The sequence below is a fragment of the Acinetobacter rongchengensis genome (genome assembly GCF_003611475.1).
In the GTDB taxonomy this organism is placed as follows: Bacteria; Pseudomonadota; Gammaproteobacteria; order Pseudomonadales; family Moraxellaceae; genus Acinetobacter; species Acinetobacter rongchengensis.
This window is the reverse complement of sequence record NZ_RAXT01000004.1, coordinates 1-115343: the sequence shown is the minus strand read 5'-3', so window position 1 is coordinate 115343 and position 115343 is coordinate 1. Positions and strand designations below refer to the sequence as shown.

The following is a 115343-nucleotide window of genomic DNA, read 5'->3' as shown; positions in this document are numbered from 1 at the left end:
TGTAGGGTAATGCTTTGTATGTGAAGAAAATATTCATCAGATTGGCGAGTTAACTAAGAAAATAGAAGGAGGGGATCTAGTTCTTTTGGTGGGGTATGCATAGGTGAAACGAATGACTCAAATCATTTTTATGTAGCAAAAGATATGTTTGGCGAATAAATAATCTTAGTCAGAATAATAGGCACAGTGTCCGTCCAAAGCTAATTCTAGAAAAGTGTATATATCTTTTAATTAATTAAATTTAAAAAGTATATTTCAATCAAAGGTTTGATTATTTTTAAATATTGAATTTACGACTATTTTTAAGTGCTTCAGTACAAATATATTGGGTATGTATACCTAAAAAACGTCAGATATGCTTAGCTCGTTAGTACGATGATTTGAAATATAATCAGTTAAAATCGGGAAAAATCACAAAAAATTCATGGTTGTATTTTTATACTTTTCATCGAATCAAAATCGGGTCAAGCTATAAATATAATTTGATCAACTGTATTGAAGCTTGATGAACCACAAATCAGCTTTTATCATTTTTAAAAAAGAGAATAGCGTGTATCAATTTGCTGAAGAAGACTTATCCAGAATTATCGAAATGGCTTGGGAAGATCGAACCCCTTTTGAAGCCATTCAATCTGAGTATGGTTTAAATGAAACGTCAGTTATCCGTTTGATGCGAAAAAATTTGAAAGCATCCAGTTTTAAAATGTGGCGTGAACGAGTTACTGGTCGAAAAACCAAACACTTACAGTTGCGTTCACCTGATGTGATTCGGGCATATTGTTCTAGGCAGTACAAGCATTTTTAAGTGCTTTACTTTGGGTGCCGTTTAGATTCACATCGGCATCGTTCAGAGCAGTATTTGACTTCCTCCCAACAGCGTTGCCATTTCTTACGCCAGTTAAATGGGCGTAAGCAGTGTATACAGATTTTTTTAGGAAGATGTTGCTTTTTCATGGTTGATCACTCATCAATCCGAATGAGATGTTGTTACGTATGAGAGATGATCTTCTCTCAATTTTTAAGTTTATCGAGTAGTCAATCAATCAATGCATACCTATTATGTGGATGAATACCAAATACCGCCGCATGCTAGATGATTAAATATCAGTTTAGACTGTTAAAGTATATTTATCTGATGCAGTGTGTATTTTGATATCGTCACTATAGTATTTGTAGTAATTCGACCTTACGAATGTAATTGCCCGAAGCGGTATAAACTGCCAGCTATTATTCACTGATCTACTGTGGAGCAACATCACTTAACAGGGAAAGTTGTTGGTAATTATCAATTGAATTTTATTCTTCAATATTCACGCTTTATTCACATCTACATAGTTTATATTGATGGTGGAATCAAAAATAAGGCTTAAAAATGAAGATGCTATTCAAGTCATTTTTTGTAGTTGCGGCGCTAGCTACGATCAGTTTAACGATTACTGCTCGGGCAGAAACAGTTGCCCCTCAGGCTGTAGATCAAATTGATATTCAAAAATATGCTGGAAAATGGTATGAAATCGCTCATTTACCGATGTATTTTCAGCGTAAATGTATCGCCAATATCAGTGCAGAATATCGTCTTAATGACGATCAGACCGTGAATGTGTTGAATCGTTGTCGAACTGCGAGTGGTGAGATGATTAGCTCTGAAGGCGTTGCTTATGCGCAAAATAAGGGAAATAGTAAATTAAAGGTGAGCTTTTTGCCTAAAGGCTTAAGATGGATACCTTTTACTAAAGGTCATTACTGGGTATTACGAGTAGACCCTGAATATAAAGTGGCACTGGTGGGTGGACCAAGTAATAAATACCTGTGGATTTTGTCACGTGAACCGAAGTTGGATGAAGCCACCTACCAGTCATATCTCGATACTGCGAAACATTATGGTTATGACGTGACAAAATTGATCAAATTACCGCATTAATTTGCTACCGTTTTGCCGAACTGATGAAGCTCTCAATAGTTCGGCTTTTTTTCTTTACTTCACATAAAATTCATATCTAACTGATTAGACTCATCAAATAGAATAAAGACCGTAGCATTAAATTAGGATAAGTCCATGTTGAAAAGTCTAATGAGATGGATAGACAGCTGGTCTACTACTACACAGCCAACCAGCTTGAATGCTGAAAATTGCAAGATTCAGTGGTTGAGGATTTTTCCCTTTATTCTATTGCATCTGGCTTGTTTGGCAGTATTTTGGGTTGGCGTGTCGTGGTTTGCACTTGGCTTTATGCTGGCCTTCTACTTACTCCGCATGTTTTCCATCACGGCTTTTTTTCATCGCTACTTGTCGCATAAAACCTTTGAAACCTCACGCCCAGTACAGTTCCTGTTCGTATTACTGGGTACGATGAGTGCACAGCGTGGCCCGTTATGGTGGGCGGCACATCACCGTTATCACCACCGCTATACCGACACACTACAAGATCCACATTCCTCGACGCATGGTTTTTGGTACAGCCATATCGGTTGGTTTTTAAATGAATATAATTTTGCTACGCGAAAAGAAGTCATCAAAGACTGGCTGAAATATCCAGAATTAATCTGGCTAGACCGATTTAGTCTAATTGTGGTGCTGCTGACTGCGGGTGGGATTTATGTGCTAGGCGAATGGCTGGCAATAACTTGGCCGCAACTAGGAACTTCTGGCCTGCAATTACTGGTCTGGGGATTTGTCGTATCCACCGTATTATTGATCCATGCCACTTTGTGTATTAACTCACTGGCGCATCATTATGGCAGTCGTGATTTTGACACTGAAGATCAAAGCCGCAACAATTTCTTTCTATCCATTATTACACTAGGTGAAGGTTGGCATAATAATCATCATTATTATGCGGGAAGTGCACAGCAGGGTTTTTACTGGTGGCAGGTTGATGTCACTTTTTACATTTTGAAATTGATGTCATGGATAGGCCTAGTCTGGGGGTTAAAACCTATTCCTGCACGGGTCTATGATGTCAGTAAAATTGCACAAACTCGAAAACAGAGAAAAGTAGTCAAGACAGGCACCCCAACTATTCATTCGAAGGAATCACCATGAAAATTGCGATTATTGGTTCAGGTATTTCTGGTCTGTATGCGGCTTGGAAACTCAGTAAAGTGCATGAAATCACCGTCTTCGAAAAGAATAATCACTTCGGTGGCCATACAGACACTCATCAACTCAATATAGATGGTGAACAGGTTGCAGTGGACAGTGGTTTTATTGTGTTTAATCAGCATAACTATCCACTGTTCTGTGCGATGCTGCAAGAACTCGGGATTCCATCGCAAAGCAGTGATATGGGTTTCTCGGTGAACAATCAGGTCACTGGTTTACAGTACAATCCTTCAAAAAAATTCTCGCTCTTGTTTCGGCCGCAAAACTTTTTTAAGGCTGATTTTCGCGTGATGCTTTCAGATCTATTCCGTTTCTATGCTGCCAATAAAGATTTGGATGTAGAACAGATTGATGCACAACTCAGTATTGATGCATATCTGAATCAACATGGCTATTCCCAAGCCTTCCGTCATGAACATCTTTATCCGATGTGCGGGGCACTCTGGTCCTGTCCTGTGGAACAAGCTGGACAAATTCCCTATAAATTTGTGGTGAGCTTTTTCCAACATCATCGTATGTTACAACTGAAAGACCGGCCGTTGTGGCTCACGGTTAAGGGTGGATCAGCTCAATATGTCAGTGCTATTCAGTCCCAAACGACGATTACGTTTCGTCACATGAGTGTTGTGCATGTCTCGCGGAGTGCAAATGAAGTCATGATTGAAACTGAGCAGGGCACAGAACATTTTGATTGGGTTATTTTTGCTAGCCATGCAGATGATAGTCTGAAGTTGCTGAAAGACCCTTCAGCACATGAGTTGGATGTGCTTGGAAAATTCCGTTATCAGGATAACCACATGGTGGTCCATTCTGATACCAACATCATGCCTAAATCCAGACGACAGTGGGCCAGCTGGCATGTGCATGTAACACCTGGCCAAGTAACCGAATTAACGCCATTCCAGCAGAATGGCATGCATTACGGTTTTAGTTACTGGATGAATCAGTTACAAAACCTGAACTGTAAAACCCAAATCTTTGCCACACTGAATCCTAATTTTGCCCTAGACCCGAAAAAGGTTTGGATAGAACGTCATTACCGTCATCCAGTATTTGATGCCCCTGCGATTGAAGCACAACAACGCTGGACCGAAGTTAATGGACAAAATAGGACCTCATACTGTGGCGCTTACTGGGGCTGGGGTTTTCATGAGGATGGAGCACGGAGTGCTTCATGGGTCGTTGAGCAGTTATTAAAACAGACTGACAAAGCAGCGTAGGAGAGTATTATGCAAGTATATCCACTCGCTATCGCTTCTGCCAAGATTCGCCATCGTCGCTACCTCCCTAAATCACATACATTTGAAACCCATCTGAGTTATTTATGGTTTGATCCAGACCAGCTGACAACTTTTACCCAAAAATCATGCTTTTGGTCTGTGAGTAGTTGGAATCTTTTGACGCTGGATGAGCGTGATTTCCTGATTATGGAATGTGGTTCAATTCGGCAGAAGCTATCACGTTTGTTAATCAAACGGGAAAGTTATTTGCTATCGCCTACTAGTTCTATACGCGTACTAGCTTTGCCACGTACATTAGGTTTTCGCTTCAACTCTGTGGTTTTCTATCTGATCTTTGATTGCACAGATCAATTGATATTTGTGTTGAGTGAAATTACAAATACACCGTGGAATGAACGTCAAGTCTACATTCATGACTGCCGTGAGAGTGAGAATATACCCCAATATAAGTCTTATCAGACATACCAATTTGATTTTAAAAAAGAATTTCATGTTTCACCATTCATGCCGATGGCACTAGATTACCGCTGGCGGTTCAGTTTCTCCGATCGGTTGAACGTGATTCATATGCAACTGTTTGAAAAAGGTGTGTTGCAATTTGATGCTACCCTAACATTTTCCCTGCAGGCAATCACAGTTCCTTCACAGCAGTATCGTTATGCTGTGCAGAAAGTTCTTGAACCCTTCAGGATGGTCACTGGAATTTATCTAAATGCTTGGCGTTTATGGAAAAAGAAAATTCCGTTTTATCCGCATCCTAAAAAAGTAAAAGGAAAGACATGACTATGAAAACACTATTGATGGAAGAACATAATACACTGCCAATAGCACTACGTCATTTTCTGAAATTGCGTCATGGTCGGCTGATATTTAAAGGCGTCTGGAACGGTGTAGTCGGGGAAAACTATAGTGATTTACAGGCAGTGATACAGGTTCATGACGAGCGCCTTATCAATCTTATGTTTCGTAATGGTGTATTGGGAGCAGCAGAAGGGTTTATTCGTGGTTACTGGAGCAGTGAAGATCTAGTTAATGTCGTTTGTATTCTGGCACGTAATCGCGATGTGTTAGATCGAATGAATCAAAATGTAGTGGCCAAAGCCAGCCAATTTGTATTAAAAGCTTGGTATAAATCCCGTAAGAACTCGATTGATGGTAGTCGTCAGAATATTGCTGAGCATTATGACTTGAGCAATGATTTTTTTAAGCTGTTTCTGGATTCTAGCATGATGTATTCCAGCGCAGTATTTAAAGAACCAAATATGAGTTTAGAACAGGCTTCCGATTATAAAAAAGAACTGATTTGTCAGAAACTTAAGCTAAAACCGATGGATCATTTAGTCGAAATTGGCAGTGGTTGGGGTGGTTTTGCTATTTATGCTGCGCAGCAGTATGGCTGTAAGGTTACTACCATCACTATTTCCAAGGCACAGTATGATGAAGCCGTGGCTCGGGTCGCCGCAGCTGGACTGTCACACCGTATTATTGTCCAACTGAAGGATTATCGTTTGTTGGAAGGTAAATACGACAAATTGGTGTCAATTGAAATGATTGAAGCGGTAGGAGAGCAGTATTTACCCACCTATTTTCGTAAATGCCGTGAGCTGCTGAAACCGAATGGTCTAGCGCTGATTCAGGCGATCACCATTGAAGATGCACGCTATGTTAAAGCTCTGAATACAGTGGATTACATCAAGCGCTATATCTTCCCAGGCAGTTTTATTCCTTGTATCAGTGTCATGACACAAGTGGCTTCTGAGCAAAAATTGCGTCTTAAGCATTTAGAAGATATTGGCCAGAGTTATGCACAAACCTTACATTACTGGCGTCAACGATTTCTAGAACAGCGTGATCAAGTCATACAACTCGGCTTTGATGAGCAGTTTATCCGCATGTGGGATTTTTATCTGTGTTATTGCGAAGGTGGTTTCAGCGAAGGTGTGATCAGTGATGTACATCTACTGTTCGAAGCGAGTGCTTATTGAGCTGAGATAAAACAGGGGAACTGACATGCTACTGAATTTACTTGTGCTGAATATCTTTATCATGTTTTGTAGCTGGTTATTGGTCACTTATAACCGCAGAGCGGGTCTGGTGGATGTCGCTTGGAGTTTCAGTATTGCGCTAAATGTGATGATTGCAGCATGGGTTATGGGAACTGCTCCACTCATGGTGCGCATGTTTTTAGGAATCGCGAGTGGGATCTGGTTTTTACGCTTAACTTGGCATTTACTTCGTCGTTATGTCAATGAAACGCATGAAGACACTCGCTATGCCAATATGCGTCGGGCCATGGGAGGTTATCAGCATCTCGGTTTTCTGGCTTTTTTCATGTTTCAGGCTGGGTTGGTTGCACTTTTTTCCTACCCGATGTTAAAACTGCTGAGTATTCCGACGCAACAATGGAATGATTGGACCCCTTATACCGTATTGGTTGCAGCTATCATTATGGCATTGTCACTGATTGGAGAGAGTACTGCCGATCAGCAACTTTATCGTTTCAAACTGAATCCACAGAACAAGGGCAAAACTCTGAATCGAGGATTGTGGAAATATTCACGTCATCCGAATTATTTTTTTGAATGGCTACATTGGTTTGCCTATCCGATCCTCGGTTTAGCGGCAGGATTATACAGTTTATGGATCTATCCGCTACTGATGTGGCTGTTTCTATACTACATCACTGGAATTCCCTTTAGTGAACAACAGGCGTTGGCACATCGTGGTGACAACTATAAAGACTATCAACGACGAACTCCGATGTTTATTCCGTGGCCACCCAAAGAGTAGGTAAATACATGGACTTTATGATTCAACAATCTTTAAAATTGATTGAAAGTGGCAAATTGCCCGACCCAGTGATTCGAGCTGGCATTCGCAACTTAAGCAAAAAACGTCTGTTACAAGAAGGACGTTTTGATCCAGCATTGGCTACCCAACGCTATATGGATGTGCTGCAGATGCTGAAAAACAGCGAGATTGCCATCGAGACAGATAAAGCCAATGAGCAGCACTATGAACTGCCAACTGTATTCTTTCAGGCAGTGCTAGGCAAGCGCCTAAAATATAGCGCTAGTCTTTTTGAACATGCCGATAATACGCTAGATCAAGCGGAAGAAGCTGCTTTGGCCTGCTATTGCCAGCGAGCGCAACTGAAAGATGGGCAAGATATTTTGGAAATTGGCTGTGGTTGGGGATCTCTCAGTCTGTATATGGCCGAGCATTATCCAATGGCTCGTATTACGGTGGTATCAAATTCTTCAACCCAACGCCAGTATATTCAGGAACAGGCTCATCTGAAGAAATTGAATAACCTGACGGTGATCACCTGCGACGTCAATGTACTGCAACTGGAACCTGCTTCGTTTGACCGTGTGGTTTCAGTCGAAATGTTTGAACACGTACGTAACTATCAAAAACTATTTGAAAATATCAGTATTTGGCTCAAAGCGGATGGCTTGCTGTGGTGTCATATTTTCTGTCATCGTTTCCTGCATTACCCCTTTGAAGTAAAAAATGAATTTGACTGGATGTCGAGATATTTTTTTAGTGGTGGTTTAATGCCTGCAGCCTCAACTTTCCTACATTTTCAGCAACATTTGCAGTTAGAACAGCACTGGCAATGGGACGGCACCCAGTATGAACGCACCGCAAATGCTTGGTTGGTGAATATGGACCAAAGAAAGGCTGAGTTACAGCCCTTGTTTGAACAAACCTATGGCGCAGATGCTGCAATTTGGTGGCAGCGCTGGCGGATTTTCTTCATGGCTTGTGCGGAGCTGTTTGGTTATGACCATGGACGTGAGTGGGTGATCGGGCACTTTCTGTTTAAGAAAAAAGCCATATAATTGAACGATGCATCTGATGGGTCAGCGGGGAATATAGCAATGTTAAGGCTATTTAGGGACAAACGCGATCATCCTCTAGGCGAAGTGTTTAACCGCTACTACTGGCTGCAAATCGGTTTTATTGCCCTGTCTGTGGTGATCGGGATCGCCTGTAGTGCTTGGGTAATCAAGGGTTCCTTGCTCAGAACGGCGTTGGAACAGGAAATGTCACATTACTGGCAGCGGCTAGAACGTAATCCAGCCGCAGAACTACCTGATACTAAAAACCTGTATGGATACCGCTGGAATGATGTACCACCAGCCCAATTTCGACACATGCGGCTTGAGCAAGGGGTAAATCGACATTTTGTCGATGGCAAGGAACGCATGACTGTTTATGGTGATAAAGATGGACAGCATGTCCTGTTAGTATTTGGCGAAAGTAATGTCAATAAATTGGTTTGGTTGTTTGGTCTAGCACCGCTGATGGTCAGTCTATTTGTACTGTATAGTGTGCTATGGTGGTGGAACCGTCGTGCTCGGCGCTACTTTTCTCCGATTACCCGCCTAGCCAATGCACTGGAGCATATTGACTGGGAACATCAGAAAAATCAAACATCGCCGTTTCAGGATATTCGAACCGATTCCAATCTAGAAGCAGAATATCTTAAGCAGGCCTTAGAAAAATATCATCAAGTGTTAAGTGAGTTTATTCAGCGTGAACGTGAATTTACTGGAGATGTTAGCCATGAGCTGCGTACGCCTCTGACGATTTTAAAAGGTAATGTACAATTGTGTCAGGCCCGTTATGGTGACAACAAGTCATTTAGCCGCCTACATAACACCATTGATGACATGCAACTGCTGGTCGATACCTTGTTGGCTATTGCACGTAATACAACCAATACTTTAACTGCTGAACCGACCATGTTGTCACAGTTATTGGATGAACTCGTTCACGACTTAGATCGTGTTAGTCATAACAAAGGCATGCAGATTGATCTGCAAAAAATTCTAGATGAACAGCCACGTCAACTTTATCCATCTATGACCAAAATGGTGTTTGACAATATTCTGCGTAATGCACTGAATTATTCTCAAGGCACAGAAATTGATATCATTCTACAAAAAAATAAAGTGCTGATTGCCGACAATGGGGTCGGTATTCCGTTGCCGAATAACACCAAAGTTCAGGAACTGTCCTGCCAGCGGTTGCAACTGGAGATTAAAGGACATGGTATTGGTCTACAATTGGTACAGAAGCTATGCAAACAACTTAGTTGGCGGGTGGAACTATTTGACCGGCAGTATTATCTCACTACCCATCAGGATGTTGATCTTAAAATGACCACTGGGCTGATTGTAGTGGTGTATTTAAATTAAGACTCAGCTTTAAAAGACTAGGCTTCTAAAGCAATCTTTAAACCGATGCCAGATATGGTATGAATTAGTTTTTGTTGAAAGGGTTTATCAACCAACTTACGTAGATTATAGATATGGCTGCGTAAAGCATCGCTTTCTGGCTCCTCATCTCCCCAAAGTTCCATCATGATTTCCTGTTTGGTCAGGACTTTAGGTGAATGACGCATCAGCAGTTTCAGTAGCTTGAATTGAATTGGAGGTAATTCAATGATTTGTCCAGCTCGGGTCAGTTGCTGTCTGGTTGGATCTAAAATAAGATCATGAATTTGCAGGCGATTGTTAGATACTTCACCTAATGAACGTTTGATCAAGGCTTTGATCCGCATCACCAGCTCGTTAAAGTCAAAGGGCTTGACTAAGTAATCGTCTGTGCCCGAATGAAAACCTTTGAGTTTATCGTCAAGTGTATCCCGAGCCGTCAGCATCAGTACTGGCAGATCCAAGCCTGCTTCATTGCGTAGCCATTCACACAGTTCATAGCCTGAACCATCTGGCAAGTTAATATCTAAAAGTAAAATATGATACCGTTGCTGTTTGAGTAGCTGGCGGGCAGCATTCAGATTCCGAGCATGATCCACCACAAAGTCATGCTCTTCTAGAAACTCGCATAAGGTAGAAGCCAGTTCATAATGGTCTTCAACCATTAGAATAAAATGTTTGGACATAGCTTAAGGATACTAATTTAATAATTGCTGTTTCAATTTAGCATTAAATGGCTGAGGACCAAGCCATATATTAAAATATTGTTGAGCAAGCGGGTGTTGAAGCTGCCCTAAGATTTGCTGGTTTAGAGATAGGCTTAGTGCTTGTGTCGCATGTATATATTTTAATCGGTATAGATCACCTGTTTTGACTGGACGATATAAATCTGTGATTGGATTAAAGATAGTCACTATTTGAGAGTCTTTGACATTGCGTTTGAGCAGATGCGTGGCAGCACGTTTAAATGCCCACTCTGGAATATTTTGTGTATAAGAAAAATCCATCTGAATATTCTGGTCTTGCCATCGCTGGGCACAATTCTGAGCATAATAACTGGCAACGCCCACCTGTTTTTGACCTACCATCAGCGGTCCATGACCACATTTATTTAATGTTTGTGCCTGCGCCCATGAAGTGATGCTCCCGAGTATGAGCAGAGCAGTGCTTATTGCTAATTTTTGAAAGGTAATACCCATGAATAAGCACCTCCTACATAAGGTAAAGAACGGTATAGACCATTCGCAGGGTCCCAAAAGTCTTGTTGAAAAATAATCTTATTGTTTGCATCGAGCTTTATTTCACTAATGCCATAAGAATTCATGCTTCGAGTTATGCCGAACATCTTAAAGTCATAAGTCATATGCCAATGCACATAGGCAGAGTCCAAATGGTAAGATGCATTTATTAGTTTGACACTGACGTTACTGACCCGTTTGTTCATGCCTTGAAAATGCTCAATTAAATTTTTGCGCGATGAAAATTGAGTCAAGGTATCATTAATAAAAAGTTGATCGGCATACAGCGCTCCAGCGCTTTCAACAAATGCGGGTGTTCCTAATGTATTAAAGGCTGAAGTAAAGCGGTGACCAATATCCAATGCTTTTGCCTCATCCAGCTCAATACCTTGGATATTGGTTCTCGCTTTTGCATAATCGGATGAATAACTGGGAATACTTTTACATCCTGCTAACAATAGCAGCGGTAAAGACAAGGCTGCTACTATTATTGTTTTTACGTGTCTCATGATCACTGTCCGTATTAAGTTTATATTTATACTTTAGGCAGCATGCTGTGAACAGAATGTGAAAATAGATACTAAAGACAACTCATTGAATAAAATTATGGGAATCAAAGATTAAATTTTTCACTGAACTTCCGAGATGATTAGAAAGTACTTTCTTGAAAGGATGCAGCGATAAAAAATGAAGATACATACCTGAAATCAAACCAAGAGATGCACACTTCGTCATTGAGTTTAAAAAGGGCTATCTTTTTATTTGGGTGTAATTACTGTAATTGCATCTAAAATTGGATGTACATCTTGAGCGTGGAAAAAAGAACGACAACGAGCGAATGATCTAGAATTGATGTTTGATCTAATTCAAAGCATTTAAAGATGTGAATTAATTATAGTCACAATATGATATGTAGAAAGGGTTTTAAAATTAATGGTGGGTCGTCCGCGATTCGAACGCGGGACCAACGGATTAAAAGTCCGCTGCTCTACCAGCTGAGCTAACGACCCTGAGCGAGGTGTACGAAAGAGATTCGTTGAAGCTTTTAGAAAAGGGTTTTCTTAAAACATTCGACCTGAGCAGGTATGTAAAATTAGATTTTACAAAGAGATGGTGGGTCGTCCGCGATTCGAACGCGGGACCAACGGATTAAAAGTCCGCTGCTCTACCAGCTGAGCTAACGACCCATCAAGGAATCAAAATAAGTGGTGGGTCGTCCGCGATTCGAACGCGGGACCAACGGATTAAAAGTCCGCTGCTCTACCAGCTGAGCTAACGACCCACATATATTTAAGTTTTCACTTAAATACGCAGTGTAAAAAATATTTAACACTACTTTGTTTTGATGGAGCGTATTTTAGCAAGTTATTGATAGAGCGCAAGTGAAAATTAATAAAGTTTGCAACGTTCGGTTATAAATAACACAAATTTAGCCATTCCTCAGGAGAAATGGCTTGAATTTGACTTAGAAACGGTATTGGTATGCTTCAATATTGGCAATAATTTCAGCATTTACATCGCAATAAGCTGTTTTACTTGGTAGTAAGACCAATAAACGATCAGAGGTTTTACTTGGGTAGAATGCTTGTTCTTTCAATTTATTCTTCTGATATTTAAAGGTACCTGTCGTTTCAACAGCCTGTTGTATACGTAAAAAGACTGGAACAGCATAAGCAGGCAACTGTTTTTTAAACTCAGCCACCATTTGCTGCAAATCTTCATCGGTTAGGCACTCTCCCTCATGAAGGGTGATTGCAGCCATACCCGCACGGCCATTGGTATTTGGGATTTCAACACCATAAACCACGGCTTCAGTAATTTTAGGATATTCACTGACAATATTTTCAACTTCTGTAGTTGATACGTTTTCACCTTTCCAACGGAAAGTATCTCCTAAACGGTCGATAAATTGTGCATGACGGAAGCCAATATCTCGGACTAAATCACCAGTGATAAAATATGAATCTCCCTTTTGGAAGACATCTTTCATAATCACAGATTTATTTTTTTCAGGATCTGTATATCCATCAAAAGGCGAACGACTGGTAATTTTTCCAATCAATAGACCAACTTCGCCTTTTTTAACTTTACAACAATGACCATTTGAATCACGAACAGGTTCATTCTTGTCTTTATCAAATTGAACAATCGCGTAAGGCGTTGGAGAGAAACCAACCGTATTGTCAAAGTTAAAAATATTGCTAAAACCTACATTGCCTTCACTTGAAGCATATAGCTCTAAAATTTCTTTAATACCAAAACGTTGTTTGAATTTACCCCAAATATTAGGGCGCATACCATTACCAATCATTTTAGTAACACGATGAGCGCGGTCAAGTTCTGATGGTGGCGCATCTATAAGATAACGGCACAGTTCGCCGACATAACCAATTGCAGATGCATCGAATTTTTTAACATCAGACCAAAATGACGAAGTTGAAAATTTACGACGGATTGCAAGTGCTGAACCACCAGCAATCACGCCACACCAACACACCACCATGCCTGTCGCATGATAAAGTGGTAGGGTACAATACATGACATCGTCTTCACCAAGATTTAAGATATGACCATAAGTTCCATAAGCCAGTGTCCAGCGGCTATTGGTGAAGATGACAGCTTTAGGTAATCCCGTTGTTCCTGAGGTATAAATATAAAATAAACCATCTTTACCAGTTACGCTGTGGGTTGTAGATGGATTGAATTTAGGGAATGAGTCAATTTGTTCTGCAAGGTTGATAAAACCTTGTGGTGCAGTGCCAGGTTGTTTGAAGGTTTCTTGGTCAGCAAACCAATGAAAACGATCTTGTGTAATATTTAAGTCTTGACGAATTGCATCTACAGCAGCACGACATTCTTCGCCAACAATGATGGCAACAGGGTTGACTAAGTTGATGCTATGCGCCAACACTTTACCTGTTTGTGACGTATTAACTAATGCTGTGGTGACACCGATCTTGGCAAGTGCAATAACCGAAACAATCAGTTCAGGGCGATTTTCGATCATTACCGTGATCACATCGCCTTTTTTAATCCCTTTAGATAGATAAAAGTGAGCAATCTGGTTTGCCCAATTGTTTAACTCTTGATAACTGTAACGTTGATTTTCAAATAATAGAGCATCTCCATAGGGATTACGCTTGACAGCACGTTCAAAAGCTAAACCTAGACCAGTGGGTGTTTTTGGCGTTCTAATATATGCTTGTTTTAGACCAGTCAATATATTGGGAAGTTTACTTATTAACTGCGGTAAGCGTTCTGCTACATCAGCAAATCCGATGAGATCGGTCTGGGTTGTTTGACTCATATCAATCCTATTTATTTTTCGTAATCCGATACAATTTTTAGAGCATCATAAATGCAGTATTGTTATTTTCACATTTTGAGGTAAAGCAAAACATGGAAATAAAATAATCCAATTTACACGTGTCTTTTTAATGGTTTTGGTCTAGTGCAATCAACCTAATCTGACAAATGTATTTATAATTCTTTCAAAATAACAAAAAAACCTAGCCATCGAAATGACTAGGTTTTCTTTTCTCGCTATATTTTATGCAAATAATAGCCAGTTATTCTGCCGTTGGCGGCGTCGTTTTCTTTGGTGGACGTCCACGAGGGCGACGAGGGCGGGCAGGTTTTTCATCAGTTGAAACTTCTACTTCGTCATGTTTACTCGTTTTTTCCTTCGCTGTGGTGTCCAAAGCCAAAGATTGCTGAGTTTCTTCCTTTGCGTTTGGTGTTTCAGTTGCAACGGCTGGTTCAGCTTGAACTTCAATTGCTGCTTCAGTTTCCTGAACCTCAACAGGCACTATTTCAGCAGCTGCTTGAGTTGTTGTATCAACAACAGTTTCAGCCTGTACTTCAACAGGGGTATTTTCTGCTTGAGGTGCAGTGACTTCTACAGTCGTTTCCGCAGCTTTCACTTGAGTTTGGTTATTTTCAAGTTCAGCTTGATGCTCTTGCTTCGCTTGTACCGCTGCTTGTTTTGCTAAACGACGACGCTCACGTGGGTCATTTGCAACACGTTGATCATTCACAGCTTTCGGCGGTGTTAAATCAAGCATTTCAGCAGGCTGTGCTTCAGGCGCAGCTTTGTTAATGGCAACATCACGTGTGACAGGTTTCTTTTCTTGCTCTACTGGTGCTACGGCAACTGTTAAAGTTGCAGCATATTCTTCAGTGAACTTAAGCAGTGCACGGTTAAATGTTGGAATTAAACCAAATTGTTCGATAAGAACTGCACAATCATCACCGTAAACTGCACGGATCAAAGAACCCACAGTGTACTGATTTAACGTCGGTACTTGTGACGGGGTGATTTTAGGTGTTTCAGCTTTTGCTTGAGCAGCAGCACGCTGTTCACGACGCTTCTGACGTGGATCATTGCTCGCACGTTTCACAGGTATTTGAACAGGTGCAGTTTCAATGGCAACAGGTTCACTTTTAGCTTCAACAACAGGTGCAGCGACTTCAACGGGTTTATCCGTTATAGCTTCTGCTGGTGCATGTCTTTTCGTCTTCACAGGTGCTTTAGCTTGTTGTTGATTCAACGCTAAAATTTCACTCTGTGCTTGATCAACATTCACGACTAAAGCGGTTGTTAATGGCGCATGTTGCGGCGTATCAACGACTTCAACTTTAAGTTGTTTGTCCGATACAACTGCCTTATTCGGTTCAGCGACAGTATTGTTAGCGACTGGTTGCTGCTCATCGTTAAACACATTGTGATCACGATGGCGATTTGGTCGGTTTGGACGTTGATTGTTGTGACGATCACGACGAGGAACAGACTGTTCTGCATTTACTTCAGGTTGTTGATCGTGCTGTTGACGTTGTTTTTGCTGACGTCTTTGATCACGTTGTTCCTGACGCTGTTCTTGGCGTTGTTCTTGATGTGATGTTTGAACAACTTCTTCAATCATCTGATTTTGTTCAGGTGATTGTTCACGTGGTTCTTTGTGCTTATTACGCTTTTTATTATTGTTATTATTACGTTGAGCTTTTTCTTCTTTCTCCGCTGACTTCTCATATTCACGAGGTTCTTGTTTTTGAATAGAGCTTTGTGAAAGATAAGCATTGGTTTCAGGAACAATACGCGCTTCAATTGCAGTGCTTGTTGTATTCACTTGACCAAATTGACCACGGCTGACTGCACCACCATTCACCATTTGTTCAATTGCTGCTGCTGCATTGTTCGCAGAGCGTGATTGATCAACTGTTGTTGCTTGCTTTTGTACAAACAAGTTTTCTAACCAAGCACATGGGCTTGATGATGTTTGCGTAACTTGAGCTTGAACGGCTGCTGGTTTAGTGTGCTGTTGTTGGTTTTGTTGTTTTCTTTGAGGCTTGTTATTTTGAGCAGGAGCGCCAGCTGGTTGCGTTGGCTCTTCCTCTAAATGCCATTCAGAAGATTGGTAACCCAATTCTTTTTCACTTGAACGTGTCGCTTCTGTACGTTCATAGCTAGTCGGCGCAAAACCTTCAGGATTATACGAAATTTCGTAATGTGGTGTTTCTAAATGCGGATGTGGCAATACAGTCACACGTACATTTGAAGTTTGTTCTAAGTAAACAAGGCTGTGACGCTTTTCATTCAATAAGAATGCAGCGATTTCTACAGGCACTTCAACTTGAACTTCACCATGGCGTTCACGAAGTGCAATTTCTTCCACTTTACGCATGATTGAAAGTGATAAAGAACGTAAGTCACGTACCATACCTGTGCCATGACAGCGCGGGCAGACATAACCAGTTGCTTCTTCGAGTGACGGACGTAAGCGTTGACGACTCATTTCCATCAAGCCAAAGCGTGACAATTGCCCAAACTGGATACGTGCACGGTCACTTTGAGTTGATTCACGAAGTTTGGCTTCAACCATACGCTGATTGCGTTCTTTGGTCATGTCGATGAAGTCGATTACGACTAAACCACCGATATCACGTAAACGAAGTTGACGTGATATTTCTTCTGCAGCTTCCAAGTTAGTGCTTAAAGCTGTTTCTTCTACATCGTGACCACGCGTTGATTTTGCAGAGTTAATATCAATTGAAACTAACGCTTCAGTTTGGTCAATGACAATAGAACCACCAGAAGGAAGTTTTACTTCACGTTCATAAGCCGTTTGAATTTGGCTTTCGATACCAAAATGAGCAAAAAGTGGTTCATTTAATGTATAGGTTTTAAGCTTATCAACTTGATTCGGCATCACTGCTTTTACGAAGTTATATGCTTCGTTATACGCTTGTTCAGAATCAATTAAAATCTCAGTCACATCATCACGTAAATAATCACGGATAGCGCGAGTGACTACACCTGCTTCTTGATGTACAAGCATTGGTGATGGACCAGAACTCGCTGTATTTTGAATTTGAGCCCAAAGATCTAACAAATGTTGTAAATCGAGTTGTAATTCTTCTTGAGAACGACCAATACCAGCAGTACGAACAATAACGCTCATACCACGTGGGGTGTTCAAAGACGCCAACATTTCTTTCAATTCTTCACGAACTGAACCTGAAATCTGACGACTGATACCACCACCTTTTGGGTTGTTTGGCATTAAAACTAAATAGCGACCTGCTAAAGAAATATAAGTAGAAAGGGCTGCACCTTTATTGCCACGTTCTTCTTTTTCAACTTGAACTAAAAGTTCAGTGCCTTCAGTGATCAATTCACGGATATTTGAAGTTTGGCGAGGGTCAGCTTTGTAATAGGTATTGGCAATTTCACGCATCGACAAGAAACCTTGACGACCTGCTCCATATTCTACAAATACTGCTTCTAATGAAGGTTCAACACGCGTAACGTGACCTTTATAGATGTTGGCTTTCTTTTGCTCACGCGTACGATTTTCTAAGTCAAAGTCGTAAAGGCGGTGGCCAGTGATGAGTGCAACGCGAACTTCTTCGGCATGTGTTGCATTGATCAACATACGTTTCATGGGTGTAACACCTAGTAGTGATTCACACCAACAACTCGCTATCTTTAAGTGATGCGAACATCTAAAAGCTTGGATTAATACTCAAAATATGGATACATCTACATGTTTTGAATATCCACCAACCTGTCTTTCAAAAGGTTTGGATTTGATACCTGTTGATGTTGCAGTACTTCTTTAATCTTTGCACAATTAAAGTTTTGAGCTTTTCACTGGCACTTAAAGTGGTGCATTGGATGACTTATTTTGTTCGTCTTTCACTGTCATATTGCTCGAAGATCAACTCTACTCATGGGTAAGAGTGTCTTGATACGGAATGATCATCGTATCTTTACAAACTATGCAGTTCCAATGCCTCAAACACTTATGTCCTGAATAACACTCTAAAGCGACTTGTCTGGCGTGTATCAGTTTATGTTTAAAAACCAACGTCTCGGTTGGCGACATATATTTTTAAACAAACCGATTTCTGTACTTTAAGTACAATTAAACGCAACAGTTTGTCTTTTTGCCGATATAATAAAGCCTTCGGCGTCGGCATATTCTTTTGGGACCTTTCCGAGCTAGTGGTGAATTTTTACAATGTGTTTTGCTTTCCAAGTTTTTGAAAAGTGCAGCGTAAATTTCACTTACGGCGGTATCCGTGCGCTGACTATAGCAAACCTTGCATCATCTGCCTATGGGCTATACGCTTATTTTGTATGAAAAGCATAGTCTAAATGATCAGTTTTTAATCAAATTTCGTTTTTTATTGGATCACCTAACTGTATGAATTCTACGCAACAATGGCAAAGTGTAACTTGGTTTGAAGTCGATGAGCATCAAGAAGGACAACGTATCGATAACTTCTTATTTACACGTCTAAAAGGTGTGCCAAAAAGTCGCATTTATCGTTTGATTCGAGAAGGTCAAGTTCGTGTCAATAAAAAGCGCATTAAGGCTGAAACTAAATTGGCAATTGGTGATCAAATTCGTGTTGCTCCAATTCGTTTTGAGCAAAAAGATGAAAGCAGTGCACCAGTATCGGATAAAGTTGCACAAAGCCTATTGAGTCGTGTGGTCTATGAAGATGAAGGCTTAATGGTTGTGAATAAACCTTCAGGAATCGCTGTACATGGGGGCAGTGGTGTCGCGTATGGGCTGATTGAAGGTTTACGTGCTGCAACAGGTAAAAAATATCTAGAATTGGTTCACCGTATTGACCGTGATACTTCAGGTTTGGTGATGATCAGTAAAAAGCGTAGCGTTTTAAAAACACTCCAAGATTTACTACGTGAACATAAAATTCGTAAAACCTATGCTGCGATTGTCAAAGGACAGGTCAGTTTGGATGATCAATTGATTGACCAACCTTTATTGCGTTATGAGTTGGCCAATGGAGAACGACGAGTACGTGTGTCAAAAGAGGGTAAAGAATCGAAGACACAATGGAAAGTCGCTGAACGTTTCATGCATGCGACCTTGGTGTATGCATCACCGTTATCAGGTCGTACCCATCAAATCCGTGTACATGGTTTAAGTATTGGTCATCCGCTTGTTGGTGATGATAAATATGGTCATGAAACTGAGTATAGAGGGCCTAATCCACGTCGTTTGTGTTTACATGCCATGCGTTTAGATATTCCTGGTTATCAGACGATTGAAGCGCCTTTGCCTGAGGATATGCAGAGTTTGGTTGCGCAGTTGAGAGCGCAGAAGAAGGATTGAGTTTCGTTTTAACCTCTCCTTAACCCTCTCCTAAATAATGGATAGACAGTAATTTTTAAATCTTTTGGAAGTGACGTTTTGGGTGAGAATGTGACTCACTCAAAACCTCTCCCTAACGCTCTCCTAGAAGGAGAGGGAATGACAGAAGATAGTAATTTTTAAATCTCTCTTAAAAAGGAGAGGGATTTTATAGAGGAAATTCATGCATAAACCTGTAGAACTGATTATCTTTGACTGGGATGGAACATTATTTGACTCAGTTGGACAAATTGTAACGAGCCTACTCTATGCGGCTGAGCAGTTTGAACAACCATTAACACCTGAGGCAGCAAAAAGTATCATTGGATTGGGCTTGCCTGAAGTCGCACAAGTTTTATTCCCAAATGTGCCAGAGTTACATACCGACATTTTAAAATGTTATGGAGATCATTATGTTGAGCATTCAAAAGATGATCAGTGGTTTTCTGGTGTTGCCGATATGTTGTATGGTTTGAAAAATCAGAACATTAAGCTGGCTGTTGCAACAGGGAAAAGCCGTAGAGGTTTAGATCGTGTTTTAGCTCAAACCAACAGTCATGATTTATTTGAAATTACACGAGCCGCAAGTGAAACCAAGTCTAAGCCTAATCCGCTCATGCTTGAAGAGATACTTAACTTCACGGGTGTAAACGCCGAACGTGCAATGATGGTTGGTGATACATCTTATGATTTGGAAATGGCACAAAATATTGCCATGCCACGTGTCGGTGTAAGTTATGGTGTACACAGTGTGGATGTTTTACAGCGTTTTAATCCTTTAACCGTTGCCCATAATGTAAATACCCTACATCAATTTTTAAATACTCAGGTCAGTACCTCTGAGGTTGCTTAAACAGATTAGAGGCATATAAAAAATATGCCTCATTTACAACACCTATCTCAATCGCATAATGAGTTAAATAATAAGAATATACCTTATGAGCCGTTCGATTCGATTGCTAAATTTATTACAACTTTTACGTGAACAGCGTTATCCAATTACAGCACAACATTTGGCAGAGCACTTGGAAATCAGTGTGAGAAGTGTTTATCGGGATGTTGAAAGTTTGCGTGAGCAGGGTGTAAATATTGAAGGTAGTGCAGGACTGGGTTTTCAGCTTAAAGAAAATTTCTTATTGCCACCGATGAGTTTGAATGAGACTGAAGTCGAAGCTGTATATTTGGCTTTACAGTGGGTGAAATCAATACCAGACCAAGCTCTACAACATGCTTCGCATTCGGTATTGTCCAAACTGAAAGCGGTGATGCCACAGCAGAAACAAGCATTTTTAAACAATACTTATTTAAGATCGATTCATTCTTGGGTAGAAGTGGATCAAACTATTGTGCAGCAAGTTCGTATCGCGATTCGTATGCAATTTAAGCTAAAAATTGATTATGTAGATGAACAGCAACAAGTTTCTAAACGGCAATTGTGGCCGTTTGCACTGGGGTATTTTAACGACAAAATGTTAGTGGCCGCATGGTGTGAATTGCGTGAAGACTTTCGTAACTTTCGATTGGATCGGATTCAGAAAATAGATTTGACTGAGCAACATTACCCACAGTTCAAACGCCATCTTTATGAACAATGGTGTCAAAAAGAAAATTTAGCCAATACTACAATTGAAGTCAAACAAAACACTACTGACAAAAACTGACACAGCATCACTCTACACTCGATTTAGAACAAAACAACAGAGGGTAGGACAATGGCTTTAACTTTATATACAAATATGCAATCTCGTGGTCTAGTCGTAGATTGGCTAGCTTTAGATCTTGGAATTGAGCTAGAGCGTAAAGAAATCGCGTATGGCGCAGAGATGAAATCCGCTGAATTTTTAAAATTGAATCCTTTTGGTAAAGTTCCTGTTTTGGTGGATGATGATGTGGTTATTTATGAACTTGATGCCATTTGCGCATATTTGGCAGATAAGTTTTTTGAAAAAGGTTTAGCGCCAGCATTGAACGATCCAAAACGAGGTTTGTATTATCGTTGGCTATTTTTTGGTGCTGGGCCATTGGCTGCTGCCTCAGATAATCAATATTTAAAGGTTGAAGTGACACCAGAACAAAAAATGCATGTCGGTTATGGTGATTATGAGGATGTTTACAATGCCTTGATTCAAGGTTTGGAGCAGGCCAGCCCCTGTTTGTGTGGCGAACAGTTTACAGTAGCTGACATTAGTGTTGGCGCGATGATTATGTGGCAATTGAAAATGGATAAACTCCAACCACATCCAGCCATTGATCGTTATGTTGCTGCATTACAACAACGAGAAAGTTTACAAAAACATCAGGCAAGCTTTGTCTCATAATTGACTCTGAGCTTTGTATTTAAAAGGAAAGATAAGTTACTCAACCGAGTGGCTTATCTTTCGTTATTTCTTTCATTATTGGTTTAATTTTTCCGCTATTCAGGCTTTAAAATGATTTAAGTTTTTGGTATTCGAGCTTATTCTTAAATAAGTAATCTTTTAAGTCATAATAAAACTAGCAGCAACATTGATACAGATTGCTAAAATCGTGGTGTTAAAACCATAAGCTAAAAGAATATGTAAGATATTTAAAATTCGCATTGAGCGAGAAGTAATCGAGACATCAGCTGTTTGTGCAGAAGTTCCAATAACATAACTAAAGTAGATAAATTCAGGGTAAGTCGGTTTAGTGGTTTTGGGAAAATCCAAACCACCATCTTGATGTTTTGCAATAGCCAAGTAATAGTCATGCGCATAATGAATTGCAAACACGGTATGCATAAATAGCCATGCAAAAATAATCGTCAAAATTGAAAGTGCTAAATGCCCATATTTGACAACTGTAATGTTAGGTAAGTGACTCAGTTCGACAATAATCGCAATAAAACACATCACTAGAGTCATGACGACCAGTAGTAAAATAAACCATTTGCTCGCATCTTGTTGTTGAGCATGTTTTAAGATGTGAGCATGGTTGATCGTCCACAAAACTCGCATTGTCAGTACCAGATAAGTCAAAATTGAAATATTCCAACCCAGTAAAAGTCGGGTTGACCATGTCCAATCTGTGAATAAACCAAACACAACATATAAAATGGCAGTCAGTAGAAAAGTAATAAAAAAATAGGGGCGAGATACGAAACTAGAGCGGATTTGATGAAAGGTGTTGTGTATAGACATAAAATCCTCACCAGTTAATGACCTTATTGAATATCAAGAAATAGGTTTATGAATCAAATCTAAGTGATCGTGAAAATGAACAATCCTATCGCCTTATTTTTAGCATTTTAGGGATATTCATAAACCATTTTTTATTGCTTAAGTTTTGAATATATTTCTCAACTGAGTGCATTATTTTTTAAATGTTTTAAATCAATGATGCAGAGAAAAAGCAATATAACACTTAAATATTATAAGTATCATTGCGGTTCATATCTACACAGAAAACTTTATCCAATTGCTCAATAAATTTTTGTACTGCGACCGAAGTGAAATTTTTACGATAACTTACATAGAGATCAAAATAGGGGAGTTCCACATCTAAAGGACGAATCACCGTATTGCCCATGGTCAATGGGGCAATATAGGCAGGTAAAATAGTACAGCCTAAACCTAGACCAATTGAATTAATACTAAATAAGATATTGTCAACTTTTTGTACAATATTAAATTCAATGCCCTGTGCTTTGGCAAAATCTAAAATAATGTTGTGTAATGTACCTGACTGTTCTTCAGCTGGAATAACAAAGTCGATTCCGTTCAATGCTTTTACAGGGATTTTTTCATATTTTGCTAAGGGGTGTTCTTTTGGTAAAACAAAAAATAATGGTTCACGGAAAACAAATTTACTTTCAATTTCATTGTCTTGGAAGTTATGGCGAGTGAAGGAGATATCCAGTTCTCCTTTTTTGATTGCTCGCATTTGTTCAAGGTTATTTAGACTTAGTAATTCAATTTTAAGCTCAGGATTTTGTACACGTAAGTTAGGCAAGACATAGGGAAAAACTTTTATTTCAGCAACAGGGACAAAACCAATACGCAATAATTGTTGTTTGGCTTGAGAAACTTGCCTTGCCATAGCAACAGCTTTCTCAGCTTGGGCTAAAGTTAAACGAGCTTGTTCAAGAAATACAGCACCTTCTTCTGTGAGTTCGACTTTGCGCTTTGTACGATTTAAAAGCCTAACCCCGACATCTTCTTCAAGATCCTTGATTTGTTGGCTGAGAGAGGGTTGTGCAGTGTAAAGTTTCAAAGCAGCTTTACTAAAATTAAGTTCTTCTGCAACAGCAATGAAGTATCTAAGGTGTCGTAATTCCATATAACCTTTCCATAGAGTAATCCAAAAAATGTCTTACTGTAAATTCACTTGAGTATAATCTATAAACAGCAGTGCAGTGAAGATGATGTAATATTTAAAAATAAATTGCTAAATTTTAATGGTGGTTATTTTTATATTAAAAAATTGCGATAAATAATCTATAAAAAATATTAATCAAATAAGATGCTTTGAAGTTCACCTCAGTTGAGCGTTTGAGTCAATTGATTTGTCTGTGTTTGTGCATCATCTGAAAAAGATGATCCTGATTTTTTACGTTTTAAATGTAAAATTGGGAAGGGGTTTCCTTCAGCATCAAATTCAGAGCGAGCCACTTGTTCAAAACCATGCTTTTTATAAAAGTTCAAAGCATTTGGATTTTGTTCATTCACATCAACTTCATAAGCGCCTAAAGTCAATGCATACTGAATTAATTGCGAACCGATACCCTGATTGAAAAAAGCGGGATCAATAAAAAGCATTTCGATCTTGTGATAGGCAAGCCCCATAAAACCGACAATCTGCGCATTTCGTTCCACATGAAACAGCTGTACATGGTCAAAATAATGATGTTGGATAATCAATTCTTTGATTTGTACAATGTGTTGTTCATTGAGAAATGCATGTGTTGCACGCACAGAAGCTTCCCAAATTTTTAGTAATTCAGAATGAGATTTCGAATGAGTATTTAAAATATTGGTTAAAACAGGTTCCATATCAAATTCATTCAATTGTGAAAAGCAACAAAAAATAAAGAAAAATCACAGCTTATTTAGCTAATATGAATGAAGATCGGTATAAAAATCAAATCTATGTATTTGATTATAAAAAGTAGGACAATAAATGTCAGATTCCAACAAAATTGTCGTTTATGCAGCACTTTTGGGTAACTTGGCGATTGCTTGTGTGAAATTCATTGCAGCTTATATAACAAATAGTTCAGCAATGCTCAGTGAAGCTGTACATTCAGTTGTTGATACACTCAATGAAGTTCTATTGCTCTATGGATTGAAAAAGTCACAGCAACCTGCAAACCACAGACATCCTTTTGGTTATGGTCGTGAGCTCTATTTTTGGGCATTTATTGTGGCTTTGCTGGTTTTTGCATTAGGTGCTGTGGTGTCAATTTACCAAGGAATTCAACATATTCAGCAGCCTGAGGAGATGAAATCTCCATTGGTGAATTATGTGGTGCTCGGGTTCGCCATTTTATGTGAAGGAGCTTCATGGTTTGTTGCATTGAAGTCTTTTAAAAAGATGAAAGGTGATATGGGGTATTTTGAGGCATTTCGTCGTAGCAAAGACCCAACAACCTTTACGGTATTATTTGAAGATACGGCCGCTTTGATCGGTCTATTGATTGCGTTAATCGGTATTTTCTGTGCCCATCAATTCAACATGCCTGTATTGGACGGTGTTGCTTCTATTTTAATCGGTGTGGTTTTAGCAATTTCTGCTTTACTTTTGGCGAGAGAAACGAAAGGATTGTTGTTGGGCGAAACTGCTGATCCTCAATTGCGTCATAACATTCTAAAAGTCGCTCAAGACGACCCTGCAGTTTATTCTGCAAATGGTGTACTGACTGAGCAAATGGGGGCACATCAGGTGATTGCTTCTTTAAGTTTGGAATTTAAAGACAATCTTACTTCAGATGAAATTGAGACCTGCGTAAATCGGATTGAAACCAAAATTAGGAGCATTCATCCTGAAATCGTGGCATTATTTGTCAAACCACAAACCAAGTTAGTTTGGCTCGAAAGAATGAAAGGGCGTTTAGAGTAACCATGTCGAAGCAAACGGAAACTGCTGGTATTGAAGATAAGACAATATCAGATAAAGAAGTTCTACCAGAGAATATCAAACAATTACATTATCGTTTAGTGACCGAAAATTGTATGTCACATACTTGGTCTAAGCCATTTTTTAAGGTAATAGGTTCAAATCATCACAATGGTGAACGTTTTTTTAATGAAGTTCGTAAGCCAGAGGGACGTAACCATTGGGATCTACTGAAATGGTTAGGGACTCGAAAATCATCTACATGGAATGTAGATAGTCAAAAAGAATCAGCAGAATTTTATGCAACTAAACGAATGCTTCCACAAAATCGTCCTGACGCAGATCTAAATGATTGGCAGGTTTGGTTTGTGAGTCATGCTACTGTCTTGCTTCAGATTGGACCTTATAACTTTTTAACCGATCCTGTTTGGGCAGATTATGTCAGTCCGAAAAACGGGCGAGGGCCTAAACGTGTGATTCCCGCAGGGATTGCCTTAGAGCAACTACCACAAATCCATGCTGTTTTATTGAGCCATAATCACTATGATCATATGGATTTAGCTTCACTGCGTTGGTTATACAATAAATTTGCGATGCCAATTTATACAGGACTTGGAAATTCACATTATTTACCGAAAGAATTTCATGTCATCGAAATGGATTGGTGGCAGTCGGCACTCTATAAAGAGCTCAAAATCATTTACACACCTGCTCAACACGGTTCAGGTCGTGGCATACGTGATCAAAATGTTGCCTTGTGGGGCGGCTTCTCAGTGGTTTCACAGCATGGTCATTTCTTCTTTGCTGGAGATACAGGCTATGCACCGCATTTTAAAGAAATTCATAAACGTCTAGGCGCACCTCGTATTGCACTGCTACCCATCGGTGCTTATGAACCTCGTGCATTGATGAAGTATATGCATATGAACCCACAAGATGCGTTTCAAGCACATTTAGATCTACAGGCCAAACGCTCATTGGCAATTCATTATCGGACGTATCAGTTGACTGATGAAGATCGTGAGCAACCCGAGCATGATTTACATAAAGCCATGAAGCATTCTTCGAAAATGGTTAATCCATTTTATTGCATCAAAGAAGGACGTAAATTGGTGGTGTGATTTTAAATCAGTCATGAGAATGGCTATTTTAGACCCAATTTGAATGGTGTTTTATTCAAATTTGAGTTATTCAAATTTGGGGGGCTTGATGTTTTGAGACATGAGTTGGATTGCAACCACTGAAAGCCCGATCATGGCAAGATTCATTACAAAAGGGTTAAAGGAGGCTGTGAAATAAAGCGGATAAATTACAGCCACTACGATCGTTAAAGCAATCAGCCCTAGAATATTAAAGACATGTAGAATTTTGGAGTGTCTAAAAATTAGAAATAACAGACCAAAAATAATTTCGATGTAGCCTGAAACTTTAATTAAAAAGAGCATTGGTAATTCATCTATGCCTAAATATTGCCAGAATCGCTGTTCTTCAATGGTGTGATAGATAATTTTGGGAACTAAACCTTGATAAATCCACAAGATCGTTAAAACTACGTTAATTGTCAGTAAGGGGCGCTGTACCGATTTAAATATTTTCATGGATGACATTGTCCAAAAAATGCTTTTTATTCTGCACAGATGGGAGTAGGCAGCAGTGATTCGTTGTACCAAATAAACGGTATCGATTTAGCGCAACACGCCGATATAAGAAATCACGAATAAATTGGGGTATCACATAAGCGGTTTTGAGTATCGAATACGGAAATTTGATCTCTTGTATGACTTTCAAAAAAGCAGTTGATTCAGAATACAGCTGAGTATTTTTAATGACTAACATGGTGTCGAAATGATCGGTCGGCATTGCATAATATTTTAAAATTTCTTGCCCAAGTGCAGATTGCACAGAAGCCAATTTGAATCGTGCTTGCATATCATGTTGAATTAGAAATTTTGCCCAACCGTTGCAAAGTACACAAATTTCATCGAAGAGCACAATGTCATGTTGTTGAATAATCTTTTCAATATTGTATTGCATGATCACACCCTCACTCGGGGAGTTTTTTACAATTTAGCAGTTTAGTGGGCAAATAAAAACCACCCGAAGGTGGTTTTTATAGCAGGTTTATATTTTAAAGAAAGCTTGGTAAATCTTTGGCTGGATCTGTTGCACGCGCAGCTTGCGCATCGGCAACAGTCATTGCTAAAGCTTTTGCGACACCTTCACCATAAGCAGGATCACATGCATAACAATTACGAATATGACGGTACTTAATGAAATCCAAAGCATCACCCATCGCAGCAGCGGTATTGTTGAACAGCGCTTGCTTTTGTGAATCATTCATTAAGTTAAACAAAGCACGTGGTTGACTGAAATAGTCAGAATCATCCTCACGATAATCCCAAAAATCAGCATCACCCGTAATTTTTAAAGGAGGCTCTTTGTACTGTGGTTGTTCATGCCATTGACCAAAACTATTCGGCTCATAGTGTGGCAGGCTACCATAATTGTCATCGCTGCGACCTTGACCATCACGGTGATTTGAATGTACAGGGCAACGAGCAGCATTGACTGGGATCTGTTGATAATTTGCACCTAAGCGATAACGTTGTGCATCTGCATAGTTAAACAAACGTGCTTGCAACATACGGTCAGGTGAAACACTGATTCCAGGGACGAGATTGCTTGGAGCAAACGCAGATTGTTCAACATCTAAGAAGAAGTTTTCAGGATTTTTATTCAGTTCAAATTCACCCACTTCGATCAGTGGATAGTCACCATGTGGCCAAACTTTGGTTAAATCAAAAGGATGGTACGGTACTTTTTCTGCATCCGTTTCAGGCATGATTTGTACGTACATTTTCCACTTTGGAAAATCTTGACGTTCAATCGCTTCGTATAAATCACGTTGGTTGCTTTCACGATCATCGGCGATGACTTGAGCCGCTTCATCATTGGTTAAATTTTCAATGCCTTGTTGAGTACGGAAATGAAACTTCACCCAAAAACGTTCATTATTCGCATTAATAAAACTATAGGTATGGCTACTAAAACCATGCATATGACGATAGCTTTTTGGAATACCACGATCTGACATGACAATCGTCACTTGATGTAGTGCTTCAGGAAGTAGTGTCCAAAAATCCCAGTTATAAGTTGCGCTACGTAAGTTTGTTCGCGGGTCACGTTTTACCGCTTTATTGAGGTCTGGGAATTTGCGAGGGTCACGTAAGAAAAAGACAGGGGTGTTATTTCCAACCATATCCCAGTTGCCTTCTTCAGTATAAAACTTGAGGGCAAAACCACGGATATCTCGTTCAGCATCGGCAGCACCACGTTCGCCTGCAACTGTGGTAAAGCGTGCAAACATCGGGGTTTTTTTACCAATTTCACTAAAAATTTTAGCGCAGCTATATTGGGTAATATCATGTGTAACTGTAAAAGTACCAAATGCACCAGAACCTTTGGCATGCATACGGCGCTCAGGAATCACTTCTCGAACAAAGTTGGCAAGCTTTTCATTCAACCATAGATCTTGAGCGAGGAGAGGGCCGCGTGCACCTGCCGTCATACTGTTTTGGTTGTCTACTACAGGCGCACCAAAATCAGTTGTGAGGTGGGTGACGGGACACTTTTTAGTATCATCTTGGCTCATCTTAATTCTCCATTATTTTCATCAGGTATTGTGAGCAATATTTCATCCATTGATATGGATAACACGCTTCTTTTCACATGACATTGATTGTTTTGTTAATATTTTATAAGGTAATAATATGGCAATGACAGGTTGCTTTTCGTCGCCGTTTCACAATTTGAATATACAGATTCAAATTGTGATTTTTACAATATAACTGCCTTAAAAATATATGCCTACGCTATAAATGTATCGCTCAAATAATCATTTAGCAAACAAAATAAAAAGGTTAGTTTTATAGGTAAATTCGATTGAGTGGCTTTTAAATTGAACGGCTAAAACAGAGCGTAGTTTTAGAGATATTTTCGCTTAAAAAGTAGATGTGTATAAGAAATAATCTGTTTCAATTCTCGTATTTTTTTATGTGCGGATGCTAAGAGATTTATTCCTAGTTAGGGCAAGTTCAGTATTGAAGATGATCGTTGTTTATCACCCGTAATATTCAAAACCATCAGTTCAATCCGTTAAAAACTCACTATGAAGTAGATAGGTTAGATCAATAGATCATAACTTTGTAATAATTTCGAACGAGTACCAGTAGTTTTTTGGCGCCATTTGCATATCATTTGTCGTGATCCGATTTATTATTCGCTCATTAAAATTTCTAAAATACCTCTAAGCAATGCAAATACACAATATGAATACTGAGGTAATAGAAATGAATAAGGTTCAAAATCAAGTTGTACTGATTACAGGCGCTTCTTCTGGAATGGGGAAAGCTTTTACTCGAGCGTTGCTCAAGCAAGGGGCAATTGTATATTCAGTCGCACGCCGTGTTGAAGCCATGCATGATTTAGCTGAGCTTGGTGCACGTATCTTAAAAATGGATATCACCAACCAACAACAGGTAGATGAGGTGATTCAACATATTGAAAAAGAAACTGGCGGTATAGATATCCTTATAAACTGCGCAGGCTTTGGTTTATATGGCGCGATGGAGGATACTTCGATTGAAGATGCACGTTACCAATTTGAAGTGAATATCTTTGGTTTGGCGTATTTAACTCAGAAAGTCATTCCATCTATGCGCCAGAAAAGAAGTGGTCGTATTATTAATATTTCTTCGATGGGTGGAAAGATCTATACCCCAATGGGTAGTTGGTATCATGCCAGTAAACATGCTTTAGAAGGTTGGTCGGATTGCTTACGTTTAGAACTTAAACCATTTAATATTGATGTTGTATTGATTGAACCTGGTGCAATCGCAACAGAGTTTGCAGATGTGATGGTCAAGCCTTTAATTAAACGTTCAGGCTTTGGTGCCTATAGCAAAATGGCCAATGCTGTTGCCAATGCAACCCATGAGTCTGTACAAAAAGGCAACTTGTCGGATGTACAGGTCGTTGTCGATATGTTGATGAAAGCCGTACAAGCAGATCATCCAAAGACACGTTATGTGGGTGGAAAATATGCCAAATTGATGATTTTTGTTCGAAAATGGTTTGGCGATCGGATATTCGACAAAATGGTGATGTCTGTTGTCAAATAAGGCAAGTAAATAAAAATGTTGATTGGTATTAAGCGGGAGGGCGTGTAATGAAATATTCTTCAAAATTTATGCTGCAGCCGAATTGGAAGCTTTTTCTCATGGATTTAGGTGTGCAGCCTGAAGATGTTTTACGTTTATCTTCATTACCACTTGATACCTTCAATCGCAAAGATTTCTATGTAAGGCCTGATCAATATTTTCAGTTTTGGAGTGCGATAGAAACTGTATCAGGTATCGAAGATTTGCCCCTAAAAATTGGTCAAATGATCACAGTTGAGTTATTTGACCCCGCAATTTTTGCTTGTGTATGTAGTCCAAATTTAACCATTGCATTACAACGCTTATCGCATTTTAAAAAACTGATTGGGCCAATGTTACTAAACGTGGCAGTTGAGCAGGATAAACTATGTTTGGATATTGAGTTCTATGAGGTGCAAAGCAGTATTCCTACCAGTTTGATCTTGACGGAATTGGTGTTTTTTATACAGCTTGCCCGAATTTGCACACGTTTTCATATCACTCCTCTGATGGTGAGTTTACCTGAGCTACCCAACCATCTTGAAGCATACAATCAGTTCTTTGGTGTTAACTTGAACAAGTCCAAGAATATTTCAATCCATTTTTCAAAAGATGATAGTGAACGTCCTTTTTTGACCTCTAATGCGATGATGTGGGATTTCTTTGAACCGAATTTACAACAAAAGCTGGTTAGCCTTGAAAATGATGTGGTCATGAGTGAGAAAGTAAAAGCGATATTATTAGAAAGCTTACCTGCGGGATACAGTAGTGTAGATATGGTGGCTCAAAAATTAGCCATCAGTAAACGTACTTTACAAAGAATATTGCAAGAAGAAGAGACGAGTTTTAAAGCAATATTGGATGATACTCGCCGAGCTTTAGCGCAGTATTACTTAAAGCAATCATCCATCAGTCCAAGTGAAATTTCATTCTTATTGGGTTTTCAGGAAGTCAATTCATTTGCACGAGCTTTTAAAAGTTGGACGGGACACACGCCAAATACTTATCGACTTCAGTAGTATTGCTATCCGTAGTTTGACTATCGATAGTTTGAAAGTTATACAAAACAGTTCAATCCATTGATCAGATCGCTTTCTAAAACTTCCCAATCGGCAAACTCAGGCTGCGTCAATAAAGTTTGCGAAACGAAACCATAGCAAATACGTTGAACATTCAAACTGGTCTGTTGTAATTGGTGATGATCCTGAATAAACGGTTTAAGAATGCTTTGCCACATGTGCACCATCATGGCATAACTTTTTTGATAACTTTCAATGCTCGAAACCTGTCGTTCTAATAAAAAAGATTGTGCCCACAAAAATTGTTGTGCCTTAATTTCTTCAAGTTGAAAATGAATAATCTGCTGTAAATAAGCTTGAAAACTTGGAGTTGTGGATAACTCGTATTGACTTTGTGCATAACTTTTTAACACTTCTGCATTATTTTTGACATGCTGATGAATGGTTAATGCAATCAAGTCTTCTTTCTTAGAAAAGTATTCATAAAACGTTCCTAAGCCTACACCTGCAAGATCGGTAATTTCCCGAATGGTAATTTCATTGGCTGAACGCTCTGCTAAAAGCCGAACAAAACTTTCCATCAACGCTTCTTGAGTCATTCTCGCCCTTGATTGGCGTGGCTTACGACGTACTTGAATGTCAGGAATTTTCATAAGTTAAAGCTGAACACCCGCAAAAGAATTTTATTTTATACTGAATCCCATCAGACAAAACAACAAGGTAATATTCAGGATGAATACGGCACAGAATTGGCAAACTCATGAGGTTCATAACCAATTTGATGAATTGCAGAATTACAATTTATTGACTACAGATCAAGTGCTGCAAGAAATTTTACAACGTTACGGTAGTCAGGATTGGCGAAGCTTAACTGAATTTGGAGAAATTGTTGGTTCTGCCGAATATTATCAATATGCAGATTTAGCCAATAGACATAGCCCTGAATTACATAGCTTTGATGCACGTGGTCGCCGTAAGGATTTTCTAGAATTTCATCCTGCATGGCATAAATGGATGAGTTTGAATCGACAATTCGATACGCATGCCTATCCATTTAATCATCCTCAATCATCGAGTAAATGGGTTAATTGGGCGGCACGATTTTTCCTGAGTGGACAGGTTGAGGCTGGCAATTTATGCCCTAACTCAATGACTTTGGGAAGTATTCCGCTGATTCAGAATGAACCCGAGCTTTGGGCGAAAATCGGTGAGAAATTACTGTGTAAAGAATACGATGAACGTGACGTGCCGATTAGCCAAAAAAAATCCATTTGGATGGGGATGGGCATGACGGAAAAGCAAGGCGGTTCCGATGTACGAGCCAATGAAACCTTTGCCGTTCCTGTCACTGAATCAGGTCGTGGACAAGCATATTTACTCACAGGGCATAAATGGTTTTTCTCTGCACCTATGTGTGATGCACATCTGGTCGTCGCTAAAACTGAGCAAGATGGTTTGGCTTGTTTTTTTGTTCCACGTTGGTTGGAAGATGGTACCAAGAACACCATTCAAGTACAGCGCTTAAAAGATAAAGTCGGTAATCGCAGTAATTCAAGCTCAGAAGTAGAGTTTAAAAATGCTTGGGGTATCATGATTGGTGAGGCAGGGCGAGGTATTCCGACCATTATCGAAATGGCGAATTACACACGTTTAACTTGTTCAGTGGGTTCAAGTGCTATGCTACGACAAGCTTTGGTGCAATGTATTGCTTATACACGACAACGTAAAGCATTTGGAAAGCATTTAGCGGAACAACCTTTGATGCAAGCGGTTCTCGCAGATTTAGCATTGGAAACAGAAGCTGCTATGCAACTCAGTTTTCATCTTGCGCATTGTTATGAACATGATGATGAATTGTCATTGGCATGGAAACGGATCATGACACCTGCAGCTAAATTTTGGGTATGTAAACGAGCAGTAGAGCTGACTGGTGAAATGATGGAGGTTTTTGGTGGCAATGGTTATGTCGATACTGGAATCATGGCACGTATTTTTAAAGAAGCACCTGTAAATACGATTTGGGAAGGTTCAGGTAATGTCATGTGTTTAGACGTATTGCGTGCGATTCAACGTGAGCGTGAATCGATTGAAATATTGTTTAAATCCTTTGCCGAAGTGGCAAACCAAGATGCAATTCTACAGAATGAATTACAGTCCCTGTTTAAATTATTCAGTAGTCTACAAGCAGATGAATTGCAGTTCATGGCACGCAGTTTAGTCAGTCGTTTGGTGATTCTTGCACAAGCGATTTTACTGAAAAAATATGCGCCTGATTATGTTGCTCATGCTTTTATTGAAACACGTTATCATGAATTTCATGGCAGAGTTGTTGGTATTCTTGATCCAAAAGCCGTGGATGTGGAAAGAATATTGGAACGGGCTTTGGCGAGTTAATTCTATATTTAAACTTGAGTGTTTTATATTTGCTGAATCATTTACCGCGTTTGGTTGATCGCTACTGGTTGTTCTATGGATTAAAATGCCGCATTTAAAAGCCCTACCGATTTAAAATAGTGAAGGCTTTTAAATACGGCATCGGTTGATTACTTATTTTTAGGAGTTCTTCGAATCGCATGAGTTTCTTCTGTAATGATTTTACCAGTTATTTGATCAATCAAAATCGGTTGGGTGGCTTGCCCCGTTTGTTTATCCGCAATAACAACAGTGACTTGCTCAGGTGGGAAATGTTGATTTCCCCAATCCATCAGTGAGATAAGAACAGATTTAAAATCTCGACCTCGTTGGGTCAAGTGATACTCATAACGTGGTGGTTTAGATGAATATTGGTATCTTTCTAATAAACCTGAATCCACTAATCCATTCAATCGACGAGTCAATGTGCTTGAAGCGATTCCAAGGCTGCTTTGAAATTCATCAAAACGTTTCATACCATAAAATGCATCTCTTAAAATGAGGATATTCCACCATTCCCCAACATTATTAAGACTTTGAGCAACAGGGCATTGCATCTCACTAAAACTTTTTTTCTGCATTTTAATTGACTCGAATGATTTTTAGCAAAGCACAAAAGAGGCAAATCACCTCTTTTGCTTGATTCATCATGGCTTTTATTAAACATCATCAATCATCATACGTGATAGATTTTATTCGCTTGGTTTTGTAAAAGATTTTTTTAAAAAAGGTAAAACATATTTTATATATTCATCAGGTTGGTCTCGATAAATATAAGTATGCTTTCCTCCTGAAATAACATGCATTTCTACATTCGCAGCGTTTCTCATTGCATGGCTGAGTTTTTCTCCATGACTAGGGGGTGTATAGATATCGCTATCACCATAGATCAGCATGATATTGGGTTGACCTAAAAGCCGAGACGCCTCTTCAATAGGTCTTAGATCTCGCTCAATCGAAGGCCAAATAATTTTAGACGCTTGGATTGCGGTATGCGCGATAGGGTAATGTTTCCAAAAATCTGGAAGTGTTGGAAATACTGCTTCCAAGATAGCAGTGGTATATGGGCTTCCTTCTCTCGCCATAGAACATAGTCCCCAAGCGCCACCAAATGATGCACCAACCAAGCCGACATCTAGATTGGGTACTTTATTCTTGGCATATATACCCGCAGCTAAAAAGTCGGCTGGATAGTCGAAAGATGCTGCTTCACTTTCACCAAAGCCATTGGCATCGAATAAAAAAACATTAAAATTATTTTTTAAGAATAATTCTGCATGCCCATAACGCAACCAAAAACCTTTAGCAGCTTTTCCCATTGGATGTGCTAATACCAAAGTACCTATGGGCGCTACGGCATTTTTCCAATAACCAACCAGTTTTACTCCTTTGGCATTTTTAAATTCAACACGATCCCATCCATCTTGTGAAATATCTTTAGGCCAATGCCAAGGGGTTTCAAAGCGACCAAAAAAAGGCTTTCTTAATATTTTGTGTGCGATGCGCTTCATTTCACTTTCCTATTTGTTTTTTGACTGGTGGTAGATGGATCATTTTATAACTTACTTTCATAATGAAAGCAACTTAATTGCACAGCATCCAAAAATGAATATAAATAACCTGCATATCTTGCCGTTGTGATCTAAGCGAGAAGAGGCGATTTGAAAAAAGTGTGAGTGATACATAGATCTACATCACGAGTGATGTTATCGATTGGGCTATTTTTTGCTTTGCTGAAAGTTGAGCCCCGTGTACAAAGTGAGGGGCTCATGATTTTATTTTGTTAATTTTTTGCTTTTATTCAATTTAGATAAAATTATTTTCAATTAACGAGAGCAAAAAAGATGTTTGAGTATGAATGATCAATCTTAAACAATAAAACAATGCTTAGGTTTCGCTTGCTCTAAAGGCGTTCACTAAAAAGTCGATCAATGCTTTAACAGAAGGTAGCATGCCTCGTCTTGATGTATAAGCGAGATGAATCAGTTCAGGTTTAGGCTCCCACTCAGGAATAACTTTAACCAATCGTCCTGCTTTTAAGTCTTCACTAATAATCAGCTCTGGTAATTTTGCAACACCTAAGCCTTGTAATGTTGCAGAGTGCAAAGCACTCAGATCAGTTGTTGTCAGTCTAGGTTCACATTTAAAATAATAACTTTCATTGTTTTGATTAAATAAATGCCAATGATACTCAGGTGAAAATGATTCCATCATTAAAACGGGCCATGTTTTTAATTCTTCAGGAGATTTCACTGAGTAATATTGGTGTGCTAAGTCAGGACTAGCAACGATATATTGGCGAGATACAGATAAGTCTCGAACAATCAGATCACTATCGCTTAATGGTAATGGTCTAATTCGAATCGCAATGTCATAGCGTTCATTGATTAAATCTACCTTGCGATTTGTCGCTTCAACATGCAGTTTAACTTTAGGATATTGTTTGAGAAACTGATTGAGCATTGTGCTGACATTGATGTGTAACAGATTGGTTGGACACGAGATTTTAACTGTACCCATGGGTTCAGCACTGAGCATTTCAATCGCTTCATCGGCAGATTCAGCCTCAATCAGCATGGCTTTACAATGTTGATAATAAATCTTTCCGACTTCTGTAATCGAAATTTGTCGTGTTGTACGATTTAATAATTTGACACCTAAACGGGCTTCAAGCTCTGCGATTCTACGGCTGAGTAATGATTTGGTCAGCATCAATTCATGACTTGCAGCAGAAAAGCCGCCGTATTCAATCACCTTTGCAAAATAATATAGATCATTTAAGTCTTTCATTTTGGTCTCTTAATATTGTTCTCTATATAAGACAATGTGTCATATTTCATATATTTAATAAAGATTGTTTTATAAATAATATTATTCATACAAATTAAGCAACATTAAGGTCATAAAAAATGTCTACACCTGCAAACTTCAACGGTCAACGTCCAGTAATCGATCCTGCAGATACTGCAATGCTATTAATCGATCATCAAAGTGGTTTATTTCAAACCGTTGGTGATATGCCAATGCCTGAGTTACGTCAGCGTGCAGCTGCATTGGCAAAAATGGCTACATTGGCAAATATTCCAGTGATTACCACAGCATCAGTACCGCAAGGTCCAAATGGTCCATTGATTCCAGAGATTCATAACAATGCGCCACATGCACAATATGTTGCACGTAAAGGTGAAATTAATGCTTGGGATAATCCTGAATTTGTCGAAGCTGTAAAAGCGACGGGTAAAAAGACATTAATTATTGCTGGAACAATTACCAGTGTATGTATGGCATTTCCTGCAATCAGCGCTGTTGCTGATGGTTATAAAGTATTTGCCGTGGTTGATGCGTCAGGAACTTATACTAAAATGGCGCAAGAAATTACTTTAGCACGTGTCGTTCAAGCGGGTGTGGTACCTATGGATACCGCTGCTGTAGCATCTGAAATTCAGAAAACGTGGAATCGTGCTGATGCGCAAGAGTGGGCTCAAGTGTATACACAGATTTTCCCTGCATATCAGTTGCTTATGGAAAGTTATGCCAAAGCTCAAGATGTGCTAAGTCATAATGAAGTTTTAGATTCAAATCGTTAATGAGCACTTGAATTAACATTGAAAAGCCATCATTTCTATTGATGGCTTTTTTGATGATTGAGTAAATTTTTTGAGTGATTGATATGGATCAAAAATGGAGGCTAAAATACAATTTCGCTTTAAAACGATGCTGTAAAGTGCTTGTATTCTGTACAAAAAGGCGTAATATCACATTCCCACATAGGGTGTGGGAAGTCCATCATAAAGGTGAAGAACATGGCAAAGAAAAAACAACAGCTTGAGGTTGTAATCAACAACTTTGTAGCAAAACACATGCATGAAGTGAACAAAAGCCAAGTGTTTGTAGATCGGAAGAAAAATGCAAAACGTGGTTATAGCAAACACAGACAAGGTCGATATTCTGATGATTATCGACCTTTTTTATGCGCAGCTATTTTTGCTTAATCAACGCAGTATTTTTCAACAATAATATGCAAACAGAGTAATGATTCAATATCTCGTATTTATGGAAATTGAGTTGTAAAACTATAGTTAAAACAATACTAACCACATACATCAATTGGGCTTAATTAAAAATTAAATCAAAGCTTTATAAATTATTTTTTGATTCTACTATAGGTCGTTTATACGATAAGACTTACACATTAAATCTCTTGCATAAGTATAGTTTTATTTGATTTTTAAATTAGCGAAAACCTTATAAATTATAGATTTAAGCGATTTAAATTCCAACTAATGCAAAAAGGCTATTGATTGCTCATGGAAAATAAGAAGTAAGCTGTATAAAGCATAAATAATTAGACAAACTAAACATATACAAAGTTTATAGTATAGATACTTATTAAATTTCGAACAGTAATATGATTCGGTTTTTGCAACGTGAAAATTATTCTCCTCAAGTTTCCATCTTTAAATGAATTAATAACTTAAGCTGAGTTTAATTTTTTCTGTCCTATAAATAGAATAACATAGTTGTGTTTAAATTTTAAACATAATTTATGACCTTATTGTTTAGAAAAAATAAACTGTGTTATGGGTGAATAGGCTACTATCTAAAGAGAAGTTCAACATAGATGATAATTTGATAGGAGTTAATTTATGATTTACGAAGTGTCTGGAGATATTTTACTAAGTGATGCAAAAGTGATTGCTCATGGGGTTGCTCCCAATGATAACTTTGCAAGTGGTTTAGCCCTAAGCCTTAGAGAGCATTGGCCGTCGTTGTACAAAGATTTTAGAAACTATTGCCATATTTATCATCCAAAACCTGGGGAATTGTGGGTTTGGGTGAATGCGGAGGGGTTACGCATTGTAAATTTAATGACACAAGAAGCGGCATATGACTACGGTACAAAACCAGGTAAAGCTTCTATTGAATATGTTAATAGAACGTTGAAAGCGTTGAAACAATTCATTGAAGATGAAAAAATTGAAAGTTTAGCATTACCACGTCTTGCAACAGGTGTTGGTGGTTTGAGTTGGGATGATGTTCGCCCATGGATTTATAAACATTTAGAAGATTTAAATATCCCAATTTATATTTATACCTTGTATCAGAAGGGTATCAAAGCTGAAGAGAAGGTTGATAAATAAGTTTTAACTCTTAAACGTAATAGTAAGCCTAATGTAGACTCATTGGGCTTTTTTATATTGAGTTACTACATGTTAGAATCATATTTGTAGCAAGACACATGCATGAAGTGAACAAAAGCCAAGTCTTTGAGATCGAAAGAAAAGTGCAAAACGTGGTGATAACAAACATAGACAAGGTCGATATTCTCATGATTATCGACCTTTTTTGTGTGTAGCTATTTTTGATTAAAAATTAATAAGATATAGAGAATTTAGACATTCACCATACGATTTGATTTGACCATGTCACCTAAACCATGGTGTCTAAAATAATATTCCATCCAGCTTTTGACCATCAGCGGATTATTCATCGCATTCACTTCACTTAACAGCTTTTGAGCATCGCTCATCGATACGTGGCAAATGGCTTTACGTACACGCAGAATGTTACTTGAACTCATCGATAAAGTATTGAAACCCATGGCCATGAGTAGAATTGCAGATAATGGATCACCCGCCATTTCGCCGCAAATACTCACAGGTTTATCGTATTTATGACATTCTTTGACCAAACGTGTGAGTGCTCTAATCACAGATGGATGAAAATGTGAATAAACGTTTGCAACACGTGGATTGTTACGGTCGACAGCCAATAAGTATTGCGTTAAATCATTTGAACCGACAGAGAAGAAGTCCACCAAAGGCGCAAACTCTTCAATTTGTAACAAGACACTTGGAACCTCGACCATGATGCCGATTTTAGGCTTAGTGATTTTGACTTGTTCTTCTTCTTGTACGGCTAACCAGTCACGTTCCAATAAATAAAGGGCTTCTTCGACTTCACTGACACTCGTTACCATTGGCAATAAAATGTGTAAGTTATTGAGACCAATACTGGCTTTCAGCATCGCGCGAATTTGTGAAGAAAAAATTTCAGGATGATCAAGTGTGAAACGGATACCACGCCACCCTAATGCAGAGTTTTCTTCTTCAATTTCAAAATAAGGCAAGTCTTTATCTGCACCAATATCCAGCGTACGCATAACGACTGGTTTATTGGCAAAGTGGCTTAATTGTTGACGGTAAATCGCACGTTGTTCTTCTTCACCTGGGAAGCGTTCACGTAACATGAATGGAATTTCTGAACGATATAAACCTACACCTTTCGCACCACGCTGTACACCACGAACCACATCAATCATTAAGCCTGTATTAACATACAGTTTGACAGCAACACCATCAGGCGTGATCGCATCTTTGGTTTCATATTGCTTCAAATCTTTCGCGATTTGTTCTTCTTCTTTTTGGATTTCTTTATAGCGTGTACGCAAACGGCGTGGTGGATTGACGAAAACACGCCCTTGGTACGCATCTACAATCATTTCAACGTCATCAAGGGTATTTACAGGTAATTCAGTTACCCCGACTACCGTTGGAATACCCAATGCACGCGCAACAATCACCATATGTGAATTGGCTGCTCCTTCAGAGGTGACGATAGCCGCAATTTTATCAACAGGTAGTTCAACTAGAGCAGCGGTACTGATTTCCTCACCAATGAGAATACTTTCCGAAGTCAGCTCTTTATGGCTGGTATCACCTTCTTGTAATGCAGCTAATATACGTCGACCGAGATCTTTTAAATCAGAAACACGTTCGCGTAGATAATCATCTTCCATTTGTGCAAATAAAGCGACATGGCGTTCAATGACATGCTTTACAGCACCTTGCGCCCAACTTCCATCTCGAATAATTTCTTTAATTTCAGAAGGTAATGCATTTTCATCTAACATGCGTAAGAACACACTAAAAAGAGCACGTTCTTCGGACATCAACGAGTCTTGCATTTTTTCATCAAGTGATTCAATTTCAGCACGAACGGACTCAATCGCTTGATCTAATAGTTCAAGTTCTTCACTAATATCATCTGCATCACGGTCTGGAACGGCTGCCAAGTCTGCAGGTGGATAGAGAATAATGGCACGACCTAACGCAATTCCTCCCGCACCTGATGCACCTTGGAAGGTTTTATAGTTTGGAGAATTACTGGGTTTACGGAATACATCAATGTTGCCCACTGCATGTGCGTGTGCAATTACACCTGAAAGTTGGGCGCAAAGGGTGACAAGGAATGATTCAGCAGCTTCGCTGAAATCTTGTGGTTCTTTATTTTGAACCACCATAACGCCCATCACTTTACGACGGTACATCACGGGTACGCCAAGGAATGAGTTATAGATTTCCTCACCTGTTTCAGGGAAGTAGGCAAAACGTTCATGTTTAAAGGCATTGTCTAAATTGACAATTTCCTCACGTTGTCCTACTAAGCCGACTAGACCTTCACCCAGTTGTAGCGAAACATTACCGACAGATTCAGGATTTAAGCCTTTACTTGCCATCAACACATAGCGTTGATTACGTTCATCGAGTAAATAAATAGAGCAAACATCCACGTGCATGGCTTCGGAAACTTGGTTGACCATAATTTCTAAAGAATCATGCAAACTGACGGACGCATTGATCTCTTGTACAATGCGTCTTAATGTGTCTAGTTGCATGTTCGACATGAATGTATGCTCCCTATTTAATGTATATTTTAAAGCGATTTAATCAGTATTATTTATAACAGTACAAGCCTAAAAAATCATTCATATTTTGAAGAAATTTCAGGTGTATGTTGTGGCATTTGCATACATAACTCCAGCATCGCTTTACGATAAACATCACGTTTAAAATTCACCACTTGCCCAAGTGGATACCAATAACTGACCCATTGCCATTGATCAAATTCTGGCGGATCAGATAGATTCAACTGGATATGCTTTGTTGAAGCGACCAATTTTAATAAAAACCATTTCTGTTTTTGCCCAATACAAATCGGATCGGAATCCGAGCGAATGTATCGAAGCGGCAAACGATAATGCAACCAGTCATCTGTCTGGGCGATTATTTGGACATGCTCGGGTAGGAGCCCAACTTCTTCTCGTAGTTCTCTGTAAAGCGCTTGCTCAGGAGTTTCTCCAAACTGGATCCCCCCTTGAGGAAATTGCCATGCATTGTGACCAATGCGCTTTGCCCATAAGACTTGTCCAATATCATTTGCCAAAATGATCCCGACGTTGGGTCGGAAACCTTCTGAGTCGATCATTTGGCTACCTAAATTTTGTGAATTTCATTGACTTTGTATATGGGGACGAACACTCTTTAGTCCAACTCGACGCAGTCAAAGTAATAATGTTATAAAATTGCTATGATCTTAACGAATTTCTATCGACTAGCGGTGATAGATTTACATTTTTTTTCTTAAATTTCAGTTTGAACGAGTATTTTCATGAAATTGGCGCTGTTTGACCTAGATCACACCTTATTAAATACCGACTCTGACCACTCTTGGGGCGAGTTTTTAGTCAATGAAGGCTTGGTCGATCCAGTCCGTCATCGTGCAATGAATGATAAGTTTTATGAAGATTATAAAGCAGGGCAGCTTGATCCGATTGCTTATAACGAATTTGTTTTTGAATTTCTAACTCAGCATGATGCGGCATACTTAACTGAGTTGCATCAGTTGTTTATGAAAAAAGTGATTCGCCCACAAATGCGTCCAAAGGGTTTTGATGCGATTGAAAAGCATAGAGTAGCAGGGCATGCCCTTGTTGGGATCACGGCGACTTCAGATTTTATTACAGCACCGATTTTCCGTGAGTTTGGTATTAGCGAAATTATTGCAACCAATGCCGAAGTCAAAGATGGAAAGTACACAGGAAAAGTGATCAATATTCCATGTTATCAAAAGGGTAAATTGGCGCGTTTAGATCAATGGTTGCAAGGTCGTGATGTGACAGAGTCTTGGGCTTATTCAGATTCCATCAATGATCGTTTTTTATTGGAATATGCAGATCATGCGATAGCGGTCAATCCGGATGATCGCTTGGAAGTATTGGCCAAACAACAAGCTTGGGATATACAAGATTGGTCGATTGAATCGTGATTGGCGAACAGCATCTCGTTGTAGTGTTGTAGTTAGGCAGTGATCATCACTGCCTTTTTTATTGAGGCGGCTTAGACATCCAATATTTCCAAACGATCTAAGTCATTTATGAAATCGCAGTAGCGCTTCAAGCATTGCTATGTGTTGTAAATATTTTTATAAATGAAGATTTTGCGCTTCACTTTAGCAAGAAAAATGTTATGTTGAATTGAATGTCTAAAAATTTATAAGCTGATGGAGAATATAAAATGAGCCAAACTCGCCCAAGAATGACCAATTTATTTGAACAACTCGGTTTAGATTCAAGTGAGGAGGCAATTCAAACGTTTATTGGAACACATCAATTAGATGCAGATACCTTTTTGACGCAAGCAAGTTTTTGGACAGAGGCTCAACGCCAGTTTTTAGAAGAAAAAATTGACTCAGATGGTGAATGGGCTTTGGTGGTGGATCAGTTAAATGAGTCATTGCATGAGGATTCAGTCAACTCATAATGATTGCGTTGTTAGGCTGTTGTTAAGCCAAAGCGAAGTCATCATGAGCGACTCATCATCAAAAAAGAGAAAGTTCTTTTGTTCTGCAGTGATTTTTAATCATCTAAGGACAAAAGAACGTCAAAACATAAAGTTCTCAGAAATAAAATATTTAAGATGATTTTCTTAAATTATTTCATCATGTTAATCAATTCCTGTACGGCACGAGATTGTGTACGTGCAGGATGCCAAACCATACCCAATTGACGATTCATTTCAAAATCGATATCTAATTGTTGCAAATCTTGATTCAACAAAGTTTTAGGTAATACAGACCATCCTAAACCAATTGAAACCAACATACGGATTGATTCTAAAGGATTATTGCTCATGGTAATTTTTGGTTTGAGGCCTTGCTTTTCAAATTCAGCTAAAGTGATTTGACTGGTATAGGTTTGGGCTGCGGGCAATAGACTCGGATATTCAATCAGGTCTTCAAGTTTTAAATTGGTTTTTTGCGCCAAAGGATGAAATGGAGCAACAACGAAAACCAGTGGATCATCCCAAATGGTGATATAACTTAAACGATCATCACCCTGCGGTGGCAAAGTTAAAAAAGCAAGTTCTAAATCTCCAGCAAGTACTTGCTCATGTGCTTGTTCTGAGTCCACAAAGTGTACGTCGAGTTTTACTTCTGGAAAGTGTTGCACATATATTTTTAAATGTTGAGGGAGATGATGCAGTCCAATATGGTGACTGGTCCCGATCTTCAATTTTCCACGAACTTCGCCTTGTTCATGGCTGAGTGTGTGGTGAATATCGCCCAGTTCATTTAACCAGTTTTTTACTTTAGGTAATAATGAATGTGCCGCATGCGTTGCTTGTACACCACGGCCAGCAGATTCAAAGAGTTTAACTCCAAAATATTCTTCTAAACTATGTATTCGTTTGGTCACAGCAGGTTGGGTAATAAACAGATGTTCTGCTGCCATCGAAATAGAACCAGTTTCCATCACTTTCACAAAAGCTTCAAAAGCAGCAAGATTCATAATATTTACATCCATAAAGAATTTTTATGCGTAATTCATTATTTAGAAATTTAAAGAATTAATCAAAGTAATTTTCAATTTTTTTTGATTTAATCATGAAAAGACGATGCTTCTAACAATTTTAGAAAAATTTGCATACAAGTTTTTGCTATACATATTGGATGATCATGTTTTATAGTGTGCTCATAAAAACAACAAAAAGGAAAAATTATTTGAATCAAACTAAAACGACATCTATCTATTATTTTCAGCAGCTTAATCGAAATATATTAACAAAAACATGGTTAAGTTTCTCAATCACTATTCTTATTCTTGGCTGTATTGGTTTAGTGTTCGCCTATTTCTTCAATGTTTATTTTCCAATCATAATCATGATGATTATGGTATTTTTCTGGTTTAGAGCACGACTGAATCATGTGAAGAAAATACAAGATTTAGCTGATTTTAAAATACCCAATCATATTTGGATTGCTTTTAAGCAAAGGCATCCAAATCTAAGTCCGACATCATATCCATGGATTGAAGAAGGTTTTAAAGACTACTTGGCAATTCATATGTGGCGTAGAAATGCTTATGCAATGCCTTCCAATTCAGTAGATGCTTTGTGGCATCTGTTGATTGAAGAGTTTGATGATTTCTATCAGTTCATGTGTCAAAACTTTTTAGGCTATAAGCTGATCCATAAGCCACATGAAAAGCAACCGACAACAGCTCAAAAAACATTGCAAAAACGGCAATTAGTAAATACTTGGCATGGGGCATGTCATTTACATGGTTTAAATCCACAAGACTCTCAGCGTCTACCTCGGCTATTCCAAATTGATGAACATATTCGATGGGAACAAGGTTTAATGTTTAGTTTGCCTTTTATGGCGGCGATGTATGCTCAAACGATGCAAACAACTTCTGATATACCGAGTACAACTTCGTCTGGATCATCTTGTTCATCATCGACGGCATGTTCAGGTTCATCCTCTGATTCCAGTCATTCTCATCATGGCTCAGATTCGAGTTCAGACTCATCATGTAGTAGTTGTAGCAGCTGTGGCGGTGGTGGTGATTAATACACTTTCACAGCTGGTGTTTAAAACTTAGATGTTAATCAAGCCTAGATTAGGCTTTAACAATTTGAGCCTGCGCTACTTTTTGATCTTTTTTGTTCCATACTTTTTCATGGAAGAAGAATGCAATAGCTTGAACAGTCGGTTCAACCAAACTTAAAGTGACGGCCATCCATAAATTTCCTGTAACTACATAACCTACAAGCATAGCCACAGTAATGTGCATGATGTAATAGCTTAAGGTTTTCTTGAAAATTCGCTGATTGCTTTGTACGAAGTTTTGAATACGTGCCATGAGAATCACCACAAATGCTTTAAGTTAAATAAATAATAATCATTATCATTTAAAAAGTAAAAAAGAATTTTTGATTGATCATGATTGGTTTTCTAAATGATTATGATGTTTGAGAGAAGTAAAAATGAGGGGGCGGTATATATAACGTTCAAATAATTCCAAGCAGTAAACTGGATAATCGTTCATGGCAAAAAATCACAAAAGATAAAAGATAATTTTCTTGAAATAATTCCAAAAAGTTTTTAAATTAATAAAAATGATAAATTAGATTTATGTGAAAACGTCGTTATAATCGATTTAATGAAAGAATTACCCAGTCCAGTGGAGCACCTCGACATGGCAGGCGAAAACCAAAAAGCAAAAACCGCAATTCCAAAAACATTGTATGACAAGTTGTGGGATGACCATTTAGTAAAACAACGAGATGATGGCTCTGCATTACTTTATATCGACCGTCATTTATTGCATGAAGTAACTTCTCCGCAAGCATTTGAAGGTTTACAACTTGCAGGTCGTAAACCTTGGCGTTTAAGTGCCAATGTGGCGACACCTGATCATAACGTTCCGACATCAAGCAAAGAGCGTTCAGAAGGGATTGCGGGTATTGAAGATGATACGTCTCGTATCCAAGTACAGACTTTAGATGACAACTGTAAAACTTTTGATGTGGTTCAATTCGATATCAATGATGTCCGTCAAGGGATCGCGCATGTGGTTGGCCCTGAGCAAGGTTTGACTTTACCAGGTATGACTGTTGTATGTGGCGACTCGCATACCGCAACACATGGTGCGTTTGGTTGTTTGGCACATGGTATTGGGACATCTGAAGTTGAACATGTATTGGCAACCCAATGCTTAGTTCAAAAGAAAATGAAAAATATGTTAGTCCGTGTGGATGGCGTATTGGGTCAAGGCGTAACCCCTAAAGATGTAGTATTGGCGATCATTGGTAAAATTGGTACAGCTGGTGGTACAGGTCATGCGATCGAATTCGGTGGTCAAGTGTTCCGTGATATGTCAATCGAAGGTCGTATGACGGTTTGTAATATGGCAATCGAAGGCGGGGCAAGGGTTGGTATGGTTGCGGTGGATGACAAGACCATTGAGTACGTTAAAGATCGCCCATATGCACCAAAAGGTGAACAGTGGGATGCTGCTGTTGCGTATTGGAATACTTTACATTCAGATGATGATGCGCATTTTGACACTGTTGTGGTTTTGCAAGGTGAAGAGATTGAACCACAAGTATCATGGGGTACATCTCCTGAAATGGTCATTCCTGTTTCACAGGCGGTGCCGACATTAGAGCAAGCTAAAGATGATGTGCAACGTAATGACTGGACACGTGCTTACCAATACATGGGTTTAAATGCAGGTCAGGCATTGGCAGATATTCAATTAGATCGTGTATTTATTGGTTCTTGTACCAATTCACGTATTGAAGATATTCGTGCTGCTGCGGAAGTGGTTAAGGGGCGTAAAGTTGCTTCATCAATTAAACAAGCGATGGTTGTTCCTGGTTCTGGCCTCGTTAAAGCGCAGGCTGAAGCGGAAGGTTTAGATAAAATTTTGGTTGAAGCAGGCTTTGAATGGCGTGAACCAGGGTGTTCAATGTGTTTGGCAATGAATGCTGATAAATTACAACCAGGTGAACATTGCGCTTCGACCTCAAACCGTAATTTTGAAGGTCGTCAAGGTAATGGTGGTCGTACACATTTGGTCAGTCCAGCGATGGCGGCTGCGGCTGCAATAGCAGGTCATTTTGTTGACGTACGCAGTTTCTAAAATCCCCCTCAGCCCCCTTTAAAAGGGGGAAGTTCCTCTGTTTGTTAAAGAGAGGTTAGGGGAGATTTAAAGTGATGATATTCTTTAGGAAAAAACATGAAAGCTTATACTATAGAACAAGGTATTGTTGCGCCATTAGACCGTGCCAATGTAGATACAGACTTAATTATTCCAAAACAGTTTTTGAAATCAATTAAGCGAACAGGTTTTGGTGATAACTTATTTGATGAATTGCGTTATTTGGATGAAGGTTATTTAGGACAAGATATTTCTAAACGCCCTAAAAATCCAGATTTTGCTTTGAATCAACCACGTTACCAAGGCGCAACAGTCCTTCTTTCACGTGCCAATTTTGGTTGTGGATCAAGTCGTGAACATGCACCATGGGCATTGGAAGAATATGGTTTCCGTACCGTGATTGCACCGAGTTATGCAGACATTTTCTTCAACAACAGCTTTAAGAATGGTATGTTACCTGTCATTTTGTCTGAAGAAATTGTCGATCAATTATTCAAAGAATGCGCTGCAAATGAAGGTTATCAACTTACTATCGATTTAGAAGCTCAAGAAGTGCGTAACCCTGCTGGTGAAGCTTTTAAATTTGAAGTTGATCCGTTCCGTAAACATTGTTTATTGAATGGCTTAGATGATATTGGTTTAACTTTACAAGCAGCCGATGATATTCGTGCTTATGAAGAACAAACCAAACAATCACGTCCTTGGGTGTTTGCGGAAATTAAGGCTTAGTGATACCGCTCACACTTTACACATAGCGTGAATGCCCAACTCTTGTTAACATACTGAATATAACAAAATGAATGTTTACTCAGTGAAGTAAGGTTGGGTTTGAACAATGACTAAGTTTTTAGGCTGTAGTGTTGTAATTGGTTTATCGAGCTTAGTCTTGAGTGCTTGCCAATCGAATCAGATGATTGATTTAAATAGAATCAAACAGGCTTCAAAAAATCAATATAGCCAAAACACAGTTGCTGTTTATTGTTCTGGTGCAGAACATTGTGAATTTGCACGATTAAATGATTTAGTGATTATTGATGAAAAAGTTGCACGTGCGAATCGTCAAGCCATTGAAAAAGGTTATTTGAAATTAACAGGTGAACCTTTAGAGCAAAATGGTTTGTATTTAACGATTCCACCTCAGCAATATGAAATGGTGATCCGATTTTATCCAATCACCAAACAGCATGCTGAGGTATTTCATGTGATTCATCAATTTGAGGGAAATCAAACCTATACATTTAAAATGTATCGTCAAAGATCATCAAGTTCAGGCAGTCTGCTGAATGTTTCAGCACCTACGCCGCTTTGTGTAGATATGATTCAAGAAAAGCGTACAATTCGCCGTTTTTGCCGACCACATAATGCGGTAACGGGTGTCAGTGAATTTGTGGAACAAAAAATTTAATCTCAAAACAACAGTTAAGCTGTTAAATATAATCGGAACGACAAATGTCTAAACAAATTTTGATCTTGGCAGGTGATGGTATTGGTCCAGAGATCGTTGCTGCTGCTGAAAAAGTGCTCACACGTGTCAATGATAAATTTAATTTAGGGTTAACGTGGGAACATGGTTTATTGGGTGGTTCTGCGATTGATGCACATGGTGAACCTTACCCAGCAATCACATCAGCTCAAGCTCAAAAAGCCGATGCGATCTTACTTGGTGCGGTAGGTGGCCCTAAGTGGGATAACATTGAACGTTCAATTCGTCCTGAACGTGGTTTATTGAAAATCCGCAGTGAATTAAATTTATTCGCTAATTTGCGCCCTGCAATTCTTTATCCACAATTGGCAGATGCATCTAGTTTGAAGCCTGAAATTGTTGCTGGCTTGGACATTTTGATTGTTCGTGAATTAACAGGTGGTATCTATTTCGGTCAGCCACGTGGTATTCGTGAACTCGAAAATGGTGAAAAACAAGGTTTTAATACTGACGTTTATTCAGAATCTGAAATTAAGCGTATCGCCAAAGTTGCTTTTGAAATGGCAAATTTACGCGGTGGTAAAGTCTGTTCAGTCGACAAAGCCAATGTGCTTGAAGTGACTGAGCTTTGGAAACAAACAGTCACTGCCATGAAAGAAGAGCAGTATCCTGAAATTAACCTATCACATATGTATGTGGACAATGCTGCAATGCAATTGGTACGTGCGCCAAAACAGTTTGATGTGATTGTAACAGGTAACTTATTTGGTGATATTTTGTCTGATGAAGCAGCAATGCTGACAGGTTCGATCGGAATGTTGCCATCTGCATCATTAGATGAGAATGGTAAAGGGATGTATGAGCCGTGTCACGGTTCTGCACCTGATATCGCAGGACAGAATATCGCAAATCCATTGGCAACCATTCTTTCTGTTGCAATGATGTTACGTTATACCTTCCGTGAGGAAGTTGCGGCTAAAGCCATTGAAGATGCTGTTGGTCAGGTCCTTGATCAAGGTTTACGTACTGGCGATATTATGTCAGAAGGGATGAATAAAGTTGGAACATCTGAAATGGGTGATGCTGTTGTTGCAGCAATTGCTTAAGCTTAGAGTTTGAATTAAAAAACACAGCTTCGGCTGTGTTTTTTATTGCGTGATTAACAGGCTCTACCTTTGAGTTGATAGGATTTGGCAATGCCATTTTCGATATTAAAAATAATATTACATGACATTCGGTTTTGATAAGAATTTGCAGTACTCCCCATTTGAGTCGGAAGCAATTTACCGTGTTGGTCGGAAACTGATACTCCAGAAGGCATTGACGTTGGAACATCTCTTTCAAAGACATAGATCAATTGGTTTTCTTTTTGTACAGCGGCTTTTTTGGGCTGAATACCGATCTCTTTTAAATCAAATTGTTGCTGAATATCTGTGACTGTTTTACCAATGAATGGTTGTACATATTGGTGAATAGGTGCATTTCTTTGTTGGGATAGCGAAGTACATGATGCTAAATATATGCAACAGAATAGAACGCTTAGATGAGTAAATATTTTATTCATTGCCTTTTTCTGAAAATGAAGTTGATCTTAGTATTTACTTTTAGTTTAAATATTTCAAGTAAAGCGATTCAATACAGAATTAACAAGCCTTACCTAAATATTGAATAGATTGTGCAATACCTTCTTTCAGTTTAAAGGTCACTTTACAACTAAAATTAATATCATAGGTTGGAGCTGCTGTCGTATCGTAACGAATGACAGGAGCCCCCATGGCATTTGAACCTATAGTCGCATTGCCTCCAGCCATGGGGATATTGAGTGGTCTTAGAATCGTATAGCTGAGTTCTGTTGGGCTACTTTGAACATTTTTAGCAGTTTGATAGCCTAATGCCTTTAAATCTAAATTCTGCTGAATTTCAGCGCTGCTCGAGCCTATAAATTGCTGTAAATATTCATCTAAATTTACTTGCCGAGTTGTATTGGTTTGGCATCCTGTGAAAGGGATTGCTATTAAACAGATTGCCCATAAAAGCGGTTGAGTTAACTTCATTATTGCACCTCAAGCCATATTACGTTATATGTAATGAGTGTAGTCGTAGTGCATTAAATAAACAAATTCCAGTGGGGATACATAATGAAAAATAGACAAAAGGAAGCATCTATAGATTGAAAGATTAGTATAGTATGTAAGCGTGCTGAATGATTGATACTGAAAATAGATTTAACATGACTGTGTTATTTCACCGTTAATATGATCAAGTATTTATTCAATATGATAGAAAGAGTGGATATGTTAGGAATAAAGATCGATATTGAACAGCAGTTTTAATTTTATTGGATCACATAAATATCTTGAAAAATATCATTGGTGATGAGTTAATCAAGTTTTTATGGGTAAAACAAAGAGTTGCTAAACGATAGCAATCAATCGATAAGTGGAATAAGAATGAAAAAGCCACCTCAAAGTGGCTTTTGCTTCCGCTAAAACTTAGCGTGCACGATAAGTAATACGACCTTTAGTTAAGTCATATGGTGTCATTTCGACTTTAACACTGTCGCCAGTTAAAATACGAATATAGTGTTTACGCATTTTACCCGAAATGTGCGCAATCACTTCGTGACCGTTTTCTAGACGTACACGGAACATAGTATTAGGAAGCGTTTCGGTGACAACGCCTTCGAACTCGATAAGTTCCTCTTTATTGGCCATAGCCTACCTGATGATCAAATTGGAAAGGCGCAAATTATAGGCAATTTTTTATAGAAAGACAAGATTATTCGACTGTACAAGGTGGCAGATGACTTGAAAATAGGCGAACATATTGTTAAACAATTTCTACAAAAAAAAGCGGATAAATATTGTCAGTTTAGCCAATCGACGGTAATCTAAATCTAATGATTTAAGTATAAATGAATAACATACAAGGAAGGGCACTGCGTGAGTCAGCTAACTGATGCTTCGGTTGTTTTACGATTAGGCTATCAAGCGATCCGTCGTGCAGGATTGCCGACAGAAGAAATATTATCCAAAGCGGGTGTGACATTAAATCAAGTGGATCAAAATGCACGTACTCCGCTAAACGCACAATATGCTTTTTGGACTGCGGCTGAAGAAGTTAGCCGTGATCTTGATATTGGATTACATCTTGGAGAACACTTACCTTTATATCGAGGGCAAGTGATTGAACACCTGTTTATTTCGAGTGAAAACTTTGGAGAAGGGCTCAAGCGTGCTTTGGCTTATCAACGTTTAATCAGCGATGCATTTCATGCTAGCTTAGTGGTTGATGATAATGGGCGTTGTTATTTAACCAATGGTGAGCAGCCTTGGGGAGATAATATCGTCAATCGTCATTTCTCTGAATGTGCACTTTCAGGGATTTTACGATTTTTTAAATTTATTACCGAAGGGCGTTTTGAACCGATTTATATCGATTTCAATTTCAGCCAAGGCGCTTCTGATGCAGAATATTTTCGTGTTTATGAATGCCCAGTAAGTTTGGGGCAGAAAGAAACACGTTTGTATTTTGATCCTGCTATTTTAGATTATCCATTATGGCAAGCCGAACCTGAGCTTTTACAGTTACATGAGCAATTGGCGCTAGAAAAACTCCAAGAGCTGGCACGTTATGATCTTGTTGGAGAAGTTCGCCGTGCGATAGGTTCAACTTTAGAAAGTGGTGAAACCACACTGGAAACGGTTGCAGCACAACTGAACATTACCCCACGTCGTTTACGTACTCAGCTTTCTGAGGCAAATACCAGCTTTCAGCAAATTCTTTCTGACTATCGTTGCCGTTTAGCTAAAAAATTGTTGGCCAATACCAATGAAAGTGTAGAGCGTATAGTTTATTTAACGGGTTTTTCTGAGCCAAGTACGTTTTATCGAGCGTTTAAGCGCTGGACCAATGAAACACCAGTGGAGTATAGAAAGCGTAAACAACGTTGATAAATCTTCCCTAACCTTGAACCATTTATGGCGCAAGGAAAAAGAGAGGAATTATTAAAGATTTAAAATAATTTTAGATTCTCTTGCGTAGCAATGCTGTTCATTCCTCCTTCATCAAAGGTGAGGAGCATGCTCCGCAAGGAAGTATTTAAAAAATGCTTAACTAACTAACATTACTCCCTAACCTGCCTATGTAAAAGGGGGAAATTCCACTTTTTGAAATGGAAGGGTTAGGCGGTGCAAATATACTACTCAGGCATATTCAGCCAATGCGGGCCTAAAGGCATTTGAGGTAATTCGAATTGTTCAGGATAATCTGCATGGATGAAATATAAACCATCTGGTGGTGCAGTGATTCCAGCAGCCTTACGGTCTTCAGCAGCAAAAATTTGATCGATATGATCAACTTCATACATCCCTTGCCCGATTTCCAATAAACAGCCCATGATGTTACGCACCATATGGTGCAAGAAACCATCAGCTTGAATATCTAAAACCAAATAATTGCCATGTCGGATTAAACGGCAGTGTTTAACATGGCGCACAGGTTGATTCGATTGGCACGCTGCGGCACGGAAGCTTTCAAAATTATGTGTACCTTCAAATTTTGTGGCAGCTTCAATCATCTTATCGACATTGAGCGGATAAAACGCATGTGTCACTTGTTTATGGAGTAAAGCAGGACGATTTGCAGATTGATAGACCACGTAACGATAGCGTCGTGCTTGCGCTTTAAAGCGAGCATGGAAATCGTGATCCATTTCCTTAATCCACTGGATCGAAATGTCTTTCGGTAATTGGCTATTTGAGCCCATTAACCAGCCCCGTATTGGACGGATTGCATTGGTATCAAAATGCGCTACCATGTTGGTCGCATGTACTCCTGCATCGGTACGACCAGCACCGTGTAAAATAATGGGTTCGTCAGCAATTTTACTCAGAACTTTTTCCATCGTTTCCTGAATACTTCGCACACCTGCTTGTTGAGTTTGCCAACCCTTATAACGAATGCCACAAAACTCAATACCAATTGCAAAGCGTTGCATAAAAACCTCTATTCAGGAAGATCATACCAATGGTCGTACCATTGTTCCGAAGTGGGGTATTGTAAATAAATTTTCAGAATTTTGGCATAAAGATCTGCCTGACTGAGCGCATCGCTGACTAAAATCTTTGCATCTTTGATCCATTGACTTACTGCATAGCGTTGATCCATCCCGCCTAATGGGACTTGTGTGGAGAGGATTACTTGGCAACCTTTAAGCTGTAGTGCTTTAATTTTTTCGACAATATGATCATTTACCGCAAGATTACCAACGCCATAGGCCTGAATAATTAAAAAATGTGGAGGTTTGCTTAGTATTAAACCTAAGTTATGTGCCAATTGTTCTTGTTCAATAGGTAGCATCATCCAATTGATAATATTGAGTGTTTTTGCTTTTTCAAGATGTGAAAGTTGTACATTGATGACCTGAGGATCAATAGGAATCTCTTGATCTGCAATTTGCCCTCTAAATGCATCGAGTGCAGTGCTATGGGTTTTTAATGCAGTCCGAGCATGAATGACTTGATGAAAAAAGCTGAGATAGACACCAACAGGGAGCTTGAGTACTGCATCGAGTGCTGTATTTAAATTATCAATCGCATCTGTGAATTCACGCGTATTTTCACCTGAAATATTCAGCAGAGGGTACTGACTTCCTGTAATGACCACATGACAAGATTCAGCAAGGAACCGAGAAAGGGTTGCTGCTGCATAACTGAGTGTATCGGTACCATGAATAATAACAAAATGTTGAAAATTTTGTAGTTGGAGGCTTTGTATTTGTTGAATGAGTGCTAACCAATCTGAGGCAGTGCAAGCGCTACTGTCTTTAATATTCGGTGCTTTAAAACATTCAATTTTAAGATGTGCTGGAAGTACAAGTTGTAGTCGTGGTAGAAATTCTGTCTCAGGCATTGGTGCCAAAGGTTCACCTACACAACCAAAAGTACCACCCATATAAATTAAAGCAATTTTCTTGTTCATAATAAAAAAGCAGCCATGAATGACTGCTTTATCTTAAATCGAATAGCATTAAGAAGCTATTCGATTGAGTAGAGTTTGGGATAATTGACGTTGTTCAGCTGTATATTGTGATTCATTTTGTGAGAGAAGTTCACGTGCTGATGCATATGCACCCAAGTCAATATATTGTCGAGCAAGATCTAAATCTAGTTGAATTTCATCTGCTTGAGCTAACTCAGGGAAAGATTGAATTAAAGGATCATTTGAATCTACAGTTGCAGTTATTTCAGTTGTAGCAGGTGCAGTTTCAAAGTTTAACGTAGGAGATGTTACTTCGACTTGTTCTGTTTTTTGATCTAAATCAAAACTAAACGTGGGTTGTGTTTCAACCTCTTCGTTTGGAGTGAATTTAAATTCTAATTCATGCGACGGTGTCGCTGGTGTGTCTTCTTCAACTGTCGGTGTAATTGAAGGTTCTGCAAAGTCAAGTTTAAATTCGGTGCTAATTTCTTCAGCAGGTTTATCTTTAACTACAGGCGTCGTTTCAGTTTGTGTAAAACTAAACTCTAAAGGTGCAATATTTTCTACTTTCTTTTCTTCAACTGGAGCGGGAGCTTCAAATGAAAAATCAGCAGTAGGAGTTGTATCTTTTTGGGTGATTGAGTCAAGATTAAATTCTAATGGTTGAACTTGTTCTTGTAACGAATCATTTTGTTTTTCACGATTAATTGAAGTATTAAACTCAAGTGCATCGTTTAAAGTTTGCTGTTCATTTGCCTGACTTGCTTGGTCAGAAGGGGCTGAATGATCAATTAAAGCATCAAATGCAGCATGATTGGTCTTCGTTTCAGGTGTATCAGAGAGGCTAGGTTCAAATGCAATGGATTCAATCGGGCTGTCTGCTTGAGCTGCTTTTTGTTTTGCCTCAGCTTGAGTAACAATCTCATCTAAGCCCAATGAACGGATATGATTAACCAATTGATTGACCGCAAACTCATCCTTTTGAGCTAAATGTATATCTATTAAATACAAATAAAGATCGTGCTGTGAATTGTCTTGGTTTAAAGCTTGATTGATTTTTGCTTCAGCAGAGAAATAATTTTTCTCAGTAATCAATTTCTCAATATTTGCTTTTAATTCGGGATTTAACGGTTTTGCGACTTGCGTAATAACAGCTTCTTCTTTAACAACAGCAGTTTGTCGTTGAGAAGTGGTACTACGTGCAGTACGTGCTACATTTTTTTTCGCAGTCTTTTTATTATTCTTTTTCGTGCTGGCATTAGAACCAGTATTTTCTTTATTGGCATCTTCACGTTTTTTCAAAACGATAGCAACAACCAATAGTAAAATAAATGGAATCACATACAACAACATTTTATTTCCCCTTCATTGAGTACAATGAAACAATTTCCTAAATATATTCTAACTTTTTGGCTGTTTTGCATTTTGTTGCTGCAATTGTTGTTGCAACTGAGCAAGCCGAGCATTTAATAGTTGAATTCGTCGGTTCTTTTCTTGTAAAGCCGATGCAAGTTGAGTGACGTTCCTCTGTAATTTAACCGTTTTTTCACGGGATGTCATAACTTTTGTAGATAATTCAGTATTTGTTTGATTCACCTGAGTATTTTTCTTGGCAGAACCTTGTGGCGAATTTTGTTCATTGTCCGCAATTAAACTCATTTCAGCTTGATCTAAACGATACTTTGCAGATCCTGACTGTTTTCTTGTGGTGATTGGTGCTGTAGGTGTTTTGTATTTGACTTGAGGTGTTTGTTTATAACTTGCTGCTAAATTTAGCGCAGCACCACGACGAATACGATTAATATCACCTTGAATAAACGCATTGGCATTATTTTCTTTAATTTGCTTCATGACTTCAGGAATACTTTGTTGGGTTTCAGCTGCAATTCTTGAAGCAATGGTCCACAGTGATTCATTGGCTTGTACAACATGCTCTGGGTCATTGCCGTTGTTTGTTTTTTTGGTATGTGGCTTTACGGGCGGAGCTGTTTTTGTAGCAGCCTTAGCCGTTTCATTTTTTGCAGTTTCAGGTTTTGATTTTGTTGTATCTGTCTTAGCTTCTGGTTTGGCTTTCGCAGTTTCTATCTTGGTCGCTTCAGGCTTGGATTTTGTGGCTTCTGCTTTTGCGGTTTCAGCTTTAGGTTTTTCAGCTTCTGCCTTCGCTACTTCTGGCTTAGGTTGGGTGTTTTCTGTCTTCGTTGGTTCAGACTTCGCTTTTACTGCTGCAACTTCTATAGGAGTTGTTGTTTTTTGTACGTTTTGAATAGTTGGCGCTGGAGCGACAACAGCTTGTTGAGTAGTGGCTGGAATATGATTAGAGACGATCACTTGAGGTGCAGTTTTTGGTGTACTTTGTAATATGGGGGGGGCACTAACACTAATCACAAGTGGTCGTTGAAAATTTATAGAAGCAACTGATTTTGCTGTACTTGGAGTCGGTGTAGGCGTGTTTGCTTGATACGAGGTGCTGCTAGGCAAATTGAGTGCGATATCTTTCTCACTGACAATCACTTGAGGCTTTAGCAATTTTTCATTATTTGTGGCAGTGATTTTAGCTGTTGCAGGATTGGGGCGACCACGTGTTAAAGCTGTTTTAATTTGTTGAAGATGAGTTGCACTACCTTCTTTTACTTTTAATAAAATATTGAGTTCAGGATCAACCATAGGACGAGAAGAGGTAATCACAATGACCCCAGTACCATCATTAGAGCGTCGAGTATAAAAATTTAAGTGCCCAGGTGGTTGATTTGCGAATCCTACACTCATCATATCTTCAGCTTCTGCTAAGCCAACTTCGATTTTTTCATTTGGATTTGCATTACTAAACTTCATTTCTGCATAGAGCAAATCCCCAGATCCTGATTGAATTTGAATAGGATTGATGGTTATCGCACTGATTGATTGCGAAGTCATGATGGTTAAAATGGCAATTTTTAATTTGTTATATCTAGTCATCTCTATCCATTGCTCTGACGAAGTACAAGCCACTAAAATTATACAATACCTAGCTGTATTCTAAATGTAAAACTTTAACATTATGGTTACATAAATATAGTTACATAAAAAAGCCGATCAAGATAGATCGGCTTTTTTTTAATGTCGAGCTTTTTTACGATTTTAACTATTTTTGTAGTCAATTAAAATACGTAACATGCGGCGTAAAGGCTCAGCAGCGCCCCAAAGTAATTGGTCACCCACTGTGAATGCGCCTAGATACTCTTTGCCCATATTGAGTTTACGTAAACGACCGACCGGTACAGATAAAGTACCTGTTACTGCCACAGGCGTTAGATCAGTCATAGATGCTTCACGCGTATTTGGAACAACTTTTGCCCATGGATTAGACTGACGAATCATATCTTCAATTTCATCAAGCGGTACATCTTTCTTCAATTTCAATGTTAATGCTTGAGAATGGCAACGCATTGCGCCAATTCGTACACAATGACCATCAATAGGAACGATTTGAGAATTGCCTAAGATCTTGTTGGTTTCAACTTGACCTTTCCATTCTTCCTTAGATTGACCATTTTCAAGTTGCTTGTCGATATAAGGAATCAACGAGCCCGCTAAAGGTACGCCAAAGTTTGCAGCAGGGAAGCCTTCACCACGTTGTAATTCAGCAATTTTACTATCAATATCTAAAATAGCTGAACGAGGATCGTCCAAAAGATCTTTGGTATTGTTGTAAAGATAACCCATACCTGTGATGAGCTCACGCATGTTCTGCGCACCAGCACCAGACGCTGCTTGGTAAGTCATCGCCGTCATCCATTCCACCAAGTTTTGTTGGAATAAAGAACCCATGCTCATCAGCATTAACGAAACTGTACAGTTACCGCCAACGAATGTTTTGGTACCATTGACTAAACCATCTTTGATGACATTCAGGTTAACTGGGTCAAGCACGATAATTGCTTCATCATCCATACGTAATGTAGAAGCAGCATCAATCCAGTAGCCATTCCAACCTTCAGCTTTTAGCTTCGGGAAAACTTCAGAGGTATAATCTCCGCCTTGGCAGGTAATAATGACATCCATTTGCTTCAGACTGGTAATGTCCGTCGCTTCCATAAGTGCTGGAGCAGTTTTACCACCAAAAGCAGGGGCTTCACCACCTGCATTACTGGTAGAGAAATAGAATGGCTCGAAATGAGCAAAATCATTCTCTTCAACCATACGTTGCATAAGGACGGAACCAACCATCCCGCGCCAACCGACCAGACCTACTTTCATGTCACTTTGCCTCGGTGCGTTAAAAAATAAAAGGGGGCTTGAGTGTATCAAAAGGGTGTGTAACTGCAATAGCATACACAATGAAAACACAACTATATTGTGCAATATATCTTGTTTATGATACATGCAAAATTGATATTAATTTATGAATGAATAAAAAATTTAGAATATAAGAGTGACAAAATATGATTTGGATTGAAGTACTGGCAGTGATTGTGATTTGGCTGAGCTTTTGGTCACTGATTCCTCTAGATGAATGGTGGTTTCGGGGTGCAGATTTTCCAAGACTACAGATTTTGGCATTAGGTGTGATTGCCTTATTGTTTTTGTTGTTTTGGAAAGCGCCGTGGAACCTAACTCGTGAAATTATTTTACTCTTGCTTATTGCTGCTTTAGCCTTTCAGCTAAAGATGGTTTTACCCTATACCTTTTTATGGAAAAAACAGGTCAAGCAGGTTAAAAAACATCAATTGAATCGTGATCAACAAATTTCGGTCATTGTTTCCAATGTATTAACCCCTAATCAGCAATATCATTTACTGATTGAGCAAATTGAAAAACATCAACCTGATATCGTACTTACCTTAGAAACAGATCAAACTTGGCAAAATGAGCTTGCTAAAATTGAAAAAGATTATCCATATCGAGTGCCTGTTCCTCTCGATAATTTGTATGGCATGCACCTCTACAGCAAATTAAAACTGGTTGATACAGATGTTAAATTTATTTTGAGTGATGAAATACCATCGATTCATACCAGTGTGATTCTACGCTCTGGACAGCCAGTGCAACTGTATTGTTTGCATCCTAAACCACCCAGTCCGACTGAAGCGAAAGATTCAACATTACGTGATGCTGAATTGCTGATTGTGGGAGATCAAATTAAAGACTTAGATGAAAGCAGTATTGTGATGGGTGACTTAAACGATGTTGCATGGTCGCGTACAACACGGTTATTTCAGCGTATCAGTGGCTTACTCGATCCGCGCGTTGGGCGCCGATATGTTAATACTTTTCATGCCGATTATAAGTTTTTAAGGTGGTCTTTGGATCATCTATTTCATAGTACAGATTTTGCCTTAGTACATATGGAACGTTTGCCTCATATTGGATCGGATCACTTTCCGATTTATGTGGTATTGCAAACAGGGCGAGTCTTTGAACAGCTACAAGAAGAACTCGAACAGTCAGATGCAGATGAGGAAGAAGCACAGCAAGCAATTCAGGAAGGCATTGAAAAAGCTGAAAAAGAAGAAAAAAAGGTAACAGATGAGATAACTGATTCTTATCGGTAAAAAGGAATTGTTTGACAAAAATTGCTTAAAATGTTTGAGATTTGTAAGAAATTGCTTACATGGATTTAGTCTCTAAGCGGATAGTATCCCAATGCATTTAGGCTTAATCTTTACTCATCGGCAAACGGATATGGGAAAGGAAAAGTCCCACTAAGGAAGACAAAGCTGATGGAATAATCATCATGGATTTGATGTTGGAATGGATCACCAAATAAAATAACAATAAGACACGAAAGCACAACCTCATAAGCCCGAGTTTTGCAGGATGCAGAACTCGGGTTGTGTTCTTTGAGGGATTGAAAAATTCAAAAGATATCAATATAGCAATCACAAAAGTTACAAAGACAAAATGCGTACATTCAATTTCTATATACCTGCCCATAGCTCAGTCAGAGCAAATTAAGTCCATTCAATTTAATAAATCTTTTCGTAACCTTGAGGACGTGTTTTAAACCGACGATGGAACCACATATATTGGGTTGGTGCGATACGAAGCTGATTTTCAATGATTTTATTGACACGAATAGCATCATCTAACTCATCTTCACTTGGTAAAGGATCGACGGTAGGTTCAATCAAGACATGATATTGCGGATTTTTAATATCGCCATCACGATAAAAGTACAACGGAATAGCCACGGCTTTTGAGATTTTCAGCAAACGACGATGTGCGGTTACCGTTGCTGCTGGTATGCCAAAGAATGGCGCCATAACACCTTGTTTTAAACCAAAATCTTGATCTGGACTATACCAAATCGCATCACCCTCTTTTAAATGACGAATCAGCCCCCGCATATCATCATGGTCTATCTGAGCCTTATAAATCGTTGCCCGACAACGATAGATCAACATATCTAAAAGTGGATTATTTTGTGGGCGATAAACCACATCAGGTTCGAAGAATTGAGCACATAAGTAACCACCTGCATCGAGCATGGTGCTGTGCGTTCCAAGCAGTAAGATTCCTTGACCTTGTTGTTGTGCATGCGTGATGTGTTCTAAACCTTGAATCGTGACACGATCTTTAAACCATTGTGGCGAATACCATGCATTGAGTGTTTCGAACACACCAATCATTTGGTCAATAAAAACCTGACGTGAACGTTCAATCACTTGTTCAGCAGACCATTCAGGAAAGCAAACTTCTAAGTTGCGTATCGTGGTTTTACGCCGTGATTTAAGGTGGTTAAATGCAAAATTACCCAAAAACTTGGCTAAACGATGTTGAATAGACCATGGCAAGATTGCAAGCATCATTAAAAATAGGATGGCAATCCAAATTACCCAATATTTAGGTTGTAAGAATGCCCAATAAAATTCTCCAGGTTCGTACTGATGCTTTTTGCTCATAGCAATTTTGTAAATTTGAGGTAAGTTAAGACTGAAAGAAGTGTAGCATGAACCTGATTAAAGTAGAAAATTGCATGTTAATCAGAACAATTCGATAGGGAACAATCAATTGTATTTTCAATGCATGATTTATACGCTGTGACTTTGAAACAGATAATTAAAAACAAGGATATAGGAAATGAAAACGCTACGTTTAATTCACGGCGATATTACGATTCAAAAAGTAGATGCTATCGTAAATGCTGCTAATACTTCTTTATTGGGAGGAGGGGGTGTTGATGGTGCAATCCATCGCAAAGGTGGGGTTCAGATATTGGAAGACTGTCGAAAAATAAGAGCGAAACAAGGTGGCTGTGCAGTTGGTGAAGCAGTGATCACTACAGCAGGTTTATTGCCCAGCCGTTATGTGATCCATACGGTAGGACCTACTTGGCAAGATGGTCAACGAGGGGAGAATGAATTACTCAAAAAAGCATATCTGAATAGTTTAAAACTTGCCGAAAAGAACCAATTGACTACAGTTGCATTTCCAAATATTTCAACAGGTGTTTATCATTTCCCTAAACATCAGGCCGCGAATATTGCGATTCAAGTCGTACTTGAATATATGAAAAATGCGCAGAGCTTGGATGAAATTAATTTTGTCTGTTTTGATTTGGAAAATTTTAAAATTTATCGCAGACAACTGGCTGAAGTTGATCAAAATCAATTTCATGTTTTAGGTATATAATTGAATGCATTTCAATAGAAAAAGATAGCCATGAGAGATACTTATTTAGATACCAGTAAGGCTGTTCTGATCTTTCTTGTGGTATTGGGGCATTTTTTAGAAAGAATGGTCGGGTGGAATGACCCGATTGCACATACGTTATTGGGTACGATTTATTTTGTGCATATGCCTGCATTTATTTTTATTTCAGGGCTACTATTTAAAGATAAAAACTGGTTAAAAAATATTCTATTTTTTATTTCATTGTATGTTCCATTCCAAATTTTATTTCCTGCTTTTGATGCGATTTGGTCGGGGAATATGCAAATCAATAGGAATCTCTTTGAGCGACCGTATTGGATTTTGTGGTATCTGCTTGGCATGATGGTTTGGACATTGCTAACCCATTTTCTGATTAAAACAAAATTTGCAGTGTGGATTGCTTTGATTTTGGCACTGTGTGTTGGTTTAAGTCCTTGGAATAATTATCAATACTCAGTCGGGCGAATTTTTACATTCTTACCGTTTTTTGTGATCGGTGCGGTATATGGTAAAGCAATCATTCAAAGTATTCGATCAATTCGCTATGCAGAATGGTTTGGCGTATTGATTTTTATAGGTATTTTTAGTTTGGTTTATTTGAGTCAAATCAATCAATTCTGGCTGTATGGAAGTTTAAGTTATCAACAACTAAAAGTCAGCGCATTTGAAGGCACGCTGATACGACTGGGTTGTATGGCCGTTTCAAGTTTGGGGATTTTTGCGATTTTCGCAATCGTAAAACAATGTCAATCTCGCTTTCTTAAATTGGGTATAAATACTTTGCCTGTTTATTTATTGCATGGTTTTGTGGTGATTCTTATTTCAAAATATTGGAAATTAGAGAGTCATATTTTGATTGAGCTGATGATATGTTTTGGATTGTCGTTATTGACCTGTTGGATTTTGCAACAGCAATCTTTTGATATGCTATTAAGAAAAATGTCGTTGTGGTTGATGAAACCTGTTGAGAGATTAGGTTTGAAATAGTATAAATTTTATAGGGTTATGAATGGTTTAATGCGTGAAAAAAATGAAGATTAGAATCGCAACATGTGAAGATGTGAATCAAATTACAGCTTTAATTATACCATTTATTGATGAATTTGCAGTTGATAACAATGGTCGGCAACTTTTTTCCGCAGAGATAATCCAACGCTTGGTTGAAAACAGTGAGGTCAATTATTTTGTTTATGAAAATAGTCACAAAATAATAGGTGTTATCGCGTATAAGAAACCTGCACATTTGGTTCATTTCTTTATATCGAAAGCATATCAAGGGCAAGGAATTGGTCGAACAATGTGGAACTTTATATTGGATAAAGTACAACAAACTGAGGCCTTGGTATTTACCGTAAATTCAAGTTGTAATGCACAAATGGTGTATGAAAAATTTGGTTTTATCGTGCAAGGCCAGACCATTGAAAATCATGGCTTACGCTATGTCCCAATGAGCTTTGATCTTAGCTCTAAATCACTGAATTAGAAATAAAATGAGAAGCGATATCAGTAATATGGCTTCTAATTGTAGAGAAGTGATTCATCAATTTAATTATTGAGCTACAGGCGCTTGATCCTCTGCTTTTTGATATGCGGTTTTGCGTAGGCATTGAGTGGATAAATTGAGTATTTTTAGATATTAACCGTTATAAAAAACTCCGCACAATGACGGAGTTTTTTACATTTTAGATTAGCCTTTGCTAAGTGTTTCTAACGCTTCCCAACGCTCTAATTTTTCCATAAGCAAATCGTCAATTTCTGCTAAGCGTGTGGATAGCGTCATTGCGCGGTCTGCATCTGAAACAAATAAAGAACCATCTGCAAGCAATTCATTAATTTCAGCTTGTTCTTTTTCGAGTGCTTCCATTTCTGCTGGAAGTTGCTCTAAAGCACGTTGATCTTTATAGCTCAACTTTACTTTTTTAGCAGGTGCATCCACAGGAGCGGCCGCTGCTTCAGCTTTGGTAATGGCTTTTTTCACATCGCTCTTTTGATCTACAACTTTTTGATCAGGGCGCTGTTCTAAATAATCTTGATAGCCACCAATGTATTCATCAATATTACCTTTACCATCAAAGACCCAAGTAGATGTCACAACATTGTCCATAAAGGCACGGTCATGCGAGATTAATAATAAAGTGCCTTTATAATCACTCAACATTTCTTCGAGTAATTCTAAAGTTACCATATCCAAATCATTGGTTGGCTCATCCATCACAATTAAGTTTGATGGTTTAAGCAATAATTTCGCTAAAAGAATACGATTACGTTCACCACCAGACAGTGCTTTAACAGGAGTACGTGCACGTTCTGGAGAAAATAAGAAGTCTTGTAAATAGCTATAAATATGACGGCGACCACCATTTACATCCACAAAGTCAGAACCTTCAGAGACGTTCGCCATCACTGATTTTTCAAGGTCTAATGCATTACGTAATTGGTCAAAATAAGCCACTTCAAGCTGTGTACCTGTTTTCACAGAACCACCATGCTCAAGTTCGCCTAAAATTGCTTTAACCAATGTTGTTTTACCGACACCATTATCACCGACTAAACCAATACGATCACCACGTAAAACCAGTGCTGAGAAATCTTTGATGATTGGTGCATTATCACCAAAAGCGACACGTAAGTGTTCAATATCAAAGACCAATTTTCCAGAGCGATTGGCTTCTTGAGTCGACATGCTGACTTTGCCCTGTTGTGAGCGTCGAGCCTTAGACTGTTCACGTAAATCTTTCAATGCACGCACACGGCCTTCATTACGCGTACGACGTGCCTTGATACCTTGACGAATCCATGCTTCTTCCTCAGCTAAACGTTTATCAAATAAAGCGTTCTGCTTTTCTTCCGCTTCCATTTGCTGTGCTTTTAAATCGAGATAGCGAGAATAGTTACCTTCATAGCTACGTAAAATTCCACGATCAAGCTCAACAATACGTGTTGCAATACTGTCGACAAAAGCACGGTCATGTGAGATGAAAAGTAAGGTTAAATTATTTTGATCAAGTAAGAATTTTTCTAACCATTCAATACTTTCAACGTCCAAATGGTTGGTTGGCTCATCGAGCAATAACACATCAGGTTGAGTCAATAATGCACGTGCTAAAAGTACACGGCGTTTACGGCCACCGGACAAGTCAGCAAGATCAGCTTCTGGATCTAACCCCATTTTACTGAGAATAGAATTGACTTTGGTTTCTAAAGCCCAACCATCCAGAAGATCTAATTTGTGCTGTAGATTGCCCATACGGTCACAGGCTTCCATATCACCGAGTACACATGCATCACTGGCTTCATGGTATTCTTTAAGCACTTGAGCGGCTTCGCCTGCACCTTCTGCAACGATGTCTGCAACTTTACCTGAGTCCATTGGAACATCTTGAGCAAGCATGGAAATGGTGATGCCGTTTTGTAACGCAATTTCACCACGATCGGGCAATAAACTTCCCTCAATGAGCTTGAGTAAAGTAGACTTACCTTCACCGTTACGACCAATCAAACAGACTCGCTCGCCACGTTCTAAATTGAAGTTTGCGCCGTCGAGCAGGGCAGGTCCACCAAACGCGAGTTGGACATCCCTTAACGTAATATAGGCCATACTGTTTCCTAAACATCCCAAATGAGGACTTAAAATGACTAAACATAAAAATCTTGATGATCAGGCGTCATTTTCCGCACCCATAGAAGATTTGCAAGTCCGAATTGCATTTTTAGATGATTTAGTCGAACAATTAAATGATCAAGTGACGCAACAGAGCTTGGAACTTGCTGATTTAAAGAAACAAATGCAATTATTGTATCAACGTGTGGAATCTGCAGATTTGTCAGAAGGTATTGCAGCCTTTGATCCTTTGACCAATCGACCTCCGCATTATTGATCAACATTTATCCATGCTGAATTCCGATATCAACCTGAAATTTTGGATATTGGATTGGGTTGATGTCAAACAAGAGATATACAATTTATCGGTTTATTTGATATTTCTATTTGACCTTTGGTCAAAAGCTCGTTGTAATGCATGACTTTAGATAAATAGCAAACTCTTTAGCCATGCAGAATAAAGTCGTTTTACTTGATCTTGAAAATAATATGCCATCAGCAAAAATGCTGAGAGATATTGTTGAGCATTATCCAACTTTATATCTGTTTAATTGCGAAGGCGGTTTTCGATATTCACTAGAAGATTTAACCGAATTTTCAAGCTGGATCAGTAGTGGACAAGTTGTTATTTTAGAAACACCTGAAGCCTCTCAGAGAGAGTATGAATATGCTGTTGTTGTAGGGCAACTGATGGCATTGTTAGATTCGGAAACGCATATTGAAGTGATTTCTGCAATGCCGAATAGTGAAATGCTGATAGAACTTTTATGTGGATCGGATTTGAGTTGTAGTCTGATTCAGACCCAGTCGGATGTTGAAATACAAACCCATAAAATGGGTCTTCCTAGTTTGGCTACGATTCAAGAAAAGCCATATTTACAATTGGTGAAGAAGTATTGCGATGCTTTAGGCAAAATGTCAGGAAAGCCCAATACAATTGAAAAATTAAAAAATTCAATCAGTAATGTTTTGCAAGTTGTTCCAGAAAAAGCGCAACATTTGGTGGGAATGTTAATTAACCTGAAAATTGTAAAAAGCTTTGATGAACAAGTTTCTTTCCGCAAAAAGGTTTTAAAACAATGGGTCATGTTAAAAATTGATCAGCATGAATTATCGACTGAACCTAATGCAGATATGGTGGATGTAAAAGTCTTACCTAAAATGAAGCTCGAAAAAATTGATCAAATTTTAGAAAGTCTAAAACAAAATGTGGGTCAGGATCTAACTGAGGTTGCACATCAAGATGCAACGCAGAATGTGCAAAAAGCACTTTTTAAGAATTTTGAGAAAATTGATCCAGTACAAATGGAAGTTATTCGTAAACTGAATGAATTGAAAGATAATAAACCTAAAGATATTTACCAACTCAGAGATGTATTGGAGCAGTTATTTCCAAAGACGGATATTCGTCTGTTGCTCAAAGAATTGATTGAAAAAGGCTATATTTATTGGAATGGGCATGAAGTTGTATATAGCCATGAAATGTATTTAAACTGATTTCTATCTTATATTGTTTGTTGGATTGAATGATTATAGCATTCGGATTATTGCTATTTATTCAGTTGAGTTAATCGCATATTGCGGTATCACAAACCCATTAAATCGCAAATTTTAAATCGTTTAGCATTTATTCTTGAAAATATTGAATGGAAAGTTGAGTTAAATTTAGATTATTTTTTACTTGTGAATAATTAATGATTTCATAAAGTTATTCTAATTTGTATTTAGTGTGGCTGAATTCTATGTGCAAATTAATTTATCTGACAAACTTGCGTTTTATATTCAGCTTATGCAACTCTAATATAAGTAACAAAAGGTGAACTATGGAACACACTGGTCTTTGGGTTGCGCTCATTATTATCGTTTTTGTATTGGGCTCAATTTTTGGCTTACGCGTAAGCCCTAGAGAAAAAGCATTAGGTTTAATGCGAGAAAAAGCACGTAAGATGGGGTTACATCCCCGTTTAGTGGCTGCGCCAGAGTGGACAAAAGTTCCTATGGCAACGGAAAAAAGAGCGAGTATGGTGGCATATTACAGCGTACTTATTCCAGAAGCCCGCTTGCCTTTGATGCGTGCAAGGGTAGAGGATTCAAAATTAATCATCATCCAAGGAGATGATAAATTTAATGATTTTCCCATTGCATTAAAAGGTATTTATGCTATTGATATGCAAGCAAACTGTGTCGGAATGTATTGGGATGAAGAAATAGACCTAAGAGCGACACAACTTGATGATATGAAAGCATTTTTACTTAAATTGGCTGAATTTTAATTTCATAAACACAGGATAATTGGTTCATTATGGCGAAAGCTCCTCGGTCCACAACAAGCAAAAGCACTACAGCAGACTCTCCTAATGCTGGGAAAAAACGTGCCTTAGTGATTGTGGAGTCGCCTGCAAAAGCGAAAACCATCAATAAATATTTAGGCTCAGATTACATCGTGAAGTCATCCGTAGGTCATGTTCGTGACTTACCTACAGGTGGTTCAAGTAAATCGACAGAAAAAAAGCCAGTGACACGGACTAAATTGACTGAAGCGCAGAAGGCTGAAAAAGCACAAACAGCTTTAGTTAACCGTATGGGTGTAGATCCTGAACATGACTGGAAAGCACACTATGAAGTGCTACCTGGTAAAGAACATGTCGTTGCTGAACTGAAAAAGCTTGCTTCGCAAGTTGATGAGGTCTATCTCGCAACGGATTTGGACCGTGAAGGGGAAGCGATTGCTTGGCATTTAAAAGAAGTGATTGGTGGGGATGATTCACGTTACCAACGTGTCGTATTCAACGAAATTACCAAAAATGCGATTCAAGATGCGTTTAAACATCCAGCACGTCTTGATATTGATAAAGTCAATGCACAACAAGCACGTCGCTTTTTAGATCGTGTTGTTGGATTTATGATCTCGCCATTGTTGTGGGAAAAAATTGCCCGTGGTCTTTCAGCAGGTCGTGTGCAATCTGTTGCAGTAAAACTGGTGGTTGAGCGTGAACGTGAAATTCGTGCTTTTATTCCTGAAGAATATTGGCAAGTCTTTGCAGACACCAAGTCAAAGAAAGATGATATTCGCTTAGAAGCGGTTAAACAAAACGGCAAAACTTTAAAGTTACAAAATAAAGCGCAAACTGATGCTTTATTGAAGATTTTAAATGATGCTGAGTATAAAGTTGCAACACGTGAAGATAAACCAACCAAGGTTAATCCAAGTGCACCTTATATCACATCGACACTTCAACAGGCGGCAAGTACGCGTCTAGGTTATTCGGTAAAGAAAACCATGATGCTTGCACAACGTTTGTATGAAGCGGGTTTTATTACGTATATGCGTACTGACTCGACATTCTTAAGTGATGATGCCGTCAATATGGTACGTACCCATATCGAAACTGAGTTTGGCGCTAAATATTTACCTGCCAAGCCAAATCGTTATGGCAACAAAGCCAATGCGCAAGAAGCCCATGAAGCGATTCGTCCATCTAACATTGCTTTGAAAGGCGACAGTTTAGTTGGAGTCGAACGTGATGCTCAACGTCTTTATGATTTAATTTGGCGTCAGTTTGTTGCATGTCAAATGACACCAGCCGAATACCTTTCATCAACGATTTTGGTCGATGCCAATGGTGTGGAGCTAAAAGCCAAAGGTCGTACCCTTGTTTTTGATGGTTTTACCAAAGTTCGTGGTCAGAACAAATCTGATGATGATGTGCTTTTACCTGCAGTCAAAGTGGGAGAAGTACTCAAACTTGAAAAACTCGATCCATCACAACATTTTACCAAGCCGCCTGCACGTTTTACTGAAGCCTCATTGGTTAAAGAGTTGGAAAAGCGTGGTATTGGTCGACCTTCGACTTATGCTGCAATTATTTCAACCATTCAAGATCGTGGTTATGTGAAGCTTGATAATCGCCGTCTCTTTGCAGAAAAGATGGGTGAAATTGTCACAGACCGTTTGGATGAAAATTTCAATAACCTCATGAATTATGCATTCACCGCAGATTTAGAAGGCCAATTGGATAAAGTTGCAGATGGTCAACGGAATTGGAAAGAACTTTTAGACAGTTTCTATGGTGATTTTAAAAAGCGTTTAACAACTGCTCAGGGTGAAAACGGTATGCGCCGTAATTTACCTGTCGAAGTGTCAGCTGTACATTGTAAAGAATGTGAGCGTCCAATGCAGATTCGTACTGGAACGACAGGTGTATTCCTTGGCTGCTCTGGTTATAACCTACCACCCAAAGAACGCTGTAAAGGGACATTGAACCTAACACCTGTTGAGTCATTGGCTGTGCTTTCGGATGATGATGGTGCTGAGACAGCAGATCTAATGTCGAAAAAGCGTTGTCCAATCTGTGGTACAGCAATGGACAGTTATGTGATTGATGGTGGTCGTAAATTGCATATTTGTGGGAATAATCCTGACTGTAATGGTTATGAGCTTGAAGAAGGTGAGTTCAAAATCAAAGGTTATGATGGCCCAACCATTCCATGTGATAAATGTGATGGTGAAATGCAGTTGAAAACAGGTCGTTTTGGGCCATATTTCGCATGTATGAGCTGTGACAATACCCGTAAAGTATTGAAAAATGGTCAGCCTGCGCCACCACGTGTAGATCCGATCAAAATGGAACACTTACGCTCAACTAAACATGATGATTTCTTTGTCCTTCGTGATGGTGCGGCAGGTCTGTTCTTGGCTGCAAGCAAGTTCCCGAAAGTTCGTGAAACTCGTGCACCAAAAGTTGCTGAATTGCGTTCTGTTGCAGATCAGCTTGATCCGAAGTATCAGTTTATTTTGAATGCGCCTGATGAAGATCCAGAAGGTAATCCGACATTGGTGAAATTTAGCCGTAAAAACCAAGCGCAGTATATTGGTTCTGAAACACCTGAAGGTAAACAAACCAAATGGTCATTGGTTTACCAAGACGGAAAATGGGTTGAAGCTTAAGCTTTAAAATAATTGCTAAAAAATGCTCACATTGGTGGGCATTTTTTATATGATGAGCCTTAATACATAAAAATAAGTTTAGGTTGAAAATGATTCCAATACGCTCGATTGCTGTATCTGCTGTTTTATTATCAGAAATAGAGGGTGAATTAAACATTCTATTGATGAAACGCGTCAAAGGTGGTTTTTGGTGTCATATCGTTGGCAAAGTCGAAGCAAATGAAACAGCGAGTCAGGCTGTTCTTCGTGAAATTGGTGAAGAAACAAGCATCCAAGTACGCCAATTATTTAGTGCGGATTATATAGAGCAATTTTATGAAGCAAGTCAGAATGTAATTGAAATGATTCCTGTATTTGTGGGATTTTGTGATAAAAATCAAGTTGTGGTTTTAAATGGTGAACATATTGATTATAAATGGTGTAATTTAACTGAAGCAAAAGCATTGGCTGTATTTTCAAATCAGAAAAAACTCTATGACTTTGTTTGGGAGCATTTCGTCATCAATCAACCAGAAGTGTTGTTAGAAATTAAATAAATATTAAATTTTACTGCTTTATTAAACATTATCTCATTGCGATTGAGGTTGAAATGTGGAAAACGATTAGAGTTATTATTTTATTGGCAATTTTATTGATTGTTGGCGTAAATGCTTGGCGAGATATGAACCAGGATTGGTCTAAGCCGATTGTGGTTTTACTGCATCCGATCAATGCAGATGGTCAGGCAACAACTTCACGCTATATTCAACAAATTTCGAGTAATGATGTCATCGAAATCCAAAACTATCTACAAACAGAGTCTAAAGAATTTCGAGATCAACCCATTGCCTTTCATTTTCGATTGGGTAGAGAACTCACAACACTACCTCCGAAAACGCCTGATCAGTCGAGTGCGTTACAGAGTATTTTATGGAGTTTGAAGTTTAGATTCTATGCATGGAAACAACACAAAGGGGGTGATGGATCTCCTTCAGTGACTTTGTATCTTAACTTTTATGATCCTCAAATTCACAAAACCTTAAAACATTCCACAGCCTTAGAACGTGGACGGATTGGAATAGTCAATCTATTCGCTTCTCGTAAGCAAAGTGGCAGTAATACAGTTGTTCTGACACATGAATTACTGCATACATTTGGTGCAAAAGATAAATATGATCGTGTAACAGGGCAACCTATTTATCCGCTTGGTTATGCGAATCCCGAGCAGAAACCACTCTACCCGCAACAACGTGCGGAGATCATGGGAGGGTATATTCCAGTTTCCCAAACCAAGAGCAAAATACCGAACAATTTGCATGACACCATGATGAGCCGTTTAACAGCACAGGAAATCGGGTGGGTGAAATAGACGCTCTAGACAGTATTTTCTACGAAGGATAAGACAGTCGTTTTGTACTTACTTTGATGCAGATTTTATACAGACAAAAATCTGAATCGGATCAACAATAAAATGAATCAATAACAACCAAGAGAAGAATATGCGTACAGTTGGAAATGATATAGTTCGTCATCAGTTACATGAAAATCGGAAATGGTATCTGTTACTTGGGGCATTACTGGTTATTTTTGGATTAATTCTACTGGCTTCATTGGGTATGGCTACACTCACCGTGGTAGTTCTATTTGGTGTATTGATGATGGTTGGTGGTGTACTACATCTGATTGCAGCATTTAAAATCTTTGATGGTGGCTTCCGCTGGCTATGGGCATTGTTTGCTGTGTTGTATTTTGTTGCAGGTTATTATGCGTTTAGCTCACCAATTACCACGGCTGTGGTTCTGACAAACCTATTGGCAATCGCATTATTGATTGGTGGTTTTATTCGAATCTTTAATGCATTTATTTTAAAGCCAATGTCAGGTTGGGGATGGACATTATTTTCAGGTCTACTCACTTTAGTTACAGGTGCAATTATTCTTGCATCTCCAGATGCACCATTCTGGGTGCTAGGGATGTTTTTAGGGATTGATATTTTATTCCAAGGTGTGAACTACCTAACTTTTGCAGCGGCTATCAAACAAATACCACCTGCAAGCCATTCATAAATTTCAGTATTTAAAACTGAAAGGAGTCTATTTTAGGCTCCTTTTTATTTCAGTTGGGGCTCACATTTGAATACTTGAGTTGGATAATCTGTTGAATCAAGGGGTTACTGTATATTGGCTTGAAATGGCGATACGATTCCAAGTGTTAATCACAATGGCAATCCATTCAATTGCGGTGATTTCCGCTTCGGATAATACCTTTGCAGCATCTTGATATGCTGAATTTGGGAAATGTTGATTAGCAATTAATGTAATTTCTTCAATTAAAACGAGTGCTGCACGTTCTTTCTCTGAAAAATAACCACTTTCACGCCAAGCGCTAATCAATGCGATACGTTCCATCGACTCGCCCGTTTTGATTGCATCTTGTGTATGCATTCGTACACAGAAGGCACACTGATTAATTTGGGAAGCTCTTAATTTAAGTAAGTGGGAAAATCCGACATCAAGTTCAGCATCTTGAACTTTTTGCATCGATAAATTTTCAAGTTCTAAGACTGTTTTATAGAGTTCAGGGGCTGTTTTGCCTAAATTGACACGTTGCATATATAACCTATTTTAAAGAGAGAATTATTGTTCAGAATGATTTTATCTGTAAAATGGATCTCACTTTGTTTCGTTTATGCATAAAAATAATCATGAATAAAACTTATAAGGTTTCTTTCATTCTCTCTGCTATGGTGAGTATCGTATTTTTCATGGTTGAAGAATTAAAGCAGGATGGTATCCGTATTGATTTAGGTGTAGGCGTAATTCTTGGGTTCTTTGCATTGCTGATTATAATCGCATGCTACTTCTATCTACGAAGTGAAGACAAACGATATTTAAGTCAAAAAGAAAAGCCGACTGGTTAACAAATCATGTTATTAATAAAACCGACATTCTAAAAAATGATGACTGATGAAAACCTTTATTTTAGCACCTGATTCTTTTAAAGAAAGTATGACCGCAGCGCAAGCCTGTATGGCGATGCAACGTGGTATTCAAAAAGCAATCCCCGATGCTCAATTTATCCATGTTCCTATGGCTGATGGTGGTGAAGGGACAGTCGATGCGTTGATCGCTGCTAGACAAGGGCGACAAGTTACGATTCAAGTATCTGGCCCATTCCCTCATCAGAAAATAGAGACCTATTTTGGATTGATTGATGATGATCAAACCGCTGTCATTGAAATGGCGATGGCAAATGGGATTCATCTCATCGAAAAATCACAACGTAATCCATTATTCACCAGTACTTTCGGTACAGGTGAAATGATTAAAGCGGCTCTGGATCATGGTGTTTCAAAAATTATTATTGGTTTAGGCGGAAGTGTCACCAATGATGCAGGTGCAGGTATGGCACAGGCTTTAGGTGCAAAATTTCTAAATCAAAATGGTCAAGAGGTTGAACAAGGTGGGGGACAACTTGATCAGGTGTATACAATTGATCTTTCAGGCTTAGATGTACGATTAAAAAATACTGACATCCTGATTGCCAGTGATGTGAATAATCCTTTGTGTGGTGAAAATGGTGCATCGCAAGTGTTTGCTCCGCAGAAAGGTGCTCATCCTGAAATGGTGGAAACTTTGGATCGTAATCTAAATTATTTTTCCGATCTCATAAAACGACAGCTCAATATCGATGCTAAAAATATTGCAGGTGCAGGCGCCGCAGGTGGTTTAGGCTTTGGACTTATGGTTTTTGCGACTGCGAAAATCCGTTCAGGAGTTGCGATGATCATTGAAGAAACACAACTCGCTGAAAAGATTGTGCATGCAGATTATGTATTTACTGGTGAGGGTGGTATTGATTTTCAAACTAAATTTGGTAAAACGCCTTTTGGTGTAGCTCAAGTGGCAAAGCGTTTGAATAAACCTGTGATTGCCTGTGCGGGATATATAGGGGAGGGGATTGAAGAACTTTATGCAGAAGGATTTACTGCAATTTTAGGTATCGTTGATGGTGCATGTGATTTGCAAAGCGCTTTAAAAAATGGTGAGAAAAATTTGGAAAAAACCTGTGAGAATGTAGCACGACTTTTAAAATAGAGCTTTGCTATTAACTATTATCAATTTAAGCGATCAAAATTTTCTCGCTTATCTTGAAATGACGACTCATAAACTTGGATTAAAGTATCAAGTTGTGGATTCAAAAACGATTCGTATTTATAAGTAATGATTAAGTCGTTATTCATCAATTTGAGCATTTTCAAAAATCAAATAATTGAAAAATGCTCAAATCTTCTGAAAAATAAAAATTACAAATTTTTCTCTAAATACATTTGAGCAAATTTAACTTCATCATCATAAGCTTGTTGATCTTTAGGAACGGGTAATTTAATACTTGGAGGAATACCAATATTATCAATTTCTTGCCCTGCACGACGATGTACATAGGATGTTGCATACCATAAAGACAATTTAGTAGATGGTGTTTTTATGTCCCTTAAATTAGAAGCATCTAATACTCCATAAGTATTTCTGCCCATCGTTACAACTCGAGGATTTTGTCGAACAGTTTTGACAAATTCTTCACCTGAGCTTCCACAATCTTCATCTGTCAGAACAACAACTTTTTTAGGATTTGCTAATACATCTTTTTTCTTAATTTTGTCTACAAATAATGATGTATTGCCTTCTATATAGACCCAATCATTTTTATTGTGTTCCATTTTATTGATGATTTCGCCAAGCTTCTTTTTCGTTTCGGTATCGGGCATTACTTTTTGTAGGTCTTTATAAGCTTGAATATTCGTTGGTGAAGTGTAAATTTGTGGTATTTCACTCCAATATTCAGCTTTACCAAGTAGTTTATATACTGGTTCAGCAGAACTGTCTTGACCTCCAGCATTTTTGCGTAAATCTAAAATTAAATAAGGTGCATTGAGTAGATTGTCCTGATTGTTTTTTATAATTTTTTCAAGTTGATCTTTTATAGAAAGCCCAAAAGAGGGAATGAAAATATACGTGGTCGAGTCTGATAATTTTTTTGTTGTCACTAAATCATCTTCTTGAGGCGTAGAGCTGGTCTGTACATAATCTTCCATTGATCTACTACTTAAAGAAACATGACCTTTACGAATGGCTTGAAGAAAAGGTTTGGCAATATCTTGGCATTGTTTTACTGTTTGAACTTGAGCTGCTTTTTCTTTTTGAGTATTCAGAACGTGTTGAATACTTTCAGGATATGCTGTCCATTTCTGCGCTTGAATACCTGCATCATTTTCCAATAAAAATTGGGCAGTAAAGTCGATGTCTTGTAAACATTCAGCACTGGTCATGGGTACAGTATCTTCAACAGCTTGAACGTTTTGAGGCAGTAAAATTGAACTCATTAGAAGTAAGTAAGAAGCATGTGTTAAACGATATGACATTGATCAGAACCCTTCTGTTATTTGCTTTAGTTTTCTCTTTAATTACCATCATTTTATTGGAGTAATAAATTGATTTTAAATATTTAAGTGTTCAATGAATGTACTTATTTTTATCATTTAGTACAAGATTTTATTGTTTGGAATATAGAATTTCTTATTTTGAAATAACTTTGAAATAACAATGCTATCGTAAAAGAGATTTAATTAAAAATGCCAAATTGATTGTGAAGCCATGTACGAAGAAACGATGAAATTCTGTTATCGTCTGCCAGCTCTGTTAAACTAGCGCCATCCACAAAATGATGAGTGCACATGAGTTTAGCCAACCTGATCAATGAATTAAACCCGCAACAAAAGCAAGCTGCAACAACGGATTCAAAGCATAGCTTGGTACTTGCAGGGGCAGGCTGTGGCAAAACCAAAACCATTGTGGCGAGAGCGGCATATTTGATTGATCAAGGAGTGCCTGCCAATCAAATACAAATTCTCACTTTCACACGCCGTTCAGCAAGTGAAATTGTGGCACGTGTTGAGTTGGCTTTAGGTGATCAAGCTAAAGGACTACGCGCCTCAACATTTCATACCTTTTGCATGTATCTATTACGTCGTGCGCCTAAAGCTTTTGGTTTAGATCAATTCTCGATTATAGATCGTGATGATCAACTGATGATGTTCCGTCTTATTCGTGGAAAGGATGATAAAAAGAATCCGAATGCATTGCCAAAACCACAGCAGCTGTGTGATGTGTATTCCTTTGCGCGAAATACCCGTCAAAAATTAAGTTTGGCTTTAGAAAAGCAATTGCCTGAGTTTTTAGAATACAAAGATCAAATTGCTGAAATTATGAAAGAGTACGAGACTCGAAAACGTGCTCGTTCTTTTCTAGATTATGATGATATTTTGGCGGTTGTTGCTTCTGCTTTGGCGCAGTCAGAAGGGTTGGTGGATTATGTGGCATCGCTTTGCCAGCATTTACTTGTCGATGAAATGCAGGATACCAATCCCTTGCAGTGGGCAATTCTCGAACCTTTAAAAGACAAAAGTTCGCTTTTCTGTGTCGGTGACGATGCGCAGTCTATTTATGGTTTTCGTGGCGCAGATTTTGAAAATATTCACCATTTTAAAGAGCGTGTGCCTGATGCGCAGATTTTCAAACTAGAAAAAAATTATCGTTCAACTCAGGAAATTTTGGATCTATCCAATTGGTTACTAGATCAAAGCGCGATTCATTACGATAAAAAATTGGAAGCGTATCGTGGAGATGGGATTAAACCACGTATGCATGTTTTTCCGAATGAGTTTGATGAAGCCAAATGGATTGCAATAGATATTAAAGAGCGTCATTTACTTGAAGGCTCAGCGTGGAATGAACATATGGTGTTGGTACGTTCAGCATTTGCGGCACGTCATATCGAGGCTGCATTTATTCAGGCCAATGTTCCATACCGCTTTATTGGTGGCATGAAACTTCTTGAAACTGCGCATGTTAAAGACTTATTGAGCTTGTTACGAGTGATTGCCAATCCATTGGATGATATTGCATGGATGCGCTTTTTAACCTTGTGGAATGGCGTGGGGGATGTGGGCGCAAGTAAACTGGCGCAGCAGTTATTACATGAACCTGATATTGAGAAAATTACTGATAAACTCGAAAAATTTGGTCGTATTCCTGATCATACTTTGTTGATCATGAAGCAAATGAGTGTACTTAAAACCGAAGTTGAAGCTTGTGTGAAACTTGGTGTAGAGGCGATTCTCAATCAACTTGAAGAAAATTATGCCAAAAAAGATTGGCATAAGCGTGTAGGTGATTTTGATCTGGTTAAACAATTGGCTTCAAAACATTCTCAACTCAGTGAGTTTTTAGAAGAATACGTACTTGATCCTGTATCGATTAGTGAAATTGAGCGACAGTCACAAGACGACGTTGTGACTTTAATTACCATCCATTCTGCTAAAGGGACAGAACAAAAAGTCTGTTATGTTGCAAATGTGTCACCAGGCCAATATCCGCATGCACGTGCGCAAGGTAATTTTGATGAGGTTGAGGAAGAGCGTCGTGTGTTGTATGTGGCGTTAACACGTGCGCAGAATGAATTGATTTTGACCAAACAAAATTTAAGTTTTTGGGCACATAGCCAAACTGATGATCAAGGTCGTTATATTGAAAGTTATTTTCTGAATGATTTAACACGAAACTTATGCACGACTGAAACGCATTATAAGCAACGTCAGCAAACTGTAAAAAGTGCACTCATCGAACGTCAGGCGATTAATTTAGATTTTGGCATAGATCTAGATTAAACTAGCGCTATTGTATTTTTCATTCAAAAAGTAGATTAGGCGAGTGCTTTTTGATGTTTTTTGCCTATTTTATGTTGAAGGTTGTGAGATGAAAATTTTAGTTCGTAGTTTAGAACGCACTGTGACAGAAGCAGAATTACTGGAATTGTTTAAACAATTCGGTACTGTGAATTCATGTACTTTGGTATTAGATGCTGCAACAGGAAAGTCAAAAGGCTTTGCTTTTGTTGAAATGCCACATGGTCGTGAAGCAGTAAAAGCGATTAAAGCTTTGAATACTTTACGTTTACATGGACATGGTATTCGCGTTAAAGCTGCTGAGGATAAACCAGAAGCTTAATCCTGTTGTGTTAATGATTGAAGGGAGCAGAAATTGCTCCTTTTTATTGGATAAAAAATGAAAAAAGCGATCAAGCTTTATCGATAGTTGCTCCTGTTGGACAACGAATTTCAATAGGTAAAAAGAAACTAAAAATTCGTTTATGGCAGCCAAAGTCATTACCGCTTAAAGATTTGCTAATTATTGAAAATAAAAATGATTTAATTCAAGATGAAGATGAGGAAATTGGAGGAGCGGTCGTTATTGTTGATATTGAAGCCATACATCTTTTTTGGACAGAAAATGAATTGGAATTGGCTGCAGCTTCGTATCGGGAAGATGGTTATTGGGTATGGGAGATCAGCAATGTTCGTCCAATAGAAAATGTATTGAAGTTCCTGCAAACAGAAAAATTTACGTCGTTGATGTAGATCTTGAAGAAAATTGATTGTGATTTTAGTGAAATAAAGATTAAGCTAAGCATGTAATCGATGCCAAAATCTTAGGGAACTTTCATGTCACGTGTAGCTCGCTTTCATGCAGACCGTACCAATCAAAAGCTTTATTTTGCACGCCTTGCATGTGGGCAAGCAGAGCAGTCTGAAAATATTCAACAAGCGCAGGCATATCGTGAGGCAGCTGTGTTTCATTTACATGGTGGTGTGTTAGCTTTTTTACAAGAATTGGTACGTTATTACCGTTTAAATGATTTTGCACCGACACTCAAATCAATTGAAGAAAATATGGCTGCAAAAGGACAAGTTTCGCCAGAAGTCTCAGTGATGCAAAAGTTAGCCAAAGATGGCTTTATTGCAGAACTTAAACGTGCTTATCGTTTTTGTCAGTATGCGCCAGAACCGAATGCGCCAGAGCCTGAAGATGAAACCTCTTCAAATTTGATTATCAAAGTTACGCAAACGCCACAAGCATGGTTGCCTGATACTAAAATTTTAAGAGAATGGCATCGTGATTTGACTCAGCTTATAGATGGTTTTCGTAACGAAATGGTTGAATTCTGATCTTTTTGATTGGTTTTACTTGAAATTTTGATTTAAATGACTATATACAATATCTACAAGATGCAAAATGCATTCGGCATTTTGCCCCATGTTGAGCATGGAGGATTTTATGTCTATTGAACAGTTAAAAGAGTTATTTGGGAATCAAGAAGCAATTTTAGAGTTGGTTCAACTTGAAAGCGGGGAGTTGGCTCTACGCAATGCTGGTTCTGAAAAAGAGCCTTTAGTCACGATTCAGTTTAATGAAGAAGTGAAAGCCTTGCTTGGTGATCAGACACCAATGATTGCTCAACAGATGATTCAAGCTGCATTATTTGGCTTGCTTGAGAAACAATCCAATGAGTGGCATGCGGAAGTTGTAGATGAACAACCGCAATTTCTGAGCTAATACAAACTCATGTTAAAATTAATAAAATAAATAAAACGAAACGCACTCAAGAGTGCGTTTTTGGTTTTTACGACTTGTACTGATCAGTGATTTGAACCATGCTGATGTGCAAGCTGGATCTGATTTAAAATATGATGACTCATATTTTTCGCCATTTCCTCTTTTGCGTAATAAACATCACCAATCGCTTCTGCCCGAATGATTTCCGCTTCTTCTTTATTTTCAGCACACACCAAGACTTGAATTTGTGGATTTAGCAGTTTTGCTGTATCTACAATTTTATGAATATCTAAAATATCCATCGGTGAGATAATCAGTAAGCGTGCATGTTGAATATGCGCCTGAATCAGCACACTTGGCTCAGTTGCACGACCAGAAACAGCGGCAACTTCTTTTTCACGTAGTTTTTCAACGATTTCACGGTTTTCTTCAGCGATCACAACTTTAATACCATTTTGCATTAAGGTCTTGGTAATACGACGTCCGACTTCACCATATCCAACAATAACCACTTGATCCCGTAAATAATCTTGATCAACTTCATCTGGAAGCATTGCCAATGGGTCACCACTGCGCTCAAGTAAGCGGGCCAAATGAGAGCGTTCACGAATCCAGTTTTGTACAGGTTCAATCGCTGAAAATAGGAATGAATTCAGTGTAATCGAGAACAAAGCACCTGCTAAAATCAGATTCTGTGCTTCAGAGCTCAGTAAACCGAGTGATAGACCTAGCGTTGCTAAAATAAATGAGAACTCACCAATTTGAGCCAAACTTGCGCCTACCGTTAGCGCTGTATTGATGGGATAACGGAAAAATAAAACCAAAGCCATAGCGGCAATCGTTTTACCAATCATGATAATGGCGATAACAGCAAGAATATGTAAAGGTTGTTCAACAATAATTCTAGGGTCGAACAGCATCCCCACTGAAATAAAGAATAGGATTGAAAAAACTTCTCTTAACGGCAAAGTCTCTTCTTCAGCACGATGACTGAAGTCTGATTCTTTCACCACCATACCTGCAAAGAAGGCGCCGAGTGCCATAGAAACGCCAAAAATCGCATATGAGCCATAGGCAATCGAGACTGCTGCTGCAACGACCGTTAAAGTGAAAAGCTCTCTAGAACCTAAACGAGCGACATACTGCATGATCATAGGCACTAAACGTTTGCCAATAATCAGCATGAAGGCAATAAAACCAGTCACTTTTAAGAGTGTAATGCCAAGTGTTAACCAAATATTTTGATTTGATTCATGTCCTGAAATTGGGTGTCCACCCAAAAGTACTGCAGTTGCAGGCAAAAGAACGAGGACCAAAACCATGACCAAGTCTTCAACCAAAAGCCAGCCGACCGCAATTTTACCGTTCACTGAACTGAGTAGACCTTTATCTCCCAAAGCCTTGAGTAAAACCACTGTACTGGCACATGACAAGCTCAAACCGAATACTAAGGCTGAACCAAAGCTCCAACCCCAAAACAATGATACTGCCATACCCAGTAGTGTTGCGACTGCGATTTGTAGGATTGCCCCCGGTAAAGCAATTCGACGGACTTGCATTAAATCATTTAGAGAAAAATGCATCCCTACACCGAACATCAGGAACATGACGCCTAACTCAGCAAGCTGATTGGCGAGTGTTATATCTGCAACAATCCCGGGCGTGTTTGGACTGATGATGATTCCTGCAATTAAATATCCAATCAAAGGGGGGAGACGTAGCCGTGCAGCGATATAGCCAAAAATAAGCGCGATACCAAAACCAACTGCAAGTAAAATGATCAAATCTACATCATGAGGCACTAAACACTCCTTAAAAATTTGGAGGAATTAATAAAATGACTAAAAGCACAAACAGTGCCAAAAGAAAATATTGAGAATTTTAACAACTTGAGTAAAAAAAAGGCAAAAAAAACGACCCAAATGGGTCGTATTTTTTAAGAAAGCTGAAATTATTTAATTTTAGCTTCTTTGAAAATTACGTGTTGACGGATTTTTGGATCAAACTTTTTGATTTCCATTTTTTCCGGCATAGTACGTTTGTTCTTAGTTGTGGTATAGAAATAACCTGTACCAGCAGTAGAAACTAGGCGAATTTTATCACGCATGGTTCAGACTCCTTAGATCTTTTGACCTTGAGCACGTAGGTCAGCAACAACCTTTTCAATGCCCAATTTGTCGATAATACGCATACCTTTAGTGGTTAAACGAAGACGTACGAAACGTTTTTCGCTTTCTAACCAGAAACGGTGGTGATGCAGGTTCGGCTCGAACCGGCGCTTAGTTTTGTTGTTGGCGTGTGAGACGTTGTTACCAACGACTGGACGCTTGCCGGTAACTTGGCAAACCTTAGACATGGTGTAACTCCATTGATTTAGCCAACAGCAAATCTGTATGGCCAGTCAAAATAAAACGGATTGAATTCATTCAAGGGGCGTTTTATATCAAAATTCCGCTTAAAAGACAAGCGGAATCGACAAAAACGTAGCATGAGTTATCTCAATAGCTCATGCCTTGATCAGTTAACGGAGAAAGGCTTTCTCTAAAATTTTATTTAATGGTTTATCGTATGGTGGCAAGATGAATTTTAAGCTAAAAAGCTTAGGAATAGACATCATTGAACGCTCATGCGATAAACTGAAGAAACCTTCCGGACCGTGATATTTGCCCATTCCTGATGCACCAACGCCACCAAACGGCAGGTCATCTTGTGCAACATGGGTCACTACTGCATTTTGACCAAAGTGCCCAGAATGTGTACGTTGAGCAACATACTCTGCACGAGCATCGTCAAAGTCGAAGTAGTATAATGCAAGTGGACGAGGTCTGCTATTAATAAAGTCAATAACGTCGTCGATTTGATCATATTCCATGATCGGAAGGATTGGACCAAAGATCTCATTCTTCATGATTTCCATGGTCGGCAATACACCTGTTACAAATGTAGGTGCAATTTTGCGTACTGGCGCTAAATCTTCATTCTTAGGATTCAATTCAATCAGTTGAGCGCCTTGTTGACGAGCATCTTCTAAATAATTTTGAATACGTTTGTATTGTTTATCATTAATGATCGAAGTGTAGTCCTGATTGTCACGCAAGCTCGGATACATTTCTGTCGCAACTTGTTTAAAGTTGTCAATGAATTCTGCAGTTTTGCCTTTCGGTAAGAAGATATAGTCTGGTGCAACACAGGTTTGCCCTGCATTCCATAATTTACCAAAAGCAATGCGTTCTGCGACGACTTTCATATCACTGGATGGATGAACGATAACAGGAGATTTGCCACCTAATTCTAAAATCACAGGAACAAGGTTTTCTGACGCCGCTGCCATCACGGTTTTACCAACGTTACTTGAACCTGTAAAAATGATTTTATCAAAAGCTAAATGACTGAACTCATCCGAGATTTGTCCTCCACCATTGATGACCGTGACTAATTCTTGCGGGAAAGCTTCAGATATAGCATTTTCTAAGACAAGACCAAAATTTGTGGATGCACTTGAAATCTTGATCATGGCATGATTTCCTGCCGCCAAGGCACAAATTAAAGGTCCAACCGAGAGTAGTAAAGGATAGTTCCAAGGTGCAATAATTCCAATCACACCCAAAGGTTGGTATTGTACCCATGCTTTAGCAGGTTGGTGTAACATAGAAACGTGACGTTTAGATGGTTTCATCCAAGCGGTTAAATGCTTGCTATAATATTTAATTTGCTCTAAACATGTAAGTAACTCACCGATTTTTGACTCACTGTACGAACGGTTACCGTAATCTTGATTAATTGCTTCTGCAAATTGATCTTGATACTTAACCAGAACTTTCTTCAAACGAGCTAAGCGTTCTATACGCTCCTTTGCGGTCGGCATAGGATAACGTTGATATGCCGCTTTTTGTTGTTGAAGAACATCATGCATATGTTGAATTTCAGGGGAAAAGGGAGTCATTGAATTTGTTTTTGTATGACTGTTCATGACAAGCACCATTTACGAATTAGGTTAATATAATATATTTTTTAGAGTAAATACTCTAAATAGTCAAGTCACTTTATGTTTAGCTTGCGCTAACGGTTAAGAATGGTAATAGGATGTCGAGCTCCAAAACTTCAAAAACGAAAGATCGAATTTTGCAGATTAGTCTGCAACTTTTTAATGAACGTGGTGAACGTTCTGTAACGACAAACCATATAGCTGCTGAGCTTGGGATCAGTCCTGGAAATTTGTATTACCATTTTCGAAATAAACAAGAAATCATCAAAGAGTTGATGGAGCAGTACCAAAAAGAAACATTAGACATGCTCTCATTACCCGATGACCGTGCAGTCAATGCAAATGACAAAATTCGTTATTTCCAAGTATTGAGCAGTCAACTTTGGGAATTCCGTTTTTTGCATCGTGATGTTTATCATTTGGTTGAGAATAACGAAGATTTTAGAAAACTTTACCCACGGTTTGCAGGTAAGGTGATGCAGCAAGGACAAAAGATTTATCATGCTTTTGTTGAAGCTGGTTTGATGCAGATGACACCTTCAGAAATCGAAGCGCTGATTATCAATATTTGGATCGTACTGACCAACTGGACAAACTTTTTATATATGTCTGGACATTTGAGTGATTCGAATCATTTGGATGAAAAATGGATTTGGCAAGCTTTAAGACAAATGGTGTTTTTAGAAGGTCCTTATTTGCGTGGCGAGAGTCGTGAAACCTATGAGCGCTTATTAGAAAGCTTTGGTTCTTCCGAATTATTTGCCAGTTTATCATCCATTCATCAAGATTGATTTATAACGGTGATTGAAAGCTGGTAAAAAAGCGTTAGAATACTCGGCTGTTTTTAAAATTAACTTATAAGCGATATCCATCAACATGAACATGACCACTGCCAACACAGCACGTTTACTGATTACTTGTGAAGACAAGCCCGGTATTGTGCAAGCTGTATCGAGCTTTTTGTATCATCAAGGCGCAAATATTACTGCGCTTGATCAATATGCGACAGAAGCTCAAGGTGGACGTTATTTTATGCGTGTTGAGTTTGAGTTGGATCATTTACAATCACGCCGTGAGAGTTTGTTGCAAACTTTTGCAACAAATGTTGCTGAGCGTTATGCAATGCATTGGCGCTTGGCTTTGGTCAGCGACATTAAAAAAGTGGGTATTTTAGTTTCTAAAGTTGACCATGCTTTGCTTGAGTTGTTATGGCGTCATTCACGTGGTGGTTTACCTTGTGAAATTACTCAAGTGGTTTCAAATCATGAAGATTTACGTGAGTCAGTTGAAAACTTCGGTATTCCTTTCTATGTTGTTCCTGTAAATAAAGAGAACAAACGTGAAGCTTATGCTCAGATTGATGAGTTGATGCAGGGTAATGATTTATTGGTTCTTGCCCGTTATATGCAAATTTTGGATGAAGAATTTGTACAGAAATGGGAAATGAAAATCATCAATATTCATCATTCATTCTTACCTGCATTTGTTGGCGCAAATCCGTATAAGCAAGCCTATGAAAAAGGTGTGAAGTTGATTGGTGCTACAGCGCATTATGTGACTGCTGATTTAGACCAAGGCCCTATTATTGAACAAGATGTAGAGCGTGTGAATCATGATTTCACCGTCGAGCAATTACGTGAGCTTGGTCAAGATGTAGAGCGTAATGTTTTAGCAAGAGCAGTGAAGTGGCATCTTGAAGACCGTATTATTGTCGATGGAAATAAGACGGTTGTATTCCAATAATATGTGAAAATTATTGTATGTTAGGATTCAGGAAAAGGATGCGATAAGCATCCTTTTTACATTTTGATTCGTAAAATCGATGGACTGCAACAAAAAATCAGTTGCAAATGAAAACACTTCTCATTTATCATTAGGCCACTTTAGTTGTTTTATTCGACGTGCTTGGCCTATAAAATGCTTTTTTGTAGTTCGAGTCAGTTTTAGGTATTTAGATTCTTATGAGTCACTCTTCCACGGCACCACTTCATACGCCTCCACCGATGAAAAAAAAAGTTGTTGCTGCTATTTTAGCAGTGATCATTGGTCATGTCGGTGTTCTTTGGGCTGTTAGTCAAATGAAAGCACCAGAGCTACCTCAAATTAAAAAAGAACCATTAAAAGTAAAATTTGTAAAAATTAAAGAACCACCACCGCCAAAAGAGCTTCCTAAGCCGAAAGAGCCACCAAAACCTAAACAAGTTAAGATTGTTGAAAAAGAATTACCTCCACCCAAGAAAGTGGAAAAAGTGGTAGAAGTTAAAAAAGCTGAAACCAAAAAAGTTGTAGAGAAGACTGTAAAAGCTGAATCTGCACCTGTGGTTTCAACGACAGTGACGACCAAGATCACGACACAAGCTAAGCCTGATCCTGAGCCAGCTCCAAAAAATGAACCTGCGGTTGAGCCTGTTCAATCTTCACCAAAAAGTGTTTCTATTGGTGGCGCAGGTGTGCAATGGAGCAGATCTCCAAAATTGAGTTTTAAATCGAGTGAAATAACCGCAAGTTGTCGTGTTGTTATTTCGATTAAAGCCAATGAGAAGGGAAGTGTCACAACTGCAAGTGTGAAAAATTCAAGTTGTAGCCCTGAATTGACCAGTAAAGTTGCAAATTCAGTACGTAATGCAAAATTTAAACCTTATAAAGAAAATGGTGTCGCTTATCCAATTAGTGCAGAGCAACCATTTGATTTAACACCGACTACAAAATAATAGGAGTTCTACATGAACTTTTCAGTTTATTGGCAACATGCTGATGCAGTCAGTAAAACACTGTATTTCGTGTTATTGGCAATGTCTATAGCAACTTGGACTGTGTTCATTTTGCGTATTTTAGGCACTCGCCAACTCAAGCAAATTGCTAAAGCTCAATTGACTCAAGCAATGAATACGCTTAAAGCTAAGCTTGCGCCATTAGGTTTTGAACAACGTAAGGCTGTTGCAGAGCAAGCTTTATTACGTCAAATTTCAGTAGAAAAAGCCAATGCTGAAAAAGGTGTTTCAGTTTTAGGAACCATTGCTTCTCTTGCTCCATTTGTGGGTTTATTCGGTACTGTATGGGGAATTTTCCATGCATTGGTTGCTGTCGGTAAGAGTGGTCAAGCAGGTTTAGCTCAAGTTGCTACGCCTGTCGGTGAAGCATTGATCATGACAGGTCTAGGTCTTGCTGTGGCGATTCCTGCGGTATTGGCTTATAACATTTGTGTGCGTTTTAACCGTACATTGGCAAATGATTTACAAGATCATGCTCATGGTTTGTTGATTGATACGATGCTACAACAAGATTCTTCAACTCAAAAAGTTGAATCTACATCTACACAAAATGGTTTAGTTGGAGGTCAAGCTTAATGGCTTTTCAATTGGGAGAAGACAACGATTCTGGCATGAATGAGATGAATCTTATTCCGCTGATCGATATTATGTTGGTATTGATGATCATCTTTTTGGTGACAGCCACCGTTGCTAACCCATCGATACCATTAACTTTACCGAAAACCACAGCTGAAGTACTTGCTCCGCCACCTGAGGCAATTACGATTAGTATTAATCAGCAAGGTGAAGTGGCTTGGAATGATCAAATCATTACTTTAGATGAACTGTCTACTCGTTTTAATGAGGCGGGTCAAAAGCCAGTTAAACCCGCTGTACAACTTCGTGCAGATAAAGAGTCTCGTTATGATACCGTTGCACAAGTCATGTCACGTGCAAGTGAAGCGGGTCTAAATGATTTGGCTTTTATGAGTGATAATTAATTTAAGCACGAACATTTGTTTCGTTATTGAAATAATGTAAAAAAGCGATCTATAAAAGATCGCTTTTTTTATCTCAACTATTTGATTGAATTGTTTAAAAAATCATTTGAGTAAATCTTGAAATTTGGTGCGTAATTTTAACAATTTAGGTGGAATCGAAAAGTTACAATAGCCTTGAGACGGGTTCTTGGCGAAGAAATTTTGATGATATTCTTCAGCTGGATAGAACGTCGGTTCAGGGCTGAGCTCAGTCACGATAGGCAGACCTTCTGCTTTTAATTGCTCAATATATTGTTCAGCTTCTGCTTTTTGTTGGGCATTAAAATAATAGATTACTGAACGATATTGAGTACCAATGTCATTGCCTTGACGGTTTAAAGTCGTTGAATCGTGGACTGCAAAAAACACGTCAAGTAATTGTTTATAAGTAATTTGATTTTCATCAAAATCAATCAAAATCACTTCAGCATGCCCTGTATTGCCTGTACAGATATCCTCATAACTCGGATTTTGCGTTGTACCACCAGCATAACCACTCACCACTTTTTCTACGCCTTTCAATTGTAGAAAAACGGATTCAGTACACCAGAAACATCCACCACCCAAAAGCGCTTGTTGCATTGTGATATCCTTTTATTGATCAACACTTAGTATTGAGAATATAGAAAATTAATGTGAATTAGTCATGTGAAATTGAGATTTAACGGTAACAATATTCTGAGTATGCAGACCCTATTTAACCGATTTTATGATCCAGCAAATGGGCTTATGAGCCAAGCCTAAGTTAAATTTGAAACCCTTGCATTCCTCATTGTCACATGAGGGGCGTTAGCTATTTATGGGGTCGTGGTTGTGTATTGCAATACACGATTGCCGTGTTGGTCTAACAGTTTAAGTGTTTTGTCATAGACTTGATAAGCGGTCACTTTATTTAAAGCTTCGCTATATTTAGCTGAAAGTTGCATGCCGTTTTTACAAAGCATTTTAGTGGAACCCAATTGACCTAAGCTAATATGTTCACCTTTGATCGCATAAAGCCCCATTAAGCGATTACAGCCATCTGTGCCACTCACACGTAAATCTGAACCAAATTGAATGATGGGCGTATTGACTGTAGCAGTCGTCTTATATTCTGTCGCACCAATATGAGTAAGGGTCCAAGTCTTATTCTGCAATAGGCTTAAATTCTTTGCTTGCTGGTCGGCACTTGGCATAGAGGTACATCCAGCTGCGAATAAGGTCGCGCTGATTAATGTGGTTGCAAAAATAGATTTCAACATAGCTATTCTCTTGAATTTCAATTGTTTTAAAGGTGTCGTTTTATATAAATAAAAAATATCTGAATCTTGATCTATACACAAACTAAATTACAAAACGATGTTATATATTTAAATTTATAAATTACTGCGCTTGCTCTTCAGGTAAACCTAAACGAACCACCTTTGAAAAATTGGTACTATTGGGGTATTTAAAATGGGTAAATTCTGCTGTTCGTGGATTAATGTGTGCTTTTTGATACCATTCTTTCACTGTCCATTCATGGTTAAGTGCGCCAAGATCATAAAGATAATTCGGTAAATACCCAGAAGCAAATAAACGATAATCAAGCGGGAGTTTTTTCGGTGAAATCGCTTGAATCATATCAAAAACCAATGTTGTGCAGTTACTGGTTAAGGTGTTATACCATTTAGGTTGTTGCGCCAATTGGCTTGATTTGCTTAAGTATGCTTCAAACAATGCTTTCATTTCACGTTTTGGCATTTTGATTGGGAAAAAATATACTTGTTCCCCTCGAATATTGCTCCGTGTATAAACAATATCTTTTTCATCCGCAGCAATCAAACTCAGCTCAAATTTCCTGAAAAAACCACCAATAGCAGAAAAGCTTTCAGTTTTTTCTTTTCGAATTTCAATTGAAAATACTAATGGTTTTTGATCTGAAAAATTAAAACTAACCAAGGTATGTGCAATTTCAGGGCCCATCCAATACGAGGTAATGATATTTACTCCCGTGATATGATCTAAATTGTAGCTGCGGGTATCCCAGTGTTCATCATATTGGCTTTCTGAATGCCAATCGAAGTTTCGAACATTGTGGATGGTCACCATATTGCCTTGCTGTTGATAGCTAAAAATTCTCGAAACTTCAGGACTCCACTGTCGATCTTGCTTTGCAGGAATATTGAAATACCACAATAAACTGCAAATAAAAGCCACAAGATAAATCAGACAGGCAGTTTTCCGAGGAAGGATCTTTCTTGAAAAATAGAAGCCTAAAATACTGAGTGCAAAAACACTCCAAATGGCGATGAATGCATAACTAAACGTTTGCCCTAGCGGTTGCTGAATCCAGATTGCTAGACAAAACCAAACAGAACTTAAGAGGATAAAAAGACTAAAAAAGGAATGTGCTAAGAACATTCCCAATGAGTAAATAAATTGTTTTTTTCCAGTATTCTGCATAATGAGTGTGTTTGTATTTAGCTACTCTATTTTCGATATGTTGCGAACTCAAAAGCAATAGCTGATTTGTCATCAATATGTGATTCGCTCGAAACTTTATTAAATTCTTTTGGAATCTCTGGATAATACGCATCACCTTGGACATCAAGCTCGACATGGGTAAGCTCTAAGCGATCTGCAATCGGCATGGTTTGTTTAAAGATTTCACCACCACCAATGATAAAGATACTATCAGGTTTTTCTGAGGCGAGAACATCGGGAATAGCCAGTTCCAAAGCATCTTCAATGCTATGTGCTGTTTTTACACCTTCAAAAGACCAGTTGGTGTCACGAGTAATGACCCAATTCACACGTTTTGGTAGCGCACGACCCATGGATTCGAGAGTTTTGCGACCCATGACCACCACACCGCCTTGTGTAATTGCTTTAAAATGTTTGAGGTCAGCTGAAATATGCCAAGGTAGGTCGTTGCCTTTACCAATACAGCGTTGTTGATCCATTGCAACCACATGCACAATTTCAAAATTTTTAAAGCTCATAAGTTACTCTTTCTAATCGTTCCCAACCTCTTTTTGTTAATTGTCAAAGAGAGGTGGTTTTCCCTCGTTCAAGAGAATGAAGGTATTTTATAAAATTAAACCGCAACAGGGGCCTTAATTGCAGGATGCGATTCGTAACCTACGATTTCAATATCTTCAAATTTAAAATCAAAAATATCTGTAATTTCAGGGTTTAACTTTAATTGACATAAAGGTAATGGGTCACGAGTCAATTGGAGTTGAGCTTGTTCAAAATGGTTGACATATAAATGCGTATCGCCACCTGTCCAAACGAAGTCACCGACACCTAAGCCACAAACCTGTGCAATCATATGAGTAAGTAATGCATAGCTGGCAATATTAAATGGCACACCTAAGAACACGTCAGCACTACGTTGATATAGCTGACAAGAGAGTTTTCCATCCTGAACGAAGAATTGGAATAGGGTATGACATGGTGGTAATGCAACATTACCTGCTTCATTTGGGTTCCAACCTGAAACGATCAGACGACGTGAGTTTGGATTGGTTTTGATTTCATTCACTAGCCATTTAATTTGATCAAAACCGTCATTTTCATACAAACCATTGTCTAATTTGGTTGCGCCAAAGTTACGCCATTGATGACCATATACTGGGCCTAACTCACCTTCAGGGCGTCCAAAACGGGCAGTTTGTTCTGCGGTAGACCATTCATCCCAAATAGAAACTTTATTATCTTTTAAATATTGAACATTGGTATCGCCTTTTAAAAACCACAACAGTTCAATCACGATAGAACGGAAATGTACTTTCTTTGTGGTCAGTAAAGGAAAACCTTTTGAAAGGTCAAAACGCATTTGATAACCAAATACAGAACGTGTACCTGTACCTGTGCGATCACCTTTGTCACCGCCATTGTCTAGGATATGTTGTAAGAGGTCTAAATACGCTTTCATAAATTTTCCAATCTGAGGGTGAATCATTGCAATAACAGAGACAGATTCTGTCGTCTAAGCATGGATTCGAACTGCTTCTAAATGACACCTGAGTTTATACTAAACTGACCTAATTTTTAAGATGCTTAACTTTCTAAGCCCCAAACATTATATTCAAATTTTGGAAATCTGTATGTCGGTTATGAATATTGATTAGAAGCAACTTCCTGCATTTTAACCAAGTAGGATTTTTCAGAAATACTTTAAACTAGAACTGAAGCTCAACTACCAGTGCATTGCAATGATAAAAGCTGATTGGTTTTTATAAATTTTTTATTTTAAAAATGATGAGGTTAGAGAGCTATTTAAAGCCGAATAAACTTAAAAATGTGACCTAATTGACATTAAAAGTTATTGATTCAATTGATTTATTTTTTGACCGATACGGCTAAGATTACATTTTATATTTGTGTGTTTTTTGAGCATTTGAAATTATTTATAAGCATGCACAATTCTAGGGGTTTCAGTCAGTTAAAAAATAACAAATGAGATTTATTAACACTTACATATTTTTTTACATGTTTTTAATCTACTTTTTAAGTTTCGCTGATTACTATGCTTTGCTTATGAAATGTTGTTATTGGTTTTTACAAGGTGTTTTAACCAATTCGTGATGCGAAGTTTGAGGATTAGGCATGATTTACGACCATAATGTTAATATGAATGAATACGTGAGCCCCACGGTTCATATTCAAATACGATCGGAAAATCAAAATAATACTTTCCAACCAGAACAATACTTAAAAAATAAAGCATTAGAAAACTTTAAAAATCAAACTGAAAATTTTAAACAAGAAAGCCTCATTGATATTGAAAAATTCACACAAAAGCTCGTTAGCATGTCTCGTAGTACCACAGCACACCGTTGTGCACGATATGTACGTATTGCATTACAGTCAGCAGGCGCACGTTTTTCGGATCATCCAGTCGCAGCTTCAGACTGGGGCAGTACTTTGACTGAAATTGGTTATAAAAAAATTCGTCCTGACTTCGATAATCCACAAGAAGGCGACATTTACATCATCAATAGAACTAGCCGTCATCGTTATGGGCATATTGCAGGGTTTACTGGTTCGCAATGGGTTTCAGACTTTAGACAGCGTAGTTATGACGTGTATAAAGATCCAAATGTGACCTATGAATATTACCGTTTAAATGTCTAAGCTATTTTGATTAAGCAAATTAATATGAGAGGGTAGACCAATTAACCTGATTTTGATTGTAAATTAATTTGTGAAAAGATAAAAAAGCAAGCGATTTATTGAAATCGCTTGCTTTTTTATTCAAATTTATTCAAAGCGTTTTTGACGACTTTCGTAAATCGAAACAACAAACAGACCTAAGGCGACAAACCCTAAAGCTTGAATAGCTGTATAGAGCTTATTGGTGGTGGGTAATAGAAAGACTAAGATTGCAAAAGTGAATATTGAAAAGACTGCAAATAAAATTTTATAAAGCGTGAGATATGGTGTGCCCGTTGCAATTTTAATCGATATTTTTCTAAGCACATGGATAGAAACACCAATCGCTAAGCTAAATAGGGTGAATGCAGGGCTGAGTTTTTCAAAAGTTGAACAATAATAAATGATTGCACAGGTAATCACTGAAACAATTAATTTAGTGTGTTTCGTGCAACGCTCTGAGTACCAAAAGTCTAATAGCATATTGAGTGATTGTCATAAAATTAAAAGAAATCATTTTGACTGATCATGTTGGGATAAATAGCCATATAAATCATCAGAATGATAGGAAAATGTATGGTTTAGTTTTGTTCAGACGTATTTTTATTCAATAGTGCCAATGGAGAGAAAATACACACTGCCAAAGCCATAAATGCAACGCCTTGGGCACCTGGAATTAAGATTTCACCATTGTTCATATTTTTAAAAATAAGCGCTAAAAGAATCGCAATGGGAATCCAAGTGAGTAAACGATAAAGGAAACCTGTTGGATTTTTTGCTGCAAAATGCACTTTGCAATAACGGCAGATTAAAAAAATAATCCCAGTACCAGCAAACAGTAAGATATTGTCTAAGGTTAAAGGCTGGTACCAGTAAAGAGCGATTGAAGCGATTGCAATCACGATAAAAAATGCCAATTTCTTCGCCATGGCTACTTTAGGGTCAAACCAAAATTCAAGCATAATCAATCAACGTGTCAATGTTATAGGTACTTTAACATAGTCGGAATAATGAGACACTTGCTCATTATTCCTGAACCAATTTAGTTCAATGTTGTCTTTTGAGGACCCCAATCAAAGATTTTCTTTTGATATGCGTACCAAATTAACCATATTCCAATCAAAATCATAGGTAGCGACAGTATTTGACCTTTGGTCATCCATCCAAACAAAATATAGCCTTGATCTGCATCAGGTTCACGGAAGAACTCCATAAAGAAGCGGGCACAACCATAACCCATTAAAAAGACAGCAGACACTGCATAGCGTGGGCGTGGTTTGGCACTATAGAACCATAAGATAATAAACAGTAATAGGCCTTCACAAAGTGCTTGGTAAATTTGTGAAGGGTGGCGTACCAATTGCAATGGATCTGTTGGGAAAATCATACCTAAAGCAAAGTTTGGGTCGCTCACTTGACGACCATATAACTCACCGCCAATGAAGTTACCAATACGACCAAACATTAAACCTGTTGGTACACAAGGTGCAATAAAATCAAGGGTTTCAAACCAGGTCTTTTTATATTTATGACACCACAGCAACATTGCGATCATCACGCCAAGGAAACCGCCGTGAAAGCTCATGCCCCCTGTCCAGACTTTAAATAACCAGATTGGGTCTGCAAGAAACTTATCAAACTCATAAAAAATAACGTAACCAATACGACCGCCAAGGACAACACCCAAAGCGCCGTAGAATACGAGATCTGAAACCATTTCTGAGTTCCAGTTGTCACGTTGTTTAGCACGATATGTTGCAAGTCCCCAAGCACATAAAAATGCCAATAAATACATCAGTCCATACCAATGGACTTTTACAGGTCCCAGTGCAATTGCAACAGGGTCAATGTTCGGGTAGGTGAGCATTCCTATTCCTTAATTATATATTTCGCACAGATTTTAGCTGAAAGATGTGAAAAATGTTGTACATTCAATGTGTAAAGTTGATGGAGTATATTTATGTGTATTGTGGCGCTGGCTTGGCAAGTTCTAGATGATTTACCTGTCTGTCTTATTTCAAATCGTGATGAGTTTTATCATCGTCCGACGTCACAACTGCACCGGTGGACAAAAAGCCAAATCATTGCAGGGCAAGATTTGCAATCTGGCGGAACTTGGATGGGCATCACACAACAAGGCCGTTGGGCGGTTGTCACAAATTATCGTGATGGTACAGATCAGCGTGATTATCCAACGTCTCGTGGTCATTTGATTCAAGCCTTTTTAGAATCTGAACAAACGCCGATTCGTTTTGCACAACAACTAGAACAATCACAAATGAATTATGCAGGTTTTAATTTATTTATCGGGGATCAACATCAAGCGGTTTATATGAGTAATCGTGGTGAAGCACCGCAGGTTTTATCCAAAGGAGTATTTGTGGTTTCTAATGGGCTCATGTCTGACGACTGGGAAAAGACTCAACATTTACGTAAACGGTTTACCCAAGAATTTTTGCCCATGATGCAACTGCCATCAACACCAGAAGCAGATTTAAAATATGCGGTTTGGGATATTTTAGAGGATGAGCGAAAAATAATTCCAGACTTATTGCCCAGTACGGGAATTAATTTAGAAATGGAAGCATTATTGTCTTCTACATTTATTCAGAGCCCTATTTATGGGACACGCTGTTCTAATTTTTTAAGAATGGGCAAATCGGAAATAGACTGGATTGAAAAAACACAACAAGGGGAACATCAAGGTGATCTTGTACAAATCAAATTGCCCATGATTGAAAAAAACACGTGCTGATATTAAAGCTCTTGCCATAGTCAAAAAACAAGAAATTAGCAGTAAAATGAATATTAAAAGTCTCTTCTCTCTCTGGGATAATGAATATTGTTCCACAAAAGTATGAGAGGATTTATCATATAAACCCTCTCCTTTATAAAGGAGAGGGAACTTCCTTTGTAAATAAATGTCTATCACAACTCGGCTTATCAAAGAAGTTTATTGAATCAACACGTATTGAAAATGAAAGCTTCTGATACAAAATTTAAGACAAATTAAATGGCTTAACCTGCAATTAGGCCACCGTCTTTACGGGTAATAACCACTGTTGCTGAACGTGGACGAGCTGTTTTATTGTTCGGATCTTTTTGTGTAGCAGGCCAATGACTGGTTGGTGTGCTATAAGACTTCGAATCCTCACCTGGGTGTTGCACATTGATAAAGATGGCTTTGAAGTCTGGTGTCATGGTTACACCTGTGATTTCACATTCTTTAGGGCCTGTCAGGAAGCGACGTAAATTTTCATCAGTGACTTTTGCCCCGACGATGGTTTCTTGTCCTGCTGACGTTGTCGCTTTAGCACCATCACCCACTTTACCTGGTAGGGCAGCCAGCATCATACAGTTTGTGGTGTCTGTATATGCGCCATCATCGGTTTGAATCCACAATACACCACGTGGATCAAACCACATGCCATCTGGAGAAGATAAATCATTATTATCATTCAAACCAGAAAGGTTGATATTGCTTGCCATTTTTGCTTCAGCACCGAATAAGTAAATATCCCAAGTGAAGCTCTCAGCTGTGGTTTTGTTGTCTTTTTCATGGAACCGAATAATGTGACCATTCACATTGCCTTTGCCACCTTCAGGATCAACATAGTTACGAGGGTTTGCTGCATCTAATGCATGTGCAGTACCACGGTTCGAGTTGTTGGTCAGTGTAACGTAGACTTCACCATTTTCAGGATTGACGGCAACCCATTCTGGACGATCCATCTTGGTAGCACCGACAGCATCACCTGCTAAACGAGCGAAAGTGGTGACTTCAGCTTGTGATTTAAAAGGATAAACTGCATTGGTATTGGTTAAACCATTTTTACCATAAGCAAGTTCAATCCATTGTCCAGTACCATCATTATTAAACTTGGCAACATACAATTTGCCTGAGTTCATGTATTTGTCACCAGCACGGTAGCCACCATTGACATCTTTGGCATCCCATTTTGCATCAGAAACAAACTTGTAGATGTATTCACCACGAGAGTCATCACCCATATAGAACGCAAGATTTTCACCTTCGATCAAACGGCTTGCACGACAATCCTCATGTGCAAAACGTCCTAAACTGGTACGTTTGACTGGGTTTTGACTACGATCAAAAGGATCAATTTCAACGATCCAACCAAAGGTATTGGCACCATTACGATAGTCTTGTGTCGCTGAATTGGCAGTTACAGATGCGTTCCAACGGTCATATAAATCTTGTTCTTGTAATGAGCCTATAGCGGTTTCCCAGCTGTAACGAGAACTAGCACCATCTTTTAAACCATAGCGATTGAGTGCCACAATTTCAGCAGCTGTTCGTTTTGCATCATCACCTTTATTACGCACAAAGTAACCAATATAGTTTTCTTCAGTCGTTAAATATGTTCCCCATGGCGTATAACCATTACCACAGTTATTATGCGTACCACGAGTTTGTTTTGCTACTGGAGAATATTTAGTGGTAACCAATTCACTACCCGCCACGATACCGCCAAAGTCCATAACTGTTGCAGCTGTAATACGACGGTTCAATACAGAATTTTTAACGATTTCGACTTTTTGAGTTTTACTGTCTTTCTTTAACTCAATAATCGAAACACCGTGCGCATTCACTTCACGAATCACTTCATCTTCAGGGCGACGACCATCGACTTTGGTTGCGCCTTTAGGGTGTAAAAAGGTTGGATTGATGTATTCATGGTTCATAACCAATAAACCACGATCAGAAGCTTTTGCATCATACTTTTGAGTTGAGCTATTTAGACCAAAATAACTCATACCGTCATGGCAATCACCTGAGCGGAATTGAAAACTTAAACCTGTTGGAACGTTATTGTCATCCCATTCTGCATATGCAGGGTTAATTGAGTCTCCCATCGCATAAAGCACATTTGCTTCATAACCTTCAGGAACGGTAACAATATCATTTAAATTTTTTGCAACGGGTTTAAAACTTAATTTTTCTGGTTTTTTAATCGTTGTTGGTGGTGTAGTCGTGCTTGAATTGTCATCATCATTACAGCCTGTAAGGCTTGATGCCAAAGCAAGTGCTGCCGCGCCACTCGCTGTTTTGGTAATCAGACTACGGCGAGAGATACGTTGTTCTAAAATGTCACGGAAATGAATGTTATTTGAAGTGTTATTGTCTAACTCTTGCTCTTCATGATATGGCGTGAGGTCTGTCATGATGCTTCCCTTTGGCTTAAAGTAATTGATAAATAAAATATTTAATAAGCCATAGAACATAGCGGAGTAATGTGTAAGCTTTCTTACGTTTATATTTAATATTGATTAAATTTAAGCTTCATTTAAGTTTCAAATTCTTAAAGCTAATTTTTTGATGGGGAATGGAAGCGTTGAACTGCTCTTGAGAACATTGTATTTATGTTTTATCGAAGTCCTAAACATAAAAAACGACTCATAATGAAGTCGCTTTTTTATGATCATAAGATTATTGGATTACGATTTAAGCTTCTGTTTTATGACGCTTTTCGAGTAACTTACCAAACAGTAAGCCCAGCTCAAACAGCATCCACATCGGGATTGCTAACATAATCATTGAAATCGCATCGGGTGGTGTAATAAACATTGAAATAAAGAAACATCCAACAATAATAAAACGACGTTTTTCTGCGAGTGTTTTTGTCGAAACCAGACCTACCAAAATTAAGATTAACGTGATAATTGGAATCTCAAAAGTCACACCAAAAACCAAAAATAGTTTCAAACAAAAGTTAAGATAACTATTGATATCTGTCATGGGTGCTACGGTTTCAGGGGAAACACTCATAAAGAAATGCAATATCGATGGCAATGCAATGAAGTATGCAAAAGCAATGCCTGAATAAAACAGAACAATGCTGCCCAATAACAATGGAAAGGCGAGATTCTTTTCCTTTTCATATAAAGCAGGTCGAATAAATGCCCATAATTGATAAATAATAAAAGGCATTGCCAACATCAGCGCGATAAAGAAATTCAATTTAAATGGTGCCATAAATGTTGCAGTGACATCTGTGGCAATCATGGTTGAATTTGCAGGCAGTTGCTTTCTGAGAGGTTCAGATAATGCAATATAAGTTTTATTGGCAAAGGGCAGTAAACAGAAGAAAATCAGCAATAATGCACCAACGATTTTGAATAAATGCTTCCGTAATGCAACAAGATGTTGGGTAATCGGCATTGCTTCAAGTTGTGGTTGCTCAGAATCCTGAGTTTTTTCTGTCGATGTTTGAATTTGTGGAAGTAATGAATCCGTCATACAGCCACCTTCAGTTCAACGGTATTGATCTTTTGGATGTCCACAGTGTCAATGCTTTGATGTATACAGTTTTGCCGATCAAGCCAAATTTTTACTCTATAACTTGAAGGAACAGCCGTTCTTAACTGAGTTAAATGAGTAAAAGTATGGGAGAAATTCTTATTATCTGGTCGTGCTGTCTGTTTTTGTTGCTCTGCAGCAAGTATAGATTGTTGTTGTAACTCATTCATTTGAGCTTGCATTTTTTGCTCAAGTTCTTGGATGCGTTTCATTTCTTGCTGCATTTGCTCACGGAATTCAGAAAGACGTAATTCACGGTCAATATCATTTTGAACACTCGTAATGGCTCGCTTAAATTTGCTATACCATTTGGCAGCAAAACGTGCAGCTTCAGGTAGTTTCTCAGGACCAAGCACTAAAAGTGCAATGATCCCGAATACGAGTAATTCTGAAAATCCGACATCTAACATGTTCTACGCCTCTACGCTTAATGTTTTACAGTAGAGTTCACATCAGTATTGGTATTTTGATGTTCTAAAGTACGTGGCTCAGTATTTGAAGTAGCCGTCGTTTCGTCATCTTTGATCGACTTTTTAAAGTCTTTGACTGCACCGCCAACATCTTTACCTAAGTTTTTGAGTTTAGATGTACCGAACAATAAGATCACAACAATTGCAAAAATCAGCACATGCCAAATTGATAATCCTGCCATCATTCATTTCCTTTTTAAAAATATTAATTTTTTTTACTATAACAAGCTAAAATGACAAAAATATGTCGTATGTAATTTAGTTGATACGATTACACAGGTTGCTGTTGCGTCGTACAATGAATTCCACCACCTCCCGCAGCAATATAATCAATATTAATCTGTACAATGCTTCTATTTGGGAACAATGATTGAAGTTTTTGTTTCGCCTCAGCATCTGCAACAGCATCTCCAAACTCAGGCATGATCACTGCACTATTACATACATAATAATTGATATAGCCAGCAGCAAAGTCTTCACTCGGATTTTTTACTCGAAGCGTCGTAGGTGCTTTTAACTCTATAACTTTGATGGGGTTACCTTTGACATCTGTTGCTGTTTTTAAGATTTCAAGATGACGTTTGGTTACAGCATGATCATAAGATTCTGGGTCACTATCATAAGCGGTAACAACAACCCCTTCACTGACAAAACGAGCATAAAAGTCAGTATGACCATCTGTGATGTCTTTGTCTTTAATTCCCGGTAACCAAATCACTTTACGAATACCTAAACAGCGTTTCAGTTCAGCCTCGCAAGCAGCTTTTGTAACACCAGGGTTTCTATTGTCATTTAACACACAGCTTTCGGTGATAATCGCCGTACCTAAGCCATCCACTTCAATACCACCACCTTCAAGTGTCAATGATGAATTAACGCGTGCAATATTCACATGACTCAAGATTTGAGCTGCAACCGTTTTATCACTATTGTGGCTTTGTTTTTTCCCCCAACCATTAAAGTTAAAATCGATACCTGTGAGTTTATTCTGAGCATCTTTTACAAACACTGGACCTGTGTCACGTGCCCAAAAGTCATCCATTGTTCCCGTGACAAAGGTAATATTCGGATGATGCATTTTTGCACGAGCAATATCTATTTCGTTGGCACGAACCAATACTGAAACAGGTTCAAAAGCAGCGATACTGAGTGCGATTCTAGCAAGATCATCACGTAAGCCATTAATATTCGCAGGTTCATGGATTTGATCTGACGCACCGAATGTCATCCATGTGCGTGTATGTGGTTCAGCTTCATCTGGCATTGTGCCAATATTTTTAGTACTTGGTTCGGTAGGAGGTGTTGTAGCAGGTGAATCATCATTGTCGCTACTACCGCATCCTGTAATCACTAATGCACTTGCAGCTGCTGATAAAGCTAAAAATTGTCTACGTGTTACATTCATTGTATTTGGAATCCTTTTCCAATTTATAATTTTTGCTCAAGTATAATTGCTCTTTTGTTTAAATTATGAGCAAATATTCCTTTGCAGCATGGGTAGCGTTTTTATTTATATCAGTGGGTAATCTCTGTATTTTCCAAATAGCAGATCATTTCCATACTAATTCAAACGAAAATATTGTCAACAAATAATACTTGAATATGTACTTAAATATTCACCTAAAAGTGTTGTTTTTTATCATGGTAATTATTTCTAAATATATAATTTATATTAATATATTTAATATTTTTTGTTTTTATAAAAACGCTTAATAGCGAGTTTGGTTTGTAGTTCAATACGATATGTTACTATCGATACTCTAATCTCTTGAGATGTGTACTGTGGCTTTGTTATTTCCACTATTGTCTTTTATTTGTGGCTTAATACTGGCAAATAGCAAATTTACAATCAGTTTAAAATCGATACTGTCATTATTGCTTGCTCGGTTATTTATTCCGATTGTGATTATTTACAATATGGTTTTTTATAAATCGGGAAGTATTGCTTTAATTCTATTTGCAATTTTTTCCTGTTTTATTCTGTTCTTTGTTTATTTAAAGCTGTTTAAAGATCGTTTGGCTGCACTGTGTTTTAGTTATACCAATATGGCATGGTTGGGTTTTCCAATTGCTTTGGCAATTTTTGGTTCTGAACATAGTATGGCAATGATTCCACTCTATATTGGCGTTTCAATCTTTGGAAATTCATGGGCTGTCACCTCAGTGAGTACTGAGCCTCAACCTATTTTCACTATTCTCAAAAAAATGCTGCAATCACCACCTGTAATTGCATTATTCATGGCTGGAATAATTCGGTGTTTTGATGTGCAACAATTTCAAAACCATATCGTCATCGACTGGATTTATACCCTTGCAAAATGGTGTATGAGCTTTGCGGGGATGTGTGTTTTGGGAATGTGGTTACGCAAAACCAAAGTGCATATCGAGGATTTGCAGTGGAGTATTCGTATGGCAATACTCAAGCTGTTTTGTGGTGCAATACTTTGTGGTTTTGCTTATTATTTTTTATCGATACCACACATTGAAAACTATATCGGCGTGATGTTTTTACTGTTTTGTCTACCGCCAGCCGCAAATATTGTTGCATTAGAGACGCATTATCAAGGGACAGGTATTTCTGCAAAATATATTGCTTCGGGAACCATTGTGAGTTGCGTGGTATGCCTGTTATATGGGGGCGTGATGCATTTGTTATAAATTCATCTTTGGATTTTGATTTTCACAGAAGAATTGATAAAACTTAACCCTCTCCATAGAGCAGGAGAGGGGAAACCAAATTAATTTTGTAAACTTGCTTTAAATAATTGCATTGCCTGACCACGATGGCTGATTTTATTTTTTTCTTCTTTACTTATTTCCGCGCTGGAAATACTCAGTTCAGGTAACCAAAACAGCGGGTCATAGCCAAAACCATTTTCACCACGTGCTTGTTCTAAAATTTCACCTTGCCAAATGCCTTGGAAAATTTGTGGAAGTGGGTCATCCGCATGTTGAACCAAAGCCAGTACACAAACAAACATACCTTCAATTGTTACGCCATCTTGACGATAAGCTTTTAAATTTTCTAGTAGTTTTACATTGTTTGCAGCATCATCACCGTGTTCGCCTGCATAGCGAGCTGAATAGATTCCTGGCGCACCACCTAGCACGGGTACACAAATACCTGAGTCATCTGCAATTGCAGGTTTTCCTGAAATACGACTTGCATGACGTGCTTTGATAATGGCGTTTTCAATAAAGCTTAAACCATCTTCAATCGCATCTTCGATATTGAGTTTTCCTTGTGGAATCACGTCTACAGGTAAATTCAATTCAGCAAACATTTTTTCAAATTCAGCAATTTTGCCTTTGTTGTTACTTGCGAGTACCAGTGTTCCTTGGGATAACCAATCTTGTGCAGACATTTCAATTGCTCTGATTTTGAATAATGTGGCGTATTTTAGCTGATTCTGCCGCTAAATTGAAAAATTACAAGATTCAAGTATTTTGAAATGCGTACAGTTATACTTTTATTATATTCAGTTACTTTTGTAGAATTTGTAGAAAAGAATAATAAGAGATGTGTCATTTTGATTTATCTGATGTCATCGCTGCACATCGAACTTCAAGTAATCATCGGGAAATCCTGAGTGAAAGTGAAAAGTGTGGATGTTTTTATTGTTTAAATATCTTTGCTTATCAAAGCATAAATGAGTGGTGGGATGATGAAACAACGGCTGTGTGTCCAAACTGTGGTATAGATTCAGTGATTGGTTCGGCTTCAGGTTTTCCAATCACCCCAGAATTTCTTAAAGCAATGCAAGAATATTGTTTTAACTTATCCGACAAATAAAAAAGCACCCGAAGGTGCTTTCATAATCATAATTCTGCTTATTGCGCTTGAATCCATTGATCCGCACGTTGAGTTGCAGTACGAATTTGATCTTGAGTTAAGTTTGCAGCCAAAGCAGTTTTCTTGCTTTGCGACATTGAAATGACTTTATTGTCTAACATGCCATCACGAGTAGAAAGCTCATACCATTGGTAAGCACCCATGTAGTTTTTCTTTTGCTCTTCCATCACCGCTAAGTTAAAACTAGCACGGTTATCGCCGTGGCTTGCTGCTTTTTCAAAATATTGACGAGCAGCAGTTTCACTCTTAGATACACCAAGACCGTCTGCATACATACGACCAACATTAAGTTGTGCAGCAGAAACACCTTGGTCAGCAGCAGCTTTATACCAAGCAAAAGCTTGTTTCATATCTTTAGAAACACCACCTGTACCTGCTTGGAAATGCGTCGCTAAATAGAATTGTGCTGCTGGTTGTCCAGATCTAGCTGCTTTTTGTAAATCTGCAACATTCATATGCGCATATTGTGCAGCCATTTGTGATACAGATTGCTGTTGTTGTGGAACATAGTCCGCATGGGCTTGAATGCTTAACAGTCCAAAAAATAAGGTACTACCTAATAATAATTTTTTCATAGAGCGCTCACTCGATAAATAGCGACTTCGCCGAACAAATTCGGTATAGCTTTACTTAAAAAGCTTCCTTGTTGGTTCCCATTCACGGCGAGTCGATCGATAATTTGAATCTGATTTTCTGCACACAGTGCTTCAAAATCACGAAAGGTGCATAAGTGGATATTGGGTGTATTGTACCACATATACGGTAATGCATCAGAAACGGGCATCATCCCTTTCAGGGCAAGGAAAGAGCGAGTCTTCCAATGCGCAAAATTAGGAAAAGTAATGATTGCTTGTTTTCCCACACGCACCATATCGCGTAATAACACATCAGGTGCATCTACAGCTTGCAAAGCTTGTGCCATAACCACATAGTCAAAAGACTGGTCAGCAAAGCGTCCCAAACCGAGGTTTAAGTCTTGTTGAATAATATTTAACCCTTTGCTTACGGCAATTGCAATCTTTTCTTGATCAATTTCTAAGCCATAAGCGTGAATTTGTTGCTTTTTGCCCATTTGTGCCAGTAATTCACCATCACCACAACCTAAATCGAGAACGCTTGCTCCAGCACTAATCCATTTTTCGGCAAGCTGTTGATCTATACGCATTACAAGGCCTCCTTAGGTGTTGTTGCAAGGTGCTCAGGGCCACCTAAAAATGCACGTAATGTTTTGACATACAGCGGAATTGGGAATAAGAAAGAATCATGCCCTTGTTCTGCATCAATATCGAGATAGGTTACAGGTTTGTGATTGCTAATCAGTGAATCTACAATTTCCTGTGAACGCTGTGGGGTAAAGCGCCAGTCTGTGGTGAAAGATATGACTAAGAAGCGACATTGGGTATTGGCCATGGCTTTTTTGAGTGATAGCTCATATTCACGAGATGGATCAAAATAATCCAGAGCTTTGGTCATGATCAAATAAGTATTGGCATCAAAGTTACGGCTGAATTGTTCGCCTTGATAGCGCAAGTAACTTTCGACTTGGAATTCAACATCGAAACCATACATAAATTTGCCCGATTTTAAATCACGACCAAATTTTTGTTTCATGGCTTCTTCAGACAGATAGGTAATATGTCCGACCATGCGTGCCAAGATTAAGCCACGTTTTGGGTAGCTGTCATGTTCTAAATAACGACCATTGTGAAAATCAGGGTCAGATAAAATAGACTGACGTGCAACTTCGTTAAACGCAATATTTTGTGCTGAAAGTTTTGGTGCACTGGCAATAATCACGCAATTCTTTAAACGATCAGGGTAATCTACAGACCATTGTAAAGCTTGCATTCCACCTAAAGATCCACCAATGACTGAATACCAAACATCAATCCCTAAACGGTCAGAAAGCATGGTTTGTGTTTTCACCCAGTCTCGTACAGTGACCAAAGGGAAATCTGGGCCATATGGGCGATTTTCATTTTCGGGGTTCGGTGAAGTTGGGCCAGTTGAACCATTACACCCGCCAATATTGTTTAAAGCGACAACAAAAAATTTCGATGTATCAATTGCTTTATTCGGGCCAATACATGCATCCCACCAGCCCGCTTTCTTATCATCTTCGTGATGATAACCGGCTGCATGGTGATGACCAGAGAGCGCATGGCAAATCAAAATCGCATTGGATTTATCAGCATTGAGCTCACCATAGGTTTCAACCATGATTTCAAAACGTGGTAAAACACGGCCACATTCTAGCTCTAAAGGCTCTTCAAATTGGAACTTTTGTGGGGTAACTAAACCCACCGAGTCAGCTGGAAAAGACACAGAAATAATTCGCCTTAAAATTTTGGTAGGTAATGTAAATTACTGATGTTATGCACATCTACGTCATCATTATTGTCAATAAACTAATGATATGAACGTAATTTTACAATAGGGTCTTCGTATTAAAGCTTACTTTCAGGCTAAGCTTTAACGAAAGAAAGGATACCATCTAGGGCATCCTTTCTAAAGTCATTTAATTGATATCGCTTATACGGCAGCTGCAATCACTTGTTCAGTGCTGAGTACCCCTTGATCAATCAAACGGTTGGTTGCTGCAATGATTGCTTCAATCGATGAAGTCACAATGTTGTCATGTACACCTGCACCAAATGCGGATTTGCCAGTACCTTGTACTTGAAGTTCAATTAAAGCGAGAGCTTTGGCATGTGCGCCAGAACTGATACTGCGTTCTTCATAGTTAACCACATCAATTGGTAATTGAAGTGCATTTAAGATTGCAGAAATCGGACCATTACCTTCACCACGTAAATGCTGTACTTCACCATTTACAACCACATCCAATTCAATTACTTGGTTGCCATTGTCATCAGACAATCTATAGTTTTTAGCAACATAATGTGCATCTTTGATTTCGACATAAGTGTCTTTGAACAATGTCCAAATTTGTTGTGCTGAAACCTCAACACCTTCTTCGTCTGCAACTTGTTGGACTACTTGTGAGAATTCAATTTGTAAACGACGTGGTAAGACTACGTTATAGTTAGATTCCAATAAGTAAGCGATACCTCCCTTACCTGACTGTGAATTGACGCGAATAACAGCATCATAATCACGACCTAAGTCTTTCGGGTCGATTGGTAAGTAAGGCATATCCCAAATTTCTTCATTCTTTTGGTATTCAAAACCTTTCTTAATCGCATCTTGGTGAGAACCAGAGAATGCTGTGAAGACCAAATCACCTGCATATGGGTGACGAGGGTGGACAGGGATGCCTGTACATTCTTCAATGGTGGCAATGATTTCATTGATATTTGAGAAATCTAATTCACATGCTACGCCTTGGGTATACATGTTCAAAGCAATCGCTGCAACGTCTACATTACCAGTACGTTCACCATTTCCAAACACACAACCTTCGACACGGTCAGCACCCGCCATGATTGCCAATTCAGAAGCAGCGATACCACAACCACGGTCGTTATGACAGTGTACAGAAATAATCACACCATCACGACGTTGTAAATTACGATGCATCCATTCAATTTGGTCTGCATAAACGTGTGGGCCTGAAACCTCAACGGTTGCAGGTAAGTTCAAGATCACTTTATTTTCAGGAGATGCTTCCCAAATTTCAGTGACAGCATCACAGACATCTTTCGCAACGTCTAATTCAGTTGCAGTAAAACATTCTGGACTATATTGGAAAATAAAATCAGTTTCAGGCTGTTTTGCTGCATATTCTTTGACTTTGGTTGCTGCATTGATTGCCAATTGCTTTGCACCAGCGACATCAACATTCAACACTTTTTGGCGGAAAGTAGGTGAGTTTGCATTGTAAATATGCACAATCGCACGTTTTGCACCTTGCAAAGACTCAAAAGTACGTGCGATCAAATGGTCACGTGCTTGTACTAAAACTTCGATATAAACATCTTCAGGAATATGACCTTCTTCAATTAATTTACGTGTGAAGTCAAAGTCAACTTGTGATGCAGAAGGGAAGCCAATTTCAATATGTTTAAAACCAATTTTCACTAACATTTGGAACATTTTAAATTTTTGTTCAATGTTCATCGGTTCAAAAATGGCTTGGTTACCATCACGGAGATCGGTGCTCATCCAAATTGGCGCTTTATTGATTTCATTGTTTGGCCATTGACGGTCAGGCAAGTCTACACGTTGGTACATGCGACGATATTTTTTACTTGGATCAGCCAACATCATGAGGTAACTCCTTGTGTAGTTGTCGTTGCTCGTTGCTTCGGTAAAGACAGGGGTAAAGGCAACTTACTACTGATATAGATTGTGTCTATTTACTCAATTTACAAGTATTTTTCGGAGTTTATTTGCCTAAAGTGGCATATAAAATTATGGATGGTCATGACACCACATAAAGTTAGACTCTGACAGCTTGTAAATGGATTAACTGAGTATTTATTGTAAAACAGATGGTTCGGAAATAATTTTCTTAAATTGCATTATTTAATCGTTTTAAGAGAAAAATTTTCTTTAAAATCGCTAATCTTGAAAAATGTATTCTTGATTAATCTCATTTATGGTAGCCGTTCCCATTAAAGCCATAGTGATTTCAAATTCTTCCTTCAAGATTTTGATGACATGAGCAACGCCTAAAGCTCCTGCAACTGCCAACCCATAAATCGCTGGGCGACCAATCAACACAGCAGATGCACCAAGGGCTAAAGCTTTAAATACATCTGTTCCACGGCGAACACCACCATCCAATAGTAGTGGGAAATCACTTGGCACAACGGCTTTTATTCTTTCTAAGGCTTTGAGTGGAGAAATCGCTGTATCTAAAACACGCCCACCATGATTGGAAATGATTAAACCTTTTACACCAATACTGAGTGCTTTTTTTACATCTAAAGGGTGAAGTACCCCTTTCAAAATGACAGGTAAATTTGTATTGGCAATCACAAATTCAATATCTGCCCATTTGGGTGCAATATGCATGAGTCCATTAAAAACAGGATGTTGATCTTCTCTAATTTCAGGTAAAGGAATATGTGTTGGCGTATGCGGATGCTGCATAGCTTCAGGCAGTTGAAAGAAAACACGGCGCTCACGATCACGAATACCAGTGTGCGGTGAATCGACAGTAATCACAATCGCTTTAAAGTTTTGTTGTTCTGCAAGCTTAATCAGGGCTAATGATTTTTCACGATCGCCTTGCCAATAAAGTTGAAACCATTTGTATGGATTTTCTTTTTTAAGATTTTGAATATCAGTATTGGTAAAAGTACTTAAAACGAAATTACTGCCTAAAACTTCAGCAGCAAGAGCAGAAGCAGCCTCGGCTTCGGTATGAAAAAGTTGTTGATGTCCAATCGGTGCTAAAAAGATCGGATGTGGGAATTTCTGTCCTAAAATCTCACATTCAGTATTGCCCTGAGTCAGGTCATTTAATAAACGTGGAATCAGTTGAATATTTTTAAATTGTTGCAGATTGTCTCGGACACTGTATTCATCCATAGCACCACCTTGTAGGTAATGCCAAGTATTTGCAGCTAAATGCTTTTCTGCTTGTTGTTCATAGTCTGCGATGGTTTGTAAATAAGCTGGGATTTGTGTAAAAGGAGGCAGAATTTTTGTAGCATCAGTTTGGCTCATAAGTCACCCCATTGTCTTAATAAATTATGATAATGGCTTGTTAAATGGATGGTTTCTTCTGAGTCGCCGTACTTTTGGCGCAGTTGCATGATAGTCATATCTAGATTGAATAACATGCTGCGTTGCCAATCATCTTTGACCATGCTTTGAATCCATGTAAATGCTGCAATACGTTTGCCTGCGGTTACAGGTTCAACCCGATGCAAACTGGTTGCAGGGTAGAGTATGGCATCGCCTGCATTGAGTTTGACTTCATGCGTACCATAATTGTCCTCTACGACCAACTCACCACCTTCATATTCTTCAGGTTCGGACAGAAATACGGTTATAGACACATCGGTACGGATCGGTTGTCCTGTTTCTGATGAATATTGCACGGCATTGTCTACATGATTGCCATAGTTTCCTGAGTCTTGGTAACAATTCAGCATAGGCATAAGACAGTGACGTGGTAATGCTGCTGATTGAACCATTGCTTGTTGTTTGAGTGCTGTCAGAATAAAAGGGGCAATCTGTTGATAAATTTCTGAATGGACATCTATTTGTAGATTATTTTTGATGGATTGCGCTTGTGAGCCAGCACTTTTTTTACCATCTATCCATGCTGTTGAATGGTCTAATCTGTGACGAATATCGAGAACCTGTTGTTTGGTCAAAACGTCAGGGATATGCAGCATCATGGTTTCGTTTTCCCAAGATTTAAAAAAGAAAAAATCGTGCATTCCTGAGAATACACGATATAAAAAATGAGTGCTAAATTTATCAGAACTTATAGTTAAAAGATAATGCCGCAGAACGAGGTTGACCGAGCACCAGACGTGAACCCCCATTATTCAAAGTACTGATATATTCTTTATCTGCTAGATTATAAATATGCAGACTCGCGGAAGCATTTTTATTAAACGTATAACCTGCCATGGCATCAAATACCACATAACTCGGAATTACAGGCATATTGGTAGTTGAGGTTGAGCCCGTTGTGATGGCACGTTTTTGCTCATCGACATAACGTGCACCAACGCCCGCTTTAAATCCTGCAACGCTATAGGTTGTCCATAAAGTTGCAGTCAAGTCTGGTGACCAACGAACGGCATTGGTTTCAGTCCAAACTTTTGTTGTTGCATTGTAGGTTTGCTGATTCTCTTGCTCAGTGTCCATAAAGGCAACACCTGCTGAAACATTCCATGCACGTGTAATTTGACCTACAGCGCCAAGCTCCAAGCCTTTAACCGTCATTTTCCCTTCGGGAACATATTGTAGGCTAATCGGATCTTGGGTAATTTGATTTTCATTTTCAGTATGATAAGCCGCAGCGGTTAGAATGATTTTGTCATCATTCAATGTCCATTTAGTTCCCACCTCATAATGGTGAGTTTTTTGTGGTTTCGCTGCGGGGTTGTTGGCCACATTGTTTGCAGAAGTTGAATTGTCAGTTAAAACAAAAGCCGTACCTGGAGGGGTTAATGATTTTGCATAAGATGCATAAATGCTACTTGCAGGCGTTGGTTTAAATACGCTACCTAATTTCCAACTGACTAAGGTGCCATTGGTACCCAAATGAGTCGCTGTATTGGTGACAGCCAATGTTTTCGCATCGGTTGCAACAGTCAGTCCATCATATTCAGTATCGTAATAATCAACACGAATACCACCATTCAGTTGAAAACGTTCACCAAATTTTAAAGTGTCGAATAAATACGCAGCAGCAGTATCCGTTTTGCCTTTTGCATATGCTCCAGTATGTACTAAGCCAGGTAATTTCGAATACGGATTAGGATCATACAAGCTTGCAGGTGGAATAACAGGGGCTGTTTGCCCAGGTGTTTGAATATTCAAGGTATTGTTCAATTGTTCTTCTCTTAATAGTTCTAGGCCTGCCACCACGTCGTGTTCAATTGAACCTGTTTTAAGATTTAAGTTAAGAGAAGTTTGATTGGTTAAAATTTTATTGGTTTGATCTACGCCTTGACGAGTACGAACGACAGACCAAGAGTTTGGATCTTTAGGGGTATTTAGATTGCTAATCACCAGTGCATTGACCCCTGTTAATACACGATCCATTTCTGTTTTACCAAGACGTGTGATATTGGTCAGCTTCACATTTTCAGCAAAATCACTTTCAACCTTTGCAGTGACCATATTGGCATTGATATCTTCATAGTCATCGACGCTGCCGTAAAAGTTTTCACTATCCACAGGTCTTGCAGCATTAACGGCATTGTTAATGATATCGCGCTGTGCCTGCGTCAGTTTAGTGTCGGTATTATTATAATAAAAACCTTTCATTCCGATTGTGGGAATGCCGCCATCTGGAACATTACGTTGTTGAATATGTTGTGAATATAAGTAAAAGCGAGTGTCACGATCTAGACCAAAAGCAATCGATGGTGCGACTGCCCAACCATTTTGTTCAACATAATCACGACCCTCCACACCACCTTGTTGCCCCATGACATTTAAACGTACAGCCACGCTTTCATTAATTGCTTGATTGATGTCAGCAGCTAAGCGGCCATGTTCTGCTGTTTTATAAGTAGCAGATACTTCACGACTATTTTCAGCATAAGGAAGTTTACTGACAAGGTTAATATAGCCACCTGCACCACCACGTCCAGCTTCTGCTCCAGATGGTCCTTTTACCACTTCAATTTGTTCTAGGTTATATACGTCACGACTAACCGCACCAATGTCACGGATACCATCGACATAAATCGAGTTTTTGGTATCAAAACCACGCATTTGGAATGCATCACCCGCACTGGTATTGCCATTTTCACCCAGTTGCAATGTGATTCCAGGGGTATTACGCAAAGCATCTACAAGCGAAGTCGCACCTTGTTCTTGTAAAATTTCTTTTTTGATTACAGAAATGGTTTGTGGGGTATCCACCAATGGTTGAGTGTATTTCGTAGAACTAACTCGCTCAGCTTTATAGTTGTTTTCAGCTTTTGCCTCAACTGCGATCACTGGTAATTTGGCTGTGTCACTTTCTTGTTGAGCGGCATGTGCCATTAAAGGAAATGAAGCTGCTAGAGCAACAAGCTGAGTTGATCTGTTATGTTTACGGCTTTTAATCTGCGCCATTGTAGGGTGTCCCTAGTATATGAATAACAAAATTCTTTGACTGCATGGCATTGCGTATGGGCAAGTTTAAATATGCAGTAAAAGTGTAGATATTGTTAAGGCCTGTAACAATTGATGCGAATTCTAATGATAATTATTATCATTAACAATGACTATTGTCTTTATTTATGCATAAATATTGATGAAAAAAATGTTTAATTTCGATATTTTTATTCAGTAAAACAATGACAGAATGTAAAAGATGAGTCATTTTTTTCTTTTAAAAATCAATGTTTTTAATTGATGGTAAATTCTAGCCTTTAAAAGTCTTCAATCATCAATTGAGCTTTTTATTGCATAAAATCATGACATGAAAATCAAGCAACTATTGAGGTGAACTCAGTCGTCAAAACTTAAAAATAGAGGAGATAAAAGAGTAGGAGGAAGCTTTTAGATAGACTGCGTTGATCTTATTTGTTCATCAATATGATTAGAATGATGAGTTTGCTATTCAATATTTGCTCAATTTTTTGGATAAAAAAAGGAGCCTTTGTAGATAAAGGCTCCTTTTCCTCTAAGTACTACCTGTCAAAACAGAAGTACTTGCTCTTAGTTTTTCGATCTTAGTATTTAAAGTTAACAGAAAGTACTGCGCTACGACCTTCAGCTTCTGTTGCATAGTGTGATGAGTATGCTTTAGTGAAATAACGTTTGTCAGAAAGGTTGTTGACATTCAGTTGTAAATCAACATTCTTATTCACGTTATAACGTGCCATTGCATCGTAACGTACATAGCCTGGAACAAATTTAGTGTTCGCTGCATTTCCATAGACTTTGTCCATCGCAACTGCGCCAGCACCTAAAGTAAGTTCAGGTAAAACTTGGTATGTCGTCCAAAGTGTTCCACTATTTTTTGCAACGTTTTGAACTTGTTTGCCATCATTTAAGCCAGTACCATCATCCACTAATTCACTGTCTAAATAAGTATAACCTGCAGACACACCCCATTTTTCAGTGATATTACCGTTGATACCTAACTCAAAACCATCAACACGTGTTTCACCAATATTTTTGGTTGTACCATCATCAGCTGTTGCACGAGTATTGGTTTTTTCGGTACGAAAAATGGCAGCAGTTAAGTTTAACTTGTCATTTAGAACATCCCATTTCGTACCAAGTTCCATGGTCCGAACTTCTTCTGGTTTTAAGTTTTGAATTGCAGCTGTAATGCCTTCAGAACCATCACCGCCATCTACACCGACTGGATTTGATGAAGTTGCGTAACTTAAATAGATTGAACCATTTTCTACAGGTTTATAGACTAAGCCAGCTTGATAATTGATAAAATCAGAATCATTTTTAAGGACAACTTGGTCGCCTGCTTTTGCTGTTGGAGGAGTCGTACTCGTTCCTAATACCGCACTATTACGTGCACCATAAGTCATCGTCTGTTTGGCAGAGTAATCATCCCAACGAAGACCTAAATCTAGAATCCATTGTGGGTGGAGCTCAATGCTGTCTAGGAAGTAAACAGAAGTATTTTCATTTTCAATTTTATAACGATCGGCACCTACTGTGCTAAGCGTACCTGTCCATTGACCACGATCAGGATTTTGTACAGAAGTACACCAGCCAGAAGCAATAGCCGCTGCATTACATGAACTATTTGCAGTACCTGTCGTCGTCAAACCATCAATAATATATTGCGTACGATCTGTATCTTGGTCAGAGTATTCTGCACCTAAGTTGAAGCTGTGCTTGAAGCGACCAGTATTAAATTTGCCTTTTAAAGCCAGTTGATCTGTAAATGCATCGGTATCGCCAACACGTGAGTTTGCACGAGCCCAAACATTTCCAGTTAAATCGCCTGCAGCATTATAAAAGTTACCTTTTGAATCATCAGGGTTTGTCCAAAGGTAATCGTTCTTTGATTTGTTATAAACAGCAATATTGCTAATGGTTAAATCATCAGTAAGATCATGCTCAAGCTTGATAGTTCCCGATTGGTTTTCTTGTTTTTGGAAATCACGATCTTTCCAGCCATAGTACATGCCTTGTTTCACATCGATCGGCTTACCATTACCATTTAAACCTGCTTTTGCATTTGTCGCTGCAAATGGGT

At 38.6% G+C, this 115343-nt stretch carries 114 protein-coding genes, 3 tRNA genes and 1 pseudogene; 57 read left to right on the top strand and 61 right to left on the bottom strand.

Going from position 1 to position 115343, the window contains the following annotated elements; translation table 11 throughout:
- The first annotated feature begins 505 nt into the window (after positions 1 to 505).
- Positions 506 to 805, top strand: a complete 300-nt coding sequence (locus tag D7V20_RS04065) for a TIGR03643 family protein (protein ID WP_120383055.1) — start codon at positions 506 to 508, stop codon at positions 803 to 805.
- Positions 806 to 810: 5 nt separating this feature from the next.
- Here the strand turns inward: D7V20_RS04065 and D7V20_RS04060 are convergent, their stop codons facing one another.
- Entirely contained in the window at positions 811 to 954 is a 144-nt protein-coding gene (locus tag D7V20_RS04060; RefSeq protein WP_120383054.1) for a DUF2256 domain-containing protein, read from the bottom strand.
- Positions 955 to 1372: 418 nt separating this feature from the next.
- Between D7V20_RS04060 and D7V20_RS04055 the strand changes: the two genes are divergently transcribed.
- The 8 genes from D7V20_RS04055 to D7V20_RS04020 all read left to right on the top strand — a co-directional run bounded on the left by D7V20_RS04055 (position 1373) and on the right by D7V20_RS04020 (position 9554).
- Positions 1373 to 1921, top strand: coding sequence for a lipocalin family protein (locus D7V20_RS04055; protein ID WP_120383053.1), 549 nt, complete (start codon positions 1373 to 1375; stop codon positions 1919 to 1921).
- 135 nt (positions 1922 to 2056) lie between these two features.
- Positions 2057 to 3043, top strand: a complete 987-nt coding sequence (locus D7V20_RS04050) for an acyl-CoA desaturase (RefSeq protein ID WP_120383052.1) — start codon at positions 2057 to 2059, stop codon at positions 3041 to 3043.
- On the top strand, positions 3040 to 4323 hold the full coding sequence (locus D7V20_RS04045) for an NAD(P)/FAD-dependent oxidoreductase (RefSeq protein ID WP_120383051.1): 1284 nt from the start codon (positions 3040 to 3042) through the stop codon (positions 4321 to 4323). Before D7V20_RS04050 ends, D7V20_RS04045 begins: the two co-directional genes overlap by 4 nt.
- A gap of 9 nt (positions 4324 to 4332) precedes the next feature.
- Entirely contained in the window at positions 4333 to 5127 is a 795-nt protein-coding gene (locus D7V20_RS04040) for a DUF1365 domain-containing protein (RefSeq protein WP_120383050.1), read from the top strand.
- A complete protein-coding gene (locus D7V20_RS04035; RefSeq protein WP_120383049.1) occupies positions 5124 to 6329 on the top strand; it encodes an SAM-dependent methyltransferase in 1206 nt (401 codons plus the stop codon). The genes D7V20_RS04040 and D7V20_RS04035 overlap by 4 nt, the downstream gene beginning before the upstream one ends.
- Before the next feature lie 25 nt (positions 6330 to 6354).
- Complete coding sequence (locus tag D7V20_RS04030; RefSeq protein ID WP_120383048.1) at positions 6355 to 7134, top strand: DUF1295 domain-containing protein; 780 nt, start codon at positions 6355 to 6357, stop codon at positions 7132 to 7134.
- 8 nt (positions 7135 to 7142) lie between these two features.
- Positions 7143 to 8192, top strand: a complete 1050-nt coding sequence (locus tag D7V20_RS04025; protein ID WP_120383047.1) for an SAM-dependent methyltransferase — start codon at positions 7143 to 7145, stop codon at positions 8190 to 8192.
- A 39-nt stretch (positions 8193 to 8231) separates the two neighbouring features.
- Positions 8232 to 9554 (top strand): sensor histidine kinase, encoded by a 1323-nt coding sequence (locus D7V20_RS04020; protein WP_120383046.1) that lies wholly within the window; start codon positions 8232 to 8234, stop codon positions 9552 to 9554.
- Positions 9555 to 9571: 17 nt separating this feature from the next.
- Here the strand turns inward: D7V20_RS04020 and D7V20_RS04015 are convergent, their stop codons facing one another.
- From D7V20_RS04015 to D7V20_RS03980, 8 genes are all read right to left on the bottom strand, one after another.
- Positions 9572 to 10258: a response regulator transcription factor gene (locus D7V20_RS04015; protein WP_120383045.1), complete on the bottom strand. Its 687-nt coding sequence runs from the start codon at positions 10256 to 10258 to the stop codon at positions 9572 to 9574.
- A 12-nt stretch (positions 10259 to 10270) separates the two neighbouring features.
- A complete protein-coding gene (locus D7V20_RS04010; RefSeq protein ID WP_120383044.1) occupies positions 10271 to 10771 on the bottom strand; it encodes a chalcone isomerase family protein in 501 nt (166 codons plus the stop codon).
- The gene (locus D7V20_RS04005; protein ID WP_171407754.1) at positions 10747 to 11319 is read right to left on the bottom strand and encodes a nuclear transport factor 2 family protein; all 573 of its coding nucleotides are present in this window, start codon (positions 11317 to 11319) and stop codon (positions 10747 to 10749) included. Before D7V20_RS04005 ends, D7V20_RS04010 begins: the two co-directional genes overlap by 25 nt.
- Before the next feature lie 425 nt (positions 11320 to 11744).
- Positions 11745 to 11820, bottom strand: a tRNA-Lys gene (locus D7V20_RS04000).
- A gap of 101 nt (positions 11821 to 11921) precedes the next feature.
- A tRNA-Lys gene (locus tag D7V20_RS03995) sits at positions 11922 to 11997 on the bottom strand.
- Between the two features lie 19 nt (positions 11998 to 12016).
- Positions 12017 to 12092 (bottom strand) — tRNA-Lys (locus D7V20_RS03990).
- Between the two features lie 183 nt (positions 12093 to 12275).
- The gene (locus D7V20_RS03985) at positions 12276 to 14117 is read right to left on the bottom strand and encodes a long-chain-acyl-CoA synthetase (RefSeq protein ID WP_120383043.1); all 1842 of its coding nucleotides are present in this window, start codon (positions 14115 to 14117) and stop codon (positions 12276 to 12278) included.
- A 262-nt stretch (positions 14118 to 14379) separates the two neighbouring features.
- Positions 14380 to 17751: an Rne/Rng family ribonuclease gene (locus tag D7V20_RS03980; protein WP_120383042.1), complete on the bottom strand. Its 3372-nt coding sequence runs from the start codon at positions 17749 to 17751 to the stop codon at positions 14380 to 14382.
- Positions 17752 to 18516: 765 nt separating this feature from the next.
- On the opposite strand from D7V20_RS03980, the gene D7V20_RS03970 reads away from it, so the two are divergent.
- The 4 genes from D7V20_RS03970 (at position 18517) to D7V20_RS03955 (ending at position 21791) form a co-directional block, all read left to right on the top strand.
- Positions 18517 to 19455, top strand: coding sequence for an RluA family pseudouridine synthase (locus tag D7V20_RS03970; RefSeq protein WP_120383041.1), 939 nt, complete (start codon positions 18517 to 18519; stop codon positions 19453 to 19455).
- Between the two features lie 202 nt (positions 19456 to 19657).
- Positions 19658 to 20326 carry an HAD-IA family hydrolase gene (locus D7V20_RS03965; RefSeq protein WP_120383040.1) on the top strand — a complete coding sequence of 223 codons (669 nt, stop codon included), beginning with the start codon at positions 19658 to 19660 and terminating at the stop codon, positions 20324 to 20326.
- A gap of 85 nt (positions 20327 to 20411) precedes the next feature.
- Complete coding sequence (locus D7V20_RS03960; RefSeq protein WP_120383039.1) at positions 20412 to 21134, top strand: helix-turn-helix transcriptional regulator; 723 nt, start codon at positions 20412 to 20414, stop codon at positions 21132 to 21134.
- A gap of 51 nt (positions 21135 to 21185) precedes the next feature.
- The gene (locus D7V20_RS03955; protein WP_120383038.1) at positions 21186 to 21791 is read left to right on the top strand and encodes a glutathione S-transferase family protein; all 606 of its coding nucleotides are present in this window, start codon (positions 21186 to 21188) and stop codon (positions 21789 to 21791) included.
- Between the two features lie 159 nt (positions 21792 to 21950).
- On the opposite strand, the gene D7V20_RS03950 is transcribed toward D7V20_RS03955, so the two are convergent.
- From D7V20_RS03950 to D7V20_RS03940, 3 genes are all read right to left on the bottom strand, one after another.
- Positions 21951 to 22631, bottom strand: a complete 681-nt coding sequence (locus D7V20_RS03950) for a DUF1345 domain-containing protein (RefSeq protein WP_120383037.1) — start codon at positions 22629 to 22631, stop codon at positions 21951 to 21953.
- 223 nt (positions 22632 to 22854) lie between these two features.
- Entirely contained in the window at positions 22855 to 23769 is a 915-nt protein-coding gene (gene hcaR, locus D7V20_RS03945) for a DNA-binding transcriptional regulator HcaR (RefSeq protein ID WP_120383036.1), read from the bottom strand.
- Positions 23770 to 23969: 200 nt separating this feature from the next.
- Positions 23970 to 24482 (bottom strand): GNAT family N-acetyltransferase, encoded by a 513-nt coding sequence (locus tag D7V20_RS03940; RefSeq protein ID WP_235831592.1) that lies wholly within the window; start codon positions 24480 to 24482, stop codon positions 23970 to 23972.
- 127 nt (positions 24483 to 24609) lie between these two features.
- Here D7V20_RS03940 and D7V20_RS03935 point away from each other — a divergent pair, with 127 nt between their 5' ends.
- Both D7V20_RS03935 and D7V20_RS03930 read left to right on the top strand, forming a co-directional pair.
- Positions 24610 to 25548: a cation diffusion facilitator family transporter gene (locus tag D7V20_RS03935; protein WP_120383035.1), complete on the top strand. Its 939-nt coding sequence runs from the start codon at positions 24610 to 24612 to the stop codon at positions 25546 to 25548.
- A gap of 2 nt (positions 25549 to 25550) precedes the next feature.
- Positions 25551 to 26666, top strand: a complete 1116-nt coding sequence (locus D7V20_RS03930; protein WP_120383034.1) for an MBL fold metallo-hydrolase — start codon at positions 25551 to 25553, stop codon at positions 26664 to 26666.
- 66 nt (positions 26667 to 26732) lie between these two features.
- Here the strand turns inward: D7V20_RS03930 and D7V20_RS03925 are convergent, their stop codons facing one another.
- The 3 genes from D7V20_RS03925 to D7V20_RS03915 form a co-directional block, all read right to left on the bottom strand.
- Positions 26733 to 27143 (bottom strand): DoxX-like family protein, encoded by a 411-nt coding sequence (locus D7V20_RS03925; RefSeq protein WP_120383033.1) that lies wholly within the window; start codon positions 27141 to 27143, stop codon positions 26733 to 26735.
- Positions 27130 to 27579, bottom strand: coding sequence for a thiol-disulfide oxidoreductase DCC family protein (locus D7V20_RS03920; protein ID WP_120383032.1), 450 nt, complete (start codon positions 27577 to 27579; stop codon positions 27130 to 27132). The genes D7V20_RS03925 and D7V20_RS03920 overlap by 14 nt, the downstream gene beginning before the upstream one ends.
- Before the next feature lie 94 nt (positions 27580 to 27673).
- Positions 27674 to 29197: a catalase gene (locus D7V20_RS03915; protein WP_120383031.1), complete on the bottom strand. Its 1524-nt coding sequence runs from the start codon at positions 29195 to 29197 to the stop codon at positions 27674 to 27676.
- A 697-nt stretch (positions 29198 to 29894) separates the two neighbouring features.
- Here D7V20_RS03915 and D7V20_RS03910 point away from each other — a divergent pair.
- Positions 29895 to 30725: an oxidoreductase gene (locus D7V20_RS03910; protein WP_120383030.1), complete on the top strand. Its 831-nt coding sequence runs from the start codon at positions 29895 to 29897 to the stop codon at positions 30723 to 30725.
- 47 nt (positions 30726 to 30772) lie between these two features.
- Entirely contained in the window at positions 30773 to 31762 is a 990-nt protein-coding gene (locus D7V20_RS03905) for an AraC family transcriptional regulator (protein ID WP_120383029.1), read from the top strand.
- A gap of 38 nt (positions 31763 to 31800) precedes the next feature.
- Here D7V20_RS03905 and D7V20_RS03900 read toward each other — a convergent pair whose 3' ends face one another.
- A complete protein-coding gene (locus tag D7V20_RS03900; protein WP_120383028.1) occupies positions 31801 to 32415 on the bottom strand; it encodes a TetR/AcrR family transcriptional regulator in 615 nt (204 codons plus the stop codon).
- 79 nt (positions 32416 to 32494) lie between these two features.
- Between D7V20_RS03900 and D7V20_RS03895 the strand changes: the two genes are divergently transcribed.
- Positions 32495 to 34156, top strand: coding sequence for an acyl-CoA dehydrogenase family protein (locus tag D7V20_RS03895; RefSeq protein WP_120383027.1), 1662 nt, complete (start codon positions 32495 to 32497; stop codon positions 34154 to 34156).
- Between the two features lie 149 nt (positions 34157 to 34305).
- Here D7V20_RS03895 and D7V20_RS03890 read toward each other — a convergent pair whose 3' ends face one another.
- The 3 genes from D7V20_RS03890 to D7V20_RS03880 all read right to left on the bottom strand — a co-directional run bounded on the left by D7V20_RS03890 (position 34306) and on the right by D7V20_RS03880 (position 36964).
- Positions 34306 to 34755 (bottom strand): winged helix-turn-helix transcriptional regulator, encoded by a 450-nt coding sequence (locus D7V20_RS03890; RefSeq protein ID WP_120383026.1) that lies wholly within the window; start codon positions 34753 to 34755, stop codon positions 34306 to 34308.
- 111 nt (positions 34756 to 34866) lie between these two features.
- A complete protein-coding gene (locus D7V20_RS03885; RefSeq protein WP_120383025.1) occupies positions 34867 to 35685 on the bottom strand; it encodes an alpha/beta hydrolase in 819 nt (272 codons plus the stop codon).
- 376 nt (positions 35686 to 36061) lie between these two features.
- Positions 36062 to 36964, bottom strand: a complete 903-nt coding sequence (locus tag D7V20_RS03880) for a LysR substrate-binding domain-containing protein (protein ID WP_120383024.1) — start codon at positions 36962 to 36964, stop codon at positions 36062 to 36064.
- A gap of 119 nt (positions 36965 to 37083) precedes the next feature.
- Between D7V20_RS03880 and D7V20_RS03875 the strand changes: the two genes are divergently transcribed.
- From D7V20_RS03875 to D7V20_RS20395, 4 genes and pseudogenes are all read left to right on the top strand, one after another.
- On the top strand, positions 37084 to 37761 hold the full coding sequence (locus D7V20_RS03875) for a hydrolase (RefSeq protein ID WP_120383023.1): 678 nt from the start codon (positions 37084 to 37086) through the stop codon (positions 37759 to 37761).
- Positions 37762 to 37977: 216 nt separating this feature from the next.
- A complete protein-coding gene (locus D7V20_RS03870; RefSeq protein WP_120383022.1) occupies positions 37978 to 38166 on the top strand; it encodes a DUF7230 family protein in 189 nt (62 codons plus the stop codon).
- 654 nt (positions 38167 to 38820) lie between these two features.
- Positions 38821 to 39315, top strand: coding sequence for a macro domain-containing protein (locus D7V20_RS03865; RefSeq protein ID WP_120383021.1), 495 nt, complete (start codon positions 38821 to 38823; stop codon positions 39313 to 39315).
- Positions 39316 to 39356: 41 nt separating this feature from the next.
- Positions 39357 to 39544, top strand: a pseudogene (locus D7V20_RS20395) (DUF7230 family protein).
- 22 nt (positions 39545 to 39566) lie between these two features.
- Here D7V20_RS20395 and ptsP read toward each other — a convergent pair.
- Positions 39567 to 41861 (bottom strand): phosphoenolpyruvate--protein phosphotransferase, encoded by a 2295-nt coding sequence (gene ptsP / locus D7V20_RS03860; RefSeq protein WP_120383020.1) that lies wholly within the window; start codon positions 41859 to 41861, stop codon positions 39567 to 39569.
- A gap of 77 nt (positions 41862 to 41938) precedes the next feature.
- Complete coding sequence (locus D7V20_RS03855; protein WP_120383019.1) at positions 41939 to 42442, bottom strand: RNA pyrophosphohydrolase; 504 nt, start codon at positions 42440 to 42442, stop codon at positions 41939 to 41941.
- Positions 42443 to 42625: 183 nt separating this feature from the next.
- On the opposite strand from D7V20_RS03855, the gene D7V20_RS03850 reads away from it, so the two are divergent.
- Together D7V20_RS03850 and D7V20_RS03845 are read left to right on the top strand one after the other, a co-directional pair.
- Positions 42626 to 43282: an HAD family hydrolase gene (locus tag D7V20_RS03850; RefSeq protein ID WP_120383018.1), complete on the top strand. Its 657-nt coding sequence runs from the start codon at positions 42626 to 42628 to the stop codon at positions 43280 to 43282.
- Positions 43283 to 43530: 248 nt separating this feature from the next.
- The gene (locus D7V20_RS03845) at positions 43531 to 43776 is read left to right on the top strand and encodes a DUF2789 domain-containing protein (RefSeq protein WP_120383017.1); all 246 of its coding nucleotides are present in this window, start codon (positions 43531 to 43533) and stop codon (positions 43774 to 43776) included.
- Between the two features lie 170 nt (positions 43777 to 43946).
- On the opposite strand, the gene D7V20_RS03840 is transcribed toward D7V20_RS03845, so the two are convergent.
- Positions 43947 to 44804 carry a LysR family transcriptional regulator gene (locus D7V20_RS03840; protein ID WP_120383016.1) on the bottom strand — a complete coding sequence of 286 codons (858 nt, stop codon included), beginning with the start codon at positions 44802 to 44804 and terminating at the stop codon, positions 43947 to 43949.
- 212 nt (positions 44805 to 45016) lie between these two features.
- Here D7V20_RS03840 and D7V20_RS03835 point away from each other — a divergent pair, with 212 nt between their 5' ends.
- A complete protein-coding gene (locus D7V20_RS03835; RefSeq protein ID WP_171407753.1) occupies positions 45017 to 45868 on the top strand; it encodes a glycine-rich domain-containing protein in 852 nt (283 codons plus the stop codon).
- A gap of 49 nt (positions 45869 to 45917) precedes the next feature.
- Here D7V20_RS03835 and D7V20_RS03830 read toward each other — a convergent pair whose 3' ends face one another.
- Positions 45918 to 46160: a DUF2061 domain-containing protein gene (locus D7V20_RS03830; RefSeq protein ID WP_120383015.1), complete on the bottom strand. Its 243-nt coding sequence runs from the start codon at positions 46158 to 46160 to the stop codon at positions 45918 to 45920.
- Between the two features lie 336 nt (positions 46161 to 46496).
- Here D7V20_RS03830 and leuC point away from each other — a divergent pair, with 336 nt between their 5' ends.
- The 4 genes from leuC to leuB all read left to right on the top strand — a co-directional run bounded on the left by leuC (position 46497) and on the right by leuB (position 50492).
- The gene (gene leuC, locus D7V20_RS03825) at positions 46497 to 47945 is read left to right on the top strand and encodes a 3-isopropylmalate dehydratase large subunit (RefSeq protein ID WP_120383014.1); all 1449 of its coding nucleotides are present in this window, start codon (positions 46497 to 46499) and stop codon (positions 47943 to 47945) included.
- Positions 47946 to 48041: 96 nt separating this feature from the next.
- Positions 48042 to 48692, top strand: a complete 651-nt coding sequence (leuD, locus tag D7V20_RS03820) for a 3-isopropylmalate dehydratase small subunit (RefSeq protein WP_120383013.1) — start codon at positions 48042 to 48044, stop codon at positions 48690 to 48692.
- Positions 48693 to 48798: 106 nt separating this feature from the next.
- Positions 48799 to 49368 carry a hypothetical protein gene (locus tag D7V20_RS03815; protein ID WP_120383012.1) on the top strand — a complete coding sequence of 190 codons (570 nt, stop codon included), beginning with the start codon at positions 48799 to 48801 and terminating at the stop codon, positions 49366 to 49368.
- Between the two features lie 44 nt (positions 49369 to 49412).
- Positions 49413 to 50492 (top strand): 3-isopropylmalate dehydrogenase, encoded by a 1080-nt coding sequence (gene leuB / locus D7V20_RS03810; RefSeq protein WP_120383011.1) that lies wholly within the window; start codon positions 49413 to 49415, stop codon positions 50490 to 50492.
- A gap of 53 nt (positions 50493 to 50545) precedes the next feature.
- On the opposite strand, the gene D7V20_RS03805 is transcribed toward leuB, so the two are convergent.
- The 3 genes from D7V20_RS03805 to infA form a co-directional block, all read right to left on the bottom strand.
- Positions 50546 to 50950 (bottom strand): hypothetical protein, encoded by a 405-nt coding sequence (locus D7V20_RS03805; protein ID WP_120383010.1) that lies wholly within the window; start codon positions 50948 to 50950, stop codon positions 50546 to 50548.
- A gap of 79 nt (positions 50951 to 51029) precedes the next feature.
- Positions 51030 to 51440, bottom strand: coding sequence for a hypothetical protein (locus D7V20_RS03800; protein WP_120383009.1), 411 nt, complete (start codon positions 51438 to 51440; stop codon positions 51030 to 51032).
- 438 nt (positions 51441 to 51878) lie between these two features.
- Positions 51879 to 52100, bottom strand: coding sequence for a translation initiation factor IF-1 (infA, locus tag D7V20_RS03795; RefSeq protein ID WP_001284370.1), 222 nt, complete (start codon positions 52098 to 52100; stop codon positions 51879 to 51881).
- A 228-nt stretch (positions 52101 to 52328) separates the two neighbouring features.
- Here infA and D7V20_RS03790 point away from each other — a divergent pair, with 228 nt between their 5' ends.
- Positions 52329 to 53339, top strand: coding sequence for an AraC family transcriptional regulator (locus tag D7V20_RS03790; RefSeq protein ID WP_120383008.1), 1011 nt, complete (start codon positions 52329 to 52331; stop codon positions 53337 to 53339).
- 248 nt (positions 53340 to 53587) lie between these two features.
- On the opposite strand, the gene truA is transcribed toward D7V20_RS03790, so the two are convergent.
- The 5 genes from truA to asd form a co-directional block, all read right to left on the bottom strand.
- The gene (gene truA, locus D7V20_RS03785) at positions 53588 to 54385 is read right to left on the bottom strand and encodes a tRNA pseudouridine(38-40) synthase TruA (RefSeq protein WP_120383007.1); all 798 of its coding nucleotides are present in this window, start codon (positions 54383 to 54385) and stop codon (positions 53588 to 53590) included.
- Between the two features lie 8 nt (positions 54386 to 54393).
- A complete protein-coding gene (locus D7V20_RS03780) occupies positions 54394 to 55368 on the bottom strand; it encodes an asparaginase domain-containing protein (protein ID WP_120383006.1) in 975 nt (324 codons plus the stop codon).
- Between the two features lie 48 nt (positions 55369 to 55416).
- Positions 55417 to 56721, bottom strand: a complete 1305-nt coding sequence (locus tag D7V20_RS03775; protein ID WP_120383005.1) for a hypothetical protein — start codon at positions 56719 to 56721, stop codon at positions 55417 to 55419.
- Positions 56722 to 56769: 48 nt separating this feature from the next.
- A complete protein-coding gene (locus tag D7V20_RS03770) occupies positions 56770 to 58323 on the bottom strand; it encodes a FimV/HubP-related protein (RefSeq protein WP_120383004.1) in 1554 nt (517 codons plus the stop codon).
- Positions 58324 to 58485: 162 nt separating this feature from the next.
- The gene (gene asd / locus D7V20_RS03765) at positions 58486 to 59604 is read right to left on the bottom strand and encodes an aspartate-semialdehyde dehydrogenase (RefSeq protein ID WP_120383003.1); all 1119 of its coding nucleotides are present in this window, start codon (positions 59602 to 59604) and stop codon (positions 58486 to 58488) included.
- 185 nt (positions 59605 to 59789) lie between these two features.
- On the opposite strand from asd, the gene D7V20_RS03760 reads away from it, so the two are divergent.
- Complete coding sequence (locus D7V20_RS03760; RefSeq protein ID WP_120383002.1) at positions 59790 to 60899, top strand: endonuclease/exonuclease/phosphatase family protein; 1110 nt, start codon at positions 59790 to 59792, stop codon at positions 60897 to 60899.
- Between the two features lie 414 nt (positions 60900 to 61313).
- Here D7V20_RS03760 and D7V20_RS03755 read toward each other — a convergent pair whose 3' ends face one another.
- Positions 61314 to 62249 (bottom strand): LpxL/LpxP family acyltransferase, encoded by a 936-nt coding sequence (locus D7V20_RS03755; RefSeq protein ID WP_120383001.1) that lies wholly within the window; start codon positions 62247 to 62249, stop codon positions 61314 to 61316.
- A gap of 178 nt (positions 62250 to 62427) precedes the next feature.
- Between D7V20_RS03755 and D7V20_RS03750 the strand changes: the two genes are divergently transcribed.
- From D7V20_RS03750 to D7V20_RS03740, 3 genes are read left to right on the top strand one after another with little or no spacing between them, the layout of a single operon-like run.
- The gene (locus D7V20_RS03750; protein ID WP_120383000.1) at positions 62428 to 62979 is read left to right on the top strand and encodes an O-acetyl-ADP-ribose deacetylase; all 552 of its coding nucleotides are present in this window, start codon (positions 62428 to 62430) and stop codon (positions 62977 to 62979) included.
- A gap of 30 nt (positions 62980 to 63009) precedes the next feature.
- Positions 63010 to 63987 (top strand): acyltransferase family protein, encoded by a 978-nt coding sequence (locus D7V20_RS03745; protein ID WP_120382999.1) that lies wholly within the window; start codon positions 63010 to 63012, stop codon positions 63985 to 63987.
- Between the two features lie 43 nt (positions 63988 to 64030).
- Complete coding sequence (locus D7V20_RS03740; RefSeq protein ID WP_120382998.1) at positions 64031 to 64483, top strand: GNAT family N-acetyltransferase; 453 nt, start codon at positions 64031 to 64033, stop codon at positions 64481 to 64483.
- A gap of 204 nt (positions 64484 to 64687) precedes the next feature.
- Here the strand turns inward: D7V20_RS03740 and D7V20_RS03735 are convergent, their stop codons facing one another.
- Complete coding sequence (locus D7V20_RS03735; protein WP_120382997.1) at positions 64688 to 66598, bottom strand: ATP-binding cassette domain-containing protein; 1911 nt, start codon at positions 66596 to 66598, stop codon at positions 64688 to 64690.
- Between the two features lie 34 nt (positions 66599 to 66632).
- Here D7V20_RS03735 and D7V20_RS03730 point away from each other — a divergent pair, with 34 nt between their 5' ends.
- The 7 genes from D7V20_RS03730 (at position 66633) to D7V20_RS03700 (ending at position 73594) form a co-directional block, all read left to right on the top strand.
- Positions 66633 to 66878, top strand: coding sequence for a SlyX family protein (locus tag D7V20_RS03730; RefSeq protein WP_120382996.1), 246 nt, complete (start codon positions 66633 to 66635; stop codon positions 66876 to 66878).
- A gap of 173 nt (positions 66879 to 67051) precedes the next feature.
- Positions 67052 to 68098, top strand: coding sequence for a coiled-coil domain-containing protein (locus tag D7V20_RS03725; RefSeq protein ID WP_120382995.1), 1047 nt, complete (start codon positions 67052 to 67054; stop codon positions 68096 to 68098).
- A gap of 326 nt (positions 68099 to 68424) precedes the next feature.
- Positions 68425 to 68874, top strand: a complete 450-nt coding sequence (locus D7V20_RS03720) for an ammonium transporter (protein ID WP_120382994.1) — start codon at positions 68425 to 68427, stop codon at positions 68872 to 68874.
- Positions 68875 to 68903: 29 nt separating this feature from the next.
- Positions 68904 to 71549, top strand: a complete 2646-nt coding sequence (gene topA / locus D7V20_RS03715; RefSeq protein WP_120382993.1) for a type I DNA topoisomerase — start codon at positions 68904 to 68906, stop codon at positions 71547 to 71549.
- Between the two features lie 89 nt (positions 71550 to 71638).
- Positions 71639 to 72085, top strand: coding sequence for an NUDIX hydrolase (locus D7V20_RS03710; protein WP_120382992.1), 447 nt, complete (start codon positions 71639 to 71641; stop codon positions 72083 to 72085).
- A gap of 53 nt (positions 72086 to 72138) precedes the next feature.
- On the top strand, positions 72139 to 72897 hold the full coding sequence (locus D7V20_RS03705) for a hypothetical protein (RefSeq protein WP_120382991.1): 759 nt from the start codon (positions 72139 to 72141) through the stop codon (positions 72895 to 72897).
- Between the two features lie 130 nt (positions 72898 to 73027).
- Positions 73028 to 73594 carry an HdeD family acid-resistance protein gene (locus D7V20_RS03700; RefSeq protein ID WP_120382990.1) on the top strand — a complete coding sequence of 189 codons (567 nt, stop codon included), beginning with the start codon at positions 73028 to 73030 and terminating at the stop codon, positions 73592 to 73594.
- Between the two features lie 96 nt (positions 73595 to 73690).
- Here the strand turns inward: D7V20_RS03700 and D7V20_RS03695 are convergent, their stop codons facing one another.
- Positions 73691 to 74140, bottom strand: a complete 450-nt coding sequence (locus tag D7V20_RS03695; RefSeq protein ID WP_120382989.1) for a carboxymuconolactone decarboxylase family protein — start codon at positions 74138 to 74140, stop codon at positions 73691 to 73693.
- 65 nt (positions 74141 to 74205) lie between these two features.
- On the opposite strand from D7V20_RS03695, the gene D7V20_RS03690 reads away from it, so the two are divergent.
- Positions 74206 to 74448: a hypothetical protein gene (locus D7V20_RS03690; RefSeq protein WP_147395792.1), complete on the top strand. Its 243-nt coding sequence runs from the start codon at positions 74206 to 74208 to the stop codon at positions 74446 to 74448.
- A 43-nt stretch (positions 74449 to 74491) separates the two neighbouring features.
- Positions 74492 to 75625: a glycerate kinase family protein gene (locus tag D7V20_RS03685; protein ID WP_120382987.1), complete on the top strand. Its 1134-nt coding sequence runs from the start codon at positions 74492 to 74494 to the stop codon at positions 75623 to 75625.
- Positions 75626 to 75834: 209 nt separating this feature from the next.
- On the opposite strand, the gene D7V20_RS03680 is transcribed toward D7V20_RS03685, so the two are convergent.
- Positions 75835 to 76950, bottom strand: coding sequence for a S41 family peptidase (locus D7V20_RS03680; protein ID WP_120382986.1), 1116 nt, complete (start codon positions 76948 to 76950; stop codon positions 75835 to 75837).
- Between the two features lie 312 nt (positions 76951 to 77262).
- On the opposite strand from D7V20_RS03680, the gene D7V20_RS03675 reads away from it, so the two are divergent.
- From D7V20_RS03675 to D7V20_RS03655, 5 genes are all read left to right on the top strand, one after another.
- Entirely contained in the window at positions 77263 to 79254 is a 1992-nt protein-coding gene (locus D7V20_RS03675) for an ATP-dependent helicase (RefSeq protein WP_120382985.1), read from the top strand.
- Between the two features lie 88 nt (positions 79255 to 79342).
- A complete protein-coding gene (locus D7V20_RS03670) occupies positions 79343 to 79594 on the top strand; it encodes an RNA recognition motif domain-containing protein (protein WP_120382984.1) in 252 nt (83 codons plus the stop codon).
- A gap of 17 nt (positions 79595 to 79611) precedes the next feature.
- Positions 79612 to 80004 carry an ASCH domain-containing protein gene (locus D7V20_RS03665; RefSeq protein WP_328588404.1) on the top strand — a complete coding sequence of 131 codons (393 nt, stop codon included), beginning with the start codon at positions 79612 to 79614 and terminating at the stop codon, positions 80002 to 80004.
- Positions 80005 to 80088: 84 nt separating this feature from the next.
- The gene (locus D7V20_RS03660) at positions 80089 to 80592 is read left to right on the top strand and encodes a DUF6586 family protein (protein ID WP_120382983.1); all 504 of its coding nucleotides are present in this window, start codon (positions 80089 to 80091) and stop codon (positions 80590 to 80592) included.
- A gap of 109 nt (positions 80593 to 80701) precedes the next feature.
- Positions 80702 to 80980, top strand: a complete 279-nt coding sequence (locus tag D7V20_RS03655; RefSeq protein ID WP_120382982.1) for a hypothetical protein — start codon at positions 80702 to 80704, stop codon at positions 80978 to 80980.
- An 83-nt stretch (positions 80981 to 81063) separates the two neighbouring features.
- Here the strand turns inward: D7V20_RS03655 and D7V20_RS03650 are convergent, their stop codons facing one another.
- From D7V20_RS03650 to D7V20_RS03635, 4 genes are all read right to left on the bottom strand, one after another.
- Positions 81064 to 82782, bottom strand: a complete 1719-nt coding sequence (locus tag D7V20_RS03650; RefSeq protein WP_120382981.1) for a cation:proton antiporter — start codon at positions 82780 to 82782, stop codon at positions 81064 to 81066.
- A gap of 149 nt (positions 82783 to 82931) precedes the next feature.
- Entirely contained in the window at positions 82932 to 83087 is a 156-nt protein-coding gene (gene rpmG / locus D7V20_RS03645) for a 50S ribosomal protein L33 (protein ID WP_003654787.1), read from the bottom strand.
- Between the two features lie 12 nt (positions 83088 to 83099).
- A complete protein-coding gene (gene rpmB / locus D7V20_RS03640; RefSeq protein ID WP_000048256.1) occupies positions 83100 to 83336 on the bottom strand; it encodes a 50S ribosomal protein L28 in 237 nt (78 codons plus the stop codon).
- 165 nt (positions 83337 to 83501) lie between these two features.
- Entirely contained in the window at positions 83502 to 84950 is a 1449-nt protein-coding gene (locus tag D7V20_RS03635; protein WP_120382980.1) for a coniferyl aldehyde dehydrogenase, read from the bottom strand.
- Between the two features lie 113 nt (positions 84951 to 85063).
- Between D7V20_RS03635 and D7V20_RS03630 the strand changes: the two genes are divergently transcribed.
- The 5 genes from D7V20_RS03630 (at position 85064) to D7V20_RS03610 (ending at position 88716) form a co-directional block, all read left to right on the top strand.
- Complete coding sequence (locus tag D7V20_RS03630; protein ID WP_120382979.1) at positions 85064 to 85756, top strand: TetR/AcrR family transcriptional regulator; 693 nt, start codon at positions 85064 to 85066, stop codon at positions 85754 to 85756.
- Between the two features lie 85 nt (positions 85757 to 85841).
- Entirely contained in the window at positions 85842 to 86708 is an 867-nt protein-coding gene (purU, locus tag D7V20_RS03625) for a formyltetrahydrofolate deformylase (protein ID WP_120382978.1), read from the top strand.
- Positions 86709 to 86926: 218 nt separating this feature from the next.
- Positions 86927 to 87676 (top strand): energy transducer TonB family protein, encoded by a 750-nt coding sequence (locus D7V20_RS03620; RefSeq protein WP_120382977.1) that lies wholly within the window; start codon positions 86927 to 86929, stop codon positions 87674 to 87676.
- 12 nt (positions 87677 to 87688) lie between these two features.
- The gene (locus D7V20_RS03615; protein ID WP_120382976.1) at positions 87689 to 88312 is read left to right on the top strand and encodes a MotA/TolQ/ExbB proton channel family protein; all 624 of its coding nucleotides are present in this window, start codon (positions 87689 to 87691) and stop codon (positions 88310 to 88312) included.
- A complete protein-coding gene (locus D7V20_RS03610) occupies positions 88312 to 88716 on the top strand; it encodes an ExbD/TolR family protein (RefSeq protein WP_120382975.1) in 405 nt (134 codons plus the stop codon). The genes D7V20_RS03615 and D7V20_RS03610 overlap by 1 nt, the downstream gene beginning before the upstream one ends.
- Before the next feature lie 102 nt (positions 88717 to 88818).
- On the opposite strand, the gene msrA is transcribed toward D7V20_RS03610, so the two are convergent.
- From msrA to thyA, 5 genes are all read right to left on the bottom strand, one after another.
- Positions 88819 to 89337: a peptide-methionine (S)-S-oxide reductase MsrA gene (gene msrA / locus D7V20_RS03605; protein ID WP_120382974.1), complete on the bottom strand. Its 519-nt coding sequence runs from the start codon at positions 89335 to 89337 to the stop codon at positions 88819 to 88821.
- Positions 89338 to 89552: 215 nt separating this feature from the next.
- The gene (locus D7V20_RS03600) at positions 89553 to 89996 is read right to left on the bottom strand and encodes an META domain-containing protein (protein ID WP_120382973.1); all 444 of its coding nucleotides are present in this window, start codon (positions 89994 to 89996) and stop codon (positions 89553 to 89555) included.
- Positions 89997 to 90117: 121 nt separating this feature from the next.
- Positions 90118 to 91179 carry an Lnb N-terminal periplasmic domain-containing protein gene (locus D7V20_RS03595; RefSeq protein ID WP_120382972.1) on the bottom strand — a complete coding sequence of 354 codons (1062 nt, stop codon included), beginning with the start codon at positions 91177 to 91179 and terminating at the stop codon, positions 90118 to 90120.
- Positions 91180 to 91205: 26 nt separating this feature from the next.
- Positions 91206 to 91718 (bottom strand): dihydrofolate reductase, encoded by a 513-nt coding sequence (locus tag D7V20_RS03590; protein WP_120382971.1) that lies wholly within the window; start codon positions 91716 to 91718, stop codon positions 91206 to 91208.
- Between the two features lie 95 nt (positions 91719 to 91813).
- Positions 91814 to 92656, bottom strand: a complete 843-nt coding sequence (gene thyA, locus D7V20_RS03585) for a thymidylate synthase (protein WP_120382970.1) — start codon at positions 92654 to 92656, stop codon at positions 91814 to 91816.
- A 674-nt stretch (positions 92657 to 93330) separates the two neighbouring features.
- Here thyA and D7V20_RS03580 point away from each other — a divergent pair.
- Positions 93331 to 93858 (top strand): CHAP domain-containing protein, encoded by a 528-nt coding sequence (locus D7V20_RS03580; RefSeq protein WP_120382969.1) that lies wholly within the window; start codon positions 93331 to 93333, stop codon positions 93856 to 93858.
- Positions 93859 to 93984: 126 nt separating this feature from the next.
- On the opposite strand, the gene D7V20_RS03575 is transcribed toward D7V20_RS03580, so the two are convergent.
- The 3 genes from D7V20_RS03575 to lgt form a co-directional block, all read right to left on the bottom strand.
- Positions 93985 to 94359, bottom strand: a complete 375-nt coding sequence (locus D7V20_RS03575) for a hypothetical protein (protein ID WP_120382968.1) — start codon at positions 94357 to 94359, stop codon at positions 93985 to 93987.
- Positions 94360 to 94457: 98 nt separating this feature from the next.
- Complete coding sequence (locus D7V20_RS03570; RefSeq protein WP_120382967.1) at positions 94458 to 94838, bottom strand: AzlD domain-containing protein; 381 nt, start codon at positions 94836 to 94838, stop codon at positions 94458 to 94460.
- An 80-nt stretch (positions 94839 to 94918) separates the two neighbouring features.
- Positions 94919 to 95743 (bottom strand): prolipoprotein diacylglyceryl transferase, encoded by an 825-nt coding sequence (gene lgt / locus D7V20_RS03565; protein WP_120382966.1) that lies wholly within the window; start codon positions 95741 to 95743, stop codon positions 94919 to 94921.
- A gap of 93 nt (positions 95744 to 95836) precedes the next feature.
- Here lgt and D7V20_RS03560 point away from each other — a divergent pair, with 93 nt between their 5' ends.
- Entirely contained in the window at positions 95837 to 96631 is a 795-nt protein-coding gene (locus D7V20_RS03560; protein WP_120382965.1) for an NRDE family protein, read from the top strand.
- A 263-nt stretch (positions 96632 to 96894) separates the two neighbouring features.
- Here the strand turns inward: D7V20_RS03560 and D7V20_RS03555 are convergent, their stop codons facing one another.
- From D7V20_RS03555 to D7V20_RS03535, 5 genes are all read right to left on the bottom strand, one after another.
- Positions 96895 to 99063 carry a PhoX family protein gene (locus D7V20_RS03555; protein ID WP_120382964.1) on the bottom strand — a complete coding sequence of 723 codons (2169 nt, stop codon included), beginning with the start codon at positions 99061 to 99063 and terminating at the stop codon, positions 96895 to 96897.
- A 280-nt stretch (positions 99064 to 99343) separates the two neighbouring features.
- The gene (tatC, locus tag D7V20_RS03550; RefSeq protein WP_407923919.1) at positions 99344 to 100060 is read right to left on the bottom strand and encodes a twin-arginine translocase subunit TatC; all 717 of its coding nucleotides are present in this window, start codon (positions 100058 to 100060) and stop codon (positions 99344 to 99346) included.
- Between the two features lie 74 nt (positions 100061 to 100134).
- Entirely contained in the window at positions 100135 to 100608 is a 474-nt protein-coding gene (gene tatB, locus D7V20_RS03545; RefSeq protein ID WP_120382962.1) for a Sec-independent protein translocase protein TatB, read from the bottom strand.
- Between the two features lie 17 nt (positions 100609 to 100625).
- Positions 100626 to 100850 carry a Sec-independent protein translocase subunit TatA gene (gene tatA / locus D7V20_RS03540; RefSeq protein ID WP_120382961.1) on the bottom strand — a complete coding sequence of 75 codons (225 nt, stop codon included), beginning with the start codon at positions 100848 to 100850 and terminating at the stop codon, positions 100626 to 100628.
- A gap of 89 nt (positions 100851 to 100939) precedes the next feature.
- Complete coding sequence (locus D7V20_RS03535; RefSeq protein WP_120382960.1) at positions 100940 to 102073, bottom strand: agmatine deiminase family protein; 1134 nt, start codon at positions 102071 to 102073, stop codon at positions 100940 to 100942.
- A 377-nt stretch (positions 102074 to 102450) separates the two neighbouring features.
- Between D7V20_RS03535 and D7V20_RS03530 the strand changes: the two genes are divergently transcribed.
- Entirely contained in the window at positions 102451 to 103326 is an 876-nt protein-coding gene (locus tag D7V20_RS03530) for an AEC family transporter (protein ID WP_120382959.1), read from the top strand.
- Between the two features lie 80 nt (positions 103327 to 103406).
- On the opposite strand, the gene rdgB is transcribed toward D7V20_RS03530, so the two are convergent.
- Positions 103407 to 104033, bottom strand: a complete 627-nt coding sequence (gene rdgB / locus D7V20_RS03525; protein WP_120382958.1) for an RdgB/HAM1 family non-canonical purine NTP pyrophosphatase — start codon at positions 104031 to 104033, stop codon at positions 103407 to 103409.
- 155 nt (positions 104034 to 104188) lie between these two features.
- Here rdgB and D7V20_RS03520 point away from each other — a divergent pair, with 155 nt between their 5' ends.
- On the top strand, positions 104189 to 104461 hold the full coding sequence (locus D7V20_RS03520) for a cytoplasmic protein (RefSeq protein ID WP_120382957.1): 273 nt from the start codon (positions 104189 to 104191) through the stop codon (positions 104459 to 104461).
- Positions 104462 to 104499: 38 nt separating this feature from the next.
- Here the strand turns inward: D7V20_RS03520 and D7V20_RS03515 are convergent, their stop codons facing one another.
- The 8 genes from D7V20_RS03515 to D7V20_RS03480 form a co-directional block, all read right to left on the bottom strand.
- Positions 104500 to 105096 (bottom strand): tetratricopeptide repeat protein, encoded by a 597-nt coding sequence (locus D7V20_RS03515; protein ID WP_120382956.1) that lies wholly within the window; start codon positions 105094 to 105096, stop codon positions 104500 to 104502.
- A complete protein-coding gene (gene metW, locus D7V20_RS03510; RefSeq protein ID WP_120382955.1) occupies positions 105093 to 105686 on the bottom strand; it encodes a methionine biosynthesis protein MetW in 594 nt (197 codons plus the stop codon). The genes D7V20_RS03515 and metW overlap by 4 nt, the downstream gene beginning before the upstream one ends.
- Positions 105686 to 106846, bottom strand: a complete 1161-nt coding sequence (gene metX / locus D7V20_RS03505) for a homoserine O-succinyltransferase MetX (RefSeq protein ID WP_120382954.1) — start codon at positions 106844 to 106846, stop codon at positions 105686 to 105688. Before metX ends, metW begins: the two co-directional genes overlap by 1 nt.
- Positions 106847 to 107053: 207 nt before the next feature.
- Positions 107054 to 108751, bottom strand: a complete 1698-nt coding sequence (gene leuA, locus D7V20_RS03500; RefSeq protein WP_120382953.1) for a 2-isopropylmalate synthase — start codon at positions 108749 to 108751, stop codon at positions 107054 to 107056.
- A 294-nt stretch (positions 108752 to 109045) separates the two neighbouring features.
- The gene (locus D7V20_RS03495) at positions 109046 to 110158 is read right to left on the bottom strand and encodes an alpha-hydroxy acid oxidase (protein WP_120382952.1); all 1113 of its coding nucleotides are present in this window, start codon (positions 110156 to 110158) and stop codon (positions 109046 to 109048) included.
- On the bottom strand, positions 110155 to 110838 hold the full coding sequence (locus D7V20_RS03490) for a Fe2+-dependent dioxygenase (protein WP_120382951.1): 684 nt from the start codon (positions 110836 to 110838) through the stop codon (positions 110155 to 110157). Before D7V20_RS03490 ends, D7V20_RS03495 begins: the two co-directional genes overlap by 4 nt.
- An 82-nt stretch (positions 110839 to 110920) precedes the next feature.
- Positions 110921 to 113242, bottom strand: coding sequence for a catecholate siderophore receptor Fiu (locus D7V20_RS03485; RefSeq protein ID WP_120382950.1), 2322 nt, complete (start codon positions 113240 to 113242; stop codon positions 110921 to 110923).
- 602 nt (positions 113243 to 113844) lie between these two features.
- On the bottom strand, positions 113845 to 115343 hold a 1499-nt coding region (locus D7V20_RS03480), incomplete at its 5' end, for a TonB-dependent receptor (RefSeq protein WP_120382949.1).

Bases quoted from the DNA above. Each gene is read 5' to 3' on its own strand.
- D7V20_RS04065 (WP_120383055.1), top strand. From the start codon at position 506: ATGAACCACAAATCAGCTTTTATCATTTTTAAAAAAGAGAATAGCGTG.
- D7V20_RS04060 (WP_120383054.1), bottom strand. From the start codon at position 954: ATGAAAAAGCAACATCTTCCTAAAAAAATCTGTATACACTGCTTACGC.
- D7V20_RS04055 (WP_120383053.1), top strand. From the start codon at position 1,373: ATGAAGATGCTATTCAAGTCATTTTTTGTAGTTGCGGCGCTAGCTACG.
- D7V20_RS04050 (WP_120383052.1), top strand. From the start codon at position 2,057: ATGTTGAAAAGTCTAATGAGATGGATAGACAGCTGGTCTACTACTACA.
- D7V20_RS04045 (WP_120383051.1), top strand. From the start codon at position 3,040: ATGAAAATTGCGATTATTGGTTCAGGTATTTCTGGTCTGTATGCGGCT.
- D7V20_RS04040 (WP_120383050.1), top strand. From the start codon at position 4,333: ATGCAAGTATATCCACTCGCTATCGCTTCTGCCAAGATTCGCCATCGT.
- D7V20_RS04035 (WP_120383049.1), top strand. From the start codon at position 5,124: ATGACTATGAAAACACTATTGATGGAAGAACATAATACACTGCCAATA.
- D7V20_RS04030 (WP_120383048.1), top strand. From the start codon at position 6,355: ATGCTACTGAATTTACTTGTGCTGAATATCTTTATCATGTTTTGTAGC.
- D7V20_RS04025 (WP_120383047.1), top strand. From the start codon at position 7,143: ATGGACTTTATGATTCAACAATCTTTAAAATTGATTGAAAGTGGCAAA.
- D7V20_RS04020 (WP_120383046.1), top strand. From the start codon at position 8,232: ATGTTAAGGCTATTTAGGGACAAACGCGATCATCCTCTAGGCGAAGTG.
- D7V20_RS04015 (WP_120383045.1), bottom strand. From the start codon at position 10,258: ATGTCCAAACATTTTATTCTAATGGTTGAAGACCATTATGAACTGGCT.
- D7V20_RS04010 (WP_120383044.1), bottom strand. From the start codon at position 10,771: ATGGGTATTACCTTTCAAAAATTAGCAATAAGCACTGCTCTGCTCATA.
- D7V20_RS04005 (WP_171407754.1), bottom strand. From the start codon at position 11,319: ATGAGACACGTAAAAACAATAATAGTAGCAGCCTTGTCTTTACCGCTG.
- D7V20_RS03985 (WP_120383043.1), bottom strand. From the start codon at position 14,117: ATGAGTCAAACAACCCAGACCGATCTCATCGGATTTGCTGATGTAGCA.
- D7V20_RS03980 (WP_120383042.1), bottom strand. From the start codon at position 17,751: ATGAAACGTATGTTGATCAATGCAACACATGCCGAAGAAGTTCGCGTT.
- D7V20_RS03970 (WP_120383041.1), top strand. From the start codon at position 18,517: ATGAATTCTACGCAACAATGGCAAAGTGTAACTTGGTTTGAAGTCGAT.
- D7V20_RS03965 (WP_120383040.1), top strand. From the start codon at position 19,658: ATGCATAAACCTGTAGAACTGATTATCTTTGACTGGGATGGAACATTA.
- D7V20_RS03960 (WP_120383039.1), top strand. From the start codon at position 20,412: ATGAGCCGTTCGATTCGATTGCTAAATTTATTACAACTTTTACGTGAA.
- D7V20_RS03955 (WP_120383038.1), top strand. From the start codon at position 21,186: ATGGCTTTAACTTTATATACAAATATGCAATCTCGTGGTCTAGTCGTA.
- D7V20_RS03950 (WP_120383037.1), bottom strand. From the start codon at position 22,631: ATGTCTATACACAACACCTTTCATCAAATCCGCTCTAGTTTCGTATCT.
- hcaR (WP_120383036.1), bottom strand. From the start codon at position 23,769: ATGGAATTACGACACCTTAGATACTTCATTGCTGTTGCAGAAGAACTT.
- D7V20_RS03940 (WP_235831592.1), bottom strand. From the start codon at position 24,482: ATGGAACCTGTTTTAACCAATATTTTAAATACTCATTCGAAATCTCAT.
- D7V20_RS03935 (WP_120383035.1), top strand. From the start codon at position 24,610: ATGTCAGATTCCAACAAAATTGTCGTTTATGCAGCACTTTTGGGTAAC.
- D7V20_RS03930 (WP_120383034.1), top strand. From the start codon at position 25,551: ATGTCGAAGCAAACGGAAACTGCTGGTATTGAAGATAAGACAATATCA.
- D7V20_RS03925 (WP_120383033.1), bottom strand. From the start codon at position 27,143: ATGAAAATATTTAAATCGGTACAGCGCCCCTTACTGACAATTAACGTA.
- D7V20_RS03920 (WP_120383032.1), bottom strand. From the start codon at position 27,579: ATGCAATACAATATTGAAAAGATTATTCAACAACATGACATTGTGCTC.
- D7V20_RS03915 (WP_120383031.1), bottom strand. From the start codon at position 29,197: ATGAGCCAAGATGATACTAAAAAGTGTCCCGTCACCCACCTCACAACT.
- D7V20_RS03910 (WP_120383030.1), top strand. From the start codon at position 29,895: ATGAATAAGGTTCAAAATCAAGTTGTACTGATTACAGGCGCTTCTTCT.
- D7V20_RS03905 (WP_120383029.1), top strand. From the start codon at position 30,773: ATGAAATATTCTTCAAAATTTATGCTGCAGCCGAATTGGAAGCTTTTT.
- D7V20_RS03900 (WP_120383028.1), bottom strand. From the start codon at position 32,415: ATGAAAATTCCTGACATTCAAGTACGTCGTAAGCCACGCCAATCAAGG.
- D7V20_RS03895 (WP_120383027.1), top strand. From the start codon at position 32,495: ATGAATACGGCACAGAATTGGCAAACTCATGAGGTTCATAACCAATTT.
- D7V20_RS03890 (WP_120383026.1), bottom strand. From the start codon at position 34,755: ATGCAGAAAAAAAGTTTTAGTGAGATGCAATGCCCTGTTGCTCAAAGT.
- D7V20_RS03885 (WP_120383025.1), bottom strand. From the start codon at position 35,685: ATGAAGCGCATCGCACACAAAATATTAAGAAAGCCTTTTTTTGGTCGC.
- D7V20_RS03880 (WP_120383024.1), bottom strand. From the start codon at position 36,964: ATGAAAGACTTAAATGATCTATATTATTTTGCAAAGGTGATTGAATAC.
- D7V20_RS03875 (WP_120383023.1), top strand. From the start codon at position 37,084: ATGTCTACACCTGCAAACTTCAACGGTCAACGTCCAGTAATCGATCCT.
- D7V20_RS03870 (WP_120383022.1), top strand. From the start codon at position 37,978: ATGGCAAAGAAAAAACAACAGCTTGAGGTTGTAATCAACAACTTTGTA.
- D7V20_RS03865 (WP_120383021.1), top strand. From the start codon at position 38,821: ATGATTTACGAAGTGTCTGGAGATATTTTACTAAGTGATGCAAAAGTG.
- ptsP (WP_120383020.1), bottom strand. From the start codon at position 41,861: ATGTCGAACATGCAACTAGACACATTAAGACGCATTGTACAAGAGATC.
- D7V20_RS03855 (WP_120383019.1), bottom strand. From the start codon at position 42,442: ATGATCGACTCAGAAGGTTTCCGACCCAACGTCGGGATCATTTTGGCA.
- D7V20_RS03850 (WP_120383018.1), top strand. From the start codon at position 42,626: ATGAAATTGGCGCTGTTTGACCTAGATCACACCTTATTAAATACCGAC.
- D7V20_RS03845 (WP_120383017.1), top strand. From the start codon at position 43,531: ATGAGCCAAACTCGCCCAAGAATGACCAATTTATTTGAACAACTCGGT.
- D7V20_RS03840 (WP_120383016.1), bottom strand. From the start codon at position 44,804: ATGAATCTTGCTGCTTTTGAAGCTTTTGTGAAAGTGATGGAAACTGGT.
- D7V20_RS03830 (WP_120383015.1), bottom strand. From the start codon at position 46,160: ATGGCACGTATTCAAAACTTCGTACAAAGCAATCAGCGAATTTTCAAG.
- leuC (WP_120383014.1), top strand. From the start codon at position 46,497: ATGGCAGGCGAAAACCAAAAAGCAAAAACCGCAATTCCAAAAACATTG.
- leuD (WP_120383013.1), top strand. From the start codon at position 48,042: ATGAAAGCTTATACTATAGAACAAGGTATTGTTGCGCCATTAGACCGT.
- D7V20_RS03815 (WP_120383012.1), top strand. From the start codon at position 48,799: ATGACTAAGTTTTTAGGCTGTAGTGTTGTAATTGGTTTATCGAGCTTA.
- leuB (WP_120383011.1), top strand. From the start codon at position 49,413: ATGTCTAAACAAATTTTGATCTTGGCAGGTGATGGTATTGGTCCAGAG.
- D7V20_RS03805 (WP_120383010.1), bottom strand. From the start codon at position 50,950: ATGAATAAAATATTTACTCATCTAAGCGTTCTATTCTGTTGCATATAT.
- D7V20_RS03800 (WP_120383009.1), bottom strand. From the start codon at position 51,440: ATGAAGTTAACTCAACCGCTTTTATGGGCAATCTGTTTAATAGCAATC.
- infA (WP_001284370.1), bottom strand. From the start codon at position 52,100: ATGGCCAATAAAGAGGAACTTATCGAGTTCGAAGGCGTTGTCACCGAA.
- truA (WP_120383007.1), bottom strand. From the start codon at position 54,385: ATGCAACGCTTTGCAATTGGTATTGAGTTTTGTGGCATTCGTTATAAG.
- D7V20_RS03780 (WP_120383006.1), bottom strand. From the start codon at position 55,368: ATGAACAAGAAAATTGCTTTAATTTATATGGGTGGTACTTTTGGTTGT.
- D7V20_RS03775 (WP_120383005.1), bottom strand. From the start codon at position 56,721: ATGTTGTTGTATGTGATTCCATTTATTTTACTATTGGTTGTTGCTATC.
- D7V20_RS03770 (WP_120383004.1), bottom strand. From the start codon at position 58,323: ATGACTAGATATAACAAATTAAAAATTGCCATTTTAACCATCATGACT.
- asd (WP_120383003.1), bottom strand. From the start codon at position 59,604: ATGAAAGTAGGTCTGGTCGGTTGGCGCGGGATGGTTGGTTCCGTCCTT.
- D7V20_RS03760 (WP_120383002.1), top strand. From the start codon at position 59,790: ATGATTTGGATTGAAGTACTGGCAGTGATTGTGATTTGGCTGAGCTTT.
- D7V20_RS03755 (WP_120383001.1), bottom strand. From the start codon at position 62,249: ATGAGCAAAAAGCATCAGTACGAACCTGGAGAATTTTATTGGGCATTC.
- D7V20_RS03750 (WP_120383000.1), top strand. From the start codon at position 62,428: ATGAAAACGCTACGTTTAATTCACGGCGATATTACGATTCAAAAAGTA.
- D7V20_RS03745 (WP_120382999.1), top strand. From the start codon at position 63,010: ATGAGAGATACTTATTTAGATACCAGTAAGGCTGTTCTGATCTTTCTT.
- D7V20_RS03740 (WP_120382998.1), top strand. From the start codon at position 64,031: ATGAAGATTAGAATCGCAACATGTGAAGATGTGAATCAAATTACAGCT.
- D7V20_RS03735 (WP_120382997.1), bottom strand. From the start codon at position 66,598: ATGGCCTATATTACGTTAAGGGATGTCCAACTCGCGTTTGGTGGACCT.
- D7V20_RS03730 (WP_120382996.1), top strand. From the start codon at position 66,633: ATGACTAAACATAAAAATCTTGATGATCAGGCGTCATTTTCCGCACCC.
- D7V20_RS03725 (WP_120382995.1), top strand. From the start codon at position 67,052: ATGCAGAATAAAGTCGTTTTACTTGATCTTGAAAATAATATGCCATCA.
- D7V20_RS03720 (WP_120382994.1), top strand. From the start codon at position 68,425: ATGGAACACACTGGTCTTTGGGTTGCGCTCATTATTATCGTTTTTGTA.
- topA (WP_120382993.1), top strand. From the start codon at position 68,904: ATGGCGAAAGCTCCTCGGTCCACAACAAGCAAAAGCACTACAGCAGAC.
- D7V20_RS03710 (WP_120382992.1), top strand. From the start codon at position 71,639: ATGATTCCAATACGCTCGATTGCTGTATCTGCTGTTTTATTATCAGAA.
- D7V20_RS03705 (WP_120382991.1), top strand. From the start codon at position 72,139: ATGTGGAAAACGATTAGAGTTATTATTTTATTGGCAATTTTATTGATT.
- D7V20_RS03700 (WP_120382990.1), top strand. From the start codon at position 73,028: ATGCGTACAGTTGGAAATGATATAGTTCGTCATCAGTTACATGAAAAT.
- D7V20_RS03695 (WP_120382989.1), bottom strand. From the start codon at position 74,140: ATGCAACGTGTCAATTTAGGCAAAACAGCCCCTGAACTCTATAAAACA.
- D7V20_RS03680 (WP_120382986.1), bottom strand. From the start codon at position 76,950: ATGTCATATCGTTTAACACATGCTTCTTACTTACTTCTAATGAGTTCA.
- D7V20_RS03675 (WP_120382985.1), top strand. From the start codon at position 77,263: ATGAGTTTAGCCAACCTGATCAATGAATTAAACCCGCAACAAAAGCAA.
- D7V20_RS03670 (WP_120382984.1), top strand. From the start codon at position 79,343: ATGAAAATTTTAGTTCGTAGTTTAGAACGCACTGTGACAGAAGCAGAA.
- D7V20_RS03660 (WP_120382983.1), top strand. From the start codon at position 80,089: ATGTCACGTGTAGCTCGCTTTCATGCAGACCGTACCAATCAAAAGCTT.
- D7V20_RS03655 (WP_120382982.1), top strand. From the start codon at position 80,702: ATGTCTATTGAACAGTTAAAAGAGTTATTTGGGAATCAAGAAGCAATT.
- rpmG (WP_003654787.1), bottom strand. From the start codon at position 83,087: ATGCGTGATAAAATTCGCCTAGTTTCTACTGCTGGTACAGGTTATTTC.
- rpmB (WP_000048256.1), bottom strand. From the start codon at position 83,336: ATGTCTAAGGTTTGCCAAGTTACCGGCAAGCGTCCAGTCGTTGGTAAC.
- D7V20_RS03635 (WP_120382980.1), bottom strand. From the start codon at position 84,950: ATGAACAGTCATACAAAAACAAATTCAATGACTCCCTTTTCCCCTGAA.
- D7V20_RS03630 (WP_120382979.1), top strand. From the start codon at position 85,064: ATGTCGAGCTCCAAAACTTCAAAAACGAAAGATCGAATTTTGCAGATT.
- purU (WP_120382978.1), top strand. From the start codon at position 85,842: ATGAACATGACCACTGCCAACACAGCACGTTTACTGATTACTTGTGAA.
- D7V20_RS03620 (WP_120382977.1), top strand. From the start codon at position 86,927: ATGAGTCACTCTTCCACGGCACCACTTCATACGCCTCCACCGATGAAA.
- D7V20_RS03615 (WP_120382976.1), top strand. From the start codon at position 87,689: ATGAACTTTTCAGTTTATTGGCAACATGCTGATGCAGTCAGTAAAACA.
- D7V20_RS03610 (WP_120382975.1), top strand. From the start codon at position 88,312: ATGGCTTTTCAATTGGGAGAAGACAACGATTCTGGCATGAATGAGATG.
- msrA (WP_120382974.1), bottom strand. From the start codon at position 89,337: ATGCAACAAGCGCTTTTGGGTGGTGGATGTTTCTGGTGTACTGAATCC.
- D7V20_RS03600 (WP_120382973.1), bottom strand. From the start codon at position 89,996: ATGTTGAAATCTATTTTTGCAACCACATTAATCAGCGCGACCTTATTC.
- D7V20_RS03595 (WP_120382972.1), bottom strand. From the start codon at position 91,179: ATGCAGAATACTGGAAAAAAACAATTTATTTACTCATTGGGAATGTTC.
- D7V20_RS03590 (WP_120382971.1), bottom strand. From the start codon at position 91,718: ATGAGCTTTAAAAATTTTGAAATTGTGCATGTGGTTGCAATGGATCAA.
- thyA (WP_120382970.1), bottom strand. From the start codon at position 92,656: ATGAAAGCGTATTTAGACCTCTTACAACATATCCTAGACAATGGCGGT.
- D7V20_RS03580 (WP_120382969.1), top strand. From the start codon at position 93,331: ATGATTTACGACCATAATGTTAATATGAATGAATACGTGAGCCCCACG.
- D7V20_RS03575 (WP_120382968.1), bottom strand. From the start codon at position 94,359: ATGCTATTAGACTTTTGGTACTCAGAGCGTTGCACGAAACACACTAAA.
- D7V20_RS03570 (WP_120382967.1), bottom strand. From the start codon at position 94,838: ATGCTTGAATTTTGGTTTGACCCTAAAGTAGCCATGGCGAAGAAATTG.
- lgt (WP_120382966.1), bottom strand. From the start codon at position 95,743: ATGCTCACCTACCCGAACATTGACCCTGTTGCAATTGCACTGGGACCT.
- D7V20_RS03560 (WP_120382965.1), top strand. From the start codon at position 95,837: ATGTGTATTGTGGCGCTGGCTTGGCAAGTTCTAGATGATTTACCTGTC.
- D7V20_RS03555 (WP_120382964.1), bottom strand. From the start codon at position 99,063: ATGACAGACCTCACGCCATATCATGAAGAGCAAGAGTTAGACAATAAC.
- tatC (WP_407923919.1), bottom strand. From the start codon at position 100,060: ATGCCGATTACCCAACATCTTGTTGCATTACGGAAGCATTTATTCAAA.
- tatB (WP_120382962.1), bottom strand. From the start codon at position 100,608: ATGTTAGATGTCGGATTTTCAGAATTACTCGTATTCGGGATCATTGCA.
- tatA (WP_120382961.1), bottom strand. From the start codon at position 100,850: ATGGCAGGATTATCAATTTGGCATGTGCTGATTTTTGCAATTGTTGTG.
- D7V20_RS03535 (WP_120382960.1), bottom strand. From the start codon at position 102,073: ATGAATGTAACACGTAGACAATTTTTAGCTTTATCAGCAGCTGCAAGT.
- rdgB (WP_120382958.1), bottom strand. From the start codon at position 104,033: ATGTCTGCACAAGATTGGTTATCCCAAGGAACACTGGTACTCGCAAGT.
- D7V20_RS03520 (WP_120382957.1), top strand. From the start codon at position 104,189: ATGTGTCATTTTGATTTATCTGATGTCATCGCTGCACATCGAACTTCA.
- D7V20_RS03515 (WP_120382956.1), bottom strand. From the start codon at position 105,096: ATGAAAAAATTATTATTAGGTAGTACCTTATTTTTTGGACTGTTAAGC.
- metW (WP_120382955.1), bottom strand. From the start codon at position 105,686: ATGCGTATAGATCAACAGCTTGCCGAAAAATGGATTAGTGCTGGAGCA.
- leuA (WP_120382953.1), bottom strand. From the start codon at position 108,751: ATGATGTTGGCTGATCCAAGTAAAAAATATCGTCGCATGTACCAACGT.
- D7V20_RS03495 (WP_120382952.1), bottom strand. From the start codon at position 110,158: ATGAGCCAAACTGATGCTACAAAAATTCTGCCTCCTTTTACACAAATC.
- D7V20_RS03490 (WP_120382951.1), bottom strand. From the start codon at position 110,838: ATGATGCTGCATATCCCTGACGTTTTGACCAAACAACAGGTTCTCGAT.
- D7V20_RS03485 (WP_120382950.1), bottom strand. From the start codon at position 113,242: ATGGCGCAGATTAAAAGCCGTAAACATAACAGATCAACTCAGCTTGTT.